This window comes from Polaribacter cellanae, assembly GCF_017569185.1.
In the GTDB taxonomy this organism is placed as follows: domain Bacteria; phylum Bacteroidota; class Bacteroidia; order Flavobacteriales; family Flavobacteriaceae; genus Polaribacter; species Polaribacter cellanae.
This window is the reverse complement of record NZ_CP071869.1, coordinates 3,594,530-3,709,872: the sequence shown is the minus strand read 5'-3', so window position 1 is coordinate 3,709,872 and position 115,343 is coordinate 3,594,530. Positions and strand designations below refer to the sequence as shown.

At 30.3% G+C, this 115,343-nt stretch carries 98 protein-coding genes and 5 tRNA genes (2 of these 103 running past the window's edge); 49 read left to right on the top strand and 54 right to left on the bottom strand.

Annotated features, from left to right (window positions below; all coding sequences use genetic code 11):
* The 3 genes in view from J3359_RS16495 to J3359_RS16485 are tightly spaced (at most 60 nt apart) and all read right to left on the bottom strand, a layout consistent with a single transcriptional unit that may run on beyond the window.
* On the bottom strand, positions 1 to 541 hold the 5' portion of the coding sequence (locus J3359_RS16495) for a M48 family metalloprotease (protein ID WP_208078174.1). It extends 314 nt beyond the left edge of the window; 541 of the gene's 855 nt are visible here — the first part of the coding sequence; it begins with the start codon at positions 539 to 541; the stop codon falls past the left edge of the window.
* 41 nt (positions 542 to 582) lie between these two features.
* Entirely contained in the window at positions 583 to 1,437 is an 855-nt protein-coding gene (locus J3359_RS16490) for a M48 family metallopeptidase (RefSeq protein ID WP_208078173.1), read from the bottom strand.
* A 60-nt stretch (positions 1,438 to 1,497) separates the two neighbouring features.
* Positions 1,498 to 1,758: a hypothetical protein gene (locus tag J3359_RS16485; protein ID WP_208078172.1), complete on the bottom strand. Its 261-nt coding sequence runs from the start codon at positions 1,756 to 1,758 to the stop codon at positions 1,498 to 1,500.
* 273 nt (positions 1,759 to 2,031) lie between these two features.
* On the opposite strand from J3359_RS16485, the gene J3359_RS16480 reads away from it, so the two are divergent.
* Entirely contained in the window at positions 2,032 to 2,397 is a 366-nt protein-coding gene (locus J3359_RS16480) for a helix-turn-helix domain-containing protein (protein WP_208078171.1), read from the top strand.
* 24 nt (positions 2,398 to 2,421) lie between these two features.
* Here J3359_RS16480 and J3359_RS16475 read toward each other — a convergent pair whose 3' ends face one another.
* From J3359_RS16475 to J3359_RS16330, 30 genes are all read right to left on the bottom strand, one after another.
* Positions 2,422 to 2,733 carry a DUF3467 domain-containing protein gene (locus tag J3359_RS16475; RefSeq protein ID WP_208078170.1) on the bottom strand — a complete coding sequence of 104 codons (312 nt, stop codon included), beginning with the start codon at positions 2,731 to 2,733 and terminating at the stop codon, positions 2,422 to 2,424.
* A 157-nt stretch (positions 2,734 to 2,890) separates the two neighbouring features.
* Positions 2,891 to 7,165: a DNA-directed RNA polymerase subunit beta' gene (gene rpoC, locus J3359_RS16470; protein WP_208078169.1), complete on the bottom strand. Its 4,275-nt coding sequence runs from the start codon at positions 7,163 to 7,165 to the stop codon at positions 2,891 to 2,893.
* 97 nt (positions 7,166 to 7,262) lie between these two features.
* Positions 7,263 to 11,072, bottom strand: coding sequence for a DNA-directed RNA polymerase subunit beta (gene rpoB, locus J3359_RS16465; RefSeq protein ID WP_208078167.1), 3,810 nt, complete (start codon positions 11,070 to 11,072; stop codon positions 7,263 to 7,265).
* 133 nt (positions 11,073 to 11,205) lie between these two features.
* Positions 11,206 to 11,583, bottom strand: a complete 378-nt coding sequence (gene rplL / locus J3359_RS16460; protein WP_208078166.1) for a 50S ribosomal protein L7/L12 — start codon at positions 11,581 to 11,583, stop codon at positions 11,206 to 11,208.
* 47 nt (positions 11,584 to 11,630) lie between these two features.
* On the bottom strand, positions 11,631 to 12,146 hold the full coding sequence (gene rplJ, locus J3359_RS16455) for a 50S ribosomal protein L10 (RefSeq protein ID WP_208078165.1): 516 nt from the start codon (positions 12,144 to 12,146) through the stop codon (positions 11,631 to 11,633).
* An 11-nt stretch (positions 12,147 to 12,157) separates the two neighbouring features.
* Complete coding sequence (rplA, locus tag J3359_RS16450; protein WP_208078164.1) at positions 12,158 to 12,847, bottom strand: 50S ribosomal protein L1; 690 nt, start codon at positions 12,845 to 12,847, stop codon at positions 12,158 to 12,160.
* A 20-nt stretch (positions 12,848 to 12,867) separates the two neighbouring features.
* Positions 12,868 to 13,305: a 50S ribosomal protein L11 gene (rplK, locus tag J3359_RS16445; protein ID WP_208078163.1), complete on the bottom strand. Its 438-nt coding sequence runs from the start codon at positions 13,303 to 13,305 to the stop codon at positions 12,868 to 12,870.
* 75 nt (positions 13,306 to 13,380) lie between these two features.
* Positions 13,381 to 13,929 (bottom strand): transcription termination/antitermination protein NusG, encoded by a 549-nt coding sequence (gene nusG / locus J3359_RS16440; protein ID WP_088354340.1) that lies wholly within the window; start codon positions 13,927 to 13,929, stop codon positions 13,381 to 13,383.
* 12 nt (positions 13,930 to 13,941) lie between these two features.
* Positions 13,942 to 14,130 carry a preprotein translocase subunit SecE gene (gene secE / locus J3359_RS16435; protein ID WP_088354341.1) on the bottom strand — a complete coding sequence of 63 codons (189 nt, stop codon included), beginning with the start codon at positions 14,128 to 14,130 and terminating at the stop codon, positions 13,942 to 13,944.
* 76 nt (positions 14,131 to 14,206) lie between these two features.
* A tRNA-Trp gene (locus tag J3359_RS16430) sits at positions 14,207 to 14,278 on the bottom strand.
* A 78-nt stretch (positions 14,279 to 14,356) separates the two neighbouring features.
* Complete coding sequence (gene tuf / locus J3359_RS16425; protein ID WP_208078162.1) at positions 14,357 to 15,544, bottom strand: elongation factor Tu; 1,188 nt, start codon at positions 15,542 to 15,544, stop codon at positions 14,357 to 14,359.
* 59 nt (positions 15,545 to 15,603) lie between these two features.
* Positions 15,604 to 15,676, bottom strand: a tRNA-Thr gene (locus J3359_RS16420).
* A 122-nt stretch (positions 15,677 to 15,798) separates the two neighbouring features.
* Positions 15,799 to 15,871: transfer RNA gene (locus tag J3359_RS16415), tRNA-Gly, on the bottom strand.
* A 13-nt stretch (positions 15,872 to 15,884) separates the two neighbouring features.
* Positions 15,885 to 15,966: transfer RNA gene (locus tag J3359_RS16410), tRNA-Tyr, on the bottom strand.
* Between the two features lie 67 nt (positions 15,967 to 16,033).
* Positions 16,034 to 16,107 (bottom strand) — tRNA-Thr (locus J3359_RS16405).
* Positions 16,108 to 16,215: 108 nt separating this feature from the next.
* Positions 16,216 to 16,524 carry a ribosome hibernation-promoting factor, HPF/YfiA family gene (hpf, locus tag J3359_RS16400; protein WP_208078161.1) on the bottom strand — a complete coding sequence of 103 codons (309 nt, stop codon included), beginning with the start codon at positions 16,522 to 16,524 and terminating at the stop codon, positions 16,216 to 16,218.
* A gap of 3 nt (positions 16,525 to 16,527) precedes the next feature.
* Complete coding sequence (locus J3359_RS16395; protein WP_208078160.1) at positions 16,528 to 17,424, bottom strand: tyrosine-type recombinase/integrase; 897 nt, start codon at positions 17,422 to 17,424, stop codon at positions 16,528 to 16,530.
* A gap of 212 nt (positions 17,425 to 17,636) precedes the next feature.
* The gene (gene rpsU, locus J3359_RS16390) at positions 17,637 to 17,834 is read right to left on the bottom strand and encodes a 30S ribosomal protein S21 (RefSeq protein WP_026777225.1); all 198 of its coding nucleotides are present in this window, start codon (positions 17,832 to 17,834) and stop codon (positions 17,637 to 17,639) included.
* Positions 17,835 to 17,943: 109 nt separating this feature from the next.
* A complete protein-coding gene (locus J3359_RS16385; RefSeq protein WP_208078159.1) occupies positions 17,944 to 19,287 on the bottom strand; it encodes a RagB/SusD family nutrient uptake outer membrane protein in 1,344 nt (447 codons plus the stop codon).
* Positions 19,288 to 19,299: 12 nt separating this feature from the next.
* Positions 19,300 to 22,698 (bottom strand): SusC/RagA family TonB-linked outer membrane protein, encoded by a 3,399-nt coding sequence (locus J3359_RS16380; RefSeq protein WP_243765947.1) that lies wholly within the window; start codon positions 22,696 to 22,698, stop codon positions 19,300 to 19,302.
* A gap of 173 nt (positions 22,699 to 22,871) precedes the next feature.
* Positions 22,872 to 24,035 (bottom strand): FecR family protein, encoded by a 1,164-nt coding sequence (locus tag J3359_RS16375; protein WP_208078156.1) that lies wholly within the window; start codon positions 24,033 to 24,035, stop codon positions 22,872 to 22,874.
* A 52-nt stretch (positions 24,036 to 24,087) separates the two neighbouring features.
* Positions 24,088 to 24,657, bottom strand: coding sequence for an RNA polymerase sigma-70 factor (locus J3359_RS16370; protein ID WP_208078155.1), 570 nt, complete (start codon positions 24,655 to 24,657; stop codon positions 24,088 to 24,090).
* A gap of 234 nt (positions 24,658 to 24,891) precedes the next feature.
* The gene (locus J3359_RS16365; RefSeq protein WP_437440110.1) at positions 24,892 to 25,908 is read right to left on the bottom strand and encodes an IS5 family transposase; all 1,017 of its coding nucleotides are present in this window, start codon (positions 25,906 to 25,908) and stop codon (positions 24,892 to 24,894) included.
* A 283-nt stretch (positions 25,909 to 26,191) separates the two neighbouring features.
* Positions 26,192 to 26,389, bottom strand: a complete 198-nt coding sequence (gene rpsU / locus J3359_RS16360) for a 30S ribosomal protein S21 (protein ID WP_026777225.1) — start codon at positions 26,387 to 26,389, stop codon at positions 26,192 to 26,194.
* A gap of 574 nt (positions 26,390 to 26,963) precedes the next feature.
* Positions 26,964 to 28,130: an acyl-CoA dehydrogenase family protein gene (locus tag J3359_RS16355; protein ID WP_208078153.1), complete on the bottom strand. Its 1,167-nt coding sequence runs from the start codon at positions 28,128 to 28,130 to the stop codon at positions 26,964 to 26,966.
* Positions 28,131 to 28,150: 20 nt separating this feature from the next.
* Positions 28,151 to 28,888: a helix-hairpin-helix domain-containing protein gene (locus J3359_RS16350; RefSeq protein ID WP_243765946.1), complete on the bottom strand. Its 738-nt coding sequence runs from the start codon at positions 28,886 to 28,888 to the stop codon at positions 28,151 to 28,153.
* A gap of 199 nt (positions 28,889 to 29,087) precedes the next feature.
* Positions 29,088 to 30,782: an alanine/glycine:cation symporter family protein gene (locus J3359_RS16345; protein ID WP_208078151.1), complete on the bottom strand. Its 1,695-nt coding sequence runs from the start codon at positions 30,780 to 30,782 to the stop codon at positions 29,088 to 29,090.
* Between the two features lie 97 nt (positions 30,783 to 30,879).
* Entirely contained in the window at positions 30,880 to 31,779 is a 900-nt protein-coding gene (locus J3359_RS16340) for an SDR family oxidoreductase (RefSeq protein ID WP_208078149.1), read from the bottom strand.
* A 43-nt stretch (positions 31,780 to 31,822) separates the two neighbouring features.
* On the bottom strand, positions 31,823 to 32,821 hold the full coding sequence (locus J3359_RS16335) for a potassium channel family protein (RefSeq protein WP_208078148.1): 999 nt from the start codon (positions 32,819 to 32,821) through the stop codon (positions 31,823 to 31,825).
* Between the two features lie 2 nt (positions 32,822 to 32,823).
* Positions 32,824 to 33,042, bottom strand: coding sequence for a PspC domain-containing protein (locus tag J3359_RS16330; protein WP_088354350.1), 219 nt, complete (start codon positions 33,040 to 33,042; stop codon positions 32,824 to 32,826).
* Between the two features lie 172 nt (positions 33,043 to 33,214).
* Between J3359_RS16330 and uvrA the strand changes: the two genes are divergently transcribed.
* The 5 genes from uvrA to J3359_RS16305 all read left to right on the top strand — a co-directional run bounded on the left by uvrA (position 33,215) and on the right by J3359_RS16305 (position 44,906).
* Positions 33,215 to 36,037 (top strand): excinuclease ABC subunit UvrA, encoded by a 2,823-nt coding sequence (gene uvrA / locus J3359_RS16325; RefSeq protein ID WP_208078147.1) that lies wholly within the window; start codon positions 33,215 to 33,217, stop codon positions 36,035 to 36,037.
* Positions 36,038 to 36,070: 33 nt separating this feature from the next.
* Positions 36,071 to 36,778 (top strand): LOG family protein, encoded by a 708-nt coding sequence (locus tag J3359_RS16320; protein WP_208078146.1) that lies wholly within the window; start codon positions 36,071 to 36,073, stop codon positions 36,776 to 36,778.
* Between the two features lie 210 nt (positions 36,779 to 36,988).
* Positions 36,989 to 39,748, top strand: coding sequence for a gluzincin family metallopeptidase (locus tag J3359_RS16315; RefSeq protein ID WP_243765945.1), 2,760 nt, complete (start codon positions 36,989 to 36,991; stop codon positions 39,746 to 39,748).
* 154 nt (positions 39,749 to 39,902) lie between these two features.
* Positions 39,903 to 42,356, top strand: a complete 2,454-nt coding sequence (locus J3359_RS16310) for an alpha-ketoacid dehydrogenase subunit alpha/beta (protein ID WP_208078144.1) — start codon at positions 39,903 to 39,905, stop codon at positions 42,354 to 42,356.
* A 129-nt stretch (positions 42,357 to 42,485) separates the two neighbouring features.
* Positions 42,486 to 44,906: a zinc-dependent metalloprotease gene (locus tag J3359_RS16305; protein WP_208078143.1), complete on the top strand. Its 2,421-nt coding sequence runs from the start codon at positions 42,486 to 42,488 to the stop codon at positions 44,904 to 44,906.
* Here the strand turns inward: J3359_RS16305 and J3359_RS16300 are convergent.
* Positions 44,899 to 46,182, bottom strand: a complete 1,284-nt coding sequence (locus J3359_RS16300; RefSeq protein WP_208078142.1) for a DUF2851 family protein — start codon at positions 46,180 to 46,182, stop codon at positions 44,899 to 44,901. The two genes, J3359_RS16305 and J3359_RS16300, sit on opposite strands and share 8 nt — an antisense overlap.
* A 115-nt stretch (positions 46,183 to 46,297) precedes the next feature.
* Between J3359_RS16300 and J3359_RS16295 the strand changes: the two genes are divergently transcribed.
* From J3359_RS16295 to J3359_RS16255, 9 genes are all read left to right on the top strand, one after another.
* Positions 46,298 to 46,930: an NAD(P)H-dependent oxidoreductase gene (locus J3359_RS16295; protein WP_208078141.1), complete on the top strand. Its 633-nt coding sequence runs from the start codon at positions 46,298 to 46,300 to the stop codon at positions 46,928 to 46,930.
* Positions 46,931 to 46,956: 26 nt separating this feature from the next.
* Positions 46,957 to 48,417 (top strand): aminoacyl-histidine dipeptidase, encoded by a 1,461-nt coding sequence (locus tag J3359_RS16290; protein ID WP_208080512.1) that lies wholly within the window; start codon positions 46,957 to 46,959, stop codon positions 48,415 to 48,417.
* Between the two features lie 193 nt (positions 48,418 to 48,610).
* The gene (locus J3359_RS16285; RefSeq protein ID WP_208078139.1) at positions 48,611 to 49,375 is read left to right on the top strand and encodes a ParA family protein; all 765 of its coding nucleotides are present in this window, start codon (positions 48,611 to 48,613) and stop codon (positions 49,373 to 49,375) included.
* A gap of 1 nt (position 49,376) precedes the next feature.
* Positions 49,377 to 50,261 carry a ParB/RepB/Spo0J family partition protein gene (locus J3359_RS16280; RefSeq protein ID WP_208078137.1) on the top strand — a complete coding sequence of 295 codons (885 nt, stop codon included), beginning with the start codon at positions 49,377 to 49,379 and terminating at the stop codon, positions 50,259 to 50,261.
* A complete protein-coding gene (locus tag J3359_RS16275; protein WP_208078135.1) occupies positions 50,262 to 50,852 on the top strand; it encodes a DUF5683 domain-containing protein in 591 nt (196 codons plus the stop codon). It abuts the gene before it with no gap.
* A 1-nt stretch (position 50,853) separates the two neighbouring features.
* Positions 50,854 to 51,555 carry a 4-hydroxy-tetrahydrodipicolinate reductase gene (gene dapB, locus J3359_RS16270; protein ID WP_208078133.1) on the top strand — a complete coding sequence of 234 codons (702 nt, stop codon included), beginning with the start codon at positions 50,854 to 50,856 and terminating at the stop codon, positions 51,553 to 51,555.
* Between the two features lie 153 nt (positions 51,556 to 51,708).
* Positions 51,709 to 53,406 (top strand): signal peptidase I, encoded by a 1,698-nt coding sequence (lepB, locus tag J3359_RS16265; RefSeq protein WP_208078131.1) that lies wholly within the window; start codon positions 51,709 to 51,711, stop codon positions 53,404 to 53,406.
* 84 nt (positions 53,407 to 53,490) lie between these two features.
* Positions 53,491 to 54,087: a WbqC family protein gene (locus tag J3359_RS16260; RefSeq protein ID WP_208078129.1), complete on the top strand. Its 597-nt coding sequence runs from the start codon at positions 53,491 to 53,493 to the stop codon at positions 54,085 to 54,087.
* Between the two features lie 144 nt (positions 54,088 to 54,231).
* A complete protein-coding gene (locus J3359_RS16255) occupies positions 54,232 to 54,540 on the top strand; it encodes a DUF6122 family protein (RefSeq protein ID WP_208078127.1) in 309 nt (102 codons plus the stop codon).
* Here J3359_RS16255 and J3359_RS16250 read toward each other — a convergent pair.
* The 5 genes from J3359_RS16250 to J3359_RS16230 are packed head-to-tail and all read right to left on the bottom strand — an operon-like array spanning position 54,519 to position 61,144.
* Positions 54,519 to 56,018 (bottom strand): lipopolysaccharide biosynthesis protein, encoded by a 1,500-nt coding sequence (locus J3359_RS16250; RefSeq protein ID WP_208078125.1) that lies wholly within the window; start codon positions 56,016 to 56,018, stop codon positions 54,519 to 54,521. The genes J3359_RS16255 and J3359_RS16250 overlap by 22 nt on opposite strands.
* A complete protein-coding gene (locus J3359_RS16245; protein ID WP_208078123.1) occupies positions 56,019 to 57,284 on the bottom strand; it encodes a glycosyltransferase family 4 protein in 1,266 nt (421 codons plus the stop codon).
* Positions 57,281 to 58,471, bottom strand: coding sequence for a glycosyltransferase (locus tag J3359_RS16240; protein WP_208078121.1), 1,191 nt, complete (start codon positions 58,469 to 58,471; stop codon positions 57,281 to 57,283). The genes J3359_RS16245 and J3359_RS16240 overlap by 4 nt, the downstream gene beginning before the upstream one ends.
* On the bottom strand, positions 58,468 to 60,888 hold the full coding sequence (locus J3359_RS16235) for a YfhO family protein (protein WP_208078120.1): 2,421 nt from the start codon (positions 60,886 to 60,888) through the stop codon (positions 58,468 to 58,470). The genes J3359_RS16240 and J3359_RS16235 overlap by 4 nt, the downstream gene beginning before the upstream one ends.
* Position 60,889: 1 nt before the next feature.
* Complete coding sequence (locus J3359_RS16230; RefSeq protein WP_207971376.1) at positions 60,890 to 61,144, bottom strand: DUF4834 family protein; 255 nt, start codon at positions 61,142 to 61,144, stop codon at positions 60,890 to 60,892.
* A 177-nt stretch (positions 61,145 to 61,321) separates the two neighbouring features.
* Here J3359_RS16230 and J3359_RS16225 point away from each other — a divergent pair, with 177 nt between their 5' ends.
* The 14 genes from J3359_RS16225 to J3359_RS16165 all read left to right on the top strand — a co-directional run bounded on the left by J3359_RS16225 (position 61,322) and on the right by J3359_RS16165 (position 76,643).
* Positions 61,322 to 62,482, top strand: a complete 1,161-nt coding sequence (locus J3359_RS16225) for a transporter (RefSeq protein WP_208078118.1) — start codon at positions 61,322 to 61,324, stop codon at positions 62,480 to 62,482.
* A gap of 20 nt (positions 62,483 to 62,502) precedes the next feature.
* Positions 62,503 to 63,621, top strand: coding sequence for a GTP cyclohydrolase (locus tag J3359_RS16220; RefSeq protein ID WP_208078117.1), 1,119 nt, complete (start codon positions 62,503 to 62,505; stop codon positions 63,619 to 63,621).
* Between the two features lie 249 nt (positions 63,622 to 63,870).
* A complete protein-coding gene (locus J3359_RS16215; RefSeq protein WP_208078116.1) occupies positions 63,871 to 64,581 on the top strand; it encodes a 16S rRNA (uracil(1498)-N(3))-methyltransferase in 711 nt (236 codons plus the stop codon).
* A 743-nt stretch (positions 64,582 to 65,324) separates the two neighbouring features.
* A complete protein-coding gene (locus J3359_RS16210; RefSeq protein ID WP_208078114.1) occupies positions 65,325 to 65,675 on the top strand; it encodes a Riean_0653 family protein in 351 nt (116 codons plus the stop codon).
* Positions 65,600 to 65,872 carry a Riean_0653 family protein gene (locus J3359_RS18620; protein WP_496559665.1) on the top strand — a complete coding sequence of 91 codons (273 nt, stop codon included), beginning with the start codon at positions 65,600 to 65,602 and terminating at the stop codon, positions 65,870 to 65,872. Before J3359_RS16210 ends, J3359_RS18620 begins: the two co-directional genes overlap by 76 nt.
* 358 nt (positions 65,873 to 66,230) lie before the next feature.
* A complete protein-coding gene (locus tag J3359_RS16205) occupies positions 66,231 to 66,788 on the top strand; it encodes a Riean_0653 family protein (protein WP_208078112.1) in 558 nt (185 codons plus the stop codon).
* A 96-nt stretch (positions 66,789 to 66,884) separates the two neighbouring features.
* Positions 66,885 to 70,244, top strand: coding sequence for an esterase/lipase family protein (locus J3359_RS16200; RefSeq protein ID WP_208078111.1), 3,360 nt, complete (start codon positions 66,885 to 66,887; stop codon positions 70,242 to 70,244).
* A 164-nt stretch (positions 70,245 to 70,408) separates the two neighbouring features.
* Entirely contained in the window at positions 70,409 to 71,572 is a 1,164-nt protein-coding gene (locus tag J3359_RS16195; protein WP_208078109.1) for a helix-turn-helix domain-containing protein, read from the top strand.
* Between the two features lie 261 nt (positions 71,573 to 71,833).
* Complete coding sequence (locus tag J3359_RS16190; protein ID WP_208078107.1) at positions 71,834 to 72,391, top strand: hypothetical protein; 558 nt, start codon at positions 71,834 to 71,836, stop codon at positions 72,389 to 72,391.
* Positions 72,391 to 72,756: an LSm family protein gene (locus tag J3359_RS16185; protein WP_208078105.1), complete on the top strand. Its 366-nt coding sequence runs from the start codon at positions 72,391 to 72,393 to the stop codon at positions 72,754 to 72,756. Before J3359_RS16190 ends, J3359_RS16185 begins: the two co-directional genes overlap by 1 nt.
* A 153-nt stretch (positions 72,757 to 72,909) precedes the next feature.
* Complete coding sequence (locus tag J3359_RS16180) at positions 72,910 to 73,716, top strand: hypothetical protein (protein WP_208078103.1); 807 nt, start codon at positions 72,910 to 72,912, stop codon at positions 73,714 to 73,716.
* Positions 73,717 to 73,840: 124 nt separating this feature from the next.
* Positions 73,841 to 74,482, top strand: a complete 642-nt coding sequence (locus J3359_RS16175) for a DUF4159 domain-containing protein (RefSeq protein WP_208078102.1) — start codon at positions 73,841 to 73,843, stop codon at positions 74,480 to 74,482.
* A gap of 143 nt (positions 74,483 to 74,625) precedes the next feature.
* A complete protein-coding gene (locus tag J3359_RS16170; protein WP_208078100.1) occupies positions 74,626 to 75,564 on the top strand; it encodes a bile acid:sodium symporter family protein in 939 nt (312 codons plus the stop codon).
* Entirely contained in the window at positions 75,561 to 76,643 is a 1,083-nt protein-coding gene (locus J3359_RS16165; protein ID WP_208078098.1) for a lysophospholipid acyltransferase family protein, read from the top strand. The genes J3359_RS16170 and J3359_RS16165 overlap by 4 nt, the downstream gene beginning before the upstream one ends.
* Before the next feature lie 125 nt (positions 76,644 to 76,768).
* Here J3359_RS16165 and J3359_RS16160 read toward each other — a convergent pair whose 3' ends face one another.
* The 6 genes from J3359_RS16160 to J3359_RS16135 all read right to left on the bottom strand — a co-directional run bounded on the left by J3359_RS16160 (position 76,769) and on the right by J3359_RS16135 (position 82,906).
* Positions 76,769 to 79,687 carry a serine hydrolase domain-containing protein gene (locus J3359_RS16160; RefSeq protein ID WP_208078096.1) on the bottom strand — a complete coding sequence of 973 codons (2,919 nt, stop codon included), beginning with the start codon at positions 79,685 to 79,687 and terminating at the stop codon, positions 76,769 to 76,771.
* Between the two features lie 177 nt (positions 79,688 to 79,864).
* A complete protein-coding gene (locus J3359_RS16155; RefSeq protein WP_208078095.1) occupies positions 79,865 to 80,083 on the bottom strand; it encodes a type II toxin-antitoxin system RelE/ParE family toxin in 219 nt (72 codons plus the stop codon).
* A 70-nt stretch (positions 80,084 to 80,153) separates the two neighbouring features.
* Positions 80,154 to 80,336, bottom strand: coding sequence for a hypothetical protein (locus J3359_RS16150; RefSeq protein ID WP_208078093.1), 183 nt, complete (start codon positions 80,334 to 80,336; stop codon positions 80,154 to 80,156).
* A 35-nt stretch (positions 80,337 to 80,371) separates the two neighbouring features.
* Entirely contained in the window at positions 80,372 to 80,857 is a 486-nt protein-coding gene (locus tag J3359_RS16145; RefSeq protein ID WP_208078091.1) for an ABC transporter ATPase, read from the bottom strand.
* Positions 80,858 to 81,035: 178 nt separating this feature from the next.
* On the bottom strand, positions 81,036 to 81,863 hold the full coding sequence (locus J3359_RS16140; RefSeq protein WP_208078089.1) for a 3'-5' exonuclease: 828 nt from the start codon (positions 81,861 to 81,863) through the stop codon (positions 81,036 to 81,038).
* Between the two features lie 188 nt (positions 81,864 to 82,051).
* Positions 82,052 to 82,906 carry a PPK2 family polyphosphate kinase gene (locus tag J3359_RS16135; RefSeq protein ID WP_208078088.1) on the bottom strand — a complete coding sequence of 285 codons (855 nt, stop codon included), beginning with the start codon at positions 82,904 to 82,906 and terminating at the stop codon, positions 82,052 to 82,054.
* Between the two features lie 167 nt (positions 82,907 to 83,073).
* Between J3359_RS16135 and J3359_RS16130 the strand changes: the two genes are divergently transcribed.
* Positions 83,074 to 83,595, top strand: a complete 522-nt coding sequence (locus J3359_RS16130; RefSeq protein ID WP_208078086.1) for a superoxide dismutase family protein — start codon at positions 83,074 to 83,076, stop codon at positions 83,593 to 83,595.
* A gap of 613 nt (positions 83,596 to 84,208) precedes the next feature.
* On the opposite strand, the gene J3359_RS16125 is transcribed toward J3359_RS16130, so the two are convergent.
* Positions 84,209 to 85,579, bottom strand: coding sequence for a tetratricopeptide repeat protein (locus J3359_RS16125; RefSeq protein WP_208078084.1), 1,371 nt, complete (start codon positions 85,577 to 85,579; stop codon positions 84,209 to 84,211).
* A 192-nt stretch (positions 85,580 to 85,771) separates the two neighbouring features.
* Here J3359_RS16125 and pyrR point away from each other — a divergent pair, with 192 nt between their 5' ends.
* The 5 genes from pyrR to J3359_RS16100 are packed head-to-tail and all read left to right on the top strand — an operon-like array spanning position 85,772 to position 88,863.
* A complete protein-coding gene (gene pyrR, locus J3359_RS16120) occupies positions 85,772 to 86,314 on the top strand; it encodes a bifunctional pyr operon transcriptional regulator/uracil phosphoribosyltransferase PyrR (RefSeq protein WP_208078082.1) in 543 nt (180 codons plus the stop codon).
* A 41-nt stretch (positions 86,315 to 86,355) separates the two neighbouring features.
* Complete coding sequence (locus J3359_RS16115) at positions 86,356 to 87,285, top strand: aspartate carbamoyltransferase catalytic subunit (RefSeq protein WP_208078080.1); 930 nt, start codon at positions 86,356 to 86,358, stop codon at positions 87,283 to 87,285.
* A 1-nt stretch (position 87,286) separates the two neighbouring features.
* Positions 87,287 to 87,619, top strand: coding sequence for a hypothetical protein (locus tag J3359_RS16110; protein WP_208078078.1), 333 nt, complete (start codon positions 87,287 to 87,289; stop codon positions 87,617 to 87,619).
* 9 nt (positions 87,620 to 87,628) lie between these two features.
* Positions 87,629 to 87,949, top strand: coding sequence for a T9SS type A sorting domain-containing protein (locus J3359_RS16105; protein ID WP_208078076.1), 321 nt, complete (start codon positions 87,629 to 87,631; stop codon positions 87,947 to 87,949).
* Positions 87,946 to 88,863, top strand: a complete 918-nt coding sequence (locus J3359_RS16100; RefSeq protein WP_208078074.1) for a ribonuclease Z — start codon at positions 87,946 to 87,948, stop codon at positions 88,861 to 88,863. The genes J3359_RS16105 and J3359_RS16100 overlap by 4 nt, the downstream gene beginning before the upstream one ends.
* 9 nt (positions 88,864 to 88,872) lie before the next feature.
* Here the strand turns inward: J3359_RS16100 and J3359_RS16095 are convergent, their stop codons facing one another.
* Complete coding sequence (locus J3359_RS16095; RefSeq protein ID WP_208078072.1) at positions 88,873 to 89,235, bottom strand: CoA-binding protein; 363 nt, start codon at positions 89,233 to 89,235, stop codon at positions 88,873 to 88,875.
* Between the two features lie 81 nt (positions 89,236 to 89,316).
* On the opposite strand from J3359_RS16095, the gene J3359_RS16090 reads away from it, so the two are divergent.
* The 4 genes from J3359_RS16090 (at position 89,317) to J3359_RS18470 (ending at position 96,201) form a co-directional block, all read left to right on the top strand.
* Positions 89,317 to 91,770, top strand: coding sequence for a TonB-dependent receptor (locus J3359_RS16090; protein WP_208078070.1), 2,454 nt, complete (start codon positions 89,317 to 89,319; stop codon positions 91,768 to 91,770).
* 141 nt (positions 91,771 to 91,911) lie between these two features.
* Positions 91,912 to 94,323 (top strand): TonB-dependent receptor, encoded by a 2,412-nt coding sequence (locus tag J3359_RS16085; protein WP_208078068.1) that lies wholly within the window; start codon positions 91,912 to 91,914, stop codon positions 94,321 to 94,323.
* A 47-nt stretch (positions 94,324 to 94,370) separates the two neighbouring features.
* Positions 94,371 to 95,906: a sulfatase gene (locus tag J3359_RS16080; RefSeq protein ID WP_208078066.1), complete on the top strand. Its 1,536-nt coding sequence runs from the start codon at positions 94,371 to 94,373 to the stop codon at positions 95,904 to 95,906.
* Positions 95,907 to 96,078: 172 nt separating this feature from the next.
* Positions 96,079 to 96,201 carry a hypothetical protein gene (locus J3359_RS18470; protein ID WP_302850191.1) on the top strand — a complete coding sequence of 41 codons (123 nt, stop codon included), beginning with the start codon at positions 96,079 to 96,081 and terminating at the stop codon, positions 96,199 to 96,201.
* A 340-nt stretch (positions 96,202 to 96,541) separates the two neighbouring features.
* Here J3359_RS18470 and J3359_RS16075 read toward each other — a convergent pair whose 3' ends face one another.
* Positions 96,542 to 97,549 (bottom strand): 3-oxoacyl-ACP synthase III family protein, encoded by a 1,008-nt coding sequence (locus J3359_RS16075; protein ID WP_208078064.1) that lies wholly within the window; start codon positions 97,547 to 97,549, stop codon positions 96,542 to 96,544.
* A 284-nt stretch (positions 97,550 to 97,833) separates the two neighbouring features.
* Here J3359_RS16075 and htpG point away from each other — a divergent pair, with 284 nt between their 5' ends.
* The 4 genes from htpG (at position 97,834) to J3359_RS16055 (ending at position 102,647) form a co-directional block, all read left to right on the top strand.
* A complete protein-coding gene (gene htpG / locus J3359_RS16070; RefSeq protein ID WP_208078062.1) occupies positions 97,834 to 99,744 on the top strand; it encodes a molecular chaperone HtpG in 1,911 nt (636 codons plus the stop codon).
* A 140-nt stretch (positions 99,745 to 99,884) separates the two neighbouring features.
* Positions 99,885 to 100,763 carry an NmrA family NAD(P)-binding protein gene (locus J3359_RS16065; RefSeq protein ID WP_208078060.1) on the top strand — a complete coding sequence of 293 codons (879 nt, stop codon included), beginning with the start codon at positions 99,885 to 99,887 and terminating at the stop codon, positions 100,761 to 100,763.
* 385 nt (positions 100,764 to 101,148) lie between these two features.
* Positions 101,149 to 101,787, top strand: a complete 639-nt coding sequence (locus J3359_RS16060; protein WP_208078058.1) for a type IV toxin-antitoxin system AbiEi family antitoxin domain-containing protein — start codon at positions 101,149 to 101,151, stop codon at positions 101,785 to 101,787.
* Positions 101,784 to 102,647: a nucleotidyl transferase AbiEii/AbiGii toxin family protein gene (locus J3359_RS16055; protein WP_208078056.1), complete on the top strand. Its 864-nt coding sequence runs from the start codon at positions 101,784 to 101,786 to the stop codon at positions 102,645 to 102,647. Before J3359_RS16060 ends, J3359_RS16055 begins: the two co-directional genes overlap by 4 nt.
* A 46-nt stretch (positions 102,648 to 102,693) precedes the next feature.
* Here the strand turns inward: J3359_RS16055 and J3359_RS16050 are convergent, their stop codons facing one another.
* The gene (locus J3359_RS16050; protein ID WP_208078055.1) at positions 102,694 to 103,797 is read right to left on the bottom strand and encodes a peptide-N-glycosidase F-related protein; all 1,104 of its coding nucleotides are present in this window, start codon (positions 103,795 to 103,797) and stop codon (positions 102,694 to 102,696) included.
* 205 nt (positions 103,798 to 104,002) lie between these two features.
* Here J3359_RS16050 and J3359_RS18355 point away from each other — a divergent pair, with 205 nt between their 5' ends.
* From J3359_RS18355 to J3359_RS16025, 5 genes are all read left to right on the top strand, one after another.
* On the top strand, positions 104,003 to 104,656 hold the full coding sequence (locus J3359_RS18355; protein WP_243765944.1) for a carboxypeptidase-like regulatory domain-containing protein: 654 nt from the start codon (positions 104,003 to 104,005) through the stop codon (positions 104,654 to 104,656).
* 14 nt (positions 104,657 to 104,670) lie between these two features.
* On the top strand, positions 104,671 to 105,678 hold the full coding sequence (locus J3359_RS16040; RefSeq protein WP_208078054.1) for a transglutaminase domain-containing protein: 1,008 nt from the start codon (positions 104,671 to 104,673) through the stop codon (positions 105,676 to 105,678).
* 65 nt (positions 105,679 to 105,743) lie between these two features.
* The gene (gene ypfJ, locus J3359_RS16035; RefSeq protein WP_208078053.1) at positions 105,744 to 106,643 is read left to right on the top strand and encodes a KPN_02809 family neutral zinc metallopeptidase; all 900 of its coding nucleotides are present in this window, start codon (positions 105,744 to 105,746) and stop codon (positions 106,641 to 106,643) included.
* 16 nt (positions 106,644 to 106,659) lie between these two features.
* A complete protein-coding gene (locus tag J3359_RS16030) occupies positions 106,660 to 107,175 on the top strand; it encodes a GNAT family N-acetyltransferase (protein WP_208078052.1) in 516 nt (171 codons plus the stop codon).
* Positions 107,176 to 107,251: 76 nt separating this feature from the next.
* On the top strand, positions 107,252 to 108,037 hold the full coding sequence (locus J3359_RS16025) for an SDR family NAD(P)-dependent oxidoreductase (RefSeq protein WP_208078051.1): 786 nt from the start codon (positions 107,252 to 107,254) through the stop codon (positions 108,035 to 108,037).
* Positions 108,038 to 108,071: 34 nt separating this feature from the next.
* Here the strand turns inward: J3359_RS16025 and J3359_RS16020 are convergent, their stop codons facing one another.
* From J3359_RS16020 to truA, 4 genes are all read right to left on the bottom strand, one after another.
* Positions 108,072 to 109,838, bottom strand: a complete 1,767-nt coding sequence (locus J3359_RS16020) for an ABC transporter ATP-binding protein (RefSeq protein WP_208078050.1) — start codon at positions 109,836 to 109,838, stop codon at positions 108,072 to 108,074.
* A 29-nt stretch (positions 109,839 to 109,867) separates the two neighbouring features.
* Positions 109,868 to 110,611 (bottom strand): hypothetical protein, encoded by a 744-nt coding sequence (locus J3359_RS16015; RefSeq protein WP_208078049.1) that lies wholly within the window; start codon positions 110,609 to 110,611, stop codon positions 109,868 to 109,870.
* On the bottom strand, positions 110,604 to 113,723 hold the full coding sequence (locus J3359_RS16010) for a DNA methyltransferase (protein ID WP_208078048.1): 3,120 nt from the start codon (positions 113,721 to 113,723) through the stop codon (positions 110,604 to 110,606). Before J3359_RS16010 ends, J3359_RS16015 begins: the two co-directional genes overlap by 8 nt.
* Before the next feature lie 92 nt (positions 113,724 to 113,815).
* The gene (gene truA / locus J3359_RS16005) at positions 113,816 to 114,541 is read right to left on the bottom strand and encodes a tRNA pseudouridine(38-40) synthase TruA (RefSeq protein WP_208078046.1); all 726 of its coding nucleotides are present in this window, start codon (positions 114,539 to 114,541) and stop codon (positions 113,816 to 113,818) included.
* A gap of 163 nt (positions 114,542 to 114,704) precedes the next feature.
* On the opposite strand from truA, the gene J3359_RS16000 reads away from it, so the two are divergent.
* Positions 114,705 to 115,202, top strand: coding sequence for a metallophosphoesterase family protein (locus J3359_RS16000; protein ID WP_208078044.1), 498 nt, complete (start codon positions 114,705 to 114,707; stop codon positions 115,200 to 115,202).
* Here the strand turns inward: J3359_RS16000 and J3359_RS15995 are convergent.
* Positions 115,177 to 115,343 carry the 3' portion of a tetratricopeptide repeat-containing sensor histidine kinase gene (locus J3359_RS15995; RefSeq protein ID WP_208078042.1) on the bottom strand. Its footprint extends 1,648 nt past the window's final position, so only the last 167 of its 1,815 coding nucleotides appear in the window; its start codon lies beyond the right edge, outside the window; the stop codon is at positions 115,177 to 115,179. The genes J3359_RS16000 and J3359_RS15995 overlap by 26 nt on opposite strands.

Genomic DNA, 115,343 nt, shown 5'->3' with positions numbered 1-115,343 from the left:
TAACGTTAACAACAAACAATTTTAAAATATGCTTTCTTTTATGATGTCCTATTTCGTGATAAATAACGGCTTTCAATTCTTTTTTACTTAATTTTTCTTTTAAATCGTTGCCAATAACAATAATTTTATAAAAAGGAACAATACCTGTCGCAAAAGCATTATTCTCAACCATGTTGGTAAAATAAATTTTAAAAGGATATCCTTCTCGTTGTATTTCTTCTTCTAATAAATTATCTCTAGTAAATTTATTCGGACGAAATACATACTTTAATGGATTAAAAACGAACCAATAAGAAACTATGATAGATGACAATAGGATAAATACAATAATTAGATAGCTAAATCCGTTAGGCATTTTAGTCAAAAGTAAAGGTAAAAACGATAAAGGAATCCCTATAAAAATAGCCGCTCCTATGACAGATATGAGATGCTCTTTAAGTTGTAATTTATTTTTACGCTTAGAAAAAAGAAAAAAAATAAGATGCTGTAACATTAAAATTACAAAAACTACTGTTACACTTACTAGCATTTTTAAAATCATTTTATTAAAAATTTTTAAAAATAATAATCAACTGATATTTATTAACTTTCATTTTTTTCTAGACTTTGAAGCCTTTTTTCTAATTTAGGATGTGTAGCATTTCCTTTGGTAAGTACGCCATTAGAAATTTCATCTAATCTTTTTAAAGCACCTATGGTAGCTATTTTACTATACTTATTTGCAGCATAATTGTCTGCCTGATATTCAAATTGATAAGAAATTTTACTTGGAACATAATAAAAAACAAAACCTATAAAAGCACCATTTATTCCAACCATTATTGGCTCCATAAACGCATGGGTAAAATGTATTTGATTAATCTTAAAAAATAGTAAAAAAACGAAGGTTTGTAATATTACACTTACGACAAACAATTTTAAAATATGTTTATTTTTATGATGTCCTATTTCATGATAAATAACAGCCTTTAACTCTTCTTTACTTAATTCTTCTTTTAGATTATTACCAATAACAATAATTTTATAAAAAGGAATAATACCCGTTGCAAAAGCATTATTCTCAACCATATTGGTAAAATAAATTTTAAAAGGACATCCTTCTCGTTGTATTTCTTCCTCTAATAAATTGTCTCTAGTAAATTTATTCGGACGAAATACATACTTTAATGGATTAATAACGAACCAATAAGAAACTATTATAGATGACAATAGAATAAAGATAATAATTAGGTAGCTAATATTATTAGCTATTTTTGGCATTAATAATGGTAAAAAAGATAAGGGAATACCAATAAAAATAGCCGCTCCTATAACAGATATAAGATGCTCTTTAAGCTGTGATCTTTTCCTTTCTTTTGAAATAAGAAAGAGAACAATATGTTGTAATCCTAAAATCACAAAAACAATACCTATGGTTATTATTGCATTTTTTATCATTTAAATTGAATTAAAAAGTGCTACTCAAACAGAATTAAGTAACACTTAAATTAGATTTAACTACAAAGCACCTATACATCCTCCAATAATTGCTCCAGCAGGTCCACCTATACAACCGATTTCAGCACCAACTTCTGCTCCTGCATAAGCACCAACTCCACCATAAGCTGCTTCTGCACCAACTTCCACAGCTTCAGGGGATTTACAAAGCTTTGAAATAGCCCATCCTGCATTTGTTACTGTACCTTTTTCAAGCGTTCCCATTGAAACTAACAAACCTAAACTTAGCGTTAATCCAAAAATTAATTTCATTTTATTCATTTTATAATATTTTAGAATAAATACTTTTCTGTATTTATTTGATTAATACTACCTCAAAGTTAGAAAGAAAGCTAGGTAAAGTGTTATTCACTTATTGGGTAAAAATTATTCATTTTTTGCATAAAATTATAAAATAATGAAATACAAACACTTAGCCCTTAATCTTTTTCAATAAAAAGTATTTTTTTAATAAATTTTTAACATTTAAAAATTGTTTTATAAACAAAAATAATTGTTTGTAAATATTTTTTTTACCTTTATAGAAAAAGAAAAATGGATACTTTTTTAACCCCTATTATTGCCAAAAAATTAAAAGATTTTAGAAAAGAGAAAAAATGGTCGCAAGAAGTTGTCGCAGAACATCTTGGCATATCGCAATCTACCTATGCCAGAATTGAAAAAGGATTGTGTAATACTTGGCTTTTACACCTTAAAGATATTTGCAGCTTATACCAATTAGAATTAAATACTTTTTTAAATATTAATTCTCAAGAGAATTCCATTCAAAAAAAACGGCAAAAAAGGCTAACCATAAAAAAATTAGTCTCTCATTACGAACTTCGTTTGCAAGAAAAAGATATTTATATTTCTTCTTTAGAGAAAGAATTGCTAGCCATAAAAAAAAGCGAAATATTATAAATTTCACTTTTTTAATTTTAATGTTTAAGCCTGTCCTGTAGGACCAAAATTCATTGGAATTGGTGGTTGCTCATAGTCTTTTATTTCTCCATGAGCTTCTTCGAACTTACGAACATTGTCTGCCAATGCTTGTGTTAATCTTTTTGCATGCTGTGGTGTTAATATAATTCTCGATTTTACTTTTGCCTTTGGTACACCTGGCATAATGTTTATAAAATCGACAATAAATTCTGATACAGAATGATTAATTATTGCCAAATTAGAATACGTTCCTTCTGCTACTTCTTGATCTAGCTCTATATTTAATTGCCCTTCTTTGTTTTGATTTTCTTCCATTTTAATAAATTTGTCAGGTCGAGCGCAGTCGAAACCTCTATTATAAACCTCTCGACTGCGCTCGAGGAGATAGCATAAAAAAAGCTGAATTGAAACTATAATTAACTTACAGTAAACAATTCAACTTTTTAAATATTTAAACGTTTACACGTTATGTTTAGAAACTTTGTTCTATTTCGTCTTTAGGTCCTACGATTATTTTATCGTAAGCTCTCATTCCTGTTCCTGCTGGTATTTTCTTACCAACAATTACATTCTCTTTCAAGCCTTCTAAAGTATCTACTTTACCACTTACAGCAGCTTCGTTTAATACTTTTGTAGTTTCTTGGAAAGAAGCTGCAGAAATAAACGATTTTGTTTGTAAGGAAGCTCTTGTAATACCTTGTAAAACTTGCTCTGCTGTTGCTGGTTTTGCATCTCTTGCTTCTACTAAATTCTTATCGTTTCTTCTTAATAAAGAATTTTCGTCTCTTAGTTGACGTGCAGAAATAATTTGCCCTTCTTTTAAGTTTTCAGAATCCCCAGCACTTTCAATAACTTTCATTCCATAAATTGCATCGTTTTCTTCGATAAAGTCGTTTTTATGAATTAATTGATTTTCTAGGAACAATGTGTCTCCAGAATCTATAATTCTAACTTTACGCATCATTTGACGAACTACAACTTCAAAATGTTTGTCGTTAATTTTTACACCCTGTAGACGATATACTTCTTGTATTTCGTTTACTAAGTATTCTTGTACTGCAGATGGTCCTTTAATTCTTAAAATATCTGAAGGCGTTGTTGCTCCGTCTGATAATGGCATTCCTGCTTTAATAAAGTCATTTTCTTGAACTAAAATCTGGTTCGATAGTTTTACTAAATACTTTCTAACGTCTTCTGTTTTAGATTCAACAATAATTTCTCTATTTCCTCTTTTAATTTTTCCGAAAGATACAACACCATCAATCTCTGAAACTACAGAAGGGTTAGAAGGATTACGTGCTTCGAATAATTCTGTTACACGTGGTAAACCTCCAGTAATATCTCCTGCTTTACCAGATTTTCTTGGTATTTTAACTAAAGTATGGCCTTGTTCTACTTTATCTCCATCACTTACCATTAAGTGTGCACCTACTGGTAAACTGTAAGAACGTAAAGCGTTACCATCTTTATCTTCTATAATTAAAGACGCGATAATTTTCTTGTTCTTAGAATCGATCATTACTTTTTCTTGGAAACCTGTTTGTTCATCAATTTCTACAGAGTAGTTGATTCCTTGCTCTAAATTGTCAAACTTCACTTTTCCACCGAATTCAGAAACAATTACACCATTAAATGGATCCCATTGTACAATAGCATCTCCTTTTTTGATGGTCTTTCTATCTTTATCAAAAATAATAGAACCATAAGGTAAAATATTTGTACTTTGTGTAATTCCTGTTTTCTTATCTACAATTTTAATTTCGGCAGTTCTAGAAATAACGATATCTACTTCGTTTCCATCACTATCTTTACCTACTACTGTTCTTAAATCTTCTATAGTTACATTTCCATCGAACTTCGCAACAAGCTTATTGTCTTCTGAAATGTTACCTGCAACCCCACCAACGTGGAATGTACGTAATGTTAACTGTGTACCTGGTTCTCCAATAGATTGTGCTGCAATTACACCAACTGCCTCACCAATTTGTACTTTATTACGAGTAGATAAACTCTGTCCGTAACATTTTGCACAAATACCTTTGGAAGACTCACATGATAATGGAGATCTTACTTCTACACTATCAATTCCAGACTTATCAACAGCCTCTGCTAATTGAGATGTAATTGGCTGATTTGCTTCTAAAAGAAGTTCGTCTGTTAATGGATGATAAACGTTGTTTAAAGAAATTCTTCCTTCGATTCTGTCTGCTAAAGATTCTACAATCTCATCATTTTTCTTCAATGGAGCTACTTCTAATCCTCTTAAAGTTCCACAATCTTCTTCATTAATAATAACATCTTGAGAAACATCTACCAATCTACGTGTTAAGTAACCTGCATCTGCCGTTTTTAAAGCGGTATCTGCCAATCCTTTACGTGCACCGTGAGTTGAAATAAAGTATTCTAAAATCGATAAACCTTCTTTAAAGTTAGAAAGAATTGGGTTTTCAATAATTTCTCCACCACCTGCTGTAGATTTTTTAGGTTTCGCCATTAATCCACGCATACCTGTTAACTGACGAATTTGTTCTTTAGAACCCCTTGCTCCAGAATCAAGCATCATGTACACTGAGTTGAAACCTTGCTGGTCTTCACGCAAATTCTTCATAGATAATTCGGTTAATCTATTGTTGGTAGATCCCCAAACATCAATTACCTGATTGTAACGCTCTTTTTGCGTTAACATACCCATATTATAGTTTCCTACGATGATATCCACTTCTTTGTTGGCTTCATCAATCATAGATTGTTTTTCATCAGGAATAATAATATCCCCTAAAGAGAAAGATAAACCACCTTGGAAGGCGAATTTATATCCCATATTTTTTATTTGATCTAAGAATTCTCCTGTTGTAGGAATATCTGTAGCTTTTAAAATTCCACCAATAATTCCACGTAAGTTTTTCTTAGTTAATACTTCATTAATGTAACCAGCAGCAGGAGGAACTTTTTCGTTAAATAAAACTCTACCAACAGTAGTTTTTATAATTTTTCTAACTTGTTCTCCATTCTCATCAACATCGTAAGTTCTTACTTTAATACCAGCATTTAAGTCAACTTTTTCTTCGTTAAAAGCAATCGTTACTTCTTCTGGTGAATAGAAAGTTAATCCTTCTCCTTTAATTGGTACTTCTGGAGTAGAAATTCTTTCTTTTGTCATATAGTATAAACCAAGTACCATATCCTGAGAAGGTACAGTTACTGGTGCACCATTGGCAGGGTTTAAGATATTATGTGAAGCCAACATTAATATTTGTGCTTCTAATATAGCTTCTGGTCCTAATGGTAAGTGAACCGCCATTTGATCTCCATCAAAATCGGCATTAAAGGCAGTACAAACTAATGGGTGTAGTTGAATTGCTTTTCCTTCAATTAATTTTGGTTGAAATGCTTGTATACCCAATCTGTGTAAGGTAGGAGCTCTGTTTAATAAAACTGGATGTCCTTTAATTACATTTTCTAAAATATCCCAAACAACTGGTTCTTTTCTATCTATTATTTTCTTAGCAGATTTTACTGTTTTTACAATTCCTCTTTCAATTAGTTTTCTAATTACAAAAGGCTTGTACAATTCAGCTGCCATATCTTTTGGGATACCACATTCTGATAGTTTTAATTCTGGCCCAACAACAATTACAGAACGTGCTGAATAATCTACACGTTTTCCTAATAAATTCTGACGGAAACGTCCTTGTTTACCTTTTAATGAATCTGATAAAGATTTTAAAGGTCTGTTAGATTCTGTTTTTACTGCTGATGATTTACGTGTGTTGTCAAATAATGAATCTACAGATTCTTGTAACATACGCTTTTCGTTACGTAAAATAACTTCAGGAGCTTTTATCTCAACCAATCTTTTTAAACGATTGTTTCTAATAATTACTCTTCTATATAAATCATTTAAATCTGATGTTGCGAAACGGCCACCATCTAAAGGTACTAATGGACGTAATTCTGGTGGAATTACTGGTACTGCCTTCATAATCATCCACTCAGGATTGTTTTCTCTATTTTTTTGAGAATCTCTGAATGCTTCAACAACATTTAAACGTTTTAGTGCTTCTGTTTTACGTTGTTTAGATGTTTCTGTATTTGCTTTGTGCCTTAATTCAAAAGACAAAGCATCTAAATCGATACGTGCTAATAAATCAATTAAACATTCTGCACCCATTTTAGCGATAAACTTATCTGGGTCTGCATCATCTTTATATTGATTTTCTTGTGGTAACTCATCAACAATATCCAAGTATTCTTCTTCTGTTAAGAAGTCCATTTTTTGTAACGGTTCACCTTCAGGTCCTTTTGCAATACCTGGTTGAATTACTACGTAACGTTCGTAGTAAATTATCATATCTAACTTTTTAGATGGCAAACCTAAAAGGTATCCCATTTTGTTAGGTAATGATCTAAAGTACCAAATATGAGCAACAGGAACCACTAAATTAATGTGCCCTACTCTATCTCTACGTACTTTCTTTTCTGTTACTTCGACCCCACATCTATCACAAACGATTCCTTTATAACGAATTCTTTTGTATTTTCCACAAGCACATTCGTAATCCTTTACAGGACCAAAAATACGCTCACAAAATAAACCATCTCTTTCTGGTTTGTGTGTTCGATAATTTATAGTTTCTGGTTTTAACACCTCTCCTCTTGAAGCTTCTAAAATTGCTTCTGGAGATGATAAACCAATCGAGATTTTATTAAACTTTTTTACAGTGTACTTCTCTTGTTTTCTTGCCATGTTTTTATAGTCTTCAGTCTTCAGTTAGCAGTCTTTAGTTTACATCACTAAAAGTGGACTGCAAACTGCAGACTGTTATACTGCTTACTATTAAAAATTATTCTTCTAATCTAACGTCTAATCCTAAACCTTTTAATTCGTGCATTAATACGTTAAATGATTCTGGTAAACCTGGTTCTGGCATAGACTCCCCTTTAACAATACTTTCGTATGTTTTAGCTCTTCCCATAACATCATCTGATTTTACAGTTAAGATTTCTCTTAAGATACTTGATGCTCCATATGCCTCAAGTGCCCAAACTTCCATCTCTCCAAAACGTTGACCACCAAATTGTGCCTTACCACCTAATGGTTGTTGTGTAATTAATGAATAAGGTCCAATAGAACGCGCGTGCATTTTATCTTCAATCATGTGACCTAACTTAATCATATAAATAATACCAACTGTTGCTGGCTGATCGAAACGTTTTCCTGTTCCTCCATCATATAAGTAAGTGTGTCCAAATCTTGGAACACCTGCTTCATCTGTATATGCATTAATTTGATCTAAAGATGCTCCATCAAAAATTGGTGTTGCATACTTTTTATCTAATTTTTGACCTGCCCAACCAAGAACAGTCTCATAAATTTGACCAATGTTCATACGAGATGGTACACCTAATGGATTTAAAACGATGTCTACTGGAGTTCCATCTTCTAAGAAAGGCATATCTTCTGCTCTTACAATTCTAGCAACAATACCTTTATTTCCGTGACGACCAGCCATTTTATCACCTACTTTTAACTTCCGTTTTTTGGCGATGTAAACTTTAGCTAGTTTTAAAATTCCTGCTGGTAATTCATCTCCTACAGAGATTGTAAATTTTTGACGACGTAAAGAACCTTGTAAATCGTTTACTTTAATTTTGTAGTTGTGAACTAATTCACCTACATAATCGTTTAATTCTTTATCTGTTGTCCAAGAGCCTGTTAAGTGTACATAATCGTCTACAGAGTTTAACATTTTAAGTGTATATTTCTTACCTTTTGGTAATACTTCTTCGCCTAAATCGTTAAATACTCCTTGAGATGTTTTTCCACTAATTAAAGTGAATAATTTCTCAATTAACTCATCTTTTAAGCCTTCGAATTTAGATACAAAAGAAGCTTCTAAAGCAGTAACTGCTTCTTTATCTCTTAATCTCTTGTTCTTATCTTTTACAGCTCTTTTAAATAATTTTTTATCAATTACTACACCTCTTAATGATGGAGAAGCTTTTAAAGATGCGTCTTTTACATCTCCTGCTTTATCACCAAAAATAGCACGTAATAATTTTTCTTCTGGAGTTGGATCAGATTCTCCTTTTGGTGTAATTTTACCAATTAAGATATCACCAGGATTCACTTCTGCTCCAATTCTTATCATTCCATTTTCATCTAAATTGCTTGTTGCATCTTCAGAAACGTTAGGAATATCATTGGTTAACTCTTCAGTTCCTAATTTTGTATCTCTAACATCTAAGGAATACTCATCAATATGTATAGAGGTAAATATATCTTCACGAACTACTTTTTCAGAAATTACAATTGCATCCTCAAAGTTATACCCTTTCCAAGGCATAAAGGCTACTTTCATATTTCTACCTAGAGCTAATTCTCCTTTTTGTGTTGCATAACCTTCACAAAGAACTTGTCCTTCAGAAACTCTATCACCTTTTTCTACAATCGGCTTTAAGTTAATAGACGTTCCTTGATTGGTTTTTCTAAATTTAATTAAATTATAAGAAACTTCATCAGAATCGAAACTAACCATTCTTTCTTCCTCTGTTCTATCGTATTTAATTGTAATTTTATTTGCATCTACATATTCAACGACTCCATTTCCTTCTGCATTAATTAAAATACGAGAGTCTTTTGCAACTCTTCGTTCTAATCCTGTTCCTACAATTGGAGCTTCTGGACGTAATAATGGAACTGCTTGACGCATCATATTCGATCCCATTAATGCACGGTTAGCATCATCATGTTCCAAGAAAGGAATTAAAGATGCAGATATTGATGCAATTTGATTCGGAGCAACATCCATATATTGAACTTCTTGCGGAGTTACAACTGGAAAATCACCACCTTCTCTAGAAATTATTCTTTCTTCTTTGAAAGCACCTTTATCGTCTAATTCGATGTTAGATTGCGCAAAACGCATTCCTTCTTCTTCTTCTGCACTTAAATAAATAGGCTCTTCATTTGCAACAACACCTTCATTTACTTTTCTATAAGGGGTTTCAATAAAACCTAAATTATTTACCTTTGCAAATACTGAAAGTGAAGAAATTAAACCAATATTTGGTCCTTCTGGAGTTTCAATTGGACATAAACGCCCATAGTGCGTGTAGTGCACATCACGAACCTCGAATCCTGCTCTTTCTCTGGATAAACCTCCTGGTCCAAGTGCAGATAAACGACGTTTGTGTGTAATTTCTGCTAATGGATTCGTTTGATCCATAAACTGCGATAACTGATTCGTTCCGAAGAAAGAATTAATTACAGATGATAATGTTTTTGCATTAATTAAATCGATTGGTGTAAATACTTCGTTATCACGTACATTCATACGCTCACGAATGGTTCTTGCCATTCTTGCTAAACCAACACCAAACTGACCTGCCAATTGTTCTCCAACAGTTCTTACACGTCTGTTAGATAAGTGGTCAATATCATCTACCTCAGCTTTAGAATTTATTAACTCAATTAAATATTTTATAATGGTAATAATATCTAATTTCGATAATACTTTCTGATCCATTGGTTCGTTCAACTGAAGTTTCGTATTCATTCTAAAACGACCAACTTCACCTAAATTATAACGTTGTTCAGAAAAGAACAACTTATCTATAATGCCTCTTGCAGTCTCCTCATCTGGCGGTTCTGCATTACGCAATTGTCTATAAATATGTTCTACAGCTTCTTTCTCGGAGTTTGTAGGATCTTTTTGTAATGTATTATGAATAATCGCATAATCTGCCATGTGGTTATCTTCTTTATGAAGTAAAACCGTTTTAGCACCAGCTTCTATTATTTCGTCTATATGTTCTTTTTCTAGAACTGTATCACGATCAAAAACAATCTCATTTCTTTCGATAGATACAACTTCTCCAGTATCTTCATCTACGAAATCTTCATGCCAAGTTTTTAAAACTCTAGCAGCTAACTTTCTACCTAATACTTTCTTTAATCCAGCTTTAGAAACTTTTACCTCTTCTGCAAGGTCAAAGATTTCTAAAATGTCTTTATCTCTTTCAAAACCAATGGCTCTGAATAATGTGGTTACTGGTAATTTTTTCTTTCTATCAATATAAGCATACATTACTTGATTGATATCGGTTGCAAACTCTATCCAAGATCCTTTAAAAGGAATAACTCTTGCAGAGTATAATTTTGTACCGTTTGCGTGGAATGATTGTCCAAAGAAAACTCCTGGAGATCTGTGTAATTGAGATACTACTACACGTTCTGCACCATTTATAACAAAGGTTCCAGAATTAGTCATATAAGGAATTGTACCCAAATAAACATCTTGAACGATTGTTTCGAAATCTTCGTGTTCAGGGTCTGTACAATACAATTTAAGGCGTGCTTTTAAAGGCACACTGTGTGTTAACCCTCTCTCAATACATTCTTGAATGGAGTATCTTGGTGGGTCTACAAAGTAGTCTAAAAATTCTAATACAAATTGGTTTCTTGTATCTGTAATTGGAAAGTTATCCATAAAGGTTTTGTACAAACCTTCTTCGCCTCTTTCTTCTGCCTTTGTTTGAAGCTGGAAAAAGTCTTGAAAAGACTTTACCTGAATATCCAAAAAATCTGGGTATTCTTTAATCATTTGAGAAGTAGCGAAGTTGATTCTTTCAGTAGTGTTTTTCGTTGCCAAAAGAGAATATTTTTTTGATTAAAATCTGAATTAAAATAAAGAACGAATATATACACAAAATGGTTTAGGTCTAAAAACATTGTTTTTAGTACCTAAACCTAAATTTGTTTGCCCGAAACTTCGGGATAGAAACTTACTTAAGCTCTACCTCAGCTCCTGCTTCTTCTAAAGATTTTTTAAGCCCTTCAGCTTCATCTTTAGATACTCCTTCTTTTACTGCTGCTGGTGCGCTATCTACGATACCTTTTGCTTCTTTTAATCCTAAACCAGTTAATTCTTTAACTAATTTTACTACTGCAAGCTTAGACCCACCTGCTGCTGTTAAGATTACATCGAATTCAGTTTGCTCATCTGCTGCATCATCTCCACCACCTGCTGCTGGACCTGCTACTGCAACTGCTGCTGCAGCTGGCTCGATACCATACTCATCTTTTAAAATAGTAGCTAATTCATTAACTTCTTTTACTGTTAAGTTAACTAATTGCTCTGCGAAATCTTTTAATTCTGCCATTTTAATTGTTTTAAAATTTGTTTATTTTAGTTTATTTGTGCGCGTACTTATTTTTCAGATAACGTTTTAATAATACCTGAAAGTGTTTGACCACCTGATTGTAATGCTGAAATAACATTCTTTGCTGGTGATTGTAATAATCCAATGATTTCTCCAATTAACTCTTCTTTAGACTTGATGTCTACTAAAGCATCTAATTGATCATCTCCAATATATACAGATTCTTCTGCGAATGCTCCTTTTAATAAAGGCTTCTTAGATTTCTTTCTGAATTCTTTGATTAATTTAGCTGGAGCATTTGCTGCTTCAGAAATCATCATTGAAGTATTTCCTTTTAATGTTGTTGGAAGTTCACCAAAATCTTTATCTGATGCTTCCATTGCTTTCGCAAGTAATGTATTTTTAACAACCGATAACTGAACACCTGCTTTAAAACAAGCTCTACGTAAATTAGAGGTAGTCTGTGCATTTAGTCCAGAAATATCTGCTAAATATAACGTGTTAGTGTCTGCTAATACTGCTGTTAAATCTTGTATTACTTGTGATTTTTCTTCTCTAGTCATAATTATAAGTTTTAAACAGCTTTTACTTCAACAGCAATACTAGGGCTCATTGTACTAGACATAAAAACGCTTTTTACATACGTTCCTTTTGCAGTTGTAGGTTTCAATTTAATAATTGTTTGTATTAACTCGTTTGCATTTTCCTCAATCTTTTTAGCATCAAAAGATACTTTTCCGATTGCTGCATGTATAATTCCAGTTTTATCAACTTTAAAATCGATTTTACCAGCTTTTACGTCCTGAACAGCTTTTGCTACGTCCATTGTTACTGTACCTGTCTTTGGGTTTGGCATTAAACCTCTAGGACCTAAAACTCTTCCTAAAGGACCTAATTTACCCATTACACTAGGCATTGTAATAATTACATCTACATCTGTCCAACCTCCTTTAATTTTCTGAAGGTATTCATCTAATCCAACATAATCTGCACCTGCTTCTTTAGCTTCTGCTTCTTTATCTGGAGTTACTAATGCTAAAACTTTTACATCTTTACCAGTTCCGTGAGGTAATGTTACAACACCACGAACCATTTGATTTGCTTTACGAGGATCTACTCCTAAACGTATTGCCAAATCTACTGATGCATCAAACTTTACATTAGTAATGTCTTTGACTAGCGCTGAAGCTGCTGCTAAATCATAAGATTGAGTTTTATCAACCTTAGCGTAAGCTACTTTTTGCTTTTTTGTTAATTTTGCCATTTTCTTACTTTTTATAAAGTTTATGCTGGTGCATTACCTTTTACTGTTAATCCCATAGAACGCGCTGTACCTGCAATCATACGCATTGCTGAAGAAACTTCAAAGGCATTTAAATCTACCATTTTGTCTTCTGCAATTACTTTAATTTGATCCCAAGTAACTGATGCTACTTTTTTCCTGTTTGGTTCTCCTGAACCTTTTTTTATTTTGGCCGCTTCTAGTAACTGAACTGCTGCAGGAGGAGTTTTTACGACGAAATCGAAAGATTTGTCTTTATAAACAGTAATAACAACAGGTAAAACTTTACCTTGTTTGTCTTGCGATCTCGCATTAAACTGTTTACAGAACTCCATAATGTTAACACCAGCAGCTCCTAAAGCGGGTCCAACCGGCGGCGATGGATTCGCTGCGCCTCCCCTTACTTGTAACTTAACTACTTTACTAACTTCTTTTGCCATTTTAAAAATGTTTAATGATTTGTTTTAATTTGGAAGCATCAAAACAAATCGGTATTATATATACTTGTGTAACAATTATATTTTTTCTACTTGCATGTAGCTAAGTTCTAATGGTGTTTTCCTTCCGAATATTTTAACCATTACCTCAAGCTTACGCTTTTCTTCATTTACTTTTTCAATAGTTCCATCAAATCCGTTAAAAGGACCATCTACAACCTTTACTGTTTCTCCTATATTAAAAGGAATTGCTACGTTTTCATCTTGAACTGAAAGCTCGTCGACTTTACCTAGCATTCTATTTACTTCCGATTTACGCATAGGAACAGGTTCACCTCCTTTAGTTTCACCTAAAAAACCAATAACCCCTGTAATTGCTTTTATAACGTGAGGTACTTCTCCTGAAAGATTTGCCTCTACCATAATATATCCTGGAAAGTAAACTCTTTCTCTGTTTACTTTTTTCCCATTTCTTATTTGAACAACTTTTTCTGTTGGTACTATTACTTGACTAACATAGTCCGATAAACCAACTCTAGAAATTTCTGTTTCTATATAAGCTTTTACTTTATTTTCTTGTCCTCCAATGGCTCTTACAACATACCATTTCATCACTGAATCAGCCATAATTTATTTTTATTAAAATAATTTGAAATAATTATCTAATCCTGTTTGAAAAACATAGTCTATACCTGCAACTGCTAATGCAAACAAAATTGTAAACACAGCTACAGTTACAGTTGTTTTTTGAGCTTCTTCTTTAGAAATCCACGTCATGTGGTTATTTAATTCATCAAAAGAATCTTTGATATATTGTATAAAGTTCATCTTACTTTTTGTTTTGCACGGATAAAAAACCTCCTTTTAACATCTAAAGATATTTTTTCTACTCGCATTTTAATTGCACGGGCGGAGAGATTCGAACTCCCGACAGCTGGTTTTGGAGACCAGTGCTCTACCACTGAACTACGCCCGTTTGTTATTTCATTGATAAAGGTATTCCGTTAAAAACGGAATACCTTTTATATTTATCAACTAATAAACTAATAAAATATTAGTCTAATAATTCAGTTACCTGACCTGCACCAACTGTTCTACCTCCTTCACGGATAGCAAATCGTAAACCTACGTTTAATGCGATTGGTTGAATCAAATCAACTGTAATTGTTAAGTTATCTCCTGGCATAACCATTTCAACTCCTGAAGGTAAATTAATAGTACCTGTAACATCTGTAGTTCTTACATAGAACTGTGGGCGATAGTTGTTATGGAATGGAGTATGACGTCCACCTTCTTCTTTTTTAAGAACATATACCTCTGCTTTAAACTTAGCATGTGGAGTTACAGAACCTGGTTTACAGATTACCATTCCTCTTTTGATATCTTCTTTTGCAATACCTCTTAATAAGATACCTGCGTTATCTCCAGCCTCTCCTCTATCTAAGATTTGACGAAACATTTCGATACCAGTAATAGTTGAAGACATTTTTTCTGCCCCCATACCAATAATATCTACCACATCTCCAGTATTTGCAATACCAGTTTCGATACGTCCAGTTGCTACTGTACCACGACCTGTAATTGAAAAAACATCTTCAACAGGCATTAAGAAATCTTTATCAACTTCTCTTAAAGGCTCTTCAATCCAAGAATCACAAGCTTCCATCAACTCTAAAACAGTATCTACCCATTTTTGTTCACCATTTAAAGCCCCTAAAGCAGAACCTGAAACTACAGGACCGTTATCTCCATCATATTCATAGAAAGACAACAACTCTCTAACTTCCATATCTACTAATTCTAAAAGCTCTTCATCATCAACCATATCTACTTTGTTTAAGAAAACAACGATACGTGGAATACCTACTTGACGACCCAATAAGATATGCTCTCTAGTTTGTGGCATTGGACCATCTGTAGCCGCAACTACTAAAATAGCTCCATCCATTTGCGCAGCACCAGTAACCATGTTCTTCACATAATCCGCGTGACCAGGACAATCTACGTGCGCATAGTGACGATTAGCTGTCTGATACTCTACATGTGAAGTATTAATTGTAATACCTCTTTCTTTTTCTTCTGGAGCATTATCAATCTGATCAAAAGATCTAGCTTCAGAGAATCCTGCATCAGCTAATACTTTAGTAATAGCCGCAGTTAAAGTTGTTTTACCGTGATCTACGTGTCCGATAGTACCAATGTTTAAGTGTGGTTTCGAACGGTCAAAAGTTCCTTTTGCCATAATTATTAATTTTAATTCTTAGTTTAAATATATTTAGTGTCTAATAATACGTATTAATGAGCCAATGATGGGACTTGAACCCATGACCTCATCCCTACCAAGGATGCGCTCTGCCAACTGAGCTACACCGGCTTGTTGGTAATCTTGAGCGAAAGACTGGTTTTACCTCGATTACACTCAGCACACCCACTGCCTCTTTGCTGTTAAAAAAACTAAGCCAAAAACTTAAATTTCGATCACAACAAAACTCTTTGAGCGAAAGACCGGGTTCGAACCGGCGACATTCAGCTTGGAAGGCTGACGCTCTACCAACTGAGCTACTTTCGCAATATGTAAATCGTGGGGAGAGCAGGATTCGAACCTGCGAAGACATAGTCAACGGAGTTACAGTCCGTCCTCGTTGGCCGCTTGAGTATCTCCCCCTTTGTTTACTATTTTAATGAACTTCCTTGTTTTTTTTCAAAACCTCAAAAAACCTAATGTTTTTTGAGCCGATGGAGGGACTCGAACCCACGACCTGCTGATTACAAATCAGCTGCTCTAGCCAGCTGAGCTACATCGGCTTTTGTTGTAAAAAAACAACCCGCTATTTCTAACGGATTGCAAATGTATAAAGTTTTTTTATATTCTAAAACTTTTTATAATTATTTTTTTTACTTTTTTTGCTCTTTTTATGAAATTAATGAATCTCTGTGCTTTTCTTTAGATCTTTTTAACTGTCTTTTTAAATTATCTACAGCCGAATTTATACCTTCTTCAAAGGTTTTTGTTTCTCTTTTAACAATCAATTCGCTTCCTGGAATATTAATTTTTACTTCTGTAATTTTATTTTCTTTATCGCTTGTATTCTGAACTTTTAAAAAAACCTCTGCATCTACGATTTTATCGTGAAATTTAACTAAAGACTCTACCTTCTTCTCTACAAATTTAATTAATTCGCTGTCTGCATTAAAATTAACTGATTGTGTGAATACTTTCATAAATTACTCTTTTTGTTTGCTCCTAGGGTGAGCTTGGTTATACACTTTTTTAATTGCATCAAGACTATTGTGTGTATAGACTTGTGTTGAAGCTAAGGATGAATGCCCTAACAATTCCTTAACTGAATTTAAATTTGCCCCTTCATTTAAAAGATGTGTTGCAAAAGAATGCCTTAATATATGAGGACTCTTTTTCACCTTCGAAGAGACTTGACTAAAGTAAGAATTTATAATTCTGTAAACAAGTGTTTCATAAATTTTATTTCCTTTCTCTGTAATAAATAAAACGTCTTTCGTACTTTGGTATTGCTTTTTTAATTCTAAATATTTTCTTAAAGTTTCTAAAACGGAACCTAATATTGGAGCGAAGCGTTCTTTATTTCTTTTTCCGATTATTTTTATAGTGTTGTCAGAAAAATTTACATCGGATTCTTTTATATTAATCAACTCTATTCTTCTTAACCCCATGGAATAGAAAAGCTCTACAATTAATTTATTTCTAATGGATACAAAATCTTCTTGTAAACTAATTGATTTAATTACTTCGTTTATTTCTCTTTGAGAAAATGGAACTTGCACTTTTTTCTCCACTTTTAAAGCTTTAAATTTTGAAAGTGGATTTCCTTCTATTTGACCTGTTCTTTGTAAATACTTATAAAAAGATGTAATTGAAGTCGCTTTTCTATTGATACTTCTGTTAGATATCCCTAGGTCGACTAAATTTACTACCCAACTTCTTACAATCGGATAATGTACTTCTAATAAATTCTCTAAATCGTATTCTGTTTCGCAAAAATCTTTGAAGGACAACAAATCTGTTTTATATGCAGTAACTGTGTGCTTAGAATATTGCTTTTCTAATGATAAGTATTCTAAAAAAGATTCTACAAGGGTGTTCAAAATTTAAGATTCAAGGTTTGAAGTTCAGAATTTGGATTCATTTAGCCAAACTCAAAGTTAGTAAAATTAGGCACAAAAAAACTCGTAACATTTTAAAATGTTACGAGTTTATAGTCTTAAGATAAAGTCTCGATAAAATCCCGCTTTTCAGCAGAATTAATTTAACTTACATTTTTGAGAAAATCTTTCAGATTTTTAAAAAATGAGTTTCATTAACCTACTTCTTCTTGTGTTCTTAATCTTTGTACGTAAGAGGCTTTAATTCTTTGAGCTCTTTTTGCTACGGAAGGTTTTGTGAAGTTCTTTCTATTACGTAAGTTCTTCATTGTTTTCGTACGATCGAATTTTCGTTTGTAACGTTTTAAAGCTCTATCGATATTCTCTCCTTCTTTAATAGGTATAATTAACATAAGTTGGCACCTCCCTTCATAGTATCTTTATATTTTGAATAGTATTTAAACTATTTGGTTTATTTTTTGGACTGCAAATGTAATTACTATTAATTACTATGAAAAAGTTTTATTCATACCCTGGATTTTGGTCTGCCAAGCTTAAACCTGCATTATTTTCAATTTCACCTCTTGGAATTGGTAAAATGTACTGGTCAGAATTTTTAATACTAGGTTTTAATTCCTCTGCCTTACCAAAGCGAATGGCAGCAAACCATTCTGCTCCGTTTTCGTAAGCAAGTTCCCTTGCATATTCGTTAAAAATATCATCTTTTAGTTCTTGTATGTTGGTAGCTAGCGTATTGCCAATACCAGCACGGTTTCTTATTACATTTAAAGGTGCACTGGCATCGGCCAAAGAAGCTCCACTAAAAGCCAAACCTTCTGCTTTTATTAAATACATTTCAGGTAAACGTAAAAAATAAGTAGGTTTATACACCTCTTTGTTAGTTGTTTTTAAAACTTCTTTATCTTCATAGGTAAAAGGTTTTCTCGGGTCGGTATCCATTAAAGTAGTAAACCAATTATTTTCTGCTGGTCTTCCACTATAAAAGCGTTTTACATTATAACCACGTAGCTGTTCCGTTTCTTCATCGGTGTAAACCATTAAAATCATTTCAGATGATTTTATACCTGTGCTAAAAGCAGTTTCAAAATCGGCTTCTAAACTGGTGGTACCGTCATTAATAACTTCATTTGCTAATACAGCCGCTTCGGCATATTTTCCTTGATACACTAATACCCTAGCTTTTAATGCTTTTGCAGCAGTTTTAGATCCTTTGTAGCTTACAGAATAGTCTGGTGCATCGGCAATTGCCGCATCTAAATCTGCTAATATTTGAGCATAACATTCTGCTACTGTACTTCTTGCTTTGTCTCTATTTACAAAGTTTGCAGGTTCGGTACGTAATATAATACCGAATTTACTATTCATATCAAAAAACTGACCGAAATATCGTAACACATCAAAAGTTGCCATGGCTCTTACAAAGCGAGCTTCTCCAATAATTTCCTTTCTAGCCGTATCTGGAATTAAGTTACTAGAAAGTTTGGTCGTTTGAAAAATAGTATGGTTTGCCCCATCTATAACTTTATAAAATGCATTCCAAAAACTGTAACTATAACTATTATCATAGCTCAAAGAATTTTCAGCAAATGGAACTAAATCAGAGTTGCTTCCAACCCTAGACATAGATCCTATTAAGGTGCTGGGAATTAACTCTGTATAAACATAATAATATTGATTCAATGAAATTATAGCATAACAGCCATTTAACAATGCTCTGGCATCCGTTTGATTTTTAACCACATTTTCTGAAACTAAATTATTGGGGGGATCGTTTTCTAATACGTTTGTTAATTCACAAGAGTATATTAAAAATAAGGTGATGATATATAATATTGCTTTTTTCATAATTGTTGTTTTTTAAAATCCTATTTTTATTCCTGCAGTAAATGTTTTTGTTATTGGAAAGCCTCCAAGATCTCTTCCAGAACTAATATCATTCCCGAACAAGTTAGAAGCTTCTGGATCTGCACCTGGGTATTTTGTAAATGTAACCAAATTTGAAGCCGAGACAAAAATTGAAAAATAATCTAAAAATTTAAGTTGTTTTAAAGTTTCTTTCGGAAAATCATACCCAAGGTTTAACGTTTTTAATCTTATAAAAGAAGCATCATAAACAAAATGTGATGACGTTCTTCTGTTTTTGTTTGGATCTCCATAAACCAATCTAGGTAAGTTTGAACTCCGATTATCTGGAGACCAAGCCTTATAAATATCGGTTGTTTTATTTGAAAGACTAAAACCTCCAAAAGATGTATTGCTTGCATAAGAATATGCTTCTAAGTCGTTACCTACAGAGAAGGTAAAGAAAGTAGATAATGAAAACCCTTTGTACTTCCACATGCTGTTTAGCCCCCCATAAAAGTCTGGCTGGGAAGTTCCTATTACTGTTTGGTCTGCGGATGTTATTATTCCATCAGGAACACCATCGGGGCCACTGATGTCTTTAAATTTTATGTCTCCTGGCGCCTGTCTTCGGAACCTTTCGTAAACCCCTGTAGGAGACGCTGCGTTTAAAGCATCTATTTCTGCTTGGGTTTGGTAAAGTCCGTCGGCAACATACCCTCTAATTAAACCAATGGGGCTTCCCTCTTTAAGTTTTCCTCCTGCATATCCTGGTATGTATCCGTATTTATCTTTTAAGTCATCAGAAATTTTAATTAGTTTGTTCTCATTTTTACTGATGTTTAATGACATATTCCATTTAAAATTGTCCGATCTAATAAGATCTCCTTTCAATTCTAGCTCAACTCCAGTATTTTGAGTATCGCCTATATTTGCAGTAAGAGATGAATATCCAATACTTGATGGAAGGTTTAGTATATATAATGCATCTATGGTTTTTTTATTATAGTAGCCGATGCTTCCACTAAACCTACGGTTAAAAAACGAAAAATCCAAACCAAAATCTGTTTGCTCGGTAGTTTCCCATTTTAAAATTTTATTTCCTAGTTGCTCTACGACTATAGCGGGATTTTTCCCATATTTACTAGCCTTAAAAAGTGTTCGCCATGCGTAATTTCCAAAATCTTGTTGACCTGTAACACCAAAACTTGCTCTTAATTTTAACTCGTCAATAAAAGAAGCGTCACTTAAAAAATTTTCATTAGAAATTCTCCAAGCTGCAGCAAATGCAGGGAAAAAAGCATATTGTTTGTCTGTACCGAATTTTGATGAACCGTCGGTACGAGCAGATACGGTTAATAAATATTTACCATCATAATCATAATTAACTCGCCCGAAATAAGAAGCTAATCCAGAACCCGATTCATCAGATGAAGATTTGTTATATACAGCAGCACTTGAAATATCGGTTAATACATCATTAAAAAAACCTTCTCCCCAACCTTTAAGAAAGTTATTTTTATTTTTTTCAAAAGAAACTCCCAATACTGCGTTAATACCATGATTTCCGAATACTTTATCGTAGGTTAATGTACCTTGCAATAAAGTATTAATGTTTTGGCTTCTGCTCTCTTGTGCGTATCCATTACCATTACCTTTTTTATAGTCAAAACCACCTCTACCTGTATAACGTGGGTAATAACTTTGTTGCCTACCATCGTTTTTATTTAAAGAGAAAAACGTTTTAAAATTTAACCCTTCCGCTAATTCAAATTCCGAGTAAATTGAACCTAACAACAAGAATGTATTATTTTCATTGGTTGCATTGGAAAGTGCTACGGGATTTTGTGATGCAAACAATGTCTTTGGATAAGCGTAATTACCATCTTCATCAAAAATGGGTATATCTGGTCTGTAATAATAAATTAGACTAGTAATACTACCATCTAAAGACTTTTGGTTTGAGGACGATAGGTTCACTTTAGCGCCAATAGTCCAATAGTCTTTTACCTTAGAATCTATGCTAAGATTGAAAGTATACCTATCTAAACCTGTATTTTTGTAAACTCCCTCTTGTTTATTAGTACTTAAAGAAGCTGCAAATCTTGTTTTTTCTGATCCTCCGCGGGCACTTATATTGTAAGTAGTAGTAATAGGTGCTCCTGGGCTTATTTCTTCTCTCCAGTTTGTGTTACCATTACCAAATGCAGAGCCATCTATAACAGAATTGGTAAAAAAATTACTTTTTCTTCCAGTATCTAATGCATTTTGTACTGCGATTCTCCAAGCTTGTTTGTATTGTTCAACATTTAAAATGTCTAAAATTTTTGCATTTTGAGTACCAATCGAGGTATTGAATTCAAATTTTGTTTTACCAGAATAAGTTCCTTGTTTTGTTTTTATAATAATAACACCATTTGCGGCACGAGAACCATATATAGCTGCAGCAGAAGCATCTTTTAAAACACTTATAGATTTTATGTCTGACACATTAATATTGCCAATAGGAGTACTAAGTCCTTGTTTATTAAGGTTATCGCTTAATCCGCCACCGCCTTCATTGCCACCAGTAGGAATGTTACTATTTGGTGATATTGGAATACCATCAATAACATATAAGGGTTGGTTGTTACCAAGTAATGAGGTGTTTCCCCTAATTCTAATTTTAGCAGCTGCTCCAGGTTGCCCTGAAGAAACACTTACAGCAACACCTGCAATTTGCCCTTGTAAAGCATTGTCTAAACTTATCGTTGGTGCCTGGGATGTTATATTTTTTATATCTACTGTTCCTACAGAACCTGTAAGGGCTTCTCTTTTTACTTGACCATACCCAACCAATACTACTTCTGCCAAAGCGGCAACATCTGGCTGCAGTTGTATGTCAATAGTACTTCTGTTATTAATTTCAACCTCAGTGGTTTTATATCCTAAAAAAGTTACTATTAGAGCAGTAGCATTATTCGTTAGCGTTAGATTATATTTACCATCAAAATCTGTGCTTGTTCCCAAATCTGTACCTTTTATCATTACAGTTGCTCCGGGCAATGGTTGTCCATTTTCATCCGTAACCAAACCAGAAATGGTTTGTTGGATAAAGATTGGTTTAAGTTTTTCTTTAATAACAATTGTGTTGTTGTCAGATAGTTCAATGTTAAAATTACCATTGGAAAGACTTTTCTGTAACAATTTATTAGCTCTGATAGCTCCTTTTTTAACGGCTACTTTGGGGTAGTCTTTAAATAAATCAGACCGATAAATAAAGGTATATTCGGTTTGGTTTTTAATGATTTTAAAAACCTCATCAACCGTAATTGTTTTATCGGTATCAATTATGACTTTCGCATTTTGCGATAGTATTTCACCCGACGAAAAACTAAAGACTGTTGTACAGAATAAGAATATAAAAGATTTCATAAGGTTGAGTAAGTACTTTTTCTTAATCCCAATAGACATTGGTAAGAAAAGCGAGTTAGTAAACTTATTTTCCATAAATTTGTAAATTAGTTAGTTAAACTTTGTTTTAATTAATTATCTTGAGGGGAATCTTGGGTTTGTGTTGTGAGAGATGTGAACCTGGTTCCTCTTGTTTATTTAAAAATTATCGTTTTATCCTTTATTTCATAGTTAATACTATTTGTATTTTTAATAGTGTTCAGAATATCCTCTAATCGTTGTTTCTTACGTAATACCCCATTAAACGCTGTATTTTTGATTGATGTACTTTCAAAACGCACATTAATATCGTACCAACGTGACAATACTTTCATAATTTCTTTTAATGGTTTTCGCTCAAAACTAAAAACGCCATCTTTCCAAGCAATTTCATTATAAGTATCTACCATTTCAAGGCTTATACTTTTATCTTTAATATTAAAGGTAGATTGTTGGCTGGGCTTTAAAAATTCCTTTTGATTATTTGCCACTAATGCAACTTTTCCTTCAACCAAAGTTGTATAAATTGACGTTTCATCTCGATAGGCTTTTATATTAAATTCTGTTCCCAAAACCTCAACTTCTTGCCTTTGGGTAAGTACTTTAAATTTAGCACCATTATGTTTGGTACTGGGGGATACTTCAAAATAAGCTTCACCATACACCAATTCAACCTCACGTGTTTCGCCTTTAATAAAAGCAATAGGGTATTTTAACTGAGATTCGGAATTTAACCACACTTTGGTATTATCAGACAATTCCACAAAAAATTGCCCACCTCTTGGTATGGTTAGTGTATTGTAAACAATTTTAGGTGTTTTTTCTTCTTTTGACGTATTATAAATCAGTTTTTCACCATTGCTCTGTGCATTTCCAACATTGTAATCTTTTCCTTTTTCTAAGGCAACAGAAGAACCATCTTCCAACGTTAATGTAGCTTTATCCGTACCAATTTTAATGTTGGATTGTTGATTGAAAATAGTGTTCCTTTTGTCATTTGAATTATTATTTATAGTGAAATAGTAAGTAACCGAAATTAATAAGGCAATGGAAGCAGCAACGGCGTATTTCCAATATTTTTTTTGCTTTTTATGTTGTAATTTTATAGTAGTATTAATGTTCTCTTTAAGGTTAGCGTAGGCTTTTTCAACGTTACCATTGTTAGGCATATTGTCAAAGGTTGAAGCAACATAAAAGGCTTTTAATTGATTGAAATGGGCAGTGTTTTCTGGAGAAGCTATAATCCACTCTTCTAACTGCTCTTGTTCGATTTCCGAGGCGGTACCCTTTAAATACTTGAATATTTCTTTATCTTGCATAACATCACTTAAAGTATATAAACGATTGATAAGCAAGATACCCTTGGTCTGATTATAAAAAAAGTGTCAAAAATTCTTTCAACTGAATTCTCATGTGGCTCAAAGCCTTTGAAATATGCCCTTCCACAGTTTTTTTTGAAATGCCTAATTCAGTCGCAATTTCCTGATACTTTAAGTCCTCGTAACGACTTTTAACAAAAACAGCCTTACATTTAGGAGGCAATAGTTCGATACTTTTTAAAATTTGGTTTTCTAATTCGTTTTCAAGTAAAAGAGAAGCTGTTTGGTCTTTAATAAATTGTGTATGAATGTTTATTGTTGTTTGTTGATTTGAAACATAGCTTCTCTTAACTTTTTCATGCTTTAAATGATCTAAACAACCATTTTTACACATGGTGTATAAGTAGTTGTTTAGGTTTGTAACATGCTCAAGATGCTCTCTTTTCTCCCAAACTTTTAAAAATAAATTTTGAACTATGCCTTCGGCGTCTTCCTTATAAATAAGATAGCTTTTTGCCAAATGCAGCAATTTGTCGTAATAGAGTTTAAAAAGGGTTTCAAAAGCCATAGAATCTCCTTTTTGCAACTGCAAAATAAATAAATTAGCATCTATATCTGCCATGGTTTTTCTCAAAAGAAGATCAGTTTAATAAGTAAATTTAAAAAATTTGAGTTTAATTTAATGCATTTTGCTATTAATTAACAATTTTTGAAAACGTAGCGTTTTTAGGGGACTTCTAAAAACTAGATATTCCACCTCAGTTAATTTTCAGTTTCTTTTTTTTAAATAAATAAATCTAGCTCATTTCATTTTTAATCCATTTTTTTAACCAGCTGATTACTATTGCCTTACATTTTATGCATTTACAACAAAACACACGTTTCCATTGTTTGTTGTGTTTAATTGAATGGTTCGGAATATATTATAGGTTAAATTCATCAAGCCTATAACAGTTTTAGCTCTTTTAATTCCCGCTTTTCTAAAATACATACAGCTCATAGAGTTTTCCATAAATCCAAATATATGTTCTACACGTGCTCTAACTCTTGATTTTTCAGTATTTGTTTCTTTTTGCTGCTCAGTTAGCGGCTTGTTTTTATATCCTTTTTCATGTATTTTATTGACAACTTTATGTTTTTCTATCGTTTCTTCCTGCTCAACATAAGCACTATCTGCATATAATTCTTGATCCTTATCATTCTCATTTAACAATCCGTCTATAGTTTGCAAATCGTGTACTGAAGCATCTGTAACAGTATAAGTATCTATGAGTTTGCTTTTGCTGTCTATTTTAGCATGATTTTTATAACCATAATAACTTTGAGAGTTCTTCTTAGTCCAACGAGCATCGATATCTTTTTGAAGTTTTTTATTAGGGGTATCTTTCCATAATTCAGAGCCTTTACCTTGTTTTATTTGGTCGTTTTTTTCTTTGCTATTTCTTTGTTTAGGAGCTTTTACGAAACTAGCATCTATTATTTTCCCTTCATTTACAATTAAACCCAGCTTTTGTAGCTCTTTCCCAAATAAGGTAAAAAGTTCCTCAACTAAATCAAAATAAGTTAGACGCTCACTAAAGTGCCAGATGGTTTTACTATCTGGAATATCGTCTGAAATAGTAAGATTTAAAAAACGCATAAAACTCATATGGTCATTTATTTGGTATTCCGCTTGATCATCAGAAAGGTTGTAATAACGCTGGAGTATGATTATTTTAAACATTAAAACGTAATCATAGAGTGGGCGACCTCCTTTGCCTTTGGCTTTTTTCGTTAATCGTTCTTCCAAAAAATCTCTAAAAAATTCAAAATCCATCCCTAAATCAAGTTTTTCCAAAGGATTGCCCAATTGGATTAATTTCGCAAGTCCAATATCTTGATCAAAAAATCCATAATCTCAATGTTTTTTGTAGTGATTTTTCATACATAAATACACTAATTATTAGACAGTTATAGTTTTTAGAAGTTACCTCAACTTACATTTTTGAGAAAATCTTTCAGATTTTTCAAAATTGAGCACAAAAAAACTCGTAACACATTTGCATTACGAGTTTATAACTTAAAAAGTAAAGTCTCGATAAAATCCCGCTTTCAGCGGGATTAATTTAACTTACATTTTTGAGAAAATCTTTCAGATTTTTCAAAATTGAGTTTCATTAACCTACTTCTTCTTGTGTTCTTAATCTTTGTACGTAAGAGGCTTTAATTCTTTGAGCTCTTTTTGCTACGGAAGGTTTTGTGAAGTTCTTTCTATTACGTAAGTTCTTCATTGTTTTCGTACGATCGAATTTCCGTTTGTAACGTTTTAAAGCTCTATCGATATTCTCTCCTTCTTTTATAGGTATAATTAACATAAGTTGGCACCTCCCTTCATAGTATCTTTATATTTTGAATAGTATTTAAACTATTTGGTTTATTTTTTGGACTGCAAATGTAATTACAAATTATGAATTGACAATTCTAAAAACTAAATTATTTTGTGTAATGGATTTGCATTAGGGATTACAGTAGAAATCCTTTTAGCTTTTTTAAGGTAAAAGATTGTAGCCTTTCGACTGCGCTCAAGATAAACTCCAAGTTCAACCTTTTTAGAGAACGCCCAAAAATTGGAGTTGGCAGTATTTTAGTTGGCAGTTGGCAGTCACGGTTTTCAGTTTGTTTTTGGGTAAAATTATAATATCCTGCAAAAATTTTGGAGACTTGCAGGATATTTTAAAATAAAGTAAGAGAGCATGCTCCCTTGTTTAAAAAACTATGTTGCTGGTTTATACTCTTTGTTATCGATTACCATTTTAGCGATAATTGAAAATAATTTTCGCTAAAACAGTAATCAAAAAAAACTATGTTGCTGGTTTATACTCTTTGTTATCGATTACCATTTTAGCGATAATTGGAAATGATTTTCGCTGAAACAGTAATCAAAAAAAACTATGTTGCTGGTTTATACTCTTTGTTATCGATTACCATTTTAGCGATAATCTCTTTTAAGATTTCTGAAGTTCCTCCGCCAATTGGCCCTAATCTACTATCTCTTAGTAAACGTGCCATTGGATAATCTTCCATATAACCATAACCACCCAATAATTGTAATGCATCGTAAATTACTTCGTCTGCCATTTTTGTTGATAGCAACTTAGACATACTCGCTTCTTTTACAACATATTTACCGTCATTTAAACGTTTTGTAATCGAGTAATTGTACTCTCTACACATATCGACTCTACTTGCCATTTCAGCAATTTTATGTCTTAATGCTTGAAATTTATCTAAAGACTTGCCAAAAGCTACTCTTTCTTGCATATAATTAATTGCATAATCTACAGCGAATTCTGCTCTTGCATGGGCATTTATTCCCATAATTAAACGCTCTAAAGCAAAATGTTGCATAATGTAAGGAAAACCTTTCCCTTCTTCGCCCATTAAGTTTTCTACAGGAATTTCTACATTATCGAATGCAATTTCTCCTGTATCTGAAGCTTTCCAACCCAACTTATCTAATTTGGTCGCAGAAATTCCTTTTGTATTTCTATCTACGACAAAAATACTAATTCCTTTATATTTATCTGAGGGGTCTGTTTTTGCAGCTACTATTAAATAATCTGAATAAATTCCGTTTGTAATAAAGGTTTTAGAACCATTTAAAATGTATTTATCGCCTTGTTTTATTGCTGTGGAACGCATTCCTGCAACATCAGATCCTCCAAAAGGTTCTGTGATACACAAACAACCAATCATTTCTCCTTCTACACTTGGTACTAAGTATTTATTTTTTACAAAATCGTCACCTTCTTTGTTCAAATGCGTCATTGCTAGATATTCGTGTGCCCACATTGCAGCTGCAAATCCGCCAGAATTTACTTTTTGTAATTCTTCTAAAAAAATTACGGTGTAAAAAAGATCTAAACCCATTCCACCAAATTCTTCTGGAGTATTTAATCCGAAATAACCCATTTCGCCAAATTTCTTCCAAATAAAACGTTCTATCGTTCCTGTTTTTTCCCACTTATCGATATGTGGAACGACCTCTTTTTGTAAAAATTCTTTAAAGCTCGATCGAAATGCTTCGTGTTCTTCAGTAAAATACATATTGTTCATATGGTACTAATTTGAGTTATTTATTGAGCGACCAAATATAAGACTATTCTATCATATTTATCTAAAGGAAAGTCTTTGATATTTTTTAATTCTGATATATGTTGAAGTTCTGCAACTTCGTCTCTGTAATTAAAAATTTTCTTACACAACTCGTAATCGATATAAGGATTTTTAAGTAACTCCTTAAAAGTTACTGTGTTTACATTTTGAGTTTTGATTGTTGGTTTTTCAACTATTTTAAATGTTTCTAATACGCTATCTGCTACATCTTTGTCCAAATTCCAAACTTCGTAAAGTTGATCTTTAAATGAAAAACCTTGTAATTTAGAACGATACTTAACAATTCTTTCCGAAAAAGCAGGCCCAATTCCATTGATCGATTGAAAATCTTCTGCAGTTGCTTTATTAATATCTGTTGTACTAAGTTTATATTTTGATTTTCGGGATTTCTCGACAGAGCCTTTATTAAGGGAAGGTGAAATGCTAGAAATGGCATTTTGGTTACTATATTTATTTTTATTTCTTTTAATCACCCAGTCTGGAAATTTAAAATAGGGAGAAATTTTATGAAGTAAACTATCTGAAACTTTGGTTATCTGTTGAAATTCTTTTTTAGAATTGACAAATTTATTTGTTTTTCTAAAAGCTAGCAATCTATCTATTTCATCTAAAGACATGCCCAGTTGTGCTCCCTTAAAATCTGTAATATAATTGGGATTGAAAGGATAAATTTTAGGCTTTCTGTTTTCTATTTCCACTTTTTGAAGACTGTCTATTTTATGCTGAAAAGCTAAGACTTGTGGGGAATTTGTATCTATTATTTTATCCGAAGAAAAATCAACAAAAACAATAATACATTGGAAGACTATTATTAATAGTACTAAAAGAAAAATCCCATTTCTTTGGCTTTTGTTATACCAGAAATGGGATTTAAATATGTTCATCTTATTGATTAGACTATATATGATCGTTCACATCTACAGCTCCATCTTCTAATGCCTCTTCTTTTTTATCGATTGCATTCATGTATTTTTTTAATTCTTTTTTAATTACTGGCGATAACATAATTACCCCTATAATATTTGGAACAACCATTGCAAAAATCATAGCATCTGAAAAATCAATTACAGCTCCAAGACTTATTGATGCTCCAATAATTACAAACATTAAGAATAAAACTTTGTAAACTAAATCTGTAATTTTTCCTTTTCCAAATAAAAATTTCCATCCTTGCATACCATAATACGACCAAGAAATCATCGTTGAAAATGCAAATAAAATAACTGCGATAGTTAAAACTATCGAAAAGTGTGGTATTACAGAATCGAAAGCAATTGCTGTTAACTCTACACCTTCTTTAATTTCTACACCATATTGCATAAATTGCCCATCGAAATTTGTTATAATAATAACCAAGGCAGTCATAGTACATATAATTACTGTGTCGATAAAAGGCTCTAATAAAGCAACAATACCTTCACTTGCAGGGTATTTTGTTCTTACTGCAGAGTGTGCAATTGCTGCAGAACCAACTCCAGCTTCATTTGAAAAGGCTCCTCTACGAATACCTTGAATCATTACACCAATTAATCCTCCTGCAATACCAAGACCAGAAAATGCTCCATGATAAATAAGTGCAAAAGCATCGTCTATTAAATGCCAATTTGCTCCAAGAATTATTAATGCTGCTAATACATATATACCTGCCATAAAAGGCACAACTTTTTCGGTTACAGATGCTATTCTTTTAATTCCTCCAATAATAACTACAGCTACTAAAACTGCCATTACAATTCCAAAGTATAAACCTGCATTTGGTCCTGTTAATTCAAATAACTTTGTAAATTGTGCTGCTGCTTGGTTTGCTTGAAACATGTTTCCACCTCCAAAAGAACCTCCAATTACAAAAATGGCGAATAGTATTGCTAGAAATTTCCCTATCTTGCCTGCTCCTTTTTCTTTTAGTCCTTTTGTTAAATAATACATTGGACCACCATAAACAGTACCATCTTCACCAACGTCTCTATACTTTACACCTAAAGTACATTCTGCAAATTTTGAAGCCATTCCTAAAAGCCCTGCAATAATCATCCAAAAAGTAGCTCCAGGGCCTCCAATAGATAATGCCACTGCAACTCCTGCAATATTACCCAAACCTACAGTTGCAGAAAGAGCCGCTGTTAATGCTTGAAAATGAGAAACTTCTCCATCTGCACTTTCATCTCTTATCGTTTCAATTGCATCTCCACCAGGAGTTTGATCTCCGTAAGATTTTACAATAATATCTGAATCTAAATCGTTATTTTTTAGTTTTTCGAGGATATCTTCAGACTGTGCATCATCTCCATACAGTTTATCTACACCATGCTTCTCTATATCTTCATATTTACCTCTAACCACCTGAAGAGCTGTTACAAATCCTGTAATATTTATAAGTTTAAAATAAATCGTAAAATAGAGTGCTCCACCAATTAAAACAATTAACACCCAAGGTATTTGAAAAGTGTCAGAGAAGGGAATTTCATAGAAAATTGCATCTACAAACCATCCTGTGTAATCTTTAAAAATGGAATCAATTTTATCTGTTGTACTTTGTGCAAAACACAAAGCTGGTATTGCTAAAAGCAATAGTGAAAGAAGTTTTTTCTTCATAATAAATATTAAATATGATTAGTATTTTTTTAATTAGTAGCACGCAATATCATAAAAAATTGCTCTTTTAACAACTTTTATGAGTTAAATATGATTTTTACATTAATTTTTCTTTAAACCTTTCTAAGTCTTCTTTGAATGATTTTGGGTAAAAACCAAGCTCTTTGTTCGTTTTTGATAAATCGAAACCTGTTTTTGCGGGTCTTGGTGCAGTTTGATTTAATGTTGATGTAGATATTGGTTTAATTAAATTTTTATCTAAATTAAAACTACCGGCAATTTGTTGCGCAATTTCATACACACTTAATATTTTTTTGGAAGCAATATTATAAATTCCAGTCGCTTTTTTATCAATAGATATTTTACAAGCTATCGCCAAATCTTCTACATAAGTTGGCGCTCTAAACTGGTCGTTTACAATTGTTATTTCTTTTTGTTGTTCTAACATTTTCTTTACCCATAAAACAATATTATTTCTATTCATATCAAACACTTTTCCATACACCAGAATGGTTCTTAAAATTGTATAATTTATATTTGATTTTATTAGAATTTCTTCTGACTTTAACTTAGATAATCCGTAATAACTTAAAGGATTTGGTGTATCTGTTTCTGTATAATTTCCTTTTTTACCATCGAAAATAAAATCTGTTGAAATATGAATGAGGTGTGCATTTATTTCTTTAGAAACTTCTACCAACCATTTTACAACTGTTACATTTAATAAATCGCAAACTTCTTTGTTGTTTTCACAATCGTCTACTTGCGTCATTGCAGCTGTGTTTATAATTACTGCAGGGTTTATTTCTTGTAATTTTTCCTTCAGAATTAATTCTTGGGTAATGTCCATGGAAACATATGTAAAGTCGTTTCTTCCACTCCTATTTTCTCCTCTCGAGAAACCAATTATCTTATATTTATCTTTTTCTTCGAGTAATAAATTTAACAAAGACTGACCCAACAACCCATTACTTCCTGTAATTACAATTTTCTTCATTTCAAATTTTCTATGATTAAGGTTGTTAAAAATGCAATTCGAATTAAAATAATTCTCTCAATTTTATAATTTGTTCTGGTCTTCCTAAAACGATTAAATGCGAACCAGCTATCAATTTAATATCTGCTTCTGGGTTTATAATGTAATCTCTATCAGGATTTCTAAAACCAATAACTGTACAACCTGTTTGTCTTCTTAAATCTAAATCTAAAATTGTTTTATTTAAGTATTTTTTTGGTAAATCGTCTACTGCAATTTCCTCTAAATTTGCGGTGGTTTCTCCTTCAATTGTTAACCTATCTACAAATTCTATAACATCTGGGGTGGTTACTAAAGAAGCCATATGATCTCCTCCTAATTTATCTGGCATAATTACATTATCTGCTCCTGCAATTTTCAGCTTGCTGTAAGAAGATTCGTTGGAAGCTCTACTAATTACCCTACATTTTGGGTTTAATTGGCTTGCTGTTAAAACCACGAATAAATTATCTGCATCCGATGGCAAAGCTGTAATTAAAAAAGATGCTTTCTCGATTCCAGCTTTTAATAAAGTTTCATCTAAAGTTGCATCGCCTTCGATATTTAGCATTCCACCAGCATCTATATTTTCAATCATTTCTTTATTCTTTTCGACAACCACAAACTTTTTATTATAATTTCTTAATTTTAAAATTGCTTGTTTTCCATTTCTGCCAAAACCACAAACAATGGTGTGTCCTTTTAATCTTACTATTTCTTTTTCCACCTTTTTATGTTTAAAATGTTCGAATAATTTACCACTTACCAAATATTCGGAAAATGCCGAAATTGCATATCCAAAAACAGTAATACTTGTTAGGATTAAAAATATTGTAAAAACTTTTTCTTCGGGAGAAAAAGGCCTTAGTTCTCCAAAACCAACTGTAGTTACTGTAATTACAGTCATATACAAAGCATCTACCAAATTATAATTAGAGAGCACCACATAACCGATCGTTCCAATTGCCATAATTGAAACAACCAACACTACTATTTTATTAATTTTAGACTGTAAAATGGGCATATTTATAAATCGAAAACAGAGCTTCTTTTAGTGTAAATTTTATCTTTTAATTTTAATAAAAAAGCCATTGTTAAATACAACCCAAAAGACAAACCGACTGTAAAAAACGTGACATAAATAAAAAACAAACGCACGTTTACAGCTCTCATACCAAGTCTATCTGCCAATCTTGAGAAAACTCCAAAACCATTTCTCTCGAAATAATGACGAATACTGTCCATCGTTTCTTTTTTTTTAAAATCTACTGCAAGATACTATTTTATGATTTTATAGCAAGACTTTTGTTTGTTTTGTATGCAATTTTAAAAGTTAAACTTACGAAAGCGTTTTATATTTTCTTCTGCATTAAAATTGCTTTCTGTAACTTTGCTTTTTTCTGAAAAAACCACACATTTGAAAGACCAAGAATACATAGAAGTTTACGGAGCCAGAGTTCATAATTTAAAGAATATTGATGTAAAAATTCCACGAGAAAAATTAGTGGTAATTACTGGTTTAAGCGGAAGTGGAAAATCTTCTTTGGCTTTTGACACCATTTATGCTGAAGGGCAAAGACGTTATATTGAAACTTTTTCTGCCTATGCAAGACAGTTTTTAGGTGGTTTGGAAAGACCTGATGTCGATAAAATTGATGGACTTTCGCCAGTTATTTCCATTGAACAAAAAACAACCAATAAAAGTCCACGTTCTACAGTTGGAACGATTACAGAAATTTACGATTTTTTACGATTATTGTTCGCAAGAGCTGGTGATGCTTATTCTTACAACACCAACGAAAAAATGGTAAGTTATTCAGACGAACAAATAAAAGAGTTAATTCTTACTGATTTTGCTGATAAAAAAATAGCTGTTTTAGCTCCTTTAATCAAATCTAGAAAAGGACATTATCGTGAACTTTTCGAACAGATTTCTAAACAAGGTTTTTTGCGAGTTCGTGTGGATGGAGAAATTCGAGAAATCGAAAAAGGAATGAAATTGGATCGATACAAAAATCATGATATTGAGGTTGTAATCGATCGATTGGCAATAAACAAATCATCAGAAAAAAGATTAGACGAAACCATAAAAACTGCCTTATATTCTGGGAATAATATTATGATGGTTATTGATATTGACGATAACAATCCTCGTTATTTTAGTCGAGAACTCATGTGCCCAACAACAGGAATCGCCTATCCAAGTCCAGAGCCAAATACATTTTCTTTCAACTCTCCAAAAGGTGCTTGTAGCTCTTGTAATGGGTTGGGGATAACCAATGAAATTAATTTAGACAAGGTAATTCCAGATAACAGTATTTCTATAAAAAACGGAGGAATTATTCCTTTAGGAGAACAAAAAAATAGTTGGATTTTTAAACAATTGCAAAATATTGCAGAACGCTATAAATTTAAATTAACAGATTCTATAAAAGATATTCCGAAAGAAGCTTTAAATATTATTTTAAATGGTGGGAATGAAACTTTTGAAATTGAATCTAAAACTGTTGGAGTTACCAGAAATTACAAAATAGATTTTGAAGGAATTGTTGCTTTTATCGAAAATCAATATAACAATGCAGAAAGTACTTCTATAAAAAGGTGGGCAAAAAACTTTATGGACGAAGTTACTTGCTCTACCTGTAATGGAAAACGTCTTAAAAAAGAGGCACTTCATTTTAAAATTACCGATAAAAACATTAGCGATTTGGCACAAATGGACGTGACTGAATTGGCTAAATGGTTTAAGAATATAGAAAAAGAATTATCTGAAAAACAAGTTACAATTGCATCAGAAATATTAAAAGAAATACGCACTCGTATTCAATTTTTATTAGATGTTGGATTGGATTATTTAACGTTAGATAGAACATCCAAATCACTTTCTGGTGGTGAAGCACAAAGAATTCGTCTTGCTACACAAATTGGGTCGCAATTAGTGGGTGTTTTATATATTTTAGATGAACCAAGTATTGGTTTGCATCAACGAGACAATCAAAAATTAATAGACTCTTTAATTAAATTACGAGACATTGGAAACTCTGTTTTAGTGGTTGAACACGACAAAGACATGATGGAACATGCCGATTTTGTTTTCGATATTGGTCCTGGAGCAGGAAGACATGGAGGAGAAATTGTTTCTGCTGGAACTTTTAAAGAATTAAAAAAACAAAGAACTTTAACTTCGGATTATATTACAGGAAAAAGAGAAATTGCTGTTCCTAAAAAACGTAGAGAAGGAAATGGAAAAATAATCAAATTAAAGGGTGCTTCTGGAAATAATTTAAAAAATGTTTCTGTGGAATTTCCTTTAGGAAAAATGATTTGTGTCACTGGCGTTTCTGGAAGTGGAAAATCAACTTTAATTAACGAGACCTTATATCCAATTTTAAACGCACATATTTATAGAGGTGTAAAAAAACCAATGCCTTACAAAAAAATTGAAGGTTTAGAGCATGTAGATAAAGTTATTGATATCGACCAATCTCCAATTGGAAGAACGCCACGTTCTAACCCAGCAACCTATACAAAAACGTTTGACGAAATTAGAAGTTTATTCGCAAAAACCCCAGAAGCAGCTATTCGTGGCTACAAACCTGGTCGTTTTTCTTTTAATGTAAAAGGCGGACGTTGTGAAACATGCCAAGGTGGAGGAGTTCGAGTGATAGAAATGAACTTTTTACCAGATGTTCATGTAGAATGTGAAACTTGCCAAGGAAAGCGCTTCAATAGAGAAACTTTAGAAATTCGTTATAAAGGAAAATCTATTTCCGATATTTTAAATATGACGATTGAAGATGCTACTGATTTCTTTGAAAACATTCCTAAAATTCATAGAAAATTAAAAACAATTAAAGACGTTGGTTTGGGCTATATTACATTAGGGCAGCAATCTACTACACTTTCTGGTGGAGAAGCACAACGAATTAAATTGGCTGCAGAACTATCTAAAAGAGATACTGGAAATACTTTCTATATTTTAGATGAACCAACAACAGGTTTGCATTTTGAAGATATTAGAGTGCTAATGGAAGTCTTGAATAAATTAGCCGACAAAGGAAATACTGTGCTAATTATAGAACACAATTTAGATGTTGTAAAATTAGCAGATTATATTATTGATGTGGGTATGGAAGGTGGAAAAAAAGGTGGAAAAATTTTATGCACAGGAACTCCAGAAGAAATTACAAAACATAAAACGAGTTATACAGCTAAGTTTTTAAAAAAAGAATTAATTTAGCAAGCTTTTCTTTTTATAAAAGATTAAAAAATTATGATAAACGACGATAGAAAAATACGCGAAAAACTAGACCAAAAAACTTGGAACGAAATAAAAACAAACGATTCTTGGGCCATTTTTAAAATTATGGCAGAATTTGTGGATGGTTATGAAAAACTGAGTAAAATTGGTCCCTGTGTATCTATTTTTGGATCGGCAAGAACAAAACCAGATCATCCTTACTATAAATTAGCAGAAGAAATTGCTTTTAAATTAACGCAAAATGGTTATGGAGTTATTACTGGTGGTGGCCCTGGGATTATGGAAGCTGGTAATAAAGGAGCTAACAGAGGAAAAGGAACTTCTGTTGGTTTAAATATTGAGTTGCCATTCGAACAGCATGACAATCCATGGATAGATCCAGGTAAAAGTTTAGATTTCGATTACTTTTTCGTTCGTAAAGTTATGTTTGTAAAATATTCTCAAGGGTTTATTTGTATGCCAGGAGGTTTTGGAACTATGGATGAGCTTTTCGAAGCAATCACCCTAATTCAAACAAAAAAAATTGGACGTTTTCCAATTGTTTTGGTGGGCTCAAAATTTTGGAGCGGTTTATTAGATTGGATTAAAGATATTTTAATCACAGAAAAAAATATTGGTTTAGAAGATTTAAAATTATTTAGAGTTGTAGATACTGCAGACGAAGCAATTGAGCACCTAAATAAATTCTATGCGAAATATCAATTAAAACCAAACTTCTAAAATATTATTGAAAAGAATTTTTGTTCTTTTTATATGATTTTGCACTTGTTTTGTATTTGTACAAACCAATATAAAAACTATGTTTTGTAATATATTACAATTAAAATACCGAAAGTAAAAACAGACACTTACAGACCCTTAAAATTTGTAAAAAATTAATTGAAAAAAAACTTATACATATCGTTTTTGTGCTGTATTATTTCATCTTGTTTGTTTTCTCAACAAAATGAAATAAAAATAAAAGCCAACTTAAATGTTGCTGAAGACATTTTACAAATACAGCAAGAAATTGTGTATTACAATAATTCTGACACAGAATTGAATAGTATTTTTTTGCATAATTGGGCAAATAGTTTTAAAGGAAGAGAAACACCACTCTCTAAACGTTTTATAGAAGATTTTAGAAAAGATTTATACTTCTCCAAAGAAGAAGATTTAGGCTATTCTAAAATAAAAAATATTTCTATTAACTTTAATAATAGTATTTATAAAGAGTTAGAAAACCAACAAGATATTCTCGAAGTATATTTAGAAAACCCCTTAGAACCTCAAAAAAGTGTTCACATTAACATTACTTATATTGTAAAAATTCCAAACGCAAAATTTACAGGTTATGGAAAAAATAATAATGGATATCATTTAAGATACTGGTATATAACTCCTGCAATTTACAAAGATGGTTGGCAAATAATGAGCAATCTTAACCTAGACGATTTATTTGAAAATACCACCAATTTCAACATTGAAATAAAGACACCAAATTACCTTACTCTAGAAAGTAGCTTACAACAACATAAAAGCAAAAAAGAAAATTTAACTGTTTATAATTTATATGGAAAAAATAAAAAAGACGTTATTCTAAGTTTTCAAAAAACACCTACCTTTAAAAAATTCTCTACAAACTCTCATGCCATTTATACAGATGTTATAGAGGAAGAGCTAGATTGTAACTTAACTGAAGATGTTTTAGGAAGAGAAATTCAATTTTTAAATAGTTTCTTAGGGAAATTTTCTATCGACAAAATTTTTATTGATAAAGCGACTCAAAGCAAAAATCCTGTTTACGGATTAACACAGTTACCCGATTTTATTAATCCTTATTCAGATATTTTTAAATACGACTTAAAAATGTTTAAAGCCATTTCTAAAAGATATTTAAAACAAACTCTATTAATAAATGAAAGAAAAGAATACTGGTTATTAGACGGTTTGCAAAATTATTTAATGTTAGAATATGTAAATAAATTTTACCCAGACATTAAATTATTAGGAAAAGTTAGCGACAATTGGTTTTTAAAAAGGTACAATATATCTAAATTAAAATTTAACGAAAAATACCCATTAATTTATCAGTTTACAGCAAGAAAATTTTTAGATCAATCTTTAATAACACCTGCAGATTCCTTATCTAATTTTAATAGAAAAATTGTTAGTAAATACAAAGCAGGTTTAGGTTTTAATTACTTAAAAGGCTATTTAGGAGACGATATTTTAGATAAAAGCATTTTAAACTTTTACCAAGGAAATAAATACAAAATAACTTGTGCTACAGATTTTCAAGAAATGTTATCTAAAAATACCAACAAAGATATTGACTGGTTTTTTGAAAGTTATTTAGGTACGAACAAAAAAATTGATTATACAATTGATAACGTTAAAGAAGAAAAAGATAGCTTAAAAGTTACCATTAAAAATAAACGAAACATTACTGCTCCTATTGCTTTTTATGGCTTAAAAAACAAAGAAATAAAACTTAAAAAATGGTTTACAGATATCGATTCTACAAAAACAGTAAGAGTCGCAAAAGGCGAATTCGACCAGTTAGTTTTAAATTACGAAAACATTTACCCAGAATACAACACATTAGACAACTGGTACAACACAGATAAAAATCTTTTTAACAAGCCATTTAAATTCACATTAATAAAAGATGTAAAAGCACCAAACTACAATCAGTTATTTTACCAACCTAATGTGGCTTATAATTTTTACGACGGATTAATTTTAGGAATGAAATTCCACAACAAACCACTCATAAAAAGAAATTTAGAATTTAGAATATCTCCTGCTTATGCACTAAAAAGTCAAATGTTAAATGGCTCTTTTTCTATTTTATACAATCAGTTTTTCGAAGAAACCAGTATCTATAAAATATCTTATGGAATTGCAGGAAGTACGTTTCAATATGCCCCCAATTTATCTTACAGTTCCTTAAACCCGTTTGTAGATATTCAATTTAAAAGAAAATCTTTAAGAGATGCCACAAGCGAATTTATTCGAGCAAAAGTTGTACATATAGACAAAGAAGTATCTCCATTAGAAGTAAAAACAGAACAAGATAATTACAATATTTTTAGTTTGAGCTATAATTATATTAATCCTGATATTATTAAAGAATTACGCTATAACTTTAGCACGGAATTCTCCAAAGATTTTTCGAAAGCGGCGATCGATTTTAGGTATCGTAAATTAACCTCAACAGATACACAATTAGATTTTAGAGTTTTTGCAGGTGCTTTTTTACACAATAATTCACAAGGAAATTATTTTAGTTTTGGTTTAGACAGAGCAAACGATTATTTGTTTCAGCTTAATTATTATGGACGCTCAGAAGCATCAGGAATTTTTAGTCAGCAATTTATAATTACAGAAGGTGGTTTTAAATCGGTTTTACCAACAAGATTTGCGAACCAATATATGTTATCCTTAAATTCGAGTATTGGTTTGTGGAGATGGGTAGAATTTTATAACGATGTTGCTTTCTTAAAAAACAGAAACGAACACCTGTTTTTTGGATACGAAAACGGAATTCGTTTGAACTTTATTCATAATATTTTCGAAATTTATTTCCCTATGTATTCCAATAACGGTTGGGAAATTACGCAAGGAGCATACCCTCAAAAAATACGATTAACTTTTACTGGAAATTTAAATAGAATTTACAACTTTTTTAGACGTGGATTCTTTTAAATAATTAAATTCACCAAAAACAAATATTCTTTATTATCATATTCGTAAATTATTTTATTAAAAACGATTATAATTACGATATTCTTAATATAAATTTATATTTTTAAATATCAACTAAAAAAACTATCTTTGCAAAAGACTAAATCTAAGAAAAATGCTACAGAAAACACTATCTAAAAATAAGACAGAACTTTCTTTTGAAGATTTTAAAGCAGAAGTTTTAAACGACTATAAGATCGCTAAAATTAGTAGAGAATGTAGTTTGCTAGGTCGTAGAGAAGTTTTAACAGGAAAAGCGAAGTTTGGTATTTTTGGCGATGGTAAAGAAGTACCACAATTAGCCATGGCTAAAGCCTTTAAAAAAGGCGATTTTAGATCTGGTTATTACAGAGACCAAACTTTTATGATGTCTCTTGGCGAGTTAACTGCACAGCAATTTTTTGCAGGTTTGTATGCACATACAAATATCGATTTAGAACCCATGTCTGCAGGAAGACAAATGGGAGGCCATTTTGCAACACACAGTTTACATGAAGATGGAAGCTGGAAAAATTTAACAGAACAATACAATTCTAGTTCAGATATTTCTCCAACAGCTGGTCAAATGCCACGTTTATTGGGTTTGGCACAAGCATCTAAAATATATAGAAACGAAAAAAGCGTACAGCACAAATCTAACTTCTCGAAGCAAGGAAACGAAGTTGCTTGGGGAACCATTGGAAACGCAAGTACAAGTGAAGGTTTATTTTTTGAAACCATAAATGCAGCAGGAGTTTTGCAGGTACCAATGGTAATGAATGTTTGGGACGATGAATATGGAATTTCCGTTCACGCAAAACACCAAACAACCAAAGAAAGTATTTCTGAGATTTTAAAAGGATTTCAACGAGATCAAAATAACAAGGGCTATGAAATTTTTGTAGTTAATGGTTGGGATTATGTTCAGTTAATGGACACTTATAGCAAAGCCGCAAAAATTGCTCGCGAAGAACATGTTCCTGTTTTAATCCACGTAAAAGAGTTAACACAACCACAAGGGCATTCTACTTCTGGTTCTCATGAAAGATATAAGGGAAAAGAAAGGTTGCAATGGGAAAAAGAGCACGATTGTATTGCACAAATGCGAAAATGGATTTTAGAATTCGAATTAGAAACCGAATCTGGAGAAACTTTACGCTTTGTAGATTCCGAAGAAGAGTTACTTATCTTAGAGAAAGATGCTAAAAAAATAGTAACTACTGCTAAGAGAAATGCTTGGAATGCTTATACTAATGAAATTAAAGAAGAAATAGCAATTGCAGCAAGGTTATTAGAAAAAATAGCTACAAAAAGTAAAAATGGTGCATTTATTTCAAAATTAAAAAGCGATTTAGAAAAAAATGTAGAACCTATTCGTAAAGATATTTTAATTGCAACCAGAAAAACACTTCGTTATTTAAGAGAAGAAGAGTTTGCAGAAAAAAAAGAGCTTCAAGAATTTATAAAATCTAGCTTAAAGAATGCTGCTTATAAATATTCTTCTTATTTAATGAGTGAAACCAATTTAGGTGCACTTCATATTAACGAAAACAAACCAACATATTCAGAAAATAAAAATATGGTAGATGCTAGAATTGTAATGAGAGACAATTTCGATGCCATCTTAAAAAAGCATCCAGAAGTAGTTATTTTTGGAGAAGATGCTGGTTTTATTGGAGATGTAAATCAAGGATTAGAAGGTCTTCAAGAAAAATATGGAGACATTCGTATTTCAGATACTGGAATTAGAGAAGCAACCATTATCGGTCAAGGAATTGGATTGGCAATGCGTGGTTTAAGACCCATTGCAGAAGTACAATATTTAGATTATTTATTATATGCGCTTCAAATTATGAGCGACGATTTAGCAACCCTTCATTATAGAAGTTTTGGGAAACAAAAAGCGCCATTAATTATTAGAACTCGTGGACACAGATTAGAAGGAATTTGGCACGCTGGTTCTCCAATGGGAGGTATTATAAATAATGTTCGTGGAATGCATGTTTTAGTGCCAAGAAACATGACCAAAGCCGCTGGTTTTTACAACACTTTATTAGAAGGAGACGAACCTGCTTTAGTAATTGAATGTTTAAATGGTTATCGTTTAAAAGAAGAATTACCAACGAATTTAGGAGAATTTAAAACGCCAATTGGCTTGGTTGAAACCGTAAAAGAAGGAACTGATATAACGATTGTTTCTTACGGTTCTACTTTAAGAATTGTTGAAGAAACTGCCAAAGAACTATTACAAGTTGGTATTGATGTAGAAATTATAGATGCGCAAAGTTTGTTGCCTTTTGATTTGAATCATGATATTGCAAAAAGTTTAGCAAAAACAAACAAATTATTAATTGTTGATGAAGATGTTCCTGGTGGAGCATCTGCATATATTTTACAAGAAGTTTTAGAAAAACAAAATGGATACGAATTTTTAGATAGCAAACCTGCCACCTTAACTTCGAAAGCACATAGGCCTGCTTATGGAACAGATGGAGATTATTTCTCGAAACCATCTGCAGAAGATATTTTTGAAAAAGTGTATGGAATTATGCATGAATTTAATCCGAATAAATTTAAGAGTTTGTATTAGAAACACTTATTTTTAATGAATATTTTTAAGCTCAAACATATTGTTTGAGCTTTTTTTTAACACATCATTTTACCAAGTTAAAATTGTTTTTGGTATTTTAGTAAACCTATATACTAACGAAACTAAATGATGAAAAAACTACTATTATTTTCTCTAATCCTCACTTTTACACTTTCCCTATCAACACAAGCACAAAGAAAAAATTCGAAGGACAAATCAAATCAAGATACTTCTAAAACTAAAAAAAGTAAAACTCCAAAATATTCGGATTTTGTTACTTCAGAAACCAAAACAGACGAAGGACTTTTTAAAGTACACGAAACAAAAGATAAGTTTATGTACGAAATTCCCAAATCTCATTTTGGAAAAGAAATGCTTTTGGTTACAAGAATTAAAGAATTACCTTCTGGTTTAGGTGGTGGTTACGTAAATGCAGGTTCAAAAATAAACACACAAGTGGTTGTTTGGGAACAATTTAAAAATAAAATTTTACTAAAAGTAAAATCTTACAATGCCATTGCAAACGACTCTTTACCAATCTATAAATCTGTAAGAGCAAACAATTTAGAACCCGTTATTTATGCTTTTGATATTAAAACTCAAAACTCAGATTCTACTGCTGTAATTGTAGATGTTACAAAGTTCTTTTCTACAGATGTTAAAGCAATTTCTGGTTTACCTTCCTCTTACAGAAGTAGGTATAAAGTAAGAAGACTAGATGCTTCTAGGAGTTTTATAAACTCAATTAAAAGTTATCCAAAAAACATTGAGGTTGTACAAGATTTCTCTTTTGATTCAGATGCTCCTCCAAGTAACAGAAGTACAAATACGATTACGATGCGTATCAATCAATCTATGATTTTATTACCAGAAAATCCAATGATGCCTCGTATTTACGACAAAAGAGTGGGTTATTTTTCTTTAGGAAATGTAGATTATAGTTCAGAAGCTTTAAAGGCAGACGACAAAAGATATATTAGACGTTGGCGATTGGAACCAAAAGATCCTGCTGCATATGCAAGAGGAGAATTGGTAGAACCTGTTAAACCAATTGTGTATTATTTAGATCCTGCTACTCCAGAAAAGTTAAGAAAATACATAAAGCAAGGTGTAGACGATTGGCAAACAGTTTTTGAAACTGCCGGTTTTAAAAATGCAATTATGGCAAAAATGCCACCAACAGCAGAGGAAGATCCAGAATTTAGTATGGAAGATGTTCGTTATTCTTCAATTAGATATGTAGCAAGTACTACAAGAAATGCAGTGGGACCAAGTGTTTCTGACCCAAGATCTGGAGAAATTTTAGAGAGTGATATTATTTGGTATCACAATCATTTACGTTCTTACAGAAACAGGTATTTATTAGAAACTGGCGCTGCAAATCCTTCTGCTAGAACTTTAAATACACCAGATGAAGAAATTGGAGATATGATGCGAATGGTAATTGCACACGAAGTTGGGCATGCTTTAGGTTTGCCACATAATATGGCTGCGAGTTTTGCATATCCAACAGATTCTTTACGTTCTGGAAGTTTTACTCAGAAAAACGGAATTGCAGCAACAATTATGGATTATGCTAGATATAATTATGTAGCACAACCTGGAGATAAAAACATTCGTTTTATAAGACAATTGGGACCTTATGACCATTATGCTATTAATTGGGGATACCGTAAAATTCCGAATATTACAAATCCAGAACAAGAAGTAAGAACTTTAGATAAATGGATTGCAGAAAAAGCTGGAGACCCAATTTATAGATTTGGTGCACAACGTTTCGACCCTTCTGCACAAACTGAAGGAATTGGAAACGACCAAGTAAAATCGAGTACTTATGGTGTAAAAAATCTTAAAATTGTTGCTAAAAATTTACCAAATTGGACTTCCAATCAGACTAATAATTATAACGATTTAAGTGAATTATATGGCGAATTGTTAAGTGTTTGGAGCAGATATGTTGGTCATGTTGCTGGAAATATTGGCGGAATTTACGAGTACAACAAAAAACCTGCGCAAACTGGAGATGTTTACGAACCTGTTTCCAAGGCAAAGCAGAAAGAATCTTTAAATTGGTTACTTAAAAATGTTTTTGAAACTCAAAATTGGTTATTAGATAAGAATATTTTAAACAAAATTAACGAGACTGGCTATACAGATAGAATGCTTAGTTATCAAAACAGAAGCTTAAGAACTCTTTTAAATAGCAGCACTTTAAAAAGAATGATAAATGCAGAAATAATCGATGCAAATACCTATGCAGCTTCAGATATGGTAAGAGATTTAAGAAGAGGAATTTTCTCTGAAACAAATGCTACTAAAAATGTAGCTGTTTTTAGAAGAAACTTACAAAAATCTTTTATTTTAGTTTTAGGTTCTTTATTGAATACTAAATCCACAAATAATTCTGATATTTCTTCCATAGCTCGTGGAGAATTAGAAAGCTTAAAGTATCAATTAAATGTTGCCAGTAAAAGAGCGGTAAATAGAATTACAAAATACCATTACAAAGACGCTTTGGCAATGGTTCACAAAATTTTAGACCCTAAATAAAAACCTTTTTATTCAAAATAGTTTTTCCTATTGCGCACTCTAAACAACGTTTGGGTGCGCAATAATTATTTTTAAGCTCTAATAAAGCCTGAGTTTCAAAAGCATTTTTAGCAGAAACATCAACTTCATTAAATTTAGAAATAATACTATTTTTTTCGGGTTTTATCTTTTTGAGAATACTTAAAAAAGATTCTTCATCTACTACTCCTCTACTCTTTTGATATAAAAATTTTAAAGGAATTATAGTATTTATAATTAATAAATCGATAAATGATTTTGTTAATTTTTTAGGGGAAGATTTTGATGTTGATTCAAAATTATAATGTGTTTTCCAAAACGGATGAACCTCAACAGCAAACAACGCATAAAAATCTTTCAATTCTTCTAAATCTATCAACTTAGAAAATAAATTTTGCTGCTTATGAAACAATGAAACCAACTGAGCAATTCTAATGGTCGGGAAATTATTGGGTCGCATTCTAAAAAATGAAAAATTATTTTTAGAAATAACTTTCAACTTAAATTTGTATTTTAAGTATTTATATTCGTTTTTTAATTGCTGATGATATTCGTCTTCAATTTTATCTTCTAGAAATCCAGATTGCCCAAACAACAAAGCAGCAAACTGATTTTCCACAGAACTTACTTTTTTAATTATTGAAAAATCTACAGATTGTGCCAATCTTAAAAAAGCTTCTCCATTAACTTTCAAACCAAAATTTTTAGCCAATAACTGAAATAAAACAGCTTCAAAATTAGTATTTTCTTTGTCTAAAACATCTTTAATTTCTGCTGATTTTCTTTGTAAACGCTCAAAAAACAAACGTTCTTTCCAATTATTTAACGTAAAATCATCTACATTCGAGATAGAATTTTGGCAAGGAATCCAACTTATTGGTAATAAAAACAAATTTCTATAATTATTTAAAACATTTTCATTCACAAAATCTTTCAACACTAAAGTAGGCAAAGGCATGTTGTCTTTCATATAAATAGTCGCATCATTTTCCCAAACGACATGTAAAATTACGGCGTCGTAATTTTTATCTATTTCATGATTATGTAAATACCAATCAGAGGCTTTTACATGAATTTCCACATTCCCAGCCCAAGTTTGGCTTCCAATTTTTAATTGAGCATTTAAAAAGTCAGGCCCTGCATTTTTATTATGCAATCCCGATTTTAAAACCGTTAAAGCTTCATTTTCTAAAGTTTGTAAATCTATTTTCGAAAACAACCTGTATTTCCATAAATAATGCAAAAAATCTTCGTTCATTTTTAATTTTTCTTCAATTTAAAAAAAATATTGATATCAACATCAATTTTTAAAATACTTCCCATTATTCTTCTTCTATGAAAAGGTTTATTTTTGCAAACAAATAGCAAAATATATGAACATTATAAATAGTTTACAGTGGAGATATGCTGTTAAAAAATTCGATGCAAAAAAAACACTTTCACAAGTACAAATAAACACTTTAAAAGAAGCTTTTAACTTAACTGCGACCTCTTATGGATTGCAACCTTTAAAACTTTTAATCATAAACAATAAAGAAATTCAAAAAGAATTAGTAGCACATTCTTGGAACCAGCCGCAAGTTTTAGAAGCTTCTCATGTATTGGTTATTTGCGTTCCTAAAACTTACACAATAGAAGAAATTCAAAAATATTTTAGCTTGGTAAAAGAAATAAGAAATACACCCGATGCAATTTTAAATCCTTTTAAAGAATTTTTAACTGCGGAAATCAACAAAAAAACACAAGAAGAATTGCTTGTATGGAACAAAAAACAAGCGTATTTAGCTTTAGGAAACTTACTAACTGTTTGCGCTTTAGAAAATATCGATTCTTGTCCAATGGAAGGTTTTATTCCCGAAAAATACGACAAAGTTTTAAACTTAGAACAACAAAACCTACATTCTGTCTTAGTACTTCCTGTAGGTTTTAGAGCAGAAGACGATTATATGAAAGATTTAAAAAAAGTTAGGAAAAATATAACAGAAACAGTTATTGAAATCTCTTAACTTTACACAAGAAATAAAACAATATGATAAATTTAGAAATAAGAAATTTAGAGCCTAAAATAGTTTGGAATCATTTTGCTGACTTGAATGCAGTTCCTCGTCCTTCAAAAAAAGAAGAACGCGTAATACAGTTTATGGTAGATTTTGGTAAAAAATTAAACCTCGAAACTTTAGTGGATAAAGTTGGAAATGTGATCATTAAAAAACCAGCCACTGCTGGTATGGAAGATAGGCAAACCGTGGTTTTACAGAGTCATTTAGACATGGTGCATCAAAAAAATGCAGATACTAATTTCGATTTCGATACCCAAGGAATTAAAATGTTAGTAGATGCAGATTGGGTAACAGCAGATGGCACAACTTTAGGTGCAGATAATGGTTTAGGAGTTGCTGCAATAATGGCAATTTTATCTTCTAAAGATTTAGAACACCCAAATTTAGAAGCCCTTTTTACGATTGATGAAGAGACTGGAATGACTGGAGCCATGGGTTTAGAAGGCGGAATTTTAAAAGGAGATATTCTTTTAAATTTAGATACAGAAGAGGATGATGAAATTGGAATGGGTTGTGCTGGTGGAATAGACATTACTGCTACAAGAAATTATACTGAAGAAAAAACTCCAGAAAATTCTGAAGCATTTTCAATTACTGTAAAAGGTTTAAATGGCGGACATTCTGGAATGGACATTGTTAAAGGTTTAGGAAATGCCAACAAAATAATGAATCGTATTCTGTTTGATGGTTTTACCAACTTCGAATTAAGAATTTCCGAAATTAATGGTGGTAGTTTGCGAAATGCAATTCCTCGTGAAAGTGTTGCTGTTGTTACTGTGGATTCCATTTCTAAAGAAGCTTTTTTATTAGAAACCAAACTACTTATTAACACGATAAAAGAAGAATTTTCTTCAATTGAACCAAATTTAACGATTGAAATTACAAAAACAGATACTCCTGAAAAAGTGTTGGAATTAGCAATTCAAGAAGGTTTTATAAAAGCTATTTACGCCGCTTTAAATGGAGTGTATAGAATGAGCCCAGATATCGATGGTTTGGTGGAAACATCTAATAACATCGCCAGAATAATTGTAAAAGATGGTCGAATAAAAGTAGGTTGCTTAACAAGATCGTCTTCCGAAAGTAATAAATTCGATTTGGCAAATTCTTTACGTTCTAGTTTCGAATTGGCTGGTTTCGAGGTTAATTTCTCGGGCGAATATCCTGGTTGGCAACCCAATGTAAATTCAGCAATTTTAAAAGTGGTAGCTAATTTATATGAAAAATTACATGGCGAAAAAGCAATTGTTGCAGCTTGTCATGCTGGTTTAGAATGTGGTATCTTAGGGCAAAATTACCCAGAAATAGATATGGTTTCTTTTGGGCCAACTATTAGAGGAGCACATTCGCCAGACGAACGTGCAAGTATTTCATCTACACAAAAATTTTGGAAGTTTTTAGTAGAAATTCTAAAGAATATTCCAAAAAAATAATCGAAAAGCAAAAGCCTAAAACCGAAGATTTTCTTCGGTTTTTTTAGGATGTGATTTGTGAAAAAAGAATCAAAACACACATGCAATACATTAAAATACAGTGTTTTAAAACTTTATCCTTTTGTTAACATCTTTCGTTTCTAAAAGTCATAAAAAAACGTAATTTTACATTTATAAAAATAGCATTATTTTAATGGGCAAAATTATTGCAATAGCAAATCAAAAAGGTGGCGTTGGAAAAACGACAACCAGTATAAATTTAGCAGCTTCTTTAGGTGTATTAGAGAAAAAAGTATTGCTAATTGATGCAGATCCGCAAGCAAATGCTTCTTCTGGTTTAGGTGTAGATGTAGAAACTGTAGAATCTGGAACATATCAAGTTTTAGAACATACCATTTCTGCAAAAGATGCTACTGTTAAAACAACATCTCCAAATGTAAATTTAATTCCTGCACATATCGATTTAGTTGCCATTGAAATTGAATTGGTAGACAAAGAGAATAGAGAGTACATGCTAAAAAAATCGTTAGACAAAATAAAAGACGATTACGATTTTATTATTATAGACTGTGCACCTTCTTTAGGCTTAATTACTTTAAACTCTTTAGTTGCTGCAGATTCTGTAATTATTCCTATTCAATGCGAATATTTTGCATTGGAAGGTCTTGGAAAACTATTAAACACAATTAAAAGTGTCCAGAACATACACAACACTGGCTTAGATATCGAAGGTTTACTATTAACAATGTTCGATTCTCGTTTGCGCTTATCTAACCAAGTAGTAGACGAAGTTCGTAAGCATTTTAGTGCCATGGTTTTCGACACAATTATTAGAAGAAATACACGTTTGGGTGAAGCTCCAAGTTATGGTGAAAGTATTATTGCTTACGACGCAACCAGTAAAGGTGCTATAAATTACTTAAATTTGGCACAAGAACTTCTTAAAAAGAATTCATAAGATGGCAAAAGCAACAAAAAAACAAGCTTTAGGTAGAGGATTGTCTGCTCTTTTAAAAGAATCTCCCAACATGAATGCTGCAACCGATAAAAATGCAGAAAAACTAGTTGGAAATATCGTAGAACTTGAGTTAGATTCAATTGATGTAAACCCATACCAACCAAGAACATATTTCGACGAAGAAGCACTTAGAGAACTGGCTAGTTCCATTAAAGAACTGGGTGTTATTCAACCCATTACAGTTAGAAAATTAGACGGAAATAAATTTCAGTTAGTTTCTGGAGAGCGTCGTTTTAGAGCATCTAAATTAATTGGAAACAAAACAGTTCCTGCTTACATAAGATTGGCAAATGACCAAGAAATGCTAGAAATGGCATTGGTTGAAAACATTCAGCGAAAAAACTTAGACCCAATTGAAGTTGCCCTTTCTTACCAACGTTTAATTGACGAAATTCAATTAACACAAGAAGAATTAAGTGCCAGAGTTGGTAAAAAAAGATCGACAGTAACTAATTATTTACGTTTGTTAAAATTAGACCCTATTTTACAAACAGGAATGAGAGATGGATTTATTTCTATGGGACATGGTCGTGCAATGATTAATGTAGAAAATACAGAAGATCAATTAGCGATTTACGAAAAGATTTTAAGAGAAAAATTATCGGTAAGACAAACCGAAGATTTGGTAAAAAACTTAAAATCTGGCAAAGTTGTAAAACCTAAGAAAAAAGTAGTACCTAGTTTTGTTAAAAACAGTGTAAAAGAAATTAGCGAATACTTTGGGCATAAAGTAGATGTAACTGTTGGTAGCAATGGTAAAGGAAAAATATCGATTCCCTTTCATTCTGAAGAAGATTTTAATCGAATAAAAAACTTATTAAAATAAGTGTTTTTAAAGAAAAACATATTCATTTTATTCCTTGCATTTTTTTCTTTGCATTTGTACTCTCAAAAAGATTCTACAAAAGTAAAAAATGTAAAAGTTCAAGGAAAGTTGTTTGTGCAAGAAGGTGTTTACAAGCCTTTAGCTCCAGCAAAAGCAGCATTTTATTCAGCAGTTTTCCCTGGTTTAGGTCAAATTTATAATAAAAAGTACTGGAAAGCACCTATTGTTTGGGCGGCTTTAGCAGTTCCTGCGTATTATTACCAAATAAATAATAACGAGTATAAAAGATTTAGAACGGCTTTTAAGTTAAGAGAAGCTGGTTTAAAAGACGAGTTTATTTTAGAAGATGGTTCTACATTAGTTTCAGACGAAACTTTAGAAAGAGCACAAAAACAACTAAGAGAAAATAGAGATTTATCGTTGCTATCTGGGATTATTATTTACGTACTACAAATAGTAGAAGCGAGTGTAAATGCACATTTGCTTCAATTTAACACGGATGATAATTTATCTTTAAAACCAACCTTTATTATGGATCCAATGCAGTTCGAGGCTCCAAAAGTTGGTTTAACTTTTAAATATAATTTTTAAGATGAAAATTGCATTATTAGGCTATGGGCGAATGGGAAAAGAAATTGAGCAAATTGCAATTTCTAGAGGACATAAAATCGTTATAAAAAAAGATGTGAATGACGTTATAGATATTAATTTAGCAGATGTCGCGATTGATTTTAGTGTACCAACTTCTGCTTTCGATAATATTACAAACTGTATTAAAAACAACGTTCCTGTAATTTCTGGAACAACAGGCTGGTTAGATAAATATAAAGAGGCTGTTGCTTTGTGTGAAGAAAAAAAAGGTGCTTTTATTTATGCTTCAAACTTTAGTTTGGGCGTAAATATCTTTTTTGAATTGAACAAACAACTCGCAAAAATGATGAGTAATTTAGAAGATTATAACATTTCTATGGAAGAAATTCATCATACAAAAAAATTAGACGCTCCAAGTGGAACCGCAATTACTTTGGCAAAAGGAATTATAGATAATTCTTCGAAAACAATGTGGGAATTGGATAAAAAAACAATTGAACACAGCATTCCAATTGTAGCGAAAAGAATCCCAGAAGTTCCTGGAACACATACAGTTTGGTATAAATCTGAAGTAGATACTATTGAAATAAAACATACTGCACACAGTAGAAAAGGCTTTGCTTTGGGAGCTGTAATTGCAGCTGAATGGATTTTAGGAAAAACAGGCGTTTTTAATATGAAAGATGTGTTAAACATCAGTTAAAAACTGTAACAGAATTAGATTAAAATCTTCTAATTAAAAATTTGATAATATCTCCTCGAGCGCAATCGAGAGGTTATTATTTATAGAATTGAAATTATTTTTAGTACAACTTAGGTCTCGAATGCGCTCGACCCAACAAGAAATAGAACGATTATGACATTTACAGAATGGTTTATCTTTTTTTTAGTGATTCAAGTAATCCACTTTTTAGGAACTTGGAAACTATATGTAAAAGCAGGTAGAAAGGCATGGGAAGCAGCAATTCCTATTTATAACGGAATTGTTTTAATGAACATAATTAACCGTCCAAAATGGTGGATTATCTTGTTGTTTATTCCTATTGTAAACTTATTAATGTTTCCTGTAATTTGGATTGAAACCATTCGAACTTTCGGTTTTTACAAAAAATTAGATTCACTTTTAGTAATTGTAACTCTTGGATTGTATATTTTTTATATCAATTACGGAACAGATGCGACTTATAACGCAGAAAGAAGCCTAAAACCACGTTCTGAGCTTGGTGAATGGGTAAGTTCTATTGCTTTTGCGATTATTGCTGCTACTTTGGTGCACACCTATTTTATGCAACCATTTACCATACCAACTTCTTCTTTAGAAAAATCGCTATTAGTTGGAGATTATTTGTTTGTGAGTAAATTTCATTATGGAGCGAGAGTTCCTTCCACAGTTATTGCAGCTCCAATGGTACACGATTCTCTGCCATTTACAGGAATTGCTTCTTATTTAAAAAAACCACAATTACCTTACACAAGATTACCTGGACTTCAAAAAATTAAAAATAACGATATTGTATGTTTCAATTGGCCTGCAGATTCTTTAAAAACAATGTGGGGCGATAACTCTGGAGAATATACCTACAAACCTGTGGATAAAAGAACAAATTACGTAAAACGTTGTGTTGGAATTGCAGGAGACTCTTTAGAGCTAAAAGATGGTTATGTATATATCAATGGAAAGAAAAATAAACTTCCTTATAGAGCTAAAATTCAGTTTTATTATACGTATGAAGCAAAAAAGCCAATAGATAGAAATACATTTCCTAAGTTTTTAATCAATAAAGAAAGAACTGGAGTTTATAAAATTTTAACGGAATATTGGAAGAATCCTAAAGTACAAGATGCACTTAAAAAAGGCGGAAATTTATCTAAAATAGGTTCAGATTCTTTATATACTGAAGTTGCTGGTGGCGTTTCGCAAAGTTTAGCTACCAAATTAAAAATGACTTCTGTTGAAAATAAAATAAATATTAATTTAACAGAAGAAGAAGTTGCTCGTTTAAAAAAATCTCCTTTAACAGTCTCTGTTAAAAAAATAAATCATGGAGCAGATAAAGCTATTTTTCCTCATGTTGAAGAGTTGGGTTGGAGCCAAGACAATTTTGGTCCAATTTACATTCCTAAAAAAGGGGCAACTGTAAAGCTCGATGCTAAATCTTTACCTTTTTATGAGCAAATTATTAAAAATTACGAGAATAATAATATCTCTTCAGTTGGTAATGATATTTATATCAATGGAGAAAAAGCAGATTCTTATACTTTTAAACAAGATTATTATTGGTTAATGGGAGATAATAGACATAACTCTTTAGACGCTCGTTATTGGGGATATGTTCCTTTCGATCATGTTTTAGGAAAACCTGTTATGATTTGGTTTAGTTGGGATGCAAATGCACCCACTTTTGGAGCAAAAATTAAATCGATAAGGTGGGATAGAATATTTACCACTGTTGGTGGAGATGGAGAACCTGTTTCTTATAGATATGTTGTTTTCGGTTTAATTGCCTTATATATAGGTTATAGTTTCTATAGAGGAAAGAAAAAGAAAGCCTAAAATAGTTTGCAGTAAGCAGTAACAGTATACAGTTCTAAAAAATACTGAATACTGAGACTGAATACTGAGACTAAAAACTAAAAAATGGCATTATTTATTCCTACTTACTTCTCTCCTATTGCTCAATATTCCGAGATTGTAAAAACGGATACTGTTACTTTTGAGATGGAAGATAATTTCCAAAAACAGAGTTATAGAAATCGTTGCTACATTTTTAATAGTAATGGAAAACAACTTTTAAGTATTCCTGTAAAACATAAAATTACAAATGGAAGAAAAAAAACAAAAGATACTTTAATAGAAAATAATGTTCCTTGGCAAGACCAACATTTTAAATCTTTACAAATTGCTTACAGAACTTCACCTTTTTTTGAGTTTTTTGAAGATGACCTTGCCATTATTTTCGAAAAAAAATATAAATTTTTACAAGACATAAATATCGATACTTTTTTATTTATTATAGATGCTCTTCAATTTGATATTAACTTTATACAAACTACAACTTTCAACTTAGATCCTAAACAACAAGATTTTAGATATTTAGCAGAAGTAAAAAAGCAACCTGAAAAATTAGTAGATAAGTATATTCAAATGTTTGACGATAAACATGGGTTCCTACCAAACCTCTCTGTATTAGATTTGCTTTTTATGGAAGGTCCAAACTCTGTATCGTATTTGTAAAAAAATATTAAATTAAAAGCCTAAATTCAAATATTATTGCAAGTTCTTGATAGGATTTTAAATACCTTTGTTTATATTTTATTCTCCTATGATTCTTATTATTAAATAAATTTTATTTTAAAACAGGCTTTTTATCTTAATAAAATGACTTTAAAAATTCTTATTCATTATGGTTTGCATTTTATTGTACCCTTATATATTGCATTTTTCTTTTATCGAAAAAAATGGAAATTAGTGTACTTTATTTTTTTAGCAAGCATGTTGGTAGATTTAGACCATTTATTGGCAACGCCTATTTTCGAAGAGTTTAGGTGTAGTATTAATTTTCATCCATTGCATTCTTACATTGCCATTGCTTTTTACTTTTTAGGAACATTTTTTAAGAAAACAAGAATCCTTTCTTTTGCTTTATTATTACACATGTTTACAGACTATTTAGACTGTCTTTTGTAGAATTTTTGTAGTAAAATATCAAACTCGTTAGAGATATTTAATTTAAAAATTAAATAAATGTAAATAACTGTAATTAAAATACTTTTTAGAATAATATTGATGATTGGATGAATTGGAAACTCCCATATAAAAATATTATCGACTGGAAAATCCCAGAAAATAAAACCAAAATACAATCCTGCAATTATAAAAAACATTTTAAAGGTTTTATTAGTAAAAGGTGTAATAGAAAATTTCTTTTTTACAAAATACAATTTAAATGTATTTGCACATAGAATTACAATTAAAGTTGCTAATGCCAAACCATTTGTTCCCATATCTAATTTATAATAAAATAATTTATTTAAAAGATACACCGAAATTGCCATTATTAAACTTGATGGTAACGTTATTTTATAAAACTTAGAGTTGTTTATAATTGCACCATTATTTCCTAAAAAACCATTATACATTTTTAAAAAAGAAATCATTAAAACAACCAATGCACCACCTGCGTATTCTTTTGGCAGTAAGCTAAATAACTGATTTAAATTCGCATTTACCAACACAAAAAACAAACCACTAATTAACAATAAATTTATAGAGCTTTTTTTATATAAAGAAGCGACTTCTTTATGATTTTCTTCGTTTAGTGTTTTAGACGTTAATGGTTGTAATATATTTAGCATGGCTCTACTTGGTGCCTCAATAAAAGAACCAATAAAAACTGCAACTGAATAATAAGCAGCTTTTTCTATAGCTTCTTTTCCAGGAATCATAAATTTATCGATATCTAAAATTATAGCTCCTGCACTTCCTGCCATAATTATATATAATGAAAAACGTAAAACTTCTTTAAAGTTTTTAGGTTTTGTTAAACTTAATTTAGGAAAGTATAATGAAAAGGCATAAAACATCATTACAAACATTCTTAAAAAATAGGCACCTGTTAAATAGTATATAAACTCTGCCTTCGTTATCCATTGAAAGTAAACTGCAAATAGTAAAATCATAACCACAACTCTATTCCATAACTCTTTTAAAATATTACCAAAAACAGATTGAAATTGAACTTTCGCCCAAGCATAAAAAACCTCGAAATAAGCACAAGTAAATGCAATTAAATAAATAATATAAGTATAATTTTTAATTATTGGGTTTTCTACTGAAAGGTAATTACTAATTTGTTCGTAAAAATAATTGCCTATAAAACCAATAGGCAATGCTATAAATAATGGTAAAAATAATACTGCAGATAAAAATTGATCTTTTTCTAATTTGGTAAAATAACTTGAGTAAAACTTTATAATCGTATGATGAATTCCGAAAGCAATAAAAGGCATTAATAAGTTAGAGGTTGATAAAAGAAACGTAACCAAACCATAATACTCATCTTCTAAAAAACGAGTGTATAGAAAAAGTGTATTTATTCCACCAAAAGCAAACCCTAAATATATAAAAAGTGTATTTCTAAAAGATTGTTTTAAAACAATGCCCATTTATGTGTTTATTTTTTTGATGATTTCTACTAATTTCTTCGTCAATTCTTTACGATGATATTGTTCGATATTCTTCGTATTTACTTCTAAACTGCCTTTTTTATATTGGTTGTATAGTCTTAAAATTTCTGAAGTTAATTTTTCTTCATTATTATAATTTACAACAACTCCAGCATTGGTTTCGCTTAAAATTTCTGCTAAATCTCCATTTTCGGAAGCCATTGCTAAGATAGGTCGTTTTGCGGTTAAATACTCAAATAATTTTCCTGTTAAAATCCCTTCACTTTTAGCAACATTCGGAATTAACAACAACAACACCTGAGATTTTTTCTGACAAGCAATCGCTTTCTCATGAGAAACATAGCCTTCGAAATTCGAATATTTTATTAAATTGTTCTTAACTATTTCCTGCTTTACTTCATCTGCAATGTCTCCTGTAAAATTTAATTGCAAGTCGTTTTTTAAATCTTCGTTTTCTTGCAATAATTTTTGCAATACTTTAAATAACAATTTAGGATTACTCTGTTTTGGCAACAGACCAATATAAGAAATTGTGAATTTTTTATCTAAAATAATTGCTTTATTTTCTAAAACCTCATCATCGAAACCATTTGTAATTACTTCAACATTCGAAGCGGTTTTTAAAAATTCTTTTTTTAAGGATTTACTTACAGTTAAAACACAATCTGCATTTTTTAAAACGGATTCTTCTAACTTTCTGTTTTTGTTCTTCGCAAATTTACTTTGCTTAAAGTCTTTTGCGTAATACAAGTCTGTCCAAGGATCTCTAAAATCTGCAATCCATTTTATGTTGTTGTTTGTGTGTAATTTTTGTGCAATTAAATGCATGCTGTGGGGTGGTCCTGTGGAAATAATTACATCAACTTTATTTTTTAAAAGATACTTTTGAAGAAATTTTACAGAAGGTTTTACCCAAAATATTTTTGGGTCTGGAATAAAAACATTTCCTCTTAAAAAAGACAAGATTTTATTATTACCCAAATTAGAAACACCTTTGTTTTGTTTATTTTTCTTCTTCCAAAATAAAATATTTTGTGGATTCCAAATGGGTTGTTGTAAAACCGTTATTCCTTTTGGAACTTCTTTGATTAGAGAAACATCTTCTTTTGGGTAATTTTCGTCTTTAACAGTGTACACAACAGGTTCAATACCAAAATCTTGTAAGTATTTTACAAATTTTAACCAACGTTGAACGCCAGAACCACCTGCTGGAGGCCAATAATATGTAATTATTAAGACTTTCAATTTGCTAAGTTATCGTATAAATCGATTAGTTTTTTAGAGGTTTGCTCCCAACAGAATTCATTTTTAATAAATGTTGCCCCATTTTTACCTAGAGTTTCTCTCAAATTTTTATCGTTATAAAGTTTTAAAACTTTATTGGAGAAATCTTCGACATCTTTTTGGGTATGTACGAAACCTGAATTCGCTTTTTTAACCAATCTTTTTTGTGCAATTGCATCGCTCACTAAAAGTGGTTTTCCCAAACTCATGTATTGAAAAATCTTATTTGCATACGCAACATCGTGTTGTAAATTTCTATGTAAAGGAGAAATACAAATAGCACTTGCCATAATATACGATTGGAATAACGAAACATCTTGCCAACCTTCGAAATCTACAAAACTTTCCAATTTTAACTCTCGAACTTGCTTCATTAAAATAATGTCTGTGGTGTTTTTACCAACAACAACCAACTTAATATTCGGAATTGTGTTTTTTAAAATTTTTATTGCGCTAATAGCAGTTTGTAAACCTCTTCTTAAATGCGTGTCTCCTAAATAAAGCAACACAAAATCGTTTTTATACTTCTCTATTATTTTACTATCGAGTGTGTAATCTTCAAAAAAAGATTTTCTAATGGTGTTTGGCACTAAAACCAACTTCTTTTCGCAAGTAGGAATTCTAACTTTTAGAGATTCTAAAAATTCTGGAGAAACTGAAATTACTGTATCTGCTTTACGGATAAATTCCTCTTCTTTTTTTTTCCATTTTTTTGGAGAAATAATATATTTTCCAGGAAATTTCTGCAAATGAGGATACAATTTCATAACCTCTGGCATGTTATCATGCAAGTCTAAAACAACTGGAAGATTGTGTTTTTTGTTCGATTTAAGTACTGCTTCTGCAATTCGAATGTCATGAATATGCAAAGCTTCAATCTTGTTTTGCTGAATAAATGTATCGATTTTAGCTTTCATCAACATAGAATATACTGGAATTGTATATGCCAAAGCAGACAATTTATATTCTAATTTGTTAGATAAAAATCTTTTTATTTGAATTCCGTTTATAATTTCAAATTCCTTTTCATCATTATATTTTAAACAGAATAAAAAAACTTCGTGTCCGGAATTAACTAAAGAAACCGCTTCATTTTCAACCCTTGGATCTGGTGGAAATGGAGCGTCTAAAATCATTCCAATTCTCATGATTTCTTTTTCTTTTTCTCTTCATAAAAACACCAACCAATGGTTATTAAAAACAACAAACCGTAAGAAGAAAGCGATACTATTTTTCCTTGCTGAATTACTTTCGGCTCAAATTTAAACTCAATTGTATGTTCTCCTGCTGGAATTATCATTCCTCTTAACACATAATTTACTCTAAAATGTGGCATTAAAACACCATCGATATAAGCATTCCAACCATTTTTATAGTAAATTTCAGAAAATACTGCAAACTGCTCTTTTGCTGTTTTAGATTCGTATGTGAGTTCGTTTACTTTGTAATTCGTCAATTTTATAACTGCTGTGGAATCTTTTTCCAAAGGTTTGTTCAATTGAATTTTTCCAAAATCTTCTTTTCGAACAACTACCTCTTCTTTTGTATTTAAACTATCCAATACTTTTATTTCTGCATTGGCAGTTTGCACTGGAATTATAGAATTTACAAACCAAACATTTCCATTTGCATCTTGGTTTTGTTGTGCTTGAGGTTTTCCTTTATCATCTGCAACAATAATATATTTCGTGTTTAACATGTTTAAAACCTCCATGTTATTTTTCGCGATTTGGTAGTCGAACAATTCTTGGTAGCGCATCATTTTTGCGGCATGATACCCACCAATAGAATTATGAAAATAGGAAGTAGCCCCATCATTCATAGGATCTGTTGCGAAATTTGCAACTCTATAATGACTTTTGTCCTGGTTTATTAATTTATCTGCTTCTGAAGCTACAAATGGTTTTTCTATTTTTCTTGCTTGTTTAAAATCGTCTTCATTTACATACTTTTTATCCACAGAAATTAAATCGAAAACAACTAAAACTAACAAACCCACAATGGCAAAATTTTGTTTTAATTTTCCTTTTAAAACCATCCAAAGTATGCCTGCTGAAAGCGCTACTAAAACTAAAGAACGTAAAGTGTCTGTTAAAAGCATCGATTTTCTATCGGCAATTACAGCTTCTTTTAAACCTTCTAGATTATTGTAATTACTATCTCGTAAACCTTCGAAAGTAGAAAACATGTGTGCCAATAAAAATCCTGCAATAATTAATCCTCCAAAAACATACGCTGCTTTCTTTAATGCATTTAGTTTTTCTTCTGAGGTAATTTTTGTTGAGAAAAACTCTTTTAAGGCTAAAATCCCTAATAAAGGAACACACAATTCTGCAATTACTTGTATGGAAGAAACCGCCCTAAATTTGTTGTAAAGTGGCACATAATCGATAAAAAAGTTTGTAACAATTTCGAAATTTCTTCCCCAACTTAATAGTATAGAAAATATTGTTGCTGCAACCAACCATTGTTTCAATCTTCCTTTTACTAAGAAAAGCCCTAAGAAAAAGAGAAAGAAAATAATCGCTCCAATATAAGCTGGTGCTTCTAAAATGGGTTGATCTCCCCAATAAGTTAAAACTTGTTCGGAATAATCGTTCGCCGCTTTTTTACCTGCTTTGTCTTCTATAAGTTGATAAAAATTAGAATTTTCTCCTAATTTCTCTACAGTTCCTCCACCCATAAAACGTGGAATAAACAAACTAAATGTTTCTAATTTTGCATAACTATATTGTGTAATGTATGCTTTATCTAAACCTTTTGTAGGTTCTTTTTTGCTGCCATCTGGCGCAATTGTTAATTCCGATTTTCCTCTGGTACTTGCATCAGAATATTCTTTCATTGCCATTAAACGTGGCGCATTTACACCAATTCCTAAAACAACGGCTGCAAGAATTACAACTGCTTGTTTTATAAATGCTGGTAGTGTTTTTTCTTTGAATGCGTTTATGAATTCTACAATTCCTAAAATTAAAATCGAAAACCCTAAATAATAGGTCATTTGTATGTGGTTGGCGTAAATTTCTAACGCCATTGCCAAACCTGTAACAATAAAACCAAGAATATATCTTTTTTGAAAAACCCACAAAATACCTGCTAAAACTAAAGGCATGTATGCAATTGCATGTGCTTTTGCATTATGGCCAGCTCCAAAAATAATAATTAAATAGGTGGAGAAACCAAACGCAAGTGAACCTAAAATTGCCAATCGCCAATTGATTTTTAAAGCCATCATTAAAACAAAAAAGCTTAAAAAATATAGAAAAGTATAGTCTGCTGGTCTTGGTAAAAAACGTAAGGCTTTGTCTAAACTTCTTACAAAATCGTTCGGGTAATAAGCACTTAGGGAATAAGCAGGCATTCCACTAAAAGATGCGCCTGTCCAATAAGGTTCTGTGTTATTTTCTGCACGAAAATCGTTAATGTCTTTTACCATTCCTCGAAACTGAGTAATGTCTGACTGGTTTAATTTCTCGCCTTTTAAAACCGGATGAAAATAAATAATAGATGCCAATATAAAAATGACGATTGCTATTATGTATGGCAAAAATTTGTTCAATTTCATATTATTCTATTTCTTCAAAATCTACATATTCGCCAACAGAATCTTTACTTTGTTGGTTCTTTGTCGGTTTTTTGTCTATTACAGTTTCCCCTTCTCTAACCACTTCCTTTTGTTGTTTAGTTCGAAACTGCTCTTCTGCTTTTTTCTGCATAGTTTCTGCAGCTTTTTTAATTAAAACTGGTGCAAAAAGTCTTGCTAGGAATTTAAAACCGTAATAAAAAGCGAGTATAATAAGGATTGTTTTAAGTAAACCCATCTAAAATTAATATTTAAAAAATCAATCAAAAATAACAATTTGAGTACAATTGACACGTTAACATCTTATAAAACTTTCACAAACCTAAAAAAGTAGGTAAAGCTTTTTAAAAATAGCATTTTTGTTCTATGTTTGTGTTGCATGCTAAAAACGATTTTTAAACCTTTTTCATCTTATATGAACCATTGTAAAAAAACTCTTTTTCTACTCTTTTTTCTGTTTGGTTTTCATTCGTTTTATGCACAATATACTAATGTTATTAACTCTAATAAACCTGGTTTTTCTGAGAGCCCTTATAGTGTTGGAACTGGTGTTTACCAATTCGAAAGTAATTTGTTTTTTCGAAATACAAGTATAGAACGTACTTTTTCTAGACCACAATCTTTTGGGGTTGATGTACTTTTTAGAACCAGTTTTTTTCTTGAAAGATTAGAATTAAATACGCAATTCTCTTATCAAAAAGATAAAGTTGCTTTTAAAAATATTTTTACGTCTCATTATTTTACTTCTGGTTTTGGAAAAATGACCATTGGAGCAAAATATTTGGTGTATCAACAAGCATATGAAGATAAAAGCAAAGAAGTTAGAAGCTGGAAAAGAAGACACGCTTTCGACATGAAAAGACTTATTCCTTCTGTTGCTGTTTACTTAGGAATGAATACCGATTTTGTAAACGACATCTATAAAACTGGGAGTATTACACCAAAAGTAGGTATCTTACTTCAAAATAATTTAACCAAAGATTTTAACTTAATTACCAATGTATATTACGATAAAATTGGAAGCGATTTTGCAGAATTTTCTTATATAATTACTGCAACTCAAAATTTTAGCGACCAATGGTCTGCTTTTTTCGAAAACCAAACCGTTTTTCAAAAATACCAAACCAACACCAATTTAGGAACAGGTTTGGCATATCTTTATAGTAGAGATTTACAAATAAATGCTTCTGGAAGATTGTTATTAGAAGGAAGAAGTAAAGGCTTTTATGCTGGTTTAGGCGTTTCTTACAGAATTAATAATCACAAAGATTCTTACACAGAGTTAGACGAAAATGGGCAAGCTCTAAAAGACACACCAATTACAAGATATAACAAAAAACAAAATAGTTTTTTTAACAGGCTTTTTAGTATTTTTAAGAAGAAAGAGAAAAGCACGAGAACCAGACCAAAAAGAAGCAGAAAATCGAAGTCTAAGGACAAAAAAGGTGGTTTTTTCTCTCGTTTATTTGGTAAGAAGAAAGAGAAAACAAAGAAAGAAGAAACAGAAATCGAAAAATTAGAAAGAGAAATAAAAGAGCTGGAAAAAGGAAGAAAAGAAAAAGAAGAAAAAAGGTAATAATTAGAAGCTATTTTTAAATGATTACACTAAAAAAAATAACTAATAAAAAGGAAATGAAGCAATTTGTTACATTTCCTTTTTCGCTTTATAAGGATAATAAATATTGGGTTCCCCCCATAATTAAAGACGAAATCGATAATTTCGACCCAAAGAAAAATCCTGTTTTCGAAAACGCAGATGCACAATTTTTTGTCGCTTTAAAAAATGGTGAAATTGTGGGTAGAATTGTGGCTATTATCAATTGGTTTGAAGTAGAAAAACAACAAATTAAGAAAATTCGTTTTGGTTGGTTTGATGTAATTGACGATATAGAAGTAACCAAAGTTTTGTTAGAAAAAGTAAAAGAAATTGGTTTAGATAATAATTTAGAATATATAGAAGGCCCAATTGGTTTTAATAATTTAGACAAAACTGGTGTTTTAATTGACGGTTTCGACCATTTAGGAACGATGATTACCTGGTACAATCACCCTTACTACAAAGAACATTTAGAGCAATTAGGTTTTGTAAAAGAAAAAGAATATTTAGAAAATAAATTTAAGTTTAAAAATGTAGATGCGACTTACTATAATAGAATTGCCAATGTTTTAAAAAGACGTTTTAAACTAAAAGCTTTAGATTTCACCAAAACAAAAGATATTTTACCTTATGTAAACGAAATGTTTAAAGTATTCGATAAAGCCTACTCTAAACTTTCTAGTTATGTTCCCATTTCTGATGCACAGATTGCTTTTTTCAAAAAGAAATATATCGGTTTTATAAATCCTGAATATATTAAATTTGTTGTTGATGAACATAGTAAACTAGTCGCTTTCGCAATTGTAATGCCATCATTTTCTAAGGCTTTGCAAAAATCGAAAGGAAAATTACTTCCCTTTGGATTGTTTTATTTATTAAATGCCAGAAAGAACGCGAAAGATGTTACTTTCTATTTGATTGGTGTAGATCCAGAATATCAAAATAAAGGCGTTCACGCAATTATTTTCGACCAATACACTAAAACTTTTGCAAAAAAAGGCATTGTAAATTGCATTCGAACACCAGAATTAGAAGACAATGAAGCAATTAAGAAAATTTGGGAAAATTTCGACCCTGTAACTCATAAAAGAAGAAGAACTTATAGGAAAAGTATTTAAGTTGGAGATGGGAGTTGGAAGTTGGAAGATGGAAGTTGGAAGTTGGGAGTTGGAAGTAAAATTTTTAAACAATTGTCATTTCGACTTTTTCCGAAATTTCGGGAGAGAAATCTCAACTTTGAAACCTTGAAACCTTGAAACCTTGAAACTCTGAAACTCTGAAACTCTGAAACTCTGAAACTCTGAGATTTTAAAACAAAAAAAATCCCTAATTTTAAACATTAAACAAAGAATATCGAACCAATAATCATGCAACTATTTTATAATTCAGACATTTCTACAAAAACACCACAAATTACGTTCGATAAAATTGAAAGTAAACATATTGTGCGTGTTTTACGTAAAAAAGAAAATGATGTTTTAAAAATTACCAACGGAAAAGGTTTTCTGTTTGATGTTAAAATTATTGTTGCCAGTGATAAAAAGTGTTTGGCCGAAATTATTTCGTTTGAAGAAAAGCCAAAGCCTTGGTCTTATTATTTACATATTGCAATTGCACCCACAAAATTAAATGATAGAACAGAATGGTTTTTAGAAAAAGCCACAGAAATTGGTATTGATGAAATTACACCAATAATTTGCAGTAATTCCGAAAGACGCGTTGTTAAACTAGAACGTTTCGAGAAAATTATTCAATCTGCCATGAAGCAATCTTTAAAATTTACATTGCCAAAATTAAATGCTCCTGTAAAATTTAGAGACTTTATCAATCGAGATTTTAATGGTAAAGTTTGCATTGCACATTGTGAAGTAAATAGTGAGAAAAAAACTTTAAAAACTGTCTTACAACCTTCAGAAAATGTTACTATTTTAATTGGTCCTGAAGGCGATTTTTCTATGGAAGAAATTAATAAAGCCTTAGCCAAAAAATACATTCCTATTTCTTTAGGAGAAAGTAGGTTACGCACAGAAACTGCTGCTTTGGTTGCTGTAAATACGGTTTCGTTTATAAACGAATAAATTCTCTTTTTTTATCATTCCTGTGAAAATAGAAATCTATAATTAGCAGGTAAATAGCTCTTAATAATTTATTTAAGAAGCTACTTCTTTTATAGCTTTTTGTATAGCCTGTTTAGACTTTATTGGAGCTTACCTTGAGTGAAAGCAAAAGACGGAATGGAATATTACACGCTAAAATCTGTCCAGGGTTTTACAAATGAGTCCAGAATTTAAAAAGTACTGGAATGGTAGTTTATAATGAACTTATATTTTATAACACGCAAAATAATCAAAATAACGGTACCGTAACTTTTACTGAATTATCAGAAGCCAAAGTAATAGATACTTTTTGAGTGTAAACTATATAATGATATGGAAGATCAATTAAAGTAGCTAATGGAAAATTTAATCTATCAATAGACAGCAAAAAGAATTAAAAAAAGCAGTTGCTACAAACAACTACCTAGCAATTAAACACATAACATAAATTTATATACGCTGAACTTGTTTCAGTGTCTAATTTAACACCTTAAAACTACAAAAAAATTGCATCATAAAACTTCCTTTTCATCCCTAAAGCAGTCCAAAATTCCACAAATGAGTCCAGAATTTCTAAAATTACTAAAAAATATTTATTTTTAGATGACTGAAATTCAATTCATTAAAATTAAATGAGTCCAGAATTCCCCAAATCGTGGAATTCTGGACTCATAAAGTTTTCAAATAACATAATTTTACAATACAAACCTAAAACCCTATTGATTATGAAACAATTATTTTTAAAAACAACACTATTTCTTTTTGCACTTACTTTAAGCAATTGCGAAAACAACGACTCACAAGAACAATTGCCACCCATTACACAAACAGGTGCAAATACGTTTGGTGCTATTGTAGATGGAAAAATATTTGTAGCTAAAGATAAAGAAGGTTATTACCCTCCAGGAGGAGGAACCCCTAAAGGAATTGCAGTAACCGTAGGAAACTTTTTACCACAATACGAGTATTTTGGGATAGATGCAGCTGATTATGAAGATGTATATATATACCTAAAGAAATTCCAGAAGAAATTACTTATACTTTTCAAGTTAGTCCAGCAGTTAGATCTAGTCTAGAAACCCCTAGCTATTCACATATCTTTTGCAATATTAATGGAAATAAATATATAAGTTATGAAGATTCTGGTTCTATAACTTTTACTAAAGTAGATTATAGTAAAGGAATATATGCTGGTACTTTTAATGCAAAACTAAAAAATAAAGATAATCCTACAGATATAATAGAAATTACTGACGGAAGGTTCGATTTATAATCTACAAAACGAAATTAAGATAAAAAAGCAGTTGCTACAAACAACTACCTAGCAATTAAACACATAACATAACAAACATAAATTTATATACGCTGAACTTGTTTCAGTGTCTAATTTAACACCTTAAAACTACAAAAAAATTGCATCATAAAACTTCCTTTTCATCCCTAAAGCAGTCCAAAATTCCACAAATGAGTCCAGAATTTCTAAAATCACTAAAAAATATTTATTTTTAGATGACTGAAATTCAATTCATTAAAATTAAATGAGTCCAGAATTCCCCAAATCGTGGAATTCTGGACTCTAAAAGTTTTCAAATAACATAATTTTACAATACAAACCTAAAACCCTATTGATTATGAAACAATTATTCTTAAAAACAACACTATTTCTTTTTGCACTTACTTTAAGCAATTGCGAAAAAAACGACCCACAAGAACAGTTACCACCCATTACCCAAATTGGAGCCAACACCTTTGGTGCTATTGTAAATGGTAGCGTATTTATAACTAAAGATAAAACAGGATACTCACCTCCTGGAGGTGGTACACCAAAAGGCTTAGTAGTTACTGTAGGAAGTTCTTTACCTGACTATGAATATTTTGGTATAGATGCAAGAAATTATGAAGGTGTATATATATATATATACATACCTAAAAAAATACCTCAAGAGATTACTTATAGTTTCAAAAATAGTACAGGAGTTAGAGCAAGTTTAGAAAAACCTGACTTTCCACATTTATTTTGTAGTATCAATGGAAGCAGATATTTAAGCTATGAGAATTCAGGTTCTATAACTTTCTCTAAAGTTAACTTAAATAAAGGTATTTATGCAGGTACTTTTAATGTAAAATTAAAAAATATGGACGATGAAAAAGATATAATAGAAATTACTAATGGAAGATTTGATATCTAAACTATAAAGAGGGATAAAAAGCGGTTGCTGTAACAACCGCCAAAATGTTAAACATAACAAACACACAAATTTATTAATATTTAACACCGTAAAATTATGAAAAAAATTACACTTTGCATTTGCTTGTCTTTTATTGCATTGCAATTAAAAGCACAAACCACATTAGAAAAAAAAGCACAAACCACATTAGAAAACTACACAAAAGAAGTAGATGCTAAATTACAAAATATAGACAAAAGCCCAATTACTTCTAACATATTGTTAGATAGGGTTATTTCTGTTTCTAGTATTGTAGAATTTAACCAAGGTGCAAGACAAGATACCACCTCTTTTTCTCATTTTAAACAAGTATGGTATGAATTAAACAGAGCGTCTTACGTTCAAAATATACCCAAAATTGAAGTTTTTAATGATGAATTACTGAATAAAAATTACAATTCTAATACAATTCCCATAGGTATCATTAATACAGAGTTTCATTATGGCGATGCTGGTACTACACAAAACCCAAACATTCAATTTAATGCCACTACAAAAACTTTTAGTAATATTCCTAATAAAACACCTTTTATCAAAAAACAAACCACCATAATTAGCCCATTAATAGAAGAAGCTACAGGCAGTACTATACAATTTAAAACAGATGCCTATTTTAAATTACATAAGTTTGGTAAAAAAATTAAAACCTTACAATTACAAACCAATGGTAGCAATTTTACACTCATAAACAATTACAATTTTACCAATATCAATGCAACCACAACCTACACAACAAAAGGTATTAAAAACCTTAAGTTTGTAGCAACTTTTTCTGATAATACTAAAAAAACAAGTTATGGTAAGTTTTATTTAAATATACCAACTACCTATTTAGCAAAAAGTAATACATCTCCATTAGAAGAAATTTTTGCGGATAGCGATTTATATTTTCAAGGTTATGATGAAAACAAAGCTTACCAAGGTAAAAATGAATACCGAATTTATTATAATGATGATGCAAAAATTTTAGATAAACCCATTATTATTGTAGATGGTTTTGACCCAAGTGACACAAGAAAAATTGAAGAATTTGATGAAGGACATAATGAAAATGAACCGAGTATACTTGAGTTAATGAGCTATAAATTAAAAAATGGGGATAATGTAGAGTTAATAAATGACCTTAATAAATTAGGTTACGATGTAATTATAGTAAACCACCCAAAATATAAGGTAAGTGATGGTATTAATGGTAATAGAACCAAACAAATAAATGGTGGTGGAGATTATATACAACGTAATGCTTATGTACTAATTTCTTTAATAAGAAAATTAAAACAACAACAAGAGGGCAAAGAAAAAATGGTGGTAATTGGCCCAAGCATGGGTGGTTTAATTACAAGATATGCATTGGCATATATGGAGAAAAAACTAGCAGAAACAGGAGATCATACAAAATGGAACCACAATACTCGTTTATGGGTAAGTTTCGATTCACCACACCAAGGAGCCAACATACCTATTGGTACACAATATTGGTTGCGTTTTCATAGTTTCTTAGAAAAGGTTAAAGAAAATTTAGAGGTTAAAATAAATTCTGTTGCTGCCAAGCAAATGTTGGTACATCATCATTTATCTGGTAGAGAAACTCCACAAGGTGCACCTAATTTTAGAAACCGTTTTCAAAATGAATTAGATGCTTTAGGGACGCCTCAAAATTTACGTAAAATTGCTTTAAATAATGGAAGTATTTTAGGCGAAACAATTGGTATTCCTAGTCAAGAAATACTTAGTATGAAAATTAATCCTGATGTCGCGTCAAGAATAGTTGATATAATCTTGTTTGGTCCACTTTTAGATTTCGAAGGGATTCACTCTAATATTTATTTTACACCTAAAAAAAATACAAAAAGTTTAATTTTTGATGGTAGAGTGAGAGTTAGTACTTTTTTTATTAACTGGAGTATTTATAGAGAACGCCATTATACTAATTCTGATGGTAGAGGAAGTTATGATACAAGTCCAGGTAGTTTCTTTTACACTCAAAATATTATTTATAATGATGCCTTACCTCTTTCACAACATAGTTTTGATAATTGGCTTATGGAACTTTTTATAGAGCTAAAAAGAAGTATAAAAATAAAAGAACACAGTTTTATTCCAACAAAAAGCGCCTTAGCTTATACAGGTAGTAATGTTTTAGGTGAAACGATAGGTAATCAAAACAGAGTCTGTACAGGACAAACGCCTTTCGATAGTTATTTTGCACCCAATAAAAATGAAGAGCATATTACCTTAACAAAAGAGAATGTAGCTTGGTTAACAGAAGAAATAAAAGGTAATAAACAACTACCAATTCCAAACTCCACCACACCACATATATCAAACAGAGAGGCTTTATGTATAAATACAAAAAACAAAGTTACTTTCTATTTAAACGAATGTGCATCACCCAAAGCAACTTCTTGGGCAGTAAGCCCCGATTTGCAAATCGTAAGCACCACAGATTATACTGCAATTGTAAAACCTATTGGTAATAAAATAACAAATACGCCTTCAAAAGTTATAGCAACATTAGCTAATGGTAAAACAGTGGTAAAAGAAATAAGAGTTATAGGAGAACCCACCATTACATTTCCAGATACAAGCCTTCGAGATGCCATATTAGCAGGAACTTCAGCCGCAAATTACCCAAATGTAACCATTACAAACAAACATAGAATTCCTGTAGACATTAATTTTGCTAATAGAATAAATTGGAAGCACACCATTGAGATAAGAAATAAAGGTATAGAAAACAACTTACCTCCAGAATTTTATTACCCTTGTACAAAAAACCATTCACCTGCTACATTAGCTAGTATAATTTCAGCAAACTTTAAAGCTGCCACAAGTGTTAAAGATTTAGTACCATTGTTAAAACATCATTTTGTAAAAACTTATAAAATAACAGATATGAGTCCTAATTTAAATGAAAACACTCCTGAATCGTTATTGCGTGAATATGCATTAGAGCCTCAAGGATTTAGCCCAATAATTGAATTTGAAGGAAATGGTCTTATTGAGGTTGAAGTTACTGCTACTAACGAGTGTGGCTGTGCCACAAATACAAATGTATATAAAACACCCAAACCAAAACCTTTTTTCGATTTTACAATTTATCCAAACCCCATTAGAAGTCAACCAGGAAGTCAACAAATAGGAATTAATTTGACAAGAGGAAATACAGAAGACAATCCTGTAGAAAAAGTTAGTTGTTATGTTACTTTAACAGAGGTTTCTACAGGTAAAGATGTACTTAAACGTAGCTTTGTTTTCGATAAAAACAAACAGTTTGTTTTATTAGATATTGGAAAAGACCTTAGCTCAGGCACCACAACAACTTTACAATTAGCACCTCTAGATCCAGGTGTATATATTTTTAAAATATCCTCTGCACGTGGCAACGCTTCTAAAAAACTAATTGTTGAGCTATAGCATAATTACACCAGCAATTTAGAATAAAAAATATAAAACGTCATTTAAAAAAATTAATGGCGTTTTTTTTTGCTCAAAAAGAAAATCCTTATCTTGGCTATCGAAATGTATTGTAGCTTCATTTATTTTATTGGTAGGCTTATTCATATTCTAAATTATAAATTTTGTCTGTAAAAGAAATTTTTAATCTCTTCTTATTAATAAGTGCTTTACATGGTTTTCTATTTTGCTTTGTAATGCTGTTTTCGAAAAACGGAAGAGAGAAAAGTATGTTATTTATCAATTTATTGGTATTAACCATTTCTTTAAACAACATACAGTCTTGGATTCTCGCCAAAGACTTTTTTATAGAATATTTCTTTTTAGACTATATACACATTCCCTGGCATTTCTTAATTGCACCCTTCTTTTACATGTTTCTAATTAACTATTTAGAAATTGAAAAACGAAGTAAAAATTTGCTAAAAATTGTGTTGCCTATTTTTATTCTAATTATTACTATAAGAATTAGTTTTGTTTCCTTTTTTAGTGATAGAAATACAAAAGACATTGCCTATCTTTTCGAGAAATATACTTCTATCGAAGAAATTTTCTCTTTAATTATCTCGTTAATTATTTTTGGATATTCTTTTAAAATTTTATCTAAAAAAAAGAAATTATTTACCAAAATACTGTCTTACGATAATTTAAAATGGATTTATGCCTCCTTTAAATTAGGTTTGTTAACCTACATTTTTTGGATTATTGCATTGGCAATAACAGTCGCCTTAAATTTTAAAGAATTTATATACTCTTATTATCCATTAAGAGTTTTAACCACCATTTTAATTTATTGGATTGGTTACCAAGCATTATTGCAACTGCGTTTATTAAAAGAACGTAAAGACTTAAGAAAGCAATTAAACTTTACTCTTATTGCAGAAGAAAATAATATTATCGAAGAAGAAAAAGATTTCGATAAAAAATTAGTTTTTGATAAGATACAAAACCTTATCCAAGAAAAGAAGCTTTTTATAGAACCTAAATTAAATGCCGATTTTTTAGCAAACGAAGTAAATATTAGTTCTTACAAACTATCTACCTTAATTAAATTATTTACCGATAAAAACTTTAACGACTACATAAACGAATTCCGAATTGATTTAGCCAAAGAACTTTTAGCACACCCAGAATATAAAAACTATACCATTACTTCCATTGGTTTAGAGTCTGGTTTTAATTCAAAATCTTCTTTTTATTCGACTTTTAAAAAACATACTGGCGTTACTCCTGCTCAATATCAAAAATCTTTAGAGAGGTTAATGTTAACTTCTAAAAAAGAAGATTAATAAATTATTATCATTCAATTGTTTTATCGAATTTAATATTCAATTTTTAAATTTACTATAAATTATTTATTTTGAGATTTCTCCACAAGGTCGAAATGACGGTTTTATTAATGTAAATTATTTCAATAATCAAATTTCTGAGCAACAAATTAGTCCAGAATTTCACAAATGAGTCCAAAATTTTCTAAAATTGGAAAATTCTGGACTCTTATTTTTTGGTTGATTGCTAATTTGGCTGAGAATTAAAAATCGATCTTAATTATGAACATCAAGAAACTGTCTTTTTTATTATTTCTGTTATTTACTATATCTGTTTATTCTCAAGATAAAAAAATAAAACTCAAATCGATTTCATTCGCTTTGGGAGGTTTTCAACCTTATAGTGGCGATAATGGAAATGCAAATTTTTTCGTTAGTTTAGATTTCACTTTTAAAAGTAATAATAATTTATTTACTACTTCTTTAAATAGAGGTTTTGATATCGGTTTATACAATTTCGGTAAGAGGTATAATTTATCTATAGATGTTTTATATGGAAGGGAAATAAAAATATTAAATTGGTTAAAATTAGAGCTCCATACAGGAATAGGAGTATTTAGAGGTAGTTATTATAAAAATGAAGGTCGGAAATGGAAAATTGTAGAAAACGCAAATAATAATAAAAATCATATAACACCTTTATCAATAGCATTTCCCTCGAAGTTTAAATTACTATTTTACCTTAATAAAAAATCATCATTGGGTATAAACCTTAGTACAAACGTAAATAATATTTCAAATTACATAGCCTATAATTTAATTTATCAAAAAAGTTTGTAATGAAAAACTCAATCTATACATTATCAATTCTAATTTTATTTCAAAGCTGTTACTCTTATAAAACCTTTGATTTAAAAGATTATGAAACAATAAAACCTAAAAAAGTAAAAATTGAATTGAACAATTCAAAAAAATACAAAGGGAAAGTTTTAGAATTTAAAAATGGCACTTTTCTAATAGAAAGTTCTAAAGGAATAATCGAAGTTAAAAAAACAGAAATCAAAAAAATAGAAGAAAGAAAATTTTCATTCATAAGAACAATTGTATTTAGTACAGCTGGCACATATATAATTATAAAACTATTAGAAAGTATTTTAGATTCCGCCTTAGATGGAGTTTTTAAAGGCTTTAAATTTCCTGCTTAATTATAATTATCCAAAATAATGTTTATTAATAAACAGTCATACTTAAAAAAAATCAGTCCAAAATGCTACAAATTTGTCCAGAATTTATTGGAATCAGCAAATTTTAGACTCTTAATTTTTGATTCATTTATAATGGCTAAAAACGAAAGAATTATGAGATTTTCAACAAAATTATTTATTTTATTTATAATACTCTTTTCATCAAAGAATATAAAAGCACAAGAAGTAAGGCATGTAATAACACCACATATTATAATTGGCAGTACTTTAAAAAATAGCTTTAATATTGAAGCCACTATAAACACAAAGTCTGAACCCCATTTTTCAACAAGTTTTGTTTTAACAGATAAAATAGCTCTTTTTGGTTCTTATAATTTCATAAAATGGAGAAATAGAAGGTATTCTTTTTTAAAAGGATTATTTGGTGGCCCAGGATACGATTATGTAGAAAATAATAACGTTGGATTTAGTGTAGGGTTCGCTTTTATAAATTTATTTAATCAACATAAATCTAAAAACACCGAATTATTAATTGGCGTAGAAAAACAAAGTTTAAAACTTGCTGAATATTATCCAAGACAATTAGATCAAATAGATTTTATTAATGAAAAATATAGTAAATTCTTTTTACAAATAAATTTCACTAAACAACTAAATAACAAAAAGTTAAACATAGTCTACAGTTTTAAAACATCGTATTTTAAAGTAAACAACTTAGAAAACAACTTGTATTATCAAGGAGAAAATTCAATGATTAATCTTGAGAAAGATAATTTATTTTTAGCTTCTTTTTTTACAAGTATTCAATTTCGTTTAAAAGAAGAAAAAACATATTACTTTAGAATTCAAACTGGTTTTTCTGCAGCTCTTGATGATTTTAAAAATAATACAAGTAGAGAAGGTTTCTGGGGACTACATGCAAATGTTAGCTTTATTTATAGGTTTCAAAAAAAAGAATAAATATATTGATAAATTGAAAAGGAGAAGTTAAGTAGCGAAAAACGTCATTAAAATTTTTAATGGCGTTTTTTAATACTCAAATTCTAATTTATTATCTTGCTTCAAATTCTATTGAGAATAATTTATGAAGCAAATTCTAAGTATCTTTTTTACTTTTTTATTTTTTATAACAAATGCGCAAGATGTTGCTATTTTAAAATACAATGGTGGTGGAGATTGGTATTCGAACCCAACTGCAGTTCCTAATTTGGTGGCATTTGCCAATACAAACATTAAAACAAACATTTCTAAGAATCCGCAAACGGTAGAAGTTGGGAGTCAAGATATTTTTAACTTTCCTATGGTTTTTATGACCGGACATGGAAATGTATATTTTTCTAATGATGAAGCCGAAAACCTAAGAAATTACTTGATTTCTGGTGGCTTTTTACACATTTCCGACAATTATGGTTTAGATAAATTTATTCGAGCAGAACTAAAGAAAGTCTTCCCAAAATTAGAGTTTCAAGAAGTTCCTAGCAATCATGCTATTTACAATCAAACATTTAAATTTCCAAATGGAATTCCAAAAATTCACGAACATGATAACAAACCTGCACAAGGTTTTGGAATTTTCTACCAAGAAAGGTTGGTTATTTTTTATGATTATGAAACCGATTTAAGCGATGGTTGGGAAGACGAAATTATACACAACGACCCTAAAAGTATACGAGAAAAAGCCTTAAAAATGGGTGCAAATATTATAGAATATGCGTTTAAGAATTAGTGAGTAGTGAGTGGTAAATTGGTGAAGTGGTTCGTAAAAATAAAAACTTCGCATCTATTTGAGATAAAAAAATAAGAATTGAGTACTATCGGAATCTCACAGAAACTTTAAATATTAAACCTTTTAACCTTGAATTCCAAAGCATGCAAAACCCAATAGATATAGATTCCATTAAAATAAACTTCGATTCCAGTGGTTTATGGGTTTTAAACATTGCTATTGCCATAATTATGTTTGGTGTGGCTTTGGGAATTTCTATAGACGATTTTAAAAGACTGTTAAAAAACCCTAAAATACTGTTTGTTGGCGTTTTATCTCAATTTATTCTTTTGCCAGCATTTACTTTTTTAGCTATCTTAATTATAAAACCACACCCAAGTTTTGCTTTAGGAATGATGATGATTGCAGCCTGCCCTGGAGGAAATGTTTCTAATTTCTTTAGTAAAATGGCTGGTGGAAACGCAGCATTATCTGTAAGTTTAACTGCTTTTGCCACACTAATTTGCATTTTTATGACGCCTTTTAATTTGCAGTTTTGGGGAAGCATGTATGCTCCAACAAACGAAATTTTAAAAACGGTAGAACTAAATTGGGTAGATTTATTAAAATTGGTTTCTTTAATTTTAGGAATTCCGTTATTCTTTGGAATGTTGATAAAACATTACCATGCTGAAATGGCAGGTAAGATAGAGAGGGTTTTAAAACCACTCTCTATGTTGGTTTTTATCGCATTAATTTTTATTGCTTTTTCTCAGAACTTAGATGTTTTTATAAATCACATCCATCATGTAATTTTCTTAGTTATTTTTCATAATATTTTTGCTTTTATATTAGGTTTTGTTACTGCAAAATCTTTCGGGTTAAATAAAAAAGACACCAAAACAATTGCTATAGAAACAGGAATTCAGAATGGTGGTTTGGGCTTGTTATTAATTTTTGGTTTTTTTGATGGTTTAGGAGGTATGGCCTTATTAGCGGCTTTCTGGGGAATTTGGGATGTCTTTTCTGGAATTCTTTTGGCTACTTATTGGGGAAGAAAACCTAAAAACAAAATTCCAGTAAAACAAATGCAAAACTTATGATTCAGAAAATATGGTTTATGCTAGTTTGGGCTTATATAAAATTCGGACTTTTTTTCTACACTAAAAAAATTACTGTTTTAGGTAGAAAAAATATTCCAAAAAAAGGCGCTGTTTTGTTTGCTGTAAATCATCCAAATGGATTGGTAGACCCTTTATATGTAACCACTACAAATTCTCGTCAAAATCATTTTTTGGTGAGAGCCGCTTCTTTTAAAAACCCTATGGTTAAAAAGATTTTAGAATCTTTGTATTTAATGCCCATTTATAGAATTAGAGATGGTATAAAGCAACTATCTAACAATCAAGAAATATTCGAAAAGTGTTATCGTATTTTAGATAAAGGAGAAACTCTAATGATTTTTCCAGAAGGAAGTCACGATAAAAAAAGAACCATAAGACCTCTAAGTAAAGGATTTGTAAGAATTATTTCTGGGGCTTTAGAAAAATACCCAAATTTAGATATTCAAATAGTTCCTGTAGGAATTACCTACCAACATATATCCGATTTTCCTGCAAAAGTTTGTGTAAATTATGGAAAACCAATTCCAACAAAAGCAATTTTCGAAACAAATACTCCTGCAAAATCTATAAATATTTTAAAAGGAAAAGTTACTGAACAATTAAAAAAACTAACGGTTTATATTCCTGATGATGAAAATTACGCGCAAACTCTGCAGCAATTAAATAACGCACAAGTCGATTTTACAAATGTTGTTGCAATAAATAAAATAATTAAAAACAAATCATTTCCACAGAAAAAAAAACCTAAAAAAAATTACTTAAAGCCATTACTTTATATAATCATATTAAACAGTATTATTCCTTTTTTAATTTGGAAAAAAGCTTCTAAAAAAATTAATGAAATCGAATTTATAGATACGTTTCGGTTCACTTTAAACTATGCTTCTTGCACCCTTTTTTATTGCTTGCAAGGATATATTGTAGGTCTTTTTTATGGAAATTTAGTCGGTTTTTTCTATTTCTCGATTTCTGCATTTTTAATTTTAATATATGTGAAATTTGCTCCTACAAATGCAAAAAAGCATAAAGAATTAGCGGAAGTTAGCAAACAAGTCTAGCCCTGATTGAGTGGTCTGTTTGAGCTCTTTTATCTCTTGGAAAGAGATAAAAAGCGAGTAACGAAAGCAGGAAATAGCTCCAAAAAAAAATTGATAAAAAGATTCGGATAAAAATAATAGTTGAATTATTCTATAATCGCATCTTGAATTGCTTGTTGAATTTTTGTACGCATATTGCTTTTAATTAAACCTCGATTATTCATATGCGGAAAAACTCTGTTCGATAAAAATACATACACTATTTCGCTTTTAGGATCTGCCCAAGTGTAAGTTCCTGTAAAGCCAGAATGCCCAAAACTAACGTCGGAAACACAGCCACAGGTGGCTTTAATATCTGGGTTTAGTTGTGGTTTGTCGAAACCTAAACCTCTACGAACATGTTCATTTACATAATAACGCGTGTTAAATTTATCTATGGTTTCTGGTTTTAAATAGCGTTTTCCACCATAAAAACCTTTCTGTAAATACATTTGCATAATTTTACCAACATCATTCGCATTGGCAAATAAACCTGCATGGCCTGCGACTCCACCCAACATTGCTGCACCCATATCGTGTACATAACCTTGCAATAATTGGTTGCGATAATAATCGTCTATTTCTGTGGGTACAATGTCGTTTCTAGTAAATTTCTCTAAAGGTAAATAAGTAGTTCTATCTGCTCCCAAAGATTTATAAAATGTTTCGTCTACCAATTTATTTAGCGGTTTTTTGTATTTAGTTTCTAAAGCCTCTTTAAATAAATAATAGCCCAAATCGCTATATTTATAACCAGGTTTTTCTCTTTGGTCGGCTACTTTTATGTATTTGTAAATACTGTCTTTATAACTTTTGGTAATAAATAATTTTTCTGCCACTTTTATTTGAAATTTATTCGATTTTTTATGTCCATAAAATGTCGATAAATTTTTACCTGTTACACTATCTTGGGTATCCTTGTAAAAAGGAATCCACGCTTTTAATCGCGCAACATGAGATAAAATTTCTTTTACAGTAACTGTACTTTTGTTAGAATTTGTAAAGCTTGGTAAAATATCTCGTAAACTTGCGGTTAATGGAATTTTATGTTCTTCTTCTGCCTTCATAATTAAAGGTAAAGAGGCTAATATTTTGGTAAGAGAAGCCAAATCGTACAAATCTGAATTTTTTACTTTAAATGTTTTATCATAGGTATGATATCCGTAACTTTTTTGCAACACAACCTTTCCTTTTCTTGCCACAAAAACTTGAAAACCTGGCGCCATTTTCTCTTTTAAAATAGTATCTGCGAATTGATCTATAATTGCCAATTTTTTAGACGACAAACCAACTTCTTCTGGAATTGTATATTGGAACCTACTTAATTTACTGGTTAACAAACCAGCACCTTCTTTAAAGTTTTCTCCAATAGAAACTGGTAATTTTCCTTTGGCATCAAAAGCACCAAACAACATTTGTGCAGATAATTCTTGCGATAATTTACTATTTTGATAAGAAACCACAAGACCTTCTATATTCGTAAAACTTTTTAATTGTAATAAACTATAAGGACTCGTAAAAACATCTAAAACAACTACTTTTTGTCGCGCAATTTCTTGCAACCAAACCAGTTCTTTATCCGTAAACTTGTAACTTTTCCAAGGATGATTGTTCGATTTATGAAACCCTATAATTACAAAATTATAAGGTTTTAATTTTTTAGTAATTCCAGCTAAATTTTTGTCTGAAACCACATCTACTTTTGTGTAATTTTTAAGCATCTTTACAAACGAATCGCTTTTTGCATCTCCCAATTTCACATAAGCTATTTTCTTACTTTCTAAGTTTCTAATAGGAATATTACCATTTACGTTTTTAACAACTGTAAGTGCATTTTTAATAAGTTTTCTATGTAGCAATTCATTTTCAACCGCATTTAAATCTTCATGAATATGTTCTTCTTTAATAGGTTTATATTTGTTTAAACCTGCCCAGTATTTTGCTTTTAAAATTTTTCTAACGGAAAAATCTATACGTTCTTCTGTAAGTGTTTTTAATTCAATTGCTTTTTTAAATAGTGCAATTGATGCTGGCACATCTTGTGGAATTAATAACAAATCGTTTCCTGCTTGGATTGCTGCCAAATCTACTTCTGCAGAAGTTGCGTAATTTGTAGCGCCTTTCATGTTTAAACCGTCAGTTATAATTAACCCATTAAAACCCAACTCTTGTTGCAGTAACTTTGTAACTACATTATTAGATAAAGAGGTTGGTAAACTTATATTTGGCTCTAAACTAGGAATGTTTAAATGTGCAGTCATAACACTGGCAACACCAGCATCAAAAATTTTTCTGTAAGGGTATAATTCTATGGAATCTAAACGTGCTTTATCGAAATTTAAAACAGGCAAAGTATGGTGCGAATCGGATGCTGTATCTCCATGCCCTGGAAAATGTTTCGCATTTGCCATTACACCATAACTTTGCATTCCTTTTGTAAAAGCAATTGCTTTTTCTGTAACATTTTCTTTACTCTCCCCAAAAGAACGATTTCCAATAATTGGGTTTGCAGGATTTACATTTACATCTACAACTGGCGCAAAATTTACATGAATTCCTAATCGTTTACAGTGTTTACCTACTTGCGCTCCAAATTCTCGAATTAAAGAATCGTTTCGAATTGCTCCTAAAGTCATATTCCAAGGAAATTTGTAGGTATTATCTAAACGCATATTTAAACCCCATTCTCCATCGAAACCAATTAAAAGAGGCACTTTTGCAACATTTTGATATTTATTATTCAGCTCCGCTTGTTTTTCTGGAGTTCCTTGCATGAAAATTAAACTACCTACGTGATATTTTGTAATCATTTCCGTAATAAAATCTTCGTGCTTTTTATCTAAATTAGAATAGGCTTGCACCATAAATAACTGACCAATTTTCTCGTCAATCGTCATATTTGTTAAAATACTATCTACCCAAACTCTCTGTGCTTCCACGTCTTTTGTTAAAAGTGGATCTACAGTTTGTGCGTTTGCATACGATACAAATAGTGTAAATAATATAAGTGCTAACTTTTTTTTCATTCTTTTTTAAATATTTTTTTGATGTATTTTTTATGGGCGTTTTAACAGGCTTTCGCTACTCGCTTTTTTTAGGTTTGTTCTCGATACAATTCTGCAAAAAAGCAGAATTACTCGAAGTTGCACCTAAAAAAGAGCTCAGACAGACCGCTCAATCCTTAACGCGAACGTTGGTATAAATTAATTTCCAATTCGTTGAAACATATCTTTTGCTCCATGATGAATCATAAGAATATCAATTTGTTTATCAGATACATTTTTGTAAATAATTCTATAATTCCCAAGTATGATTTCTCTTATTTTTGAATTATCCATTTCTTTTACAACTTTACCAATTTCTGGTTGTAGTTTTAAAATTTCTGTTTTTTGCTTTATTTTTGAAACCTGTATTTTCAGCATATTTTTTTTGAATCTAAAGCAATATAATCATGAATTTCTTTTAAATCAAACTTAGCTTCTGGCAACCTCTTTATTTGAACCATTGCTTCATTTCAATTTCTAATTCTTCTTCAGAAATAGAAGTATTAGCCTCTGATAATTTAATTCTCTTTTCTAATTTATCTATAAATATTAATTTTTCAATTAATTCATCAATAGAAATTTGATCTGGAAATTTTGAAATGTGTTGTTGTAGTCTTTCTTTAGTAATCATCTTTGTGAATTTTTATTAAATATAATAAACAATAGTTATACCAGAAAACGTTTGTGCCAGCTTTCTTTTGCAGGAACTTCCCAATTATTTTCAAAATCTTCTTTAGAGTTTACCATATTATTAAAAACAATGGTTTCCGAAGTTATTTTCTTTTCTTTCGCAAATTGCTGAAAATCGGATAATCTAACCAAATTAACATGCTCGTTATCTTTAAAAGTAACATTCATTTTATTCATTAAATCTACTTTTAATTCTTTTTCTAATTCTTGTATAAATCGCACAGAACTATCTATAGAACAACCAGAAACATTGTTAAAACTCTCATCTACTGCCAACACCAAAAACTGATTGTACTTTATCGTAAATGAACCTTTTAAATCGTCTCCATGACGCGTCCATTGGTTTATAAAATCTTTTGCTTTTTCTGAAATTACTGCAATTTCGTCTGCTGTGAATTCTCTATCCGATTGATAAATCCAAACTCTGGAGTTATCTGGTAAATTTTTATATTCTGTAAACATTTTTAAAATTGTTTATTCGTTTAATTCTGTATTTATTTAGTTTGCTTACACAAATTATTCATTCGTTTTCTTATCAAATACTTTTCCTTTAAAATTTACTTTTCGTGAAAATAATTACGATGTAATACATAAAAAGAAAATTAGTTTTTTTATAACATATTCAAGTTGTCCAAACCTACTATCTTAAATTAAATTTCTGTTGTAATGCCTGCAACTTTTCTGCTTCCGACATTGTTTCTTTTGGTGCAGACATTCGTTCTTTAATTTGTTTTAAAACCTTTTTGGTATATAAAGGAAAATCTGCATTCTGAATCCAATTATTATAACCTGGGTTTTCTTTAAACACCTCTTCTACGGTTCTCCCTTTGTATTTTCCGAAAGAGAAAATTTCTTGTTTTTCGTCATTCATCAAAATAAAACCAGCAAAATCGGCTCTTTCTCCATGAGTTGAAAATTCGCTTAACTCGTCTACAGATGTTCCAATATCTTCGTATTTATTTACTTGCGCCAATAAAATTTCGAAGGTTGCATTGGTATCTGCTTCTGCTCCATGAGCGCCTTCTAATTCTTTTCCACAGTAAAATTGATAACCAGCACTTAACGTTCTTTGCTCCTTTTTATGGAAAATAACTTGTACATCAATCGCTTTTCTATTTTTCATATCGAAATCGATTCCTGCACGCATTAATTCTTCTGCTAATAAAGGAATATCGAATCTGTTGGAATTGAAACCCGCCAAATCGCAGCCTTCAATCATTTTACTTACTTCTGGAGCCAGTTCTTTAAAAGTAGGTTCTGTAACCACTTTTTCGTTTGTAATTCCATGTACATCTGTGGCTCCTTGTGGAATTTCTATTTCAGGATTTACCAACCACGTTTTACTTTCTTTATTTCCGTTTGGAAATACTTTTAAAATAGCAATTTCTACGATTCTATCGGTTGCAATATTAACACCAGTTGTTTCTAAATCGAAGAATACAATGGGTTTTGTGAGTTTAAGGTTCAAAGGTTTAAAATTTAAGGTTCGAGTCCTAATCTTGAATTTTGAATTCAAAATCTTGAACTTTTTATGTTTATTTATTATTTAACCTCTCGACTTTCTTTGTAAGATACCTTCAATAAAGAATATTTTATTTCAGTAATACTCAAAGAGACAAACATTTGTCAGTTCGAGCACAGTCGAGAACAGTTTCTCTACTCGTTATTTAATTGTGCTTTAAATTCATCTATTCTATGTGATACTTTTTTCGACAAAACAGGTTCTTTAAAATCGTATTTTTTAAATTCTTCAACCAATATTTCTGCTAAAATTAAACGAGCAGAAGTTTTATCGTCTGCAGGAACTACAAACCAAGGTGCATTTTCTTTTGAAGTTCTGTTTAAAACATCTTCGTAACAATCTTGATATTTATCCCACAATTTACGTTCTTTTAAGTCTCCTTCAGAGAATTTCCAGTTTTTTTCTGGTAAATTTAACCTTCTTAGCAATCTGTTTTTTTGTTCTTCTTTAGATAAGTGTAAAAAGAATTTTAACACAATCGTTCCGCTTTTGGTCAAATGATTTTCAAATTGATTGATTCTTTCCATTCTATCGTGGTAAAAATCGTCATTTATATCGTTTACACTTTTTATATTCGGGATGTTTTCACCCAAAATATATGCTGGATGCACTCTTGTAACCAACACATTCTCATAGTGCGTTCTATTAAAAATACCTAATTTTCCTTTGGCTGGCAACGCAATATAATGTCTCCATAAGAAATCGTGTTTCAATTCTAATTCTGTTGGCACTTTAAAACTGTGAACTATTACTCCACGCGCATTTACATCCTTAAAAACCTCACGAATTAAGCTATCTTTACCAGCAGTATCCATTCCTTGGATACAAATTAAAGCTCCGTATTTACCTTCAGCATACATTTTATTCTGAATCTTACTTAATTTTTTACGCAACTTTTTAAGTTGTTTTTCAGCATTATCAACCACTTCTTTTGTATTAAAATCTTGTAGTTTAACCTTCTTGGAAACCTTATATTTTTCTAAATTCATTATGAAGTCAATTAATTTTTAAAGATAAAAAAAATATCGTTTTTAATAGGTTTTTAAAGGATTGTTTAACAAAACATTATTGAATTTGTTTTTGAGATTTAAAATCCTCTTAACATAATACTAATTTTCTGTTTTTTATCTTTGAGTATTAACTAAAAATAAAAACTATGAAAACTTTAAACAAAATAGGAATTTTACTATTAACAGTCGCAACTTTAGGTGCGTGTGATTCTGATACAAAAATTGCAAAAGCAACTATTGAAGCAAAAAGTGGAAGTAACGTTTCTGGAACAGTAACATTTACAGAGTCTAATGGAACAGTAAAAATGAAAGCAAAATTAGCTGGATTATCTGCAGGAAATCATGCAATACACATTCATGCAATTGACGATTGTTCGGCTCCTGATGGAAAATCTGCAGGTGGCCATTGGAACCCAACTGATAAAAACCACGGAAAATGGATGAAAGAACCTTTCCATATTGGAGATATTGGAAATTTAGTTGTTGGAGCAGATGGTAAAGGAATTATCGAAAGAGAAACTAATTTATGGTCTGTTGGCGGAAAAGATGCCAATAAAAATGTAGTTGGTCATGCAATAATTATTCATGAAGGTCCAGATGATTTTAGTTCTCAACCTTCTGGAGCTGCTGGCCCAAGAATTGGTTGTGGAGAGATTATTAGAAAGTAGTTTTCATGAATGTTTGGTAAATGAAAGACTGCTTGGCTTAAAGATATACGACTTAAGACTCGCTCTTTCGTAAATTATTCGAATCTTGTCTAAAAACTTAAAGTCACTTCAAAACTTTGAGTGAAGTTGAAAAACTCAACAGGCATTTAGATTATAAACAAAATATTAAAACCCAAAGAAACTGTTTCAAAAGTATTAGAATTTGTCATTTTCGACTGTAATCGAGAAATATTATTTATTGAAATTCAATATTTTAGATTTTTTGACTTTGCTCTAAATGAAAGCTAAATTTACTTTTGAAACATTTTCTTTGTATTTTATGAATTCAGTAAATTGTTAGTATAAAAAAAAAAGCAACAGTTGTATTTTAACCTTTAAAAATGGGAATGAAAATAATAGTAAAATTAATTTAAAATATTGGCTTTAACCAAACTGTTTTCAAAGAGAAAAAATATTTTGGCTAAAGCCATTTGACTGAAACTTATTTTTATCATCCAGCTAAAGCTAAATGCAATTGACTGGATTCTTTGTATTAGAAACAAACCATCAAACATAATTTTCTAAACGAAATTGAGAAATTTTATTGACAGAGAACTAAATTATTTAAAAGTGGCTACTCTGTCGCTTTTTTAAAATCTTTTAATATTTTTTGAATCTTCTTATTTTCATAAACTGCTGGAAACAATTCGTTAAGAATTATACTATATTCGTAATCGATTTTCAATCCGTTTATTAAATGACTGAAAGCATATTTTTCTTTATTCAAAATAAAGAACAAACCCGCTAATCTATATTCAAATTCAGCAAGATATTTGTAAACTTTTTGGGCATCTAAAACAACTTTTAAAGCATCGTTAAACTCTCCTAAAAACAATAAAACATCTATCAGTCCTAAGTAAATTTCAGGTGTATCATCATTCAATTTCAAACAATTTCTAAAGCCTAAAACTGCTTCTTCAAAAAAACTTAGTTTTAAATTAATTTCTGCATAACGTCTCCAATACAAAGGATTATCATCTTCGATTTTTAATGCTTTTGCAATATAATATGCAGCTTTTTGGTAATTTTCTTGTTCGAAATATAAATTCGTTAACAAAACCCAACCTTTATCTAATAATGGATCTTCGTGAACAGCTTTTTTATAGTAAGAAATTGCTGCATCAAATTTTAATAATTTTTCGTAACATTCGCCAATTCTAATATATGCAAATGCTGTAGGATCGTCTAATTCTAAAGTAATTAAGTAATTATCTATCGCTTCTTGGTAGTTTCTTAACGCTTCTAAAGTTTTTGCTTTTTCTAAATAACCTCCAATAAAAAATTCATCAATTAAAACAGCATAATCGAAAGAAATTAAAGCTTGTTTGTAGTTTTCTAAAATAAAATATTGTCTTCCCAATTGGTGCCAAGCAACTTCGCAATAAGGATTTATATTTACATACGTATTTAAATATTTTATAGCATCTTTATGTTGTTTTTCCATATCGAAACAATACACAATATTATAAAGTGCGGAATAATCTTCATAATCTACATCGATACATTTAGCAAAGTTTAAACGCGCGTTTTCAAAATCGTCTAAATACAAATATTCCATACCCATTAAAGACCAAACATCGGCTTTATCGTCTGTTAATGTCAATGCTTTTTTAAGCTGCATAATTGCTTCTTTATGAAAACCTTTTTTAGATTGAATGGTTGCTTTTTGAATAAAAACCTCATCGTTATTAGGTTCTAAAAGTTCAATTCTCTTCAGTAATTTTGAAGCTGCATCTAACTCATTATCACACAAATGAATTTCTACTCTTAATAATTTTAAATCGACGGATTCAGGGTGTTGTTCCAAACCAAGCTTTATTGCTTTTTTTGCAAGAGAGATTTTCCCAACATCTAAATAATGCACCACAATTTCTTCAAATTCGACTAAATCGAAAAAGAAAACACTGTTGGTTTTTAACATGGATTCAAATTTTAATAAAGACATAATTAAGATATTTGAATGAATACTTAAATGTACTACAAGTCTTAGAATACTTTTAGTTTATAAGCAATTGTTTTCAACAATTTAATTAACAAAAGCCTTTATTTGTATTTAGTAACGTATAAATTTTGCGCATACGTTTATTTACATTAATTTTGATTTTCAATAACTATCAACCAAATTGATAGGATTCTTATGAGCAGAAAAACCTTACTTAACTCAAAAGATATTGAAATTATTCTTCATCGTTTGGCGTGTCAGCTAATCGAAAATCATAACGATTTCTCTAACACTGTACTTATTGGTTTACAACCACGAGGAACTTTTTTGGCAGAAAGATTGGCAGAATTGTTAAAAACTGAATATAATATTAAAGAACTAAAGTTAGGTTTATTAGATATTACTTTTTACAGAGACGATTTTCGAAGAAAAAACAAACCTTTGGCTGCAGAAACTACGCAAATGAACTTTTTAATTGAAGATAAAAAAGTTGTAATTATAGACGATGTTTTATTTTCGGGAAGAAGTATTAGAGCTGCTTTAACTGCAATTCAATCTTATGGAAGGCCAGAAAGTATCGAATTATTAGTTTTAATTGATAGGCGTTTTAGCAGACATTTACCAATTCAGCCAAATTATAGAGGCAGACAAGTAGATGCAATTAACAAAGAAAAAGTTTTAGTTACTTGGAAAAAAACGCACAAAAAAGATGCGGTTTATATAGAATCGAAAGAATAGAACAACAAATACATGATATTGTTTAACTTAAATAAAATGATGTGCAAGAATTAAGTGTAGAACATTTATTAGGAATAAAATACTTAAAACCTAACGACATAGATGTTATTTTTAAAACTGCCGATCATTTTAAAGAAGTGATTAACAGACCTATTAAAAAAGTACCTTCGTTAAGAGATATTACCATTGCCAATTTATTTTTTGAAAATAGCACCCGTACAAAATTAAGTTTCGAACTTGCTGAAAAAAGACTTTCTGCAGATGTAATTAATTTTTCTGCTGGGCAATCTTCTGTTAAAAAAGGAGAAACTTTAATAGATACTGTAAACAATATTCTTTCGATGAAGGTAGATATTGTGGTAATGCGCCATGGAAATGTGGGTGCAGGTGTTTTCTTATCGAAACATGTAAATGCAAAAATTATAAATGCTGGCGATGGAACCCACGAACACCCAACACAAGCCTTATTAGATTCGTATTCTATTCGCGAAAAATTAGGCACTGTAAAAGGAAAGAAAATTGTAATTGTGGGAGATATTTTACATTCCAGAGTCGCACTTTCGAACATATTTGCATTAAAACTACAAGGTGCCGAAGTAAAAGTTTGTGGTCCAACAACGTTGATTCCTAAATATATTTCGAGTTTGGGAGTAGAAGTGGTAACTAATTTAAAAAAGGCGTTGGAATGGTGTGATGTTGCGAACGTTTTGCGTGTACAGCATGAACGAATGGATATAAAATATTTTCCATCAACCAGAGAATACACACAACTTTTTGGAATAAATCAAGAGATTTTAGACAATCTTGGCAAGAAAATTGTAATTATGCATCCAGGACCCATTAATAGAGGTGTAGAAATTACAAGTGATGTTGCAGATTCAAGTGAAAGTATAATTCTGAATCAAGTTGAAAATGGTGTTGCTGTTAGAATGGCAGTAATCTATTTACTGGCGCAACAAATTAAAAGATAATATGCAAATTGATAAAAAAGAAAATTATATTTTAATTTCTTCGGATGAAAATTCATTTGAAGAGTTTTACAACGCGTTTTTACAAAAAGAAAACGAATTCGAAAAAGAGCATTTAGTTTTACATATTTCTGATGATATTAACATATCTACTGCAAATTTTTTATTATTTTTGAAAATAGCTGAACAAAAAAACAACAATGGTACATCTTTTGTGATTATAAATTCAGTTGTAAATGTTGATGAACTTCCAGAACATTTAAATATCGTGCCAACTTTAATTGAGGCAGAGGATATTTTAGAAATGGAAAACATCGAAAGAGAATTAGGATTTTAAAAAAAATACATGGTAAAAAAAATACTTTTCATTTTATTTTTAAGCTTTTCATTTGTAAGTTTTTCCCAAGAAAAATCGATAGATGTTTTATCTGCTGCACCTAATCCATTTAAAAATTCCACAAAAATATCTTTCAATTCTAAAGATATTTCTTCTATAAAATTTACCGTTAAAAACGTTTTAGGAAAAACGATTTTTAAGAAAACTTATAAAACTGTAAAAGGTAAAAATAGTTTCCAGTTTTATAAAGACGATTTAGCGACAGGAATGTATATTTATAGTATCCAAGACAAAGAGAAAGTAATTTCTAAACGCTTTGTTATTAAATGAGTCTAAACTTAACTATCTTAGGCTGTCATTCTGCAACTCCAAGAGTAAACGCATTTCCAACTTCACAATATTTAGAAATAAACAATCGTCATTTTTTAATAGATTGTGGCGAAGGTACACAACGTCAAATGCGAAAATACAAGATTGGTTTTTCTAAAATCGATCATATTTTTATTTCTCATTTACATGGAGATCATTTTTATGGTTTGGTGGGTTTATTATCTACTTACGGAATTTTAAGTCGAGAAAAAGAAATGCATATTTTTGGACCAGTTGGTATAAAAAAAGCAACTTTATTAATGTTGAAAATTTCGCAATCTCATGCGAAGTTCAATATGATTTTTCATGAGTTATCTTCTAAAGAAAGCGAACTTATTTTTGAAGACGATAAAGTAATCGTTCGAACCATTCCACTACATCACAGAGTATATACAAACGGATATTTGTTTACAGAGAAAGAAAAACCTCGTAAATTGAATATGCTAAATATTAGTGGTTACGAAGAAATTGGAAAAGCAGATTTCTTAAACATAAAAGCAGGTAAAGATGTAGTTTTATCAAATGGAGAAATCATTCCAAATTCCGAGTTGACATTAGACCCGAAAAAACCTTTGAGCTATGCTTTTTGTAGTGACACAAGCTACAAACCAGATATTGTACCTATTATAAAAAATGTAGATTTATTATATCATGAAGCTACTTTTTTAGCTGATAGAACAGATTTGGCAAAAAAAACCAAACATTCTACTTCTGTTGAAGCAGCACAAATTGCCAAAGATGCAAATGCTGGCGAACTAATTATTGGCCATTATTCTGGTAGATATAAAGACATTTCTCTTTTTCAAAAAGAAGCTTCTGAAATTTTTAAGAATGTTTCTTTGGCGGAGCCTGGAAAAGTTTTCGCAATAAATTAGAAAACCTCTTTAATACTGGTTTGTACTCAATAAAACCAGTGTACAAGCAATTTCACTTTCAATATTATTTTCTTTTAATAATTTTATAAAATCCATGTTTTCTGTCCCTGGATTAAAAATTACTCTTTTTGGTTTTAAACTAATTATATAATTGTAATACGCTACTTGTCTTGTTGGGTTTAAATATAAAGTAACAGTATCAATCTCTTTAAAATCCACTTTTTCTGTTGCAATTGTTACATCTGCCACTACTCCAACTCGTAAACCGATTGCAACTACTGGAATTTCTTTACCTCTTAATCTTTTAATGGCAATATTCGAATATCTGTTTTCTTTTAGCGAAGCTCCTAAAACTAAGGTTTTCTTTTTCATATGTTAATTATGTGTTAAAGACAGTAACAAATATAAAGAATGAATCGTCTATACTATGTCAATCAACAAAAAACCAATTAAATGAAAAATTTACTAGTTCTTGTCTTGTTTATTTCCTCAATTACTTTACAAGCCCAATTACCAAAAAACAAGCTATTAAAACCAGGAACTATTACAGGAAAAGTGGTAGACAATGCTTCCAAAGAACCTTTACCATATGTAAATATTGTTGTAAGAGATTTTGCAAAAAAAATACTTACTGGTGGTATTACCAACGAAAACGGGTTTTTCAACATCAAAGACATTCCTGAGGGAAATAGCTTGGTGGAAATTCAATTTATTGGTTACAAAACATATTCAACAAAAATAAAGATTTCTAATAAGAATAATAAAGTCGATTTAGGAACCATCTCACTATCTGAAGATAGTGCTCAATTAAATGAAATTGTAGTAAGAGCAGAAACTTCGCAAGTTGTGCAAAAAGTAGATAGAAAAGTAATTAATGTTGGTAAAGATTTAACTGCAACAGGAACTACTGCTTCCGAGCTTTTAAACAACGTACAATCTGTAAGTGTAGATAGCCAATCAGGAAATATAAGTTTGCGAGGAAATGATAATGTTCGTGTTTTAGTGGACGGAAAACCAACAAATATTTCTGCAGCGCAATTATTAAAACAAATTCCTTCAACCTCTATTAAAAGTATCGAATTAATTACAAATCCTTCAGCAAAATACAATCCAGAGGGAATGAGTGGTATTATAAATATTATCTTAAATAAGAACGCAAATATGGGTTTTAATGGCTCTGTAGATACTGGAATTACTGCAGGACATTATGTGCGCTACAACGCTTCTACCAATATGAATTATAAAACCGGAAAAGTTAATTTCTTTGGAAATTATGGCTATAATGGAGGTAATAATTACAATTATGGTTTTGTAAACAGACCAACTGTAAATAGATTACAAGATTTTATTTTTAAGAACGACAATCAATCTCATTTGATAAAAGCGGGCGCAGATATTTATTTAGATAAGAAAAATACACTTTCTTTTTACACCACCCAAAATTGGTTTAATGGCGATGGAAATGGAAGAACTTTAGTTACAGAAAACGGAACCGTTGTTTCCAATGCTCCAAACATTCAGCTAAAAAATAACCAAACTGGAGCCTACAATGTAAATTACAAGAGAGAGTTTGATAAAGAAGGGCATAATTTAGAATTTGAAGCTACCTATTCTAACACGAGAGCTCCTGAAGATGCAGAAAATAAAGATGTAACTAAAAACCCGAACGACGCAGATTTTAAAGTTTTAAATTTCTTTAACGACATTACAAATAAGAGTAATAACACCTTGTTAAACGTAGATTATACAAACCCTGTTTCAGAAAAAGGAAAATTAGAATTAGGCTTGGAATATAGAGAAGACAATACCTCGAATATAAATCTTACCAACCAAGATGAAATTGTTTTCGATAATCAAGGAAATGCTACAATTCAACCTTTAGGAAATTCTGATTTCGATTATGGTAGAAAAATATATTCTGCGTATGCAAATTACGGGCATCAATTTGGAAAAGTAACCATGCAATTAGGTGCGCGTTTCGAACAATTTAAAGCAAAAGGAAATTTTAATCGAGATGGAAATCCATCAGAAAATGTAAAACAAGATATTTTTAGTGTATATCCTTCCGCATTTTTTACTTTTAATCCTTCTGATAAAAACCAGTTTCAAGTAAGTTATAGTAGAAGAGTCGATAGACCTGGAATTTCGCAAGTAAACCCAATAAGAGAATGGAGTACACCTTTAATTACTTCTATTGGAAACGCCAATCTTTTACCACAATTTACAAATTCTTTTGAAGTAAATTACACCCGACAAATTAAAAACGGGTCTGTAACTTTCGGAACTTTTTATAGAGCAATTAACGATAATATTTCTCGTGTAACCTATAAAGATCCTAACGATCCATCAAACGTAAAACAGGTTTTATCTTGGACAAATTTCGAAGACACCAGTGCTTACGGATTGGAATTTTCGTTAAATTATAAAATTGCAAATTGGTGGAGAGTAAATTCTAGTATGGATTTCTATTCGCAAAAACAATTTGGAACTGTAGATTTAGTAAACACAGCTGCTCAAAGAATAAAAGTTACCAACGAAATTTTTAATGCTAGAGTAAGCAATAGCTTTAAAGTTTCTAAAAGGTTAAACATACAATTATTTGCAATGTACAGAGGCCCACAAGAAGATATTCAATGGAAAACAAAAAACATGTGGATGGTAAATACAGGCGCAAGCTTACAAGTTTTAGATGGAAAAGGAAGTATTAATTTTAGAGTAAATGATATTTTTAGAGGAATGAAATTTGCTTTTAATTCTGAAAATCCTTTTGTACAAAATGGGCGATTTAACTGGGAAAGCCAAACTGCTTACATTGGTTTTAATTACAGATTTGGTAGTGGAAAAAATAAAGCGAAACAAAGAAGAAAACGTGATGACAATATTAAAGAAGGTGGAGCTGGTTTTTAATTAATTATTATTTAGAGTTCTTAAATTATAAATCAAAAAAAAAATCGAAATTTTTACTTCGGTTTTTTTTGTTGAGAAATTTTAACTACTTTTAAAATTCATAACGCTATGTAAAAATTAACCCCAAAAGCCCCATACACAATGAAGAAACGAATCGCGTTTTTGCTTCTTTTTTGTTCTTTAACTATTTTCTCACAAAAAAATAACACCAAATTAGGTGTTGGAATTTTAAGTGGTAAAATATTAGACAGCAAAACAAAACAGCCCTTACCTTATGTAAATATTATTTGCAAAAACTTAAAACAAGAAATTATTTCTGGTGGAATTTCCAATAAAAAAGGAGAATTCATTATAAAAAAATTACCTTTAGACTCTTTATTTATCGGCATTCAATTTATTGGCTACAAATCAATTGAAAAGAAAATAAAGCTATCTAAAGAAAGTAGTATTTTTAATTTAAATACTATTTTTTTAGAAGAAGATACTACGCTATTAAAAGAAATAGAAGTTGTTTCTGAAACCTCTTCTATGATTCAAAAAATTGACAGGAAAGTATTTAATGTTGGTAAAGATTTGGCTTCTGCAGGAACAAATTCTTTACAAATGTTAGAGAACATTCCTTCTGTGCAAGTAGATTACCAATCTGGTAACATCAATTTAAGAGGTAACCAAAATGTGCGAGTTTTAATCGATGGAAAACCTTCCAATTTACCTGCTGCACAACTTTTAAAGCAACTCCCTTCTTCTGCAGTAAAAAGTGTAGAAATTATTACAAATCCGTCTGCGAAATATTCTCCTGAAGGAATGAGTGGAATTATAAACTTTGTGCTTAAAAAAAATGTAACTACTGGCTTTAATGGTAGTTTTTCTGCAGGTATAGAGCACAGTATAAACACAAGACCTACAGCTTCTTTAGATTTAAATTACAGATCTGGAAAGTTTAATTTTTACGGAAGTTACTATTTAGATTGGGGTAATTTTGAGACCTTTTCTAATTTTGAAAGGTTGGATAAAAGCCTAAATCAGGATATAAATTTTTTAGACAATACAACTTCACATTATATAAAATCGGGGGTAGATTATTACATCAACAAAAAAAACACTTTATCTTTTTATATAACCAAAAGCATTGCTGATACTGATTTTTATGTAAACACAAGAACTCTTTTAAATAACAATTTAATTTTTGATGCTAAAAATATTTCAGTATTTCACACCCAAGAAACTGCTTACAATTTAGACTATAAAATCGATTTTAACGACAAAGGCGAAAATTTAGAATTAGAAATTAATTATTCTAAAAATACGAATCCGCAAGAAGATACTAATAGAGAATTTATAAATCCGAATTCGAAAGTTTATAACTATACAAATGCTATCAAAAATAATAATGATATTTTTTTAGTGAATTTAGATTATACAAAACCTATTAAAAATGGAACGTTAGAATTAGGTTTAGAGACAAGAATCCAAAATGCTTTCAATAAAATAATTACCAATCAAGAAGTTGAAACGAATGGAAATCCGCCAACAAAACCTAGAGGAAACTCGAATTTTACTTACGATAGAGATTTATATTCTGCATATATAAATATGAATAAAGAGTATGAAAAATTAAGTTTTCAAGCAGGTTTAAGGTTTGAGCAATTTAAAGTCGATGGTTTATTTTCGAATACAACACAAACAAATTTAGAACCTTATTCAGATGAGATTTTCAGTATTTATCCTTCTGCTTTTGTTACTTATGCTTCATCAGATAAACATCAATTTCAAATTGGGTATAGTAGAAGAGTAGATAGACCAGGAATAGACCAAATTACCCCAATTCAAGAATGGAATACACCACTATCTATTTCTGTTGGAAATAGAAATTTAAAACCACAATTTACCAATTCCTTCGAATTTAATTATACTAATTCTTTCAAAAAAGGGTATTTTACAATGGGCACTTTTTATAGAGAAACGAAAGACATTATTGGAAGAATTTTCGATATCGACAATACAAATGTAGACAGGCAATTGCTATCGTATACAAATTACAACACCTCTAAAAGCTATGGTTTTGAATTTGCTTCGAGCATAAGAATGACAAATTGGTGGATGTTAAGACCTAGTTTTAACAGCTATATTCAAGAAAACCAAGGTTTGGTAAATAGCAATTTTATTCAGGTAGAAAACGTATTAACAACTGCAAGAATTAGCAATAGCTTTAAAGCGAGTAAAAAATTACGTTTCCAACTTTCTAGCTCTTATAGAGGAACCTATAAAAACGTGCTGGTAAAAGTAAAACCTTATCTTTTGGTAAATGCCTCTGCTAGGTATTCTATTTTAAAAGGGAAAGGTTCTCTTTCTTTAAGAGCAACCGATATTTTCGACAGTTATAAATTAGATTTTTCTACCACAAATCCATTTCCACAAAATGGACAATTTACTTTGGAGTATAGTTCTATTTATTTTGGTTTTTCATATAATTTCGGAAGTGGAAAAAACCGAGAACGAGATCGAAAATATAGAGAAAATAACGAAACTGAAAGCAGTGGTGGTATTTTATAGAGATATAATAATACATATTCTACCAATCGAGCTAAAAAATGTAAACAATGGAGATTAAAAAGATGAAAGTTACATATTACATATTGGTAATTTTGTTTTTAGTAACTTCGTGTACTACTCCAAAAGAAGAAAAAAAACCTCCAAATATTATCATTTTTTTAGTAGATGATATGGGGTTAATGGATACTTCTGTTCCTTTTTTAACAGATGAAAATGGAAACCCTAAAAAATACCCATTGAATAAGTATTACAGAACTCCCAATATGGAAAAATTGGCAAAACAAGGAATACGTTTTTCAAATTTTTATGCCCATTCCGTTTGTTCGCCTTCAAGAACTTCTATTTTAACTGGACAAAATTCTGCAAGACATGGAGTTACCAATTGGATAAATTCCGAAAATAATAACAAAACTAAATTCGGCCCTAAAGATTGGAATTGGAAAGGATTAACCAAAGAATCTGTAACATTGCCAAGAGTTTTACAAAAAGCTGGTTACAAAACCATTCATGTTGGAAAAGCGCATTTTGGACCATTTAATAGCGATGGAGAAGACCCTTTAAATTTAGGTTTCGATGTAAATATCGCTGGAAGTTCTATTGGGCATCCAGGAAGTTACTATGGAAAAGATGGTTTTGGACATATTGCTGGTCAAAAATCGAGAGCAGTACCCGATCTAGAAAAATACCATGGTAAAGATATTTTTTTAACAGAAGCTTTAACTTTAGAAGCAAATTCCGCGATTTCTCAAGCCAAAAAAGAAGGAAAACCTTTCTTTTTAAATATGGCACACTATGCTGTTCATGCACCTTTTCAATCAGACCCACGTTTTGCAGATCATTATAAAGATTCAGATAAATCTAATAAAGCTCAGGCTTACGCTACCTTGGTGGAAGGTATCGATAAATCTTTAGGAGATATTATACAACACGTAAAAGATTTAGGCTTGGGAGAAAATACGTTGATATTATTTTTAGGAGACAATGGTTCTGACGCTCCTTTACCAATTAAAAACGATTACAGCAGTTCTTCTCCATTAAAAGGAAAAAAAGGAAATCATTGGGAAGGTGGAATGCGAGTTCCTTTTATTGCATCTTGGGTAACTCCTAATAAAAACAAAACTATACAAGGGAAATTACCAATTGAACAAAATGGAGTTCAAGAACAAATAGGTACAATTTTAGATTTTTTTCCAACATTATCTCGAATTGCGAATGTAAAAATTCCTAAAAATATTATTTTAGATGGCTTTAATTTGAAAGAGCAATTTAGTGGAAAACAAAACCAAAAACGTAACGAAGAATTTCTAAACCATTTTCCACATGGAATACATCGCTCGGATTATTTTACGAGTTTTGTAAAAGCCGACTGGAAAGTTGTGTATCATTATCCTGTTGTTAAAGACCAACCTAAATACGAACTTTTCAATTTAAAGCAAGACCCTTTCGAAACTGAAAATTTAGCTGAAAAAAATCCTGAAAAATTAAAGGAAATGATGGTTACTTTAGTTAAGAAAATGAAAGATGTAGATGCAAAATATCCTGAAAAAGATGGGGAGATTTTGGAATTAATTGTTCCTGAATAATTTGTAAAAACAGAGAATAACTGCTTTGTTTTTAACAAAAAATTAGGCAGATATTTAATCTAAATCAATAAAAAAATCAATTTTTCACATTCATTTCTAAACCTACTGATTTTTGGTTGCTTCAAATGAAGCTTTTAAAGCAATTGTTATGTTTATAACACAAAATAAAAAAATGAGTAAACCATTAATCCAAGAATTTGGAAATAGTATAAACTTTACAAAAGCGTTTAAAATAAACGCTAAAAGAAGAATGTTTGAAAGCAATAAAAATAATTTGTATTTCTTTTTCATTTAATTAATAAATTAAAGTACAAATATCAACAAAAAGTATTAACCTCTTCTTCTTCCCATTCTATTATTTCTCATAACACATATTTACCTATTTTCTTCTTCTGTTCCAATCGTCCATTCTATTTTGTACAATTTGTCGTTTATTAAAAAACGCTTTCCATAAAATTCTTAACGCTTTAATAATTAATAATCTTTTTTTATGTTTTTATATCGATTCCCTCTTCCCAAATAGCTTCCCCAAGAATCTGTTGCTCCAGAAATAGCGTCTATTTTTTCGTTAACTTAATTTTAACAAAAAAGATTCGCTCTCACGCATCTTTTTGTATCAATAATTTATTTTTAAATTACCAACGAATAATTACGCTTCCCCAAGTAAAACCACTTCCAAAAGCGGCTAATACAACCAAATCGTTGTCTTTAATTTTGCCTTTTTCCCATGCTTCTGTTAATGCAATAATTACAGATGCAGCTGTGGTGTTTCCATATTTCATAATATTGTTATACACGTTATCATCTGAAAGTTGAAATTTCTTCTGAATAAATTGTGCAATACGTAAATTTGCTTGATGTGGAATTAACATATCTATATCTTCTTTCTGCAAATTATTGGCTTCTAAACCTTCTACAATTGCCTCAGAAAAACGACCAATGGCATGTTTAAATACAAATTGTCCATTCATATAAGGATAGTAAGAAGTATCATTAGGATCATTATTTTCCATAATTTCTGGCACCCATCTTTGAGTTGAAGGGCCTTCTAAAACCAATTCTTTTGCATGTTTTCCTTCCGAATGTAAATGAGAAGATAAAATTCCTTTCCCTTTTTCTTCAGTTCTCGATAACACTGCAGCTCCTGCTCCATCTCCAAAAATAACGGTTACACCTCTTCCTCTTGTCGATTTTTCTAATCCACCAGAATGATTTTCGGCACCAATTACCAAAATGTTTTTATACATTCCTGTTTTTATAAATTGGTCTGCAACAGACATTGCATAAATAAAACCAGAACATTGGTTACGCACATCTAAAGCACCAATTGTTGGCATATCTAACAGGTCTTGCACTTGTACTCCACCTCCAGGAAAATACATATCTGGACTCAAAGTGGCAAAGACAATAAAATCGATATCGTCTTTTGTTAAACCAGCTCTTTCAATCGCAATTTTAGCCGCTTTTGCACCCATAACTGCAGTGGTATCTCCAGTTTTTGGATCTATCCAACGTCTTTCCTTAATTCCTGTTCTTTCTTGAATCCATTCGTCGGAAGTTTCCATGAATTCCTTTAAATCGTTATTTGTAACAACGTTTTCTGGAACATAATAGCCAAGACCGGTTATTTTTGAGTTATACATCTATAAATATTTAATTTTCTAATGTCTGTTTGTAATAAGCTAAAATAGTGCATTTTATTTATATATAAAACTAGTTGAAAAAAGTGTCCTTCTGTCATCTTGTCACAAAACTCTTTTTGGTATTTTTTTTGACTATTGTTAGAAGTAAATAAATTTCTCTGTCATTCCGATTGAAGCGATAGCGAAATAGAGGAATCTTTAAATCACTTTGTATTTTGAGACTTCTACACAAGGTCGAAATGGCACTCGAAACAAAATAAAATAAATTAAAACAAATAATAATTATGGCAAAAGGAAACATTAATGTAGCAGTAGAGAATATTTTTCCACTGATTAAAAAGTTCTTGTATTCTGATCACGAAATCTTTTTACGTGAATTAATTTCAAACGGAACAGATGCAACCACAAAATTAAAACACCTAATTTCTATTGGTGAAGCAAAAACTGAATTGGGTGATGCTAAAATTGAAATTAGCATAGATAAAGATGCAAAAACGTTAACTATTAAAGATCAAGGTTTAGGAATGACGATGGATGAAGTTGAGAAATACATCAACCAAATTGCATTTTCTGGTGCTGAAGAATTTTTAGAAAAATATAAAGACGATAAAAACGATACTGGTGTTATAGGGCATTTTGGTCTTGGTTTTTACTCGGCTTTTATGGTGGCAGAAAAAGTGGAAATTTTTACAAAATCGTTTAAAGACGAACCTGCTGCACATTGGTCTTGTGACGGTTCTCCAGAATACACCTTAGTTGAGCACGATAAAAAAGACAGAGGAACAGAAATCGTTTTACATATTGCAGACGACTCTACTGAATTTTTAGAAAAAAGCAAGATTGAAGGTTTATTAAATAAATACAATCGTTTTAACCAAGTGCCAATTAAATTTGGAACGAAAAAAATAAACGATCCTAATTTTAAGCCAAAAACAACAAAAGATAAAGACGGAAAAGAAACTACAGAGCCTCACAAACAAATTGAGGTAGATAATATTATCAACAACACAAATCCTGCTTGGACAAAAGCGCCTGCAGACTTGAATGATGAAGATTATGCAAATTTCTACAGAGAATTGTATCCAATGCAGTTTGAAGAATCTTTATTTCACATTCATTTAAATGTAGATTATCCTTTTAACTTAACAGGAATTTTATTTTTCCCTAAGTTGTCTCAAAACTTAGATATGCAAAAAGATAAAATTCAGTTATATCAAAATCAAGTTTTTGTAACTGATAATGTAGAAGGAATTGTGCCCGACTTTTTACAGATGTTAAAAGGGGTTATCGATTCTCCAGACATTCCATTAAACGTTTCTCGTTCTTATTTACAAGCAGATGGAGCTGTAAAGAAAATCTCTGGATATATTACTAAAAAGGTTGCAGATAAATTAACATCATTATTCAAAAAAGATCGTGCAGATTTCGAGAAAAAATGGAACGATATTAAAGTAATTATCGAATATGGAATGTTGTCTGAAGATAAATTCTTCGACAAAGCCAAAAAATTTGCTTTATACCCAACTGTGGCAGATTCTTATTTTACGTTTGATGAATTGATCGAAAAAACGAAAGATTCTCAAGTTGATAAAGACGGAAATCACGTTATTTTATATACTTCAAACAAAGATGCTCAACACAGTTATATTCAAAATGCAACAGCAAAAGGATATGAAGTATTGTTATTAGATTCGCCAATTATTTCGCATTTAATGCAGAAATTAGAAGGAGGAGATGCAAAAATAAAATTTGCAAGAGTAGATGCAGATCACGTAGATAATTTAATTAAGAAAGACGACAACGTAATCTCTAAATTATCGGACGAAGAAAAAGAAAAATTAAAGCCAATTATTGAGGCTGCAGTTCCTAAGGAAACGTACACTGTTCAATTAGAAGCTATGGATTCTGATGCTTCTGCTTTTATGATTACTGTGCCAGAGTTTATGCGTAGAATGAAAGAAATGCAAGCTTCTGGTGGTGGAGGAATGATGGGAATGGGTAATTTCCCAGACATGTACAACTTGGTTGTAAACACCAACAGTCCGTTAGTTTCTGAAATTTTAAACACAAAAACAGAAAAGAAACAACAACGTTTAATTTCGCAAGCTTTCGATTTAGCAAAATTATCTCAAAACCTTTTACATGGTGAAGAGTTAACAAACTTTATTAAACGTTCTTACGAATTGATAAAATAAGCAACACAGTTATTTTAAGTATTTTTAACCTCCTCGTGAAAACTGGGAGGTTTTTTTATTTTTTTTGTCTAAAAATTAATTTAAGTCCTATATTGGAAATTAATAACATAGGGAATTAAATTTAACCCATATCTTTAAAAATGAAAAGAATACTCATTACAGGAGCAACAGGAAATATTGGAATAGAAGTTGTCCATTATTTAGCCAAATTAAATAACGAATCTGAAATAATTCTTGCTGTTCGAAATATAAAAAGTGCCGAAAAAAAATTTGCTTCTATTTTAAATTTATCATTTAGATTATTTGATTTTGAAAAGCAAAACTCTTTCGACACAGCATTTAAAAATATCGATATTCTTTTCTTACTTAGACCACCTCAAATTTCTAAAGTTGATGTGTATTTTAAACCACTTTTAGAATCTGCAAGAAACAATAAAATAGAGAAAATAGTATTTCTTTCTGTGCAAGGTGCAGAGAAAAGCAAAGTAATTCCTCATAATAAAATAGAGCATTTAATAAAGTTAATTGGATTTGAATATATTTTTGTGCGTCCAAGTTATTTTATGCAAAACTTAACTACCACATTATTGCCCGAATTACAAAAAACACAAACGATTACATTACCTTCTGGAAATGCAAAATTTAATTGGATAGATGTAAAAAATATTGGAGAAATAACAGCAGATCTTATTAATTCTTTCGAAAATTATAAAAACAAAGCCTATGAAATTACAGGAACAGAAAATAAAAATTTTCAGGAAGTTTCTAAATTATTGAGCGATACTTTAGGAGCTAAATTCAAATTTAAAAGTATAAACCCTATTCGTTTTTATTTTAAAAAGAGAAAAGAAGGAGTGGCAAATGGATTTGCTATTGTAATGACAATTTTACACTTTTTACCAAGACTCCAAAAAAAACCAAAAATTTCGGAAAATTTCACTAAAATTACAGGAAAAAAACCAACCACATTAAAAGAGTTTATTGTTAGAGAAAAAGAAACATTTACAAAATTTTTATAAGAATATTTAGATAATAATCTAATTAAAAAGACACCCTAAACATCAATCTTTCTTTTAAAACGGAGCAACTCATTTAATTTTCATTTTTAAAACTCCAAATTACTTTACAAGTTGTACGAAACTATAAAAATATATAAATGCTTTCTCCTGCTAAATTTATTGGCATTCTAGATGGAAATGTTTTTAATGGAAAAATTAAGGATGTGAGAATTATTCAATAATTAAGTAATAAAAATTCACTTTTGCTCTATACTTTAAATTATTGTAATAATTTAAGCAGATAATCGGAAAAAAACCGATTATGCTGCGTTTAATTGACATAAAAATGTTATATTTGAAATAGTTAATCGGAAATAATGCGATTATAACATGTAATTATTACAATATGGGTTTTAGAAAAAAAATAAAAAAGTATGCTGAAACGCCAATATCCAGGCATTTAGTTTTAGAATCGCTAAGCGAATATAAAAGTCCGAATGATAAAATTAGTGAGTTAATTAAAAACGAAGAACTTATTTCAATTAGAAGAGGATTATATATCGCAGGTCCAGAAACAGACTTGCCAACACCCGAGCCTTTTTTGATTGCAAATCATTTAAGAGGACCGAGTTATGTATCTTTAGAATCTGCATTATCTTATTGGAACATCATACCAGAAAGAGCTTACGAAATAAGCTCAGTAACCATAAAAAGTTCTAAATTATATAAAACTCCAGTTGGTAGATTTAGTTATAAACAATTAAAAACGCCTTATTATTCTTATGGAATAAAAAACGTACAATATTCGCCAAAACAAACAATATTAATTGCTTCACCCGAAAAAGCTTTGTGTGATAAAATTGTGCTAACACCAAAAATTAATCTTAGAAGTGTTAAACAAACACAAGAATTTTTAATGGAAGACCTTCGAATAGATAGCGACGTATTAAACACATTAAACACCAAAATTATAGAATTATGGATTGAAAATGCGCCTAAAAAAAGCAGTTTAAATATGCTTATTAAAACACTAAGAGAATTATGATAAAAGAATGGATAGCCGAATATGAGCCTAAAAACGAAGAAGAAATCTTATCTGCATTAAGAGAAATAATGCAAGAAATTACATTAGCGGGTTTGTCAAGAACTAATTTTTTTGAGAAAGCCGCTTTTTATGGAGGAACTGCTCTAAGAATTTTTTATGGACTGGATAGGTATTCAGAGGATTTAGATTTTTCTTTATTAAAACCCAATACAAATTTTTCAATTGAGCCCTATTTTAATGATATTCAAGACGAATTTAATTCCTTAGGACTTACTGTTAGTATTAGAGAAAAGAAAAAAACAGTAAAATCTGCGATTGATTCTGCTTTCCTAAAAGCTGAAACAATATGGCAAGAAATTGTGTTAGAAGATATTATTAAAGAAACTGGAGTGCGTTCTAATAAAAATTTGAGGATAAAAATAGAAGTCGATAGACAGCCTCCATTAAATTTTAATACTGAAGAAAAGTTATTACTACGTCCCTTTTCTTTTTACGTGAAATGCTTTACAAAACCGAGTTTGTTTGCGGGAAAAATGCACGCCTTACTCTTTAGAAAATGGAAAACCAGAGTTAAAGGAAGAGATTGGTATGACTTAGAATGGTATATTAAAAAAGGCATTCCTTTAGATGTAAAACATTTTTTAACTCGGGCAAAAGACACTAACGACTGGCAAAATACCAATATTTCTAATGAGCAAATTATCGAATTATTAAATACAAAAATCGAAACTGTTTCTTTTAGCAGTATTAAAGAAGATGTTGTTCGGTTTATACCAAATGATAATGTTTTAAAAGTATGGAGTTCTAATTATTTTAAAGACTTAGTAGAGAAAATTAAATTTGAGAATTCTCAAATTTAAAAAAGCAAAATTTCACCTTATAAAACGTTAAAAAGTATTCTAAAATTTATTCGTTTTGAATGTACGCAGAAACCAATACATACCCTTGTTTATCTTTAAACTCTGCTTCTGGAACATTAATTTTAAAACTATGTTTTCCTTTTTTTAAAGATCCTAATTCAATTACACGAATAGGAACTTTATCTCCAGGACACCAATTATTCCAACTTTTCCATTCTTTCTTTTTCCCTGTAGAAGAAATTTCCTTTCCATAAATTCCGTTTTTTTGGGTATTTAATTTTCTAAATGGTTCGCAAGATTTTCCTCCTGGTTTATACTCTAAAACAACTTTATTATCTATAGAAATAATATGGTTTCTTCGAATATACTCTTCTCCTCCTCTATTTGCGCCATGGTTTGATGTTATTAAATAAAGTTTGGCATTTTTCATATTTTCATCTAATATAAAATCTATTTTCTTTATTGTTTTTCCAACTACATCTGTTCCGTTATAATTGTTTAGATGAAAAGAGGTTATCAATGGTTTAAATTGAAGTTTTTTAATTTCATTTTTGGTAGCATCATAAGTACTCGAAAACTGCAAGCTACCAATAAAGGTATCTATTCTGCCTTTACAACCTTTTATTTGCTTTTGAGCTGCATATGGAACACCAAAAAGATTAAACTGCAACCAAAAATCATATTTTTTGTTCATGTTTGTATTAGAAAGTAAATCGCTAACGTTATCTAAATCGTACTTATAACTTGTAAGATTTGGAGCCACATTCTTATCCATAAAAGGCGTAATAAATCGAGCAATTTCTATATTCTTAATCGATTTATTAGTGTTAAAATCTTCATTTTTCGGAAATATAAATAACGTAACATCACCTATTCTGTCATAATTATCGCAAGCAGCATTTACTTTAATTTCCAATTGTAATCGGTTACTTAATTTTTCTAAATCCGCAATATTTAACTTTGTAACATACTTAGAGTTGTTTATTCTTTTAACTCCTTCTTGGGTGGGTTTATTTACGGTTTTTCCATAGCCATCATAAAATACTACTTCTTGGAAAGGCGAAAATTTGTATGGTACTTTATTAATGTTTTTTGTTGTTTTACAAGATGTAAGAATAAAAGTGACAAAAAATAGATAAAAATATTTCATAGAAGTAAATATGTTAATTATTTAAAAACAAATTTAGTTAAATTATTAAATAATCTAATACGTAATTGATAATGTTAAACGAACCAACTCACAAAACTAACCCAAACCTTAGCTTCCCTCTTAAAATAATCCACTTCACTAAATATTGGTTTTAAAAACTTTAAGTATTTTCTAAGTTTGATGTGTAACTATAAAAACACATATCATGAAAACACAACTTAATTTAGAAATTAAAAAACCTTGTTCAGAAAATTTTAATGTCTTTGAAAAAACCAAAAAAGGTGGGTTTTGCATTTCTTGCGAAAAAGAAGTAATTGATTTCTCTAAAATGACTTCCAACGAAATTATCAGGTATTTTAGAAAATATTCTAGTAATAAAACTTGTGGAAGATTCAATAAAAATCAGTTTGAGGATCTTTCTCAGAACAAGCAACCAAGAAAAAAATTTAGTTTCTTTGGTGGTATTGGTTTGGCTTGTTTATCGTTCTTCGCTTTTGGGACTTTACAGGCACAAGATAAGCCTGCAAAAAAACAAATAAAACAATTAAAAACAGCTATAAATGTAGAAGGAATGGTTTCAGATGCTTCTGGAGCTTTACCTGGTGTAAGTATTGTTTTAGAGGGAACAACCAAAGGAACAGAAACCAATTTCGATGGCAAATTTAAATTTCCACAACCCTTAAAAAAAGGAGATGTTTTAATATTCTCTTACATTGGTTATAAAACACAAAAAGTAGTTATAGATAGTAAAAATGCGTCTTCGAAAATTGTTTTAGACATTCATTTTAAAAATGAAGATATATTTTTAATGGGCGCTGTAGATGTGAAAAAAATTTATAAATCTAAAAAGAAATCTTAATTCTTATTTAATTTATGAAACTATTTACTGCAATTATATTTCTTTTTATTTCCTTTCAAATAACTGCTCAAATATCCGATTTTAAAGAAATCGATTTTAAGAAAGCAGACAAAACTGCAAAGTTATTTGAAGGGAATAATCTAAACAATCTTCCTTTATTAACTTATAATTTAACATCAAAATTAAAAACAGATGTAGAGAAATTTAGAGCCATTTACACTTGGGTTTCTACAAATATAAAAGCCGACTACTCTTCGCATAAAAAAGTTCGCAGAAAACGAAATAAATTTAAAAATGATAGTGTTTCTCTTCTAAAATGGAACAAAAACTACAGTAAAAAATTTTTTAAAAATTTATTAAAACATAAAAAAACTATGTGTACTGGTTATGCATATTTGCTAAAAACAATGGCAAATATTGCAAACATCGAATGTAAAATTATAGATGGTTATGGAAGAAATGCTTCAACAAATATTGGAGAATTATCCATTCCTAATCATTCTTGGAATGCTGTAAAAATAAATAATAAATGGTATTTGGTAGATGCAACTTGGTCTAGTGGTTACACAGATTTAAACATCAACAACTTTGTTTTCGATTATAATGATGGTTATTTTCTAACAGCACCAAAACTATTTATTAAAAATCATTATCCCTTAGAACAAAAATGGACTTTACTTCCAAAAAACATTTCAACAGACAATTTTATAAATGCTCCTTTAATTTATGGAGAAACTTATACATATGGCATAATTCCAATTGCTCCATTAAAAATGGAAAATAAAATTTCTAAAAATAATGAGTTTACGTTAACATATCAACTTACAAAAACTATAAATAAGAAAAAGATTCAATTAATGGTTGTAAGAAATTCTAAAGGAAAAATAATTACGCCAAAAACTGATTTAAAAGAGAAAACACTTACCATAAAATATCAATTTGATAAAAAAGGTTTTTATGATGTCCATTTGATGTATCAAGGAAAAACCTTAGTAACTTATGTTTTTGATGTAAAAAAGTAGATTTTAGAACATTTCAAAAAAAATTATATTAAATTTAGCTTTTTTAAATTATAAGATTTTTAAATATGAAATGGAAAGGTAGAAGAAGAAGTTCTAATGTAGAAGATCGAAGAGGACGATCTTCTTCTGGAAGAGGAATTGGTGGTGGTTTAGGCACGATGTTAATTCCGTTATTATTAAAGTTAATTACTACTAAAAAAGGGTTAATAATTTTAGGAGTTGTAGTGGCTGTCATGTATTTTACAGGAACAAATCCTTTACACCTTTTAACGGGTGGAGCAAGCACAAACAATCAAGTTGTTAATTCTGGAAACTATAAAGGAACTCCAAAAGAAAATGAATTAGCAGCATTTAGTGCCACTGTTTTAGCGGATACAGAAGATATTTGGAACAAAATTTTACCTAATTATAAAGAACCTGTTTTGGTTCTTTTCTCCAAATCTGTTTCATCTGCTTGTGGAAATGCATCCAGTGCAACTGGTCCATTTTATTGCCCAGCAGATAACAAACTATATATCGATTTAAGTTTTTTCCAAGAAATGGAAATTAAATTAAATGCGCCAGGAGATTTTGCGCAAGCCTACGTAATTGCTCACGAAGTTGGGCATCACATTCAAAATATTACTGGAATTAGTGGCAAAGTACAAAGAATGCGTGGTAAAATTAGCAAAACCGAATACAATAAATATTCTGTAATGTTAGAATTACAGGCCGATTTTTTAGCGGGTGTTTGGGCACATCACTCTCAAAAAATGAATAGAATGATGGAAAAAGGAGATTTAGAAGAAGCATTAAATGCCGCTTTTGCGATTGGAGACGATCGTTTACAAAAACAATCTACAGGAAGAGTTGTGCCAGATTCCTTTACACATGGAACTTCTGCACAAAGAATGCGTTGGTTTAAAAAAGGGTTCGATACTGGCGATATCAATCAAGGTGATACTTTTAATGCACCTTCGTTGTAAAATTAGTTTTTTATTTATGATCTCCATTAGAAAAGCAACTCCAAAAGACATTACTTCTTTGGCAATAGTTGGTAGAAAAGCATTTGTTATTCCACATAAACAAGCCATTCCTAATGAAGTTATGACGAATTATCTAAAGAATAGTTTTAATGAAAAAACATTGTTGGAAGAAATTACGAACCCTAATTATCAATACCATCTAATTTTTGTTGATGACAATTTAGCCGGATTTTCGAAAGTAATTTTTAATCAGAAAAACGAAAATATACAGCAAACAAATGTTACTAAAATGGAACGTTTGTATTTATTAGAGGAGTTTTATGGTTTAGGTTTGGGAAACAAATTATTTCAATATAATTTAAACTTAGCAAAAACAAATCATCAAAAAGGAATTTGGCTATATGTTTGGATTAAAAACTTTAGAGCTTTAGAGTTTTACAAAAAAGCAGGATTTAAAAAAATTGCGATGTACGATTTTCCTATTTCCAAAACAGAAACAAGACCTAATGATGTTTTGTATTTACAATTTTAATATCGTTAATTCTTATTCGGTTTGAGTTAAGAATAACTTCAATTATAAATTATTTTTGTTTAGAAGATAAAAAATTATGAAAAAAACAGCATTAATTACAGGAGCAAGTAGTGGAATTGGAAAAGAATTTGCAAAAATTCATGCAAAAACGGGTGGCAATTTAGTTATTGTAGCCAGAAGTAAAGACAAATTACTAAGTTTAAAAGAAGATTTAGAAAAAGAATATGGAATTCATGTTAGCGTTATCGAGAAAGATTTAACCGAAAAAAATGCTGCCCAGGAAATTTACAATTTTGTAAAATACAGTAAAATTGAAATCGATTACCTAATAAACAATGCTGGTTTTGGTGGTATTGGAAAATTCCATGAAAGAGAATTGAAAAAAGACATAAACATGATTCAATTAAATGTAGTTGCTTTAACTGCATTAACGCATGTTTTCTTACCAGATTTTGTTTCTAGAAATAGTGGTAGAATTTTAAATGTTTCCTCAACAGCAAGTTTAATGGCAGGGCCAATGCAAGCTGTATATTTTGCGACAAAAGCCTATGTTACTTCTTTTAGTAATGCTATTTCAGAAGAGTTAGCAGACACCAATGTAACAGTAACTACCTTAATGCCTGGAGCTACAGAAACCGATTTTGGTAAAACTTCTGGCATGGATAAAACAGCTTTATTTAAAAATACTGCAAATGCAGAAGCTGTTGCTAAAGATGGTTATAATGCGATGTTAAATGGCGATTTAGATGTTATTTCTGGAGTTACTTTCTCTCAAAAAGTTATGATGAAAGCCATTCCTTTTACACCAAAGAAAGTGTTGTTAAAACAAGTTAAGAAAATGCAAGATCCAGATAATAATTAATTTTTTGTTATTTCAAGAAAAAATTAAAAAAGCTTTAAGAAGCAGCATCTAAACTGAACTGCTTGTCATACAAGTTTTTGTAATAACCATTTTCTTTTTCTAATAATTCTTGATGTGTTCCTTCTTCAACAATTAAACCTTTATCCATTACAATAATTTTATCTGCTTGTTTAATAGTAGCTAATCTGTGTGCAATAACAATAGAAGTTCTATCTTTTGTAATGGTTTCTGTTGCATATTGTATCATTTGCTCTGCATGTGTATCTACAGAAGAAGTGGCTTCGTCTAAAATTAAAATACTTGGCTTACTAACATAGGCTCTTAAAAAAGCAATTAATTGTCTTTGGCCAGAAGATAACATCGCTCCACGTTCTTTTACATTGTAATTATAACCTCCAGGAAGTGTTAATATAAAATCGTGAATACCTATTTGTTTGGCCGCTTTTTCTACCTCTTGTAACGTAATTCTATCGTCTTTTAGAGTAATATTGTTTAAAATAGAATCTGAAAATAAGAAAACATCTTGTAAAACAATTGCCACTTGATCTCTTAAACTTTGTAATTTGTATTGGTCTATGGAAGTTCCATCTACAGCTATTACACCACTATCAATTTCATAAAAACGGTTTATTAAATTTATAATGGTCGATTTTCCTGCTCCTGTTGCACCCACAATTGCGATTGTTTGTCCGCTTTTAACTTCAAAAGAAATTCCTTTTAAAACTTCTTCATTTTTAACATAGCTAAAACGTACATCCTTAAAAGAAATATTTCCTTCTAAATTTCCAGCAGTTATCGTTCCGTTTTTGGTGATGGAACTGTCTGTATCTAAAACTTTAAAGACTCTTTCTCCAGAAACAATTCCCATTTGAAGTTGGTTAAATTTATCTGCAATTTGCCTTAAAGGTCTAAATAACATTTGTGCCATTTGTACAAAGGCCATTACTGTTCCTGGTCCTGGAACGGCTCCTCCAATAATTTGTTTGCTACCAAACCAAACAATTAATCCAATTCCTATGGATGATAAAATTTCTGCAATTGGAAAAAAAATAGAGAAATACCAAATTGTTTTTATATACGCTTCTTTATGTTTATTATTAATTTCCTTAAAGTTTTTATATTCTATATTTTCTCTATTAAAAAGCTGTACAATTTTCATTCCTGTAACTCGCTCTTGTACAAAGCCATTTAAATTAGCTACTTGATTTCTTACTTCTTGAAAGGTTGCTTTTATAGCTACTTGAAAAATCTTTGTGGCATATAATAAAATAGGCAATACTGCAATTGCGATGAATGCTAATTTCCAATCTAAAACAAACATTAGAATAACAACTGCGAACATTTGTAGCACATCGCTTACGATTGTAAAAACGCCGCTACTAAAAAAAGCGGCAATGGTTTCTATATCTGAAACGACTCTTGTTACTAATTTTCCAACAGAATTTGTATCGAAATAAGACATTCTAAACTGCAAAATATGTCTAAACGTTTTTGCTCTTATATCTCTAATAATATGTTGCCCAACCCAATTTGCAAAATAGATAAACGTAAATCGCAACAAAACTTCCAACAGCAGGATACTAAACATTAATAATACACTATTAATAAGGCCTTGTGTATCTTTATCTACAATATAAAAATCTACTGTTTTCTTTAAAATATAAGGGTTCAAAAGTGCAACTCCTGCCAATAAAATGGTAGAAATCGATGCTATAAAGAAATTAAGCTTGTACCTTTTTGCAAAGCTCATTAATCTTAAAAAGATTTGCATATCGAAAGCATTTCCTGTTTTATCTGCCAAAACTTAATATTTTATGTTGAAATTATTTTTTAGTTTAAAATGATATTGTTGTAATTTAACATCAGATGGTAAATAGAAAATTGTTTCTTATTATGATTTCTTTTATGAATTGACAAATAACTAAAATCAATTTTTGGATTTATTTTTTTAGGCTTTAAATCTTGAATAGTAACAATTTCTAAATTATTTGATAAGCTTTTATTTATTCCAGAAGCAACTGAACTAGGAGAATAATTCTCATTTGTAATATATGCTATTTGCCCTTCAAAGTTTAATCTAGGTGTGTTAAAAGATCTATCACTCATTTTCTTAATATCCGAAACATATTCGCTATAACCTTTCTCTACTATTTTACATTCAATAGCCAAATGTATTTGTTGCACATTTCCTACTCCGCTCCAAATTTTACTCAATTCGGTTTCTTGAACTTTAATGTCTATATAATCATCTTTTGTTATATTATTTTCTGTATAAGATTGTTTTGCTTCATTATTAAAATATAATTCTACACCAGGTTTATCAGAAATAGAAGTTTTGTAATATTCAAGATTATCAAAAATTCCTAAATAGTCATTTACTAATTTTTCGCTCAATCCTTCTTCAAGATTATATCTTGTTTTATTTTCATTAAAAAAAACTTCTTTTTTATAGGTTTTCCCTTCTGCAATCATTTTTTGATAGCAATAAAGAACATACTCCATAACCATTTCGACTCTTTTTTGGGTTAATCGTTCTTCATTTTTTCGGTAATTTAAAGGTATGAGTTTATTCATTTATATCACTAAGATTTATACGTTCTAACTCTGCCCTTTGAATAGCTTCTTTAAATTCAGCTACATCATACCAAGCCATTGCTCTATGCCAACATTTGTATTCTTTAGGTTTTATAATATAAAACGAACTTTCCTCAAACCCTTTTATATCTTTTTGAATAAATAAATTATTTTCTTCGTTAGTCGAACTTGCTATTTTAGAAATAGATAAAGTTGATAATTTTTCAAATAATTCTTGCTCATCAGTAACTTCTTTTACAAATTCAATTTGAACAAAATTCAAAGGTTTTTCATCATAAACAACAAAATGCATGGTAATAAAAGTATCTAACTCATAAATTTCTACTTTAAAAAAACAATCTTCATAAATTTCTTTAAATTCTTGAATGTAAACTTCTGCGTACTTTTTTAATACATTTTTTTTATTTCTATGGTCTGAATCATTGAAATTTGATACTAAATGTTGTTTACTTTCTTGAAATTGATAACGAGAAACATTTAAAGCATAGTCTATTAAATCTTTTTCGTAATCTTTTATTCCATAGGCTAGATTAATTATGTTGTTTACACAGTTTTTCTCAAAAGCAAAATTATTCTTTACAGAGTTGTTTTCTGAAAACTTTAATATAGTCTCAGTTATTAATATAAGCTCATTTTCCAACTTTTCACTCATTTGAAAATAAGGAAATGACAAATATTCAGTTTGTAAAATTTGAGAATAATAAACTCCCCAATTTGAGGAATTTAAGTATTGAAAATAAGTATACAAATCAGACAAACAGATAGCATATATTTTCTTTAAAACATCTTTTTTATTAGTTGTTGCTACCCCTAATGTTTTTTCTCTAAATACAGAATCTCCTTTCACATAAGGAACTACAATTTCTGTTTCAGCTAACAAATTAGATGAAAACAATATTCTATCTCCTAAATACAAGTCAATTTTACGCCCACTTTTTACTAATAAATCTTGCTTGTTAGGTAGATTTGTTTCTCTTGGATTAACTACATATTGCTTTATTTCTTTAGTTTCAATAATTGGTATTTTACTTATTTCATAAAAAGGTTTTGGGTATTTATCAGCTGTATAATTACTTAAACTTAATATTTTATTAATACTACCTTTAGTATGTTTTTTTATACCATCCCCTAAATGTATGTCTTTAACTTTCTCTAAATATGATTTAAAAGAATCTTGATAATTATATAATTTCTTAATAAATAAATAGTCTAAAGTATTACCATAAAGCGCAACTTTAAACATCCAAATATTTTCTAAAAAATATTTTTGTTGTATTTCCTTTATGTCAAATTTTTCAATTATAAGATTTTTAGAAAACTTATTAAAAAATCGATTTTGTTTTAAAGAGATATGCTTTATAACACTTTGTAAATTTTCTTCTTTCTGATTATTATTAATTTTAAAAGTGATAATAGTCCCAGGATTATCAGCGTTTTCAAAAACTAATCTTCTTACTGCTGATAAATCAAAAATCTCATAAATTTTATTATTTTCTAAAAAATACTTTTTAAATCTCTGTGCTTTGTTATTAAAATAGACTTTACTTGTTACAATTAAAGCTATTTTAGATTCTTTTTGTACAAAATCTTTAACTCTAATTAAATAAGATTGCGCAAGTTGTTTATCACTTACAATTTTATTAAATTTGGTTTGTTTTAACCAATCTAAATGCTCTGGTGAATTATCACTTTTCCAAGGCGGATTTCCAAGAATAAAATTTACTCTTTCTTTTTTAATTTTATCCCAAACATTTTTTTTATTTGAATCAAAAAAATGTGCTTTAAAGAAATTCTTATCTTTTAGATTTGGAAAAATATATTGATCAATATTCCCTGGTTCTTGGTAGTCTAATAACGCCACATAAATAGAAAAACAAGCTACGTTTATGGCTTCTTCATTTATATCAATACCAAAAAGGTTTCTTTCTGCTATTTCTTTAATTTTATTTCCGAAAGTAAGATTGTCGTCATTTGGGTTCAATTTCTTTTCCCTTTCAATCATTCTTCTTAAACCTTGAACTAAAAAAATTCCTGAACCCATTGCAGGGTCAAAAATTTTACATTCACTTGTTAATGTATTTTCTTCAAAATATGCATCAACGGTTTCATTTAAAATATAATCAACTAAAAAAGGAGGCGTATAAACTGCTGAAGTTGTATTTTTAGTTTCTTCATCTAAAAGCGTTTCATAGATTCCACTAATTAACTCTACTGGAATAATTCCAAAATCAAAGACATCATACTGAAAATCAAAATCGGAAAAAAGGGTTAATTTATCATCATTGTTAACTCCATCAGGATTAAAAATCTTTGATAATTTATCAGCTTGATTAAAAGTTAATTCAATATTGGAGTCCTTAAACAAAACACCATTAAATCGAGTATTTAAATAATCAAAAAAAGCTGCTAATTGTTTTGGATTGGCTATTAGATCACTTAAAGATTTTCTTCTAGCAATTACACTTTTTTCATTGCCTTGGATAAAAGTAGTATCAATTTTTATTTTTCTATCGATAAGATAGCGAACAAAAATTAACCTTAAAACAAGAATTTTTGCCAAACTTTCTTCTAACCCAAAATCTTCTTTTAAAAGAATAATAGTTTGTTTTATATTCTCAAAAAGTTGTTGGTTTACTCTTTTTTTTAGAATAGTTTTTTTGTGCTTTTCATAAAACCACTCTAAAGTCTCTCCACTTTGTAAATTCCAAAAAGAAAATTTTTTATTTCTTTCTTGTTGCGATAACTTAATCTCTTCTAAACCTGTATGTTTTTCAAAATTTAAAGCATTGTAAACTTTAATTTCTGAATCTTTTATTATAAAAATAATTGGAGAATTATCAAACGACCAAACTTTTTTATGGATTTCATTTTCTGCTTCGTCTACATTTTTAATTGATGTTAAATCAAAAAATAGTATAAGGGGTTGCTTATTAAAAACGAAAAAAGCATCTGGTTTTATTTCATCTAATTTTTTATTTATATCTGATGAAAAACCATAAAAAACTTCTCCATTTCCTTTATTTCTATAGAAAACAGCTTTATTTTCAATTAAATCTAATTGATTTAGAATGTTGTTTAATGCTTTGGTCAAAATATTTTTTTGAAATCATTACAAAAATAACATTTTAAAATTTAGATATATAATTCTAAAAAATTACTTTCAGTAAATATTAAATAAGAAACTTAATATTTAATTTTTGTTAAAAATAACCCTTTTGCTGGGACTGACAATCCTGCATTTGCTCTATTCTTACTTTCTATGATTGCTCTAAAATCTGCCACAGAAATTTTCTCTAAGCCAACATCTACCAAAGTGCCAACAATGGCTCTTACCATATTTCTTAAAAAACGATTTGCTGAAATGTAAAAAGTTAACAGATTGTCTTCTCGTTTCCAAAATGCTTCTGTTACATCGCAATTAAAGGTATAAACTGCTGTCTTTACTTTAGAAAATGTTTGAAAATTCTGGTATTCTAACAATATTTTTGCGGCTTTATTCATTAAAGAAATATCTAAATCCTGTGAATGTATTTGCCATGAAAACTCTAATAAAAAAGGATTTCTTCCTTGCCAAATTCGGTATTCGTAACTTCTACTTTTTGCATCGAATCTTGCATGTTTTTCATTATCTACCAAAAAAACTTGGTAAACCACAATATCGCTTGGTAAAATAGAATTTAATTTGTGTACAATATCTCCTTTAATTTTCTTGCTAACATCTAAATGCGCAAACATTTGCGATGCATGTACTCCAGTATCTGTTCTTCCTGCTCCAACAACCTCTATTTTTTCTTGTAAAACTGTACTTACTGCATAATTTAATTTTTCTTGTACAGACACTGCATCTGGCTGAATTTGCCAACCATGATAGTTTTTTCCATTATATGAAAGTTCTATAAAATACCTCAAGAAAATTGTTTTTAGAAGACACCAAAATTACGAAATTTATTTCGGAATCCTTACTTTTGACAACTAAGTGGTTGTAGATATTTTTACACTGTAAAAAATAAAATTTGAGAGTCTATTTAGCCATCAATTTATTAAAATTAAGGTACCCTTTTTAAAAATTCAAATGAAAAAAATTCTATTATTATCTGACACTCATAGTTATATAGACCACCAAATTTTAAAGTTCGTAAAACAAGCAGATGAAGTTTGGCATGCAGGAGATATTGGTAATTTAGAAGTTACAGATACTATTAAAAAACTAAAACCTTTACGTGCTGTTTTTGGAAATATCGATAATAACGAAGCCAGAGCAGAATTTCCTTTAGATGCAAAATTTATAGTAGAAAATGTTTCTGTATGGATAACGCATATTGGAGGCTATCCAAATAAATACAACCAACGAATTCGAGAAGAAATTAAAAGAAATTCTCCAAAAATTTTTATTTCTGGACATTCGCATATTTTAAAAGTTCAGTATGATAAAAAACTGAATTTATTGCATTTGAATCCTGGTGCAGCTGGAAACCACGGTTTCCATAAAGTTAGAACAATGCTGCGTTTTAATTTAGAAAAAGGAGAAATAAAAGATTTAGAAATTATAGAATTGGCGACTCGTGGTTAATCGTTTCTTTTTCTATAATTGGTAATTTTACTTTAATTTTTGTTCCATTATTCGAACTAGAATCAATTCCTAAATACCCTTTCATAATTTGAATTCTAGCATCTATTTGGTTGATTCCCAAACCATCTTTTGTTGATATTT

What these genes read in the sequence shown, in the direction of transcription:
- J3359_RS16025 (WP_208078051.1), top strand. Translation starts at nt 107,252, where the DNA reads ATGAAAAAAACAGCATTAATTACAGGAGCAAGTAGTGGAATTGGAAAA.
- J3359_RS16110 (WP_208078078.1), top strand. Translation starts at nt 87,287, where the DNA reads ATGCAAATTGATAAAAAAGAAAATTATATTTTAATTTCTTCGGATGAA.
- J3359_RS16180 (WP_208078103.1), top strand. Translation starts at nt 72,910, where the DNA reads ATGAGATTTTCAACAAAATTATTTATTTTATTTATAATACTCTTTTCA.
- J3359_RS16165 (WP_208078098.1), top strand. Translation starts at nt 75,561, where the DNA reads ATGATTCAGAAAATATGGTTTATGCTAGTTTGGGCTTATATAAAATTC.
- J3359_RS16380 (WP_243765947.1), bottom strand. Translation starts at nt 22,698, where the DNA reads ATGAAATCTTTTATATTCTTATTCTGTACAACAGTCTTTAGTTTTTCG.
- J3359_RS16145 (WP_208078091.1), bottom strand. Translation starts at nt 80,857, where the DNA reads ATGTTTACAGAATATAAAAATTTACCAGATAACTCCAGAGTTTGGATT.
- J3359_RS16075 (WP_208078064.1), bottom strand. Translation starts at nt 97,549, where the DNA reads ATGTATAACTCAAAAATAACCGGTCTTGGCTATTATGTTCCAGAAAAC.
- J3359_RS16015 (WP_208078049.1), bottom strand. Translation starts at nt 110,611, where the DNA reads ATGAATAAACTCATACCTTTAAATTACCGAAAAAATGAAGAACGATTA.
- J3359_RS16225 (WP_208078118.1), top strand. Translation starts at nt 61,322, where the DNA reads ATGAACCATTGTAAAAAAACTCTTTTTCTACTCTTTTTTCTGTTTGGT.
- J3359_RS16210 (WP_208078114.1), top strand. Translation starts at nt 65,325, where the DNA reads ATGAAACAATTATTTTTAAAAACAACACTATTTCTTTTTGCACTTACT.
- J3359_RS16205 (WP_208078112.1), top strand. Translation starts at nt 66,231, where the DNA reads ATGAAACAATTATTCTTAAAAACAACACTATTTCTTTTTGCACTTACT.
- lepB (WP_208078131.1), top strand. Translation starts at nt 51,709, where the DNA reads ATGACATTTACAGAATGGTTTATCTTTTTTTTAGTGATTCAAGTAATC.
- rplA (WP_208078164.1), bottom strand. Translation starts at nt 12,847, where the DNA reads ATGGCAAAATTAACAAAAAAGCAAAAAGTAGCTTACGCTAAGGTTGAT.
- J3359_RS16295 (WP_208078141.1), top strand. Translation starts at nt 46,298, where the DNA reads ATGAACATTATAAATAGTTTACAGTGGAGATATGCTGTTAAAAAATTC.
- J3359_RS16100 (WP_208078074.1), top strand. Translation starts at nt 87,946, where the DNA reads ATGAGTCTAAACTTAACTATCTTAGGCTGTCATTCTGCAACTCCAAGA.
- rplL (WP_208078166.1), bottom strand. Translation starts at nt 11,583, where the DNA reads ATGGCAGAATTAAAAGATTTCGCAGAGCAATTAGTTAACTTAACAGTA.
- J3359_RS16305 (WP_208078143.1), top strand. Translation starts at nt 42,486, where the DNA reads ATGAAAAAACTACTATTATTTTCTCTAATCCTCACTTTTACACTTTCC.
- J3359_RS16170 (WP_208078100.1), top strand. Translation starts at nt 74,626, where the DNA reads ATGCAAAACCCAATAGATATAGATTCCATTAAAATAAACTTCGATTCC.
- J3359_RS16285 (WP_208078139.1), top strand. Translation starts at nt 48,611, where the DNA reads ATGGGCAAAATTATTGCAATAGCAAATCAAAAAGGTGGCGTTGGAAAA.
- J3359_RS16090 (WP_208078070.1), top strand. Translation starts at nt 89,317, where the DNA reads ATGAAAAATTTACTAGTTCTTGTCTTGTTTATTTCCTCAATTACTTTA.
- J3359_RS16185 (WP_208078105.1), top strand. Translation starts at nt 72,391, where the DNA reads ATGAAAAACTCAATCTATACATTATCAATTCTAATTTTATTTCAAAGC.
- J3359_RS16155 (WP_208078095.1), bottom strand. Translation starts at nt 80,083, where the DNA reads ATGCTGAAAATACAGGTTTCAAAAATAAAGCAAAAAACAGAAATTTTA.
- J3359_RS16355 (WP_208078153.1), bottom strand. Translation starts at nt 28,130, where the DNA reads ATGAACAATATGTATTTTACTGAAGAACACGAAGCATTTCGATCGAGC.
- J3359_RS16130 (WP_208078086.1), top strand. Translation starts at nt 83,074, where the DNA reads ATGAAAACTTTAAACAAAATAGGAATTTTACTATTAACAGTCGCAACT.
- J3359_RS16385 (WP_208078159.1), bottom strand. Translation starts at nt 19,287, where the DNA reads ATGAAAAAAGCAATATTATATATCATCACCTTATTTTTAATATACTCT.
- J3359_RS16240 (WP_208078121.1), bottom strand. Translation starts at nt 58,471, where the DNA reads ATGAGAATTGGAATGATTTTAGACGCTCCATTTCCACCAGATCCAAGG.
- J3359_RS16335 (WP_208078148.1), bottom strand. Translation starts at nt 32,821, where the DNA reads ATGCCCATTTTACAGTCTAAAATTAATAAAATAGTAGTGTTGGTTGTT.
- J3359_RS16235 (WP_208078120.1), bottom strand. Translation starts at nt 60,888, where the DNA reads ATGAAATTGAACAAATTTTTGCCATACATAATAGCAATCGTCATTTTT.
- J3359_RS16085 (WP_208078068.1), top strand. Translation starts at nt 91,912, where the DNA reads ATGAAGAAACGAATCGCGTTTTTGCTTCTTTTTTGTTCTTTAACTATT.
- J3359_RS16480 (WP_208078171.1), top strand. Translation starts at nt 2,032, where the DNA reads ATGGATACTTTTTTAACCCCTATTATTGCCAAAAAATTAAAAGATTTT.
- rplJ (WP_208078165.1), bottom strand. Translation starts at nt 12,146, where the DNA reads ATGACTAGAGAAGAAAAATCACAAGTAATACAAGATTTAACAGCAGTA.
- pyrR (WP_208078082.1), top strand. Translation starts at nt 85,772, where the DNA reads ATGAGCAGAAAAACCTTACTTAACTCAAAAGATATTGAAATTATTCTT.
- J3359_RS18355 (WP_243765944.1), top strand. Translation starts at nt 104,003, where the DNA reads ATGAAAACACAACTTAATTTAGAAATTAAAAAACCTTGTTCAGAAAAT.
- J3359_RS16220 (WP_208078117.1), top strand. Translation starts at nt 62,503, where the DNA reads ATGATTACACTAAAAAAAATAACTAATAAAAAGGAAATGAAGCAATTT.
- J3359_RS16055 (WP_208078056.1), top strand. Translation starts at nt 101,784, where the DNA reads ATGATAAAAGAATGGATAGCCGAATATGAGCCTAAAAACGAAGAAGAA.
- dapB (WP_208078133.1), top strand. Translation starts at nt 50,854, where the DNA reads ATGAAAATTGCATTATTAGGCTATGGGCGAATGGGAAAAGAAATTGAG.
- htpG (WP_208078062.1), top strand. Translation starts at nt 97,834, where the DNA reads ATGGCAAAAGGAAACATTAATGTAGCAGTAGAGAATATTTTTCCACTG.
- J3359_RS16105 (WP_208078076.1), top strand. Translation starts at nt 87,629, where the DNA reads ATGGTAAAAAAAATACTTTTCATTTTATTTTTAAGCTTTTCATTTGTA.
- J3359_RS16345 (WP_208078151.1), bottom strand. Translation starts at nt 30,782, where the DNA reads ATGAAGAAAAAACTTCTTTCACTATTGCTTTTAGCAATACCAGCTTTG.
- J3359_RS16475 (WP_208078170.1), bottom strand. Translation starts at nt 2,733, where the DNA reads ATGGAAGAAAATCAAAACAAAGAAGGGCAATTAAATATAGAGCTAGAT.
- hpf (WP_208078161.1), bottom strand. Translation starts at nt 16,524, where the DNA reads ATGAAAGTATTCACACAATCAGTTAATTTTAATGCAGACAGCGAATTA.
- J3359_RS16375 (WP_208078156.1), bottom strand. Translation starts at nt 24,035, where the DNA reads ATGCAAGATAAAGAAATATTCAAGTATTTAAAGGGTACCGCCTCGGAA.
- J3359_RS16200 (WP_208078111.1), top strand. Translation starts at nt 66,885, where the DNA reads ATGAAAAAAATTACACTTTGCATTTGCTTGTCTTTTATTGCATTGCAA.
- J3359_RS16255 (WP_208078127.1), top strand. Translation starts at nt 54,232, where the DNA reads ATGACTTTAAAAATTCTTATTCATTATGGTTTGCATTTTATTGTACCC.
- J3359_RS16080 (WP_208078066.1), top strand. Translation starts at nt 94,371, where the DNA reads ATGGAGATTAAAAAGATGAAAGTTACATATTACATATTGGTAATTTTG.
- J3359_RS16280 (WP_208078137.1), top strand. Translation starts at nt 49,377, where the DNA reads ATGGCAAAAGCAACAAAAAAACAAGCTTTAGGTAGAGGATTGTCTGCT.
- rplK (WP_208078163.1), bottom strand. Translation starts at nt 13,305, where the DNA reads ATGGCAAAAGAAGTTAGTAAAGTAGTTAAGTTACAAGTAAGGGGAGGC.
- J3359_RS16215 (WP_208078116.1), top strand. Translation starts at nt 63,871, where the DNA reads ATGCAACTATTTTATAATTCAGACATTTCTACAAAAACACCACAAATT.
- J3359_RS16485 (WP_208078172.1), bottom strand. Translation starts at nt 1,758, where the DNA reads ATGAATAAAATGAAATTAATTTTTGGATTAACGCTAAGTTTAGGTTTG.
- J3359_RS16000 (WP_208078044.1), top strand. Translation starts at nt 114,705, where the DNA reads ATGAAAAAAATTCTATTATTATCTGACACTCATAGTTATATAGACCAC.
- J3359_RS16250 (WP_208078125.1), bottom strand. Translation starts at nt 56,018, where the DNA reads ATGGGCATTGTTTTAAAACAATCTTTTAGAAATACACTTTTTATATAT.
- secE (WP_088354341.1), bottom strand. Translation starts at nt 14,130, where the DNA reads ATGAACTTTATACAATATATCAAAGATTCTTTTGATGAATTAAATAAC.
- J3359_RS16050 (WP_208078055.1), bottom strand. Translation starts at nt 103,797, where the DNA reads ATGAAATATTTTTATCTATTTTTTGTCACTTTTATTCTTACATCTTGT.
- rpsU (WP_026777225.1), bottom strand. Translation starts at nt 17,834, where the DNA reads ATGTTAATTATACCTATTAAAGAAGGAGAGAATATCGATAGAGCTTTA.
- J3359_RS16260 (WP_208078129.1), top strand. Translation starts at nt 53,491, where the DNA reads ATGGCATTATTTATTCCTACTTACTTCTCTCCTATTGCTCAATATTCC.
- J3359_RS18470 (WP_302850191.1), top strand. Translation starts at nt 96,079, where the DNA reads ATGAGTAAACCATTAATCCAAGAATTTGGAAATAGTATAAACTTTACA.
- J3359_RS16065 (WP_208078060.1), top strand. Translation starts at nt 99,885, where the DNA reads ATGAAAAGAATACTCATTACAGGAGCAACAGGAAATATTGGAATAGAA.
- J3359_RS16340 (WP_208078149.1), bottom strand. Translation starts at nt 31,779, where the DNA reads ATGAAGAAAATTGTAATTACAGGAAGTAATGGGTTGTTGGGTCAGTCT.
- J3359_RS16160 (WP_208078096.1), bottom strand. Translation starts at nt 79,687, where the DNA reads ATGAAAAAAAAGTTAGCACTTATATTATTTACACTATTTGTATCGTAT.
- J3359_RS16370 (WP_208078155.1), bottom strand. Translation starts at nt 24,657, where the DNA reads ATGGCAGATATAGATGCTAATTTATTTATTTTGCAGTTGCAAAAAGGA.
- J3359_RS16095 (WP_208078072.1), bottom strand. Translation starts at nt 89,235, where the DNA reads ATGAAAAAGAAAACCTTAGTTTTAGGAGCTTCGCTAAAAGAAAACAGA.
- J3359_RS16150 (WP_208078093.1), bottom strand. Translation starts at nt 80,336, where the DNA reads ATGATTACTAAAGAAAGACTACAACAACACATTTCAAAATTTCCAGAT.
- J3359_RS16060 (WP_208078058.1), top strand. Translation starts at nt 101,149, where the DNA reads ATGGGTTTTAGAAAAAAAATAAAAAAGTATGCTGAAACGCCAATATCC.
- J3359_RS16320 (WP_208078146.1), top strand. Translation starts at nt 36,071, where the DNA reads ATGATAAACGACGATAGAAAAATACGCGAAAAACTAGACCAAAAAACT.
- J3359_RS16125 (WP_208078084.1), bottom strand. Translation starts at nt 85,579, where the DNA reads ATGTCTTTATTAAAATTTGAATCCATGTTAAAAACCAACAGTGTTTTC.
- J3359_RS16135 (WP_208078088.1), bottom strand. Translation starts at nt 82,906, where the DNA reads ATGAATTTAGAAAAATATAAGGTTTCCAAGAAGGTTAAACTACAAGAT.
- J3359_RS16175 (WP_208078102.1), top strand. Translation starts at nt 73,841, where the DNA reads ATGAAGCAAATTCTAAGTATCTTTTTTACTTTTTTATTTTTTATAACA.
- rpoC (WP_208078169.1), bottom strand. Translation starts at nt 7,165, where the DNA reads ATGGCAAGAAAACAAGAGAAGTACACTGTAAAAAAGTTTAATAAAATC.
- J3359_RS16230 (WP_207971376.1), bottom strand. Translation starts at nt 61,144, where the DNA reads ATGGGTTTACTTAAAACAATCCTTATTATACTCGCTTTTTATTACGGT.
- ypfJ (WP_208078053.1), top strand. Translation starts at nt 105,744, where the DNA reads ATGAAATGGAAAGGTAGAAGAAGAAGTTCTAATGTAGAAGATCGAAGA.
- J3359_RS16330 (WP_088354350.1), bottom strand. Translation starts at nt 33,042, where the DNA reads ATGGACAGTATTCGTCATTATTTCGAGAGAAATGGTTTTGGAGTTTTC.
- J3359_RS16190 (WP_208078107.1), top strand. Translation starts at nt 71,834, where the DNA reads ATGAACATCAAGAAACTGTCTTTTTTATTATTTCTGTTATTTACTATA.
- J3359_RS16310 (WP_208078144.1), top strand. Translation starts at nt 39,903, where the DNA reads ATGCTACAGAAAACACTATCTAAAAATAAGACAGAACTTTCTTTTGAA.
- J3359_RS16040 (WP_208078054.1), top strand. Translation starts at nt 104,671, where the DNA reads ATGAAACTATTTACTGCAATTATATTTCTTTTTATTTCCTTTCAAATA.
- J3359_RS16030 (WP_208078052.1), top strand. Translation starts at nt 106,660, where the DNA reads ATGATCTCCATTAGAAAAGCAACTCCAAAAGACATTACTTCTTTGGCA.
- rpsU (WP_026777225.1), bottom strand. Translation starts at nt 26,389, where the DNA reads ATGTTAATTATACCTATAAAAGAAGGAGAGAATATCGATAGAGCTTTA.
- J3359_RS16490 (WP_208078173.1), bottom strand. Translation starts at nt 1,437, where the DNA reads ATGATAAAAAATGCAATAATAACCATAGGTATTGTTTTTGTGATTTTA.
- J3359_RS16300 (WP_208078142.1), bottom strand. Translation starts at nt 46,182, where the DNA reads ATGAACGAAGATTTTTTGCATTATTTATGGAAATACAGGTTGTTTTCG.
- tuf (WP_208078162.1), bottom strand. Translation starts at nt 15,544, where the DNA reads ATGGCAAAAGGAACTTTTGACCGTTCGAAACCACACTTAAACATTGGT.
- nusG (WP_088354340.1), bottom strand. Translation starts at nt 13,929, where the DNA reads ATGGCTGATTCAGTGATGAAATGGTATGTTGTAAGAGCCATTGGAGGA.